Below are 115343 nucleotides of genomic sequence, written 5' to 3'. Positions count from 1 at the left end.
GTTTTAGCTTGATGTCTTAAAACATTTTGGCTTTTTAATAATTCACTTACCGACGATCTTACATCTTCTTCTGTTTTATAGATCCATTCTTCGGGTTGTCTACTTTTAATTCTTTCTTCTACAACTTCAGGAGAGATTGTAAGCAAAATACACTTGGCGTTTAAAGACTCAAGCTGTTCTTCTATTTTAATTATCTCTTCCAAATCCGAATCTACAAATGCAGCTCTATGATTTAAGTGAAACCTCTCCAGAACATAAAATAGTCCCCTAGTTCCTCTAGATGCAGGACCAAGTTGAATTGCCCAATCGTTAAGTTTCTTGAGCATTTCAACTCTCTCTTTAAGTAACTCAATGTGTTCTTCTCGCGTTAGACTCACATATTCTCCATGTTTATTATTTAAAATTTGAGAATAATGTTCTCCAAGGATAACTACGCTCCGTTCTGAGGATTCTTCTTGTGATTGATATCGTTTAATTGCTTTTAATACTGAAGTCTTCCCTGCATTTGAGTACCCCTCAAGAATTACTCCTCTAATATGCATTTAAATCTCCTTCCACTAGCAATTATTTCGCCTAACGTTTCTGTATTCATACGTTCAACGTAGTTGAACACACCTGATGGAGCGCTTTCATACGGCAGACCAAGACTCCGAAGGAGCCGCAGCGTAAATATTATGTTATCTGATGCTGATACTTCTTTTAAATACCCCAATACATTCTTTAGTTTTTATCTTTCAAAAGATCTTCCCATTCTTCAATTGATAATTTATTGGATATATTCTTCAAGTTTTTAGGGACACTTACAAAACACATTAATTCTAGACTATTTCCATCTGGATCATTGAAGTAGACTGAAGCATTTCCCTGATTAGGCCTTACAAATGGATTTATTGAATCTCTTTTTCCAAATGGGACAGGCTCTACTTCAACAGTTTGAAGCCATTTCACACTGTCTCTAAGATCTTCATAACTAACTCGAAATGCTATATGCCTTAATGATGGATGATAAGAAGTGAGATACTCTTCACCTTGCCATAGACCGACCCAACTCTTTTCTTTTTCAATCCAGAAGAACGCTGTATCTTCATCTCTCCAGGCCAGCTCTAATCCTAATTTAGAATAAAATTCAATTGATTGATGTAAGTTACTCACTGGTAAATGTGCTTCATACAACCCAAGTATCATATTTTCTCCTTTCAATCTTGCCAGTTTCAGATAACGATTTGTATTGGCGATGTCCTGACGGGATTAGGGGCTGGATGTGGTCACTCGCTTCTCAAGGTGTTTACGATCGTTAATATATTGTTAGCCAAATAAATTTCTGGAAGCAGCCATTGTATTTAAGGCGTTCTCAAAATAGCTATATACTTCATCTGCGATTTCCAGAAACTCTTCAACAGATACATCGCTATCCAAGTAACAAGCATACAGATACTCAACTAAAGCGGAGTCAATATCGCAATAGTTTAATATGGCATTCTTCATCTTAATGATTTCATCTTCCCATACCCCTGAATCTTCTAATACCAAAGAGTATAATGCACGAATTAATCTCTTAGAGTACCCTTTAATATATCTAGTTTTCATTGAGTGATCACTAACATTAGAAAGTGAACGATGTACACGATCTACTTCCTCCTTGGTATCTGTATTTAAGTCTAAAATGAATTCTGGAGAAATTATAATCGCGGGTACTTTTTCACCAATGTCCTCCCCATGTATGCAAACACAAATGATCTTAATCCAAAAACCCCAATCATTCGGTCTACTTAATACATCATCAATCGAGCAAATGATCGTATCCACCTTAGTGACGAATGGATATTCTTCCAAAAGCCTGTCTTTAATCATTGACAATCTTTCGTAATCAATATCTTCGGGATTTGCACATACAATAGTAAAGTCTGCATCTGACTTAAAAGGTTGAGCTGTTCCTTTTGGAATCGAGCCACACATATAAATGCTATGAATCTTACCTTTAAATTCGTTAAGTATATGCTCTATATACTTATCAACCAAATCCATATATTCACTTTGTATTGCAATTCTATTTATAACTTTTTCTAATATCATATAGACTCCTCCTAAACTATTAACTTGGCTAACGTTGTTGTATTCCTGACGTTCAAGCAGCTTACCGTAGGGAACGGTCAATGAGCCTTTAGGTTGCGAAGCACGGATATCATATTAGTCCAAAATTTTCAATCTTCTTAGATCTAGCTATTATCTCGGCCAATGAAATTGAAACCAATTTGGATTTTAATTAAGACGTTTTCTGAATTCACAATCATAGGTCGTCATTTCATTTGAAGACTTAAATTCACCAATAGAATTAGGGAGGAAATTTAGATGCACCCCCATCTCCATAACACAAAATCCACCGGATTTATCTGCCTGAATCACCAGAGTATAAATAAAGTGATTATCAGTCGTTTTAACAAAGTGATGATCGGTTCCCATAAACCCAACCTCATGTAGTTTCGGAGCAAAATACACCCTGATTAGCTTTCTAAAATCTTTAGTATTCACGTTCTCACATCCTTTGTGAGATTTCCGATAACGTTGTTGTATTCAATTAGTTATCGGATGTCTTAGTCCCATTGAAATACCTACACATTCTTTCCAAATTCATTAAGTACATTATTTACAAATTCGGTCTTCCCATCCGTATAAAACTGTCGATTTTCCCTATACTTAATAGCGAGTTCTTTCTTTAGATTGGCATATTCGACTACAAATTCGGGATTGCTAATCAATGCATCTCTGAAGGATATATGTCTTAATAACTCTTTGCTCTCTTTATTACAAACATATAAATGATGTTCAGGTTTTTGTATTTTTACAATACTATAGGGAACATTTGCATCTTTTCTTGCAAAAGCTTCTCTGTTCTCAACACTCAAATTACCTTCATGATAGTAACCTAAACTTTCTAATCCTTGAATTACATCTGGAAGCAAGTCCATAGAATCAATTACTACATCCATATCTAAAATAGGTTTTGCCGCTAGTCCAGGTACTGCGGTACTACCAACGTGCTCAATTCTTAGTACTAGATCCCCGAGTCTATGTTCTATGATGGATTTCAGATCAAAAAACATTTCAGGCCATTGATTGTTGTATTCTTCAATAATTATTGTTTTTTTACTCATCCTTGAGATGCCCCCCAAAAATAAAGTACGAATGCCCGATGCGTTAATATAGTGTTATGAGATGGTGATGTTTTCTATGGATTACTTTCAAATATTACGCTAGAATATGGTTTTATTACTTGATCCGAAAAATATTCTTTAAAGAACTCATTAGTTGTTCTAGGAAATTTATAATGTTCTAAAGATTCTTCTAGCCTATACACTGTCCTCTTAATTTCATTAATGGGTAACCATTCAATCCCAACCTGTCCAATATCAGATTGTAGGCTTCTTAATTCATTATTTAGGAAATGAGTGCTGCACTCATAAATAAAATCAATCGAATGAACTTCCTTCATTATGAAAGAGTATTCATGATTGCGCGATATGTATTCCCTTACACAAACTAACCCACTACTCGATATTTCAATACCCAACTCTTCCATACACTCGCGACTTAAAGCCTGTTCCAATGTTTCGTTCTCTTCTTGAGCTCCTCCAGGCAGTACATAATAAATACCTATATTTGCTCTTCTTTTCTTTATTAATAGAAGATTGTCATTCTGGATAATCAATGCTCGTACTGTATTTCGAATCATCTAGAATAATCTCCCTCCATATAATGTCTACATCACTCTCTCATAAAGCTCCCGTATTCACGACCTAGTGAACGATGAGTGTCCAGCTTATGTCGGGCCAATGATTAATAACCGTAGCGTGAATATATTGTTATCCGATGAGCAAGACATCTTGATTATTTCACTTTAGTTTGATGTAATCTATTACTTTATTTAAATATGTTTCAATTGGTTCAGAACTGTCGACAATAAAGTATTCATATTTTTCAGATTTTTTACTCTGTTGTATGCCATGTTTAAATGCTTCATATGTTGTGCTCTCTATCTGACTAATTTTTCTTTCTCTTGTTAATAATCGTTGCTGAATCAACTCGTAATTATCCACGCAACATTCTACATATTTGTATTTAATCTTATACTTTAAACACAGTTGCTCACCGATCTCTATCATTTTTTCATATAAACAAGGGACATCAAAAATCACACTATTCCCTTGACTTAAATAAAACTCAATTAATGCCCAATCAATATGATATGACGTTTTACCTAAGACATTCATACTTAGATTTTGATTGTCTAATGCCTCTAACAGAGCCGTTTTAGAGATATCATGATCAACTATAACTGCATTCGTTAATTTAGATATTTGTTTTGCCAAACTTGATTTTCCTGATCCTGGGAATCCGGACATTTGTAAAAAAAACATACTATTCCTCCTCACAGAAAATTAAGAGTATTATCGCTTGCCTTTCGGATAACGTTCCTGTATTTACGAACCCGAGAGGCTTAGTTGTCTGCTGGATACTACTTCCTCGAACCCCCACTGGCAGACCACGGGGCGTTGCCCCGCAGCGTGAATACGGTGTTAGCAAGATTTCAGGGCTTCTTCGAATCAATGCGCGTGGTTTATTAGATTGAGATATATTCATCATCTTTAAGCCTTGTCACCTTACAGTTCTCATTGCATTCAAATTCTACTATTCTCTCTTCAATTGTTTTATTAGTACTATCTTTAAATATGTCCTCTCGATCATAGTGGGGAAAAATAAGCTTGTCGGTTACACCTAATGCCTTAAAATCCGTTAAATTCATTGTATTCATCTGTGGAGTAAAGAAATCGACAATATTAATATTCGGCCCCAGTAATAACGTTCCTGCACTTACTCCAACGATAATCACATTCTGTGCGGCCAGTGTTCTGATAATTTCATCAGCACCACTTTTCTTAGCATAATACAATAATGTAAATGGATTTCCACCATTGATATATATAACATCTCTATGTAAGAGAATTTGCGGATCATCAAATTCAATATCTACAAAATTGATATGCTGAAATCCCATGTCCTTAAACTCTTGCAATGCTCTTTGTGCATATCTATTCGTTTCTTTTGAAGGGGATGCTGTTGTAATAATTGAGACTTTTAATTTAGAAATATCTCCATCAATAAACTCCAGAAATTGATTTTTAATATCTTCAGTATAAAAACCACAAGAGGTTAGTAACAATCTACTCATTGAAATCCCCGCCCTTAACTAATAGTTTATCTAATCTTTATGATTTAATTAAGCATTCCCCTGATTTCTACTAACTTTATATATTAGCGACCCGACGTATTTCGGGTGTCCGTCGGACCAAGGGCGTATGCCCGCAGCGTGAATATTATGTTAGCTGGAGTTAATGACTCCTATGAAATACCTTCGAGTTCTAACGACCTTCTTTTTCATTATAAAAACATTCTCCACTCTTACATCCATATGTAATTTTCGAGTCAAAGTCTTCGTAATATATGACTTCATTAAAATCAGAAGGTGTGGTTTCTTTAATTTTCTCTAGCAAAGCTTTGGAGGCTTCCCTTGCGTTTGCTTGGTTTTCCTTTTCATCATAACCAATAGCAGGTCCTGAAGGACCTTCATAAACAGTATAGTACCACTTACTCATATCATCGCTTACTTCAATTAAATAATAGTACGCATCTTCAGCATTATCTGACTTATATAACGGTTCACCAAACAAAGTAAGAAGCGATCCTCTAAACTTCGCACTTTCTTCACCCGCAATAATGCCTGTATCCAGAAATTTTGAGGATTCTAATGTTTCATCTTCTTCAGTAATAGCTTTATAGGTATACATTTCATTAAGTTCCTCCTTCAAAGTACTATCATTTATTGCATCATTTTGTTCGGAGCTCCTTCGCGTATTATCCGAACAGCCCAACAGAACTACTAAAATCAATAAAGTTATTAACTTATACATGTTTATCCTTTCTGGAAGTTAGTAAAGGTTTATAAACCCCAAAGGGGTTGTCTGCCGAAATTGCCTCATCGGAACCCTTCCAGCAGACCAAGGCTCCAACGGAGCCCCAGCTTGAATATTTTGTTATGTGAAGTTCCCTCTTCTCGAAAAGCTATCAATTTCTTTACAATCGATTTTCTAAGTCATTTATTGTATTTAACCAGATTGGGTATTCTTCTGATTCTTCCCATAGCTCTTTTAGTTCTGAATCTTTCTTAATTTTCTTAACTGCTCGTTTAGCTTTTGAAATGAGTTTTTTTCCTTTACCTTTATGTTTATCGATCCAGTCATATAGATCCTCCGTATTACTTTGTTTATTCAATATTTCTTTCCCAGGATTACCTTGTAATGCTACAAGGATCTCAATTGCGCCTAAAGCATTGGAAGCTAAATCTGACTCAATATATTCTTCTTCTAATACTTCTTCAATCGTCTCTTCAATTAATTCGATGTCATCAGAATCAAGTAAATCTGCCTTCCAATCTAATACATCATCATTCTCGAAAATTCCAGTTCCCCATGCTCCCATCAATTAACCTCCAAAAAGTGTCATTATGTTTTAAAGCTCTTATGGACAAACGTTCCTGTACATGAACCCCGAAGGGGTTGTTTGCCGAAATTCCTCTCCGAGATCCTTGCAGACCAAGGCTCCCTGAGGAGCCGCTACTTGAATATGATGTTATCGGATATCAGCGTCTGCTTCGAAAATACTTACATAAATACTCCACTACCCATGATGTTAAATATATTTTTTCAATTCAAGTAAATCATCAATAATATAATCCGCTTGTTTAAGTTCCCATTCTTGGGCAAAGTCAAATCGACAACCGAAAGCATTCAATCCATTGTTTTTTGCTGCATTGATATCAGAGATCCTGTCGCCAACTACAGCAGCATTGTTGATGTGATATTTCATAAGAATATATCTAACTAAGTCATTCTTATTCTGAGTCTCTATTTGTTGGATGCTAAAGGTTTCTGTCACCCAATTATTTAACTTGTAACAGTTGACGATAGCATTGAGGTATTCGATTAATCCATTACTTGCAATAAAAATTAAGCAGCCTTCCTGTTTTAAAAAATCAAAAACTTCTTTAACATGCGGATAAAGTGCACCGTTGCCATAATTAATATTTGCAATTAACTTCTCCAAGAAGATTTCGTCTACAATTCGTCTGATTTCGTTTGAATGGTTCGGTAGTAACGTTTCCCAAACTACTGGTAGAGGAACTCCCATAATTTCACGATATTTTTGAGTTGGAGTTTCACTCGACCATTCATTACGAGACCTCAAGACAGAAAATGTTTCTTCTAACGATAACTCTAAGATTTTGTTTGTTTGAAATAGTGTGCCATCCATATCGAAAATAACCGCTTCCAGCATGATTTCACTCCTATTCAGAGTTTGAATAATTTATTTTGTATTTTTATATGCTGATTTCCTATAACGTTACTGTATCCACGACGCCCCACCGACTTAAGCCACGTTAAGGGCGACCGCGATGCGGTTAGTCCGTGCGGATGTGTCCGCCTGATTCCACTTCCCTGCCAATTCCCTTAGGGCTGACCGAGGGAGCGTCAGGACCCAAAGCTTGGATATAATGTTATCTGACGTAAACCTTTACTGTGAATTAGCTATAATCTTCTTTGTTAAGTTAAACTCATGACGGCATTCATAGTAATAACTTTTCAGTTTATATCCCCCAGCTTTAAATACAGGCTTATGTTGATACCACACTATAATTAACGTTCCTTCAAAAAGGATTCTACGAAGGATATGAACTATTCTGTTAAAGAGAACGTTTCTATTTTGAGCAAATTTATGAAGTGTTTCGGATTGAAACTGAACATGTTTCTCCTCATCACTTAAAATCTGACTACATAAATCTATTAATACTTCTGACTTTGTAGATTTTTGCAAGGCTCTATAGTACAGCTTAGCAATGATCTCAGCGGTTAATAGAACAATGACTGATTGTTCTAGACTCGCATATCGACGTAATCTCCTAAATACATTGTCCACCCAATGTCTACGAAGGAGTGGGATTCTCTGTAACTTCATAAATCTGCCTAGATCTCTAGCGTGCCTTTGTTCTTCTTTAATGAATTCTATAAGCGCTTCATAGTAATCCTGATCTTGTGTCTGATGTACATATTCTTGCGCACGTTTAATTAAGTGTTTACCTTCAGAGTTTTCTCCTAATTGAAACTGTTGAATTGACTTAATGATTATTTTTCTTTCATTAGTTGTTAATTTGTAGTTGTCATCCCAATGAATATATTTGAGGTTTTGATTGTTTCTTCGATAATATTGCACCCATTTCGAGAAAGTGATATTCATTATTTGCTCCTAAAATGTAATAAGTTTATGTCAGATAACATTCTTGTATTCACGACCCCGAGAGCCTTAAACGACCATAGGGAGTGGGTCGAAGACTTAGGCTTGCAGGGTTGTCTGACTGCATGCGCTTCCTGCTAAATCTCCGGTCAGACCAAGGGGCGAATGACCCAATTCGTGAATATGTTGTTATACGACAATTCGGACTTCCACGATTACACTACAAAATTCTCTCGAATCCCAATTCCTTACATATCACAAATGACTTTCCTAATATTGCTACTTTTAATTCTTCATGATCTGATTCGAGCTTTATAATGTTTGGATTAAGATGATTCCTTTCTAACACTTCCTTAGTATGTTTTAATAATTGTCTCAGGTCCTTTGGCAAGAAGTCCCTGTTGTTGGTTTAAGAGCCATTCAAGTGATCCATTCATAAAATGTTGAAATTCAATCCATTTGTCTGTCACTTTTTGATGTTCAATTAATAGTTCTCCAATGACTTTAAAAACTTCATTTGATACCCCTTTGAAATATAATTCATTCGTTGGTTCAAGATATTCGAGTAATAATGGATGATTAGTCTCGAGTTCTATATCTTCAATAAAATCTAAAGTAATTTTATATTCTCTAACTTGTTTAAATTCAACTTCCCATTTTTGAATGATTAAATCGGTAAAATATAAAAAAACATGGAACTCAACGATTAAGTCTTCACCCGTCTCTTTTGTGATGACTGGACGAAGATAAACGTCATCTTCAAATATCGCATTTTGAAACTCTTTTTAAAATATCTGATAAATGGTTCTTCACCAACTTTCCCGAATTGTCGTATAACTTTCCTGTATTCACGATGTCCAACTTAGTCGGATGTGTCTGCTGAAACGCTCCCACGAAATTCATCCAGCAGACCAAGGCTCTGTTAAGAGCCGCTGCTTGAATATTATGTTATACGAAGCATTTCGCATCATTGAACTGCATTCAAAATCTCAATTACTAATATAGCTTCTTCTTTATAACCTTCAAGGTCATTTAATTTAATCCATTCAGGTTCATCATGTCTAAATTGATAGAATCTAATGACCACATCTTCTCCTTCAATTGTAAAACTTAAAATTAAAATAAATTCTTTTTCAGAGTAATTCAACTTTATATTCTCTTTCCAATTCGAAATGAGTTTTAGTCCAGTCCTTAAATCCTCTATATGGTAATGATTAATTGAGGCTTCTAAATCCGTCCGATCTTGATAAATGGTTTCTTCAATAGAATCTGTCTCTCTTAAACTTGAAGCATCAATTACAATGCAATTGTCCCATTCATGAAAAGTAGGGTTAAATAAATTCGAACTGATCGATTCGTTTGATTGAGCAAGCTCATTCAATAAATTTCTCATCGCCTTATTTGTTTTCATGTTTTTCCTGCTTTCGAAGTGTTTCGTATAACGTTTGGGTATTCACGAAGCCGAGAGCCTTAAGTGACCGGAGGGAACGGGGCGTCAGACTTAGGCTCGCAGGACTTGTCCGCTGAAACTACTCCCCTGCCAAAATCTCCTGCGGACCGAGGGCGTTAGACCGACGAGTGAATACTTTGTTAGCCGATGTTATTGTCTTCTTTGCACCACTTACAACTTATCTCCTTTGTACCAATTAAACTTATTAATGATCTCTTTTGCTGCTTCATGGATTTCATTACCTCTTGAAAATCGTTCAGTATGATAGTATGGCTTACCGGTTGGAGTACCATTTTCCGAATTAATGTCATCTATAAATCTCCATACGTACTCATCACATGCGTCAACCGAGTTGCCAATGTATGTATCGAAATCACTTACTTTAATGTTATTAGGATTTGATTCATTCTTAAAACTTGCCATATAAGCATTACTTTCTCCAACTAACTTAATTGAGATAGATTTGCTTAAATACGCATTCTCCTTTTTAATAGAGCAATAAAAAGTTATGGAGTATTCATTGGCAGTACCACCAACCCAAGCAGACCACTTGTAATCATACGCTCTATCAACTAATGTTGTTACTAATTGTTCAAATTCTTTAATTTTATATTTTTTCCAATTAACTTTCTTGTTTTTGACAAACTTTCTCCAATTATCTTGTGTTATTGCTTCTGTTTCTTCAATGCCAAATATAGTAGCTAATTCACTAAAACCACTTTCATAATCACTTCTAAAATCTGCAAATCTGCGATCTGATAAAAAATATGGTATCTGACATTCTCTATAAAAAATCGGCAAAACAAAAACTTTTTTGGTTTGCATTTGCTTTACCCATGCAGCCCCTAGCTCACTCTTAACCCACTCTGAATTTAGCGCTTCTGGTGATAATACTATCCCTAGAAATTCGTTTTCTCTAATTCCCTCTTCAATTTTCCATGTAATAGAATCACCGATTTTTATTTCCCACTTATCAAACCAAACATTAACACCTATTCTTTTTAAATCTCTTGCGAGTTTTTCTACAAATGGCTTGTCAATACTTGTATGACTAAGAAATATACTAGGCATTATTATTTCTCCTTTTATTTGCAAGAATTTCAGCTAACGTTCCTGTATCCACGACGTCCCACCAACTTAAATGACCAACGGGAGTGGCCGCGATGCGGTTAGTCGGTGCGGATGTGTCAGCCACCTTGCCATTCCTCTTCGGGCGAACCGAGGAGCCGTCAGGCTCCGATACGTGGATATGATGTTAGGTGAAGTTAAAGCCATCTTGAATATTCTTCCTAATGTTTGATATATTTAATCATATTAAATTTAGGAGGAGATAAATTGGAAATTAAAGAATTCTTGCCTTATTTAAGTGTGCCATCATTAATTGGAGCTATCGTTCTAATTATTAGAATAGTTGCTCTGGCAAGAACAACAAAAATCGAAAGATTGCTAATGAATGATCAAAAGAACATAGTAATATTCTTGATTCAGTCTTTCTTTGCATCAATAATTACCGCAATAATCGCACTATATTTCACTTCACTTGCAGCTGGTGATGAACAAATAGAGTTTTATGTAGCTCTTTTCTTAGTTTATTTTGTTCTAGCTTTCGCCTCAGTACCTGGAGTATACAGTGTCTTGAGTCTAATTAAAAAACGCTCAATTCATTATGTACTGATAGATTCTGAAGTCGTAACAGATTCTATGGCCCCTATTAACCCTCCTGTTGGATCTCAATATAAAATTAAATTATACATTCATCGTGTAACAATTGAGGATAAAGTAATAGTATCAAATAAACCAACTTTGAATGACATTCAAGGATTTAAAAGAGTAATAGATAAATCTTTTCTTTATGATAAAGACATTTTTGAAGAAAAGCTTTGATTTCACCTAACGTTCCTGTATTCACGACTCGACGCATGTCGGGTGTCTGGCGAATGCAGACCTAGGGCGTATGCCCGCAGTGTGAATATTATGTTATGTGAAGGTGTCAACTACTATGAATAACCTTACAATGAATCAATCAATATCTAGAAATATATTTAATTTTTTAAAATGGCCTATTCCAGGCTTCTCTTTTCCCATAGTATTTTTCAAAATCTCAGTATAAAGTTGTCGAATCTCAATAAGAGTTTTATTCCATTGTTTTGGTGAAATAAAAAAGTTCTCTACGTTCATCGCAAGAATATTAGAGATCAAAACCTTTTGTTGATCCAACGGTGCTTTTACAATTTGATCTTTTAAAAATTTGTATCTATTTTTATCCTTTGTAAGGTAACTCATTAAAACAACTGTATTGCTTTCCGTAGGTATAATAGTAAAAAAGAATGGAGAAATATAATACAAAGGATTATTTATCACCTTCCCTTGCACATCCTTATCTACAAAAAACATAGAAGTAGCTGCTACTCCATAATTACGTGGCCAAACTAAAACTTCTGTACTGATTCTTTCAAATCGCTTATTATCTAAGTTGCTGTTCATACTATTTCTTAAATTCTCTATGAAATTCAAATGTTTTTCGTAAAACTGAATTTTTTGTTCAATTTCTTCTGTATTATCTCCACGCTGTTTCTTGATTTGAAAGTGTTCTTTCATAAAGCCAAATGTACTATGCCGTTCATAGTACGCTAAAGCAAATGCTCGATAAGCAAACAAGTAATTTTGTTTTAAATCATTTAGTCTATATTCATTTTCTTCAATTGGCTGAAATATATTTTGATCATGGTAATTGCAAAAGCCAGTAAATATAGAAGCTTTACCTTTTCCAACAAGGTGTAGTATTATTAAGATTAAATTGACCAAAATATTTTGCAGCTATTGGAGCAGCAAAAGCAATTGACAATCCAAAATATGCTTTCTTATCTTTTGTCGTCTTCTTAATTTGAGACTTAGCCTCTATAATCCCATCTTCTATTCTATTTAGAAACTCTGTAATGTTCCCTTTCTTTGAAGTTTCTTCTTCTACTCCATTTTCTACAAGATCTTCTATTACATATTCTTTAACTTCTCTTTCTTCCATCATTCGTTGCTCCTCATTTTAATAATGTCATCTAACGTTCCTGTATTTCACGACTCAGCGTATGCTGAGTGTCCGACGGATGTCGGACCCAGGACGTATGTCCGCAGCGTGAATATTATGTTATCTATAGTTCATGAATTCCATCTAAAATCTCTTTATTATCTGTTGGTAATATTCTATACAAAGAATCAATTTTCACTTCTACCTTGTCTAGTATCGGTCCATTAATTGGATGGACAGGGTTTTTAGATTTAGTCAAGGTCTCTTGAGAGTTAGCCCTTTTATTATCAATCTTAAATACAAAAGTTTTCTTCTCTTTATAACGCTTGATTTCTGCCAACACATAAATCACTTGAGAATAAAAAGCAGTTTCGTAAAATCCTTCAGGACTGTTTCCCCATCCTAAAAAAACATAGTCACTCTCTTTGATCGATAATCCAATTACGTTTTGATTATTTTGTACTAAAAGACTTAATTTTTCTTCTGATAAGTTCACATTTTCATGTAATGTAATTGACTTTGGATTATAAAAAGAGAATAGATTAACAACTTTTATATTTTTCACATTTAATGTTTGCTCATTATAGAAAAAATCAATGATTCTATTGATTGTTTGATCAGAGGATTTCTGATTTGCTTTTGAAGGATTCATCATAATTATAGTTACATTTTTACTATTCGAAATCTTATTCAAGCTTAATTGTAACAAAGATCTAACTTTGCAACCTTCAGTATCGGGTTCTACCTTAATGCTATCTACATCAACTTGATATTTTTTATATTCCACTTTTCAACCCCCTTAAGTAAATTGTTTATGAATTACAGATAACATTCCTGTATTCACGACCCGACATATGTCGGGTGTCCGGCGAATGCCGGGCCAAGAGCGAATGCTCGCAGCGTGAATATTATGTTATACGCTGTTACTGTCTTCTTGAGCTTCTTACTAAAATCACTGCATTGTTTCCTTCAAAATTCTACCAGCTTCCTGGTCACATTGACTAATCATACTATTTAATATGCTGTCATTCTTTTTATCAGCACTAGCATAAACAAGAGTAAAATTTTTAGGTAAATACAAATCAGTATCTTCTATCATCGGAATTTCTCTAAAATTATAACGATCAATGTTTCCTAAATCATGGTCAGTGACTAGTAAAATTTTTAGGTCGTTAGTTTCTAAACTCTTATCAATGATAATTTTTTTATTAATTCTATACTTCCTAATTTTTCAGCAAGGTGTTTTTCTTTATGATTGAATTGAATTGTAAATGAGCTCTGAAATATCTCTTAGTTAAATCATCATTATCTGAACGATAATGATGTCCTAAAGATGCAAGTCCCGATATCATTGTCTCTATTTTTTTTAAATCCCTCACAGATATCTGAATATCAATAATGGGCTTAGCTGCTAAGCCCGCTACTGCCGTCGATCCAATATGATCAATTTTATATACATCAGAGCCAATTTCCGTTATGATCTGGGCTCTTAATTCATTATAGTGACTTGGCCAATTATCGCTGTACGGCTCAATAATCACTGGTTCCTTCATCGAGATCACCAACTTTAAAGATTTTTAAAGCTCTTCGCCAATTTCTTATAACGTTCCTGTATTCACGACCCGACGCATGTCGAGTGCCTGGCGAATGCCAGGCCAAGGACGACTGTCCGCAGCGTGAATATTATGTTATCCGATGCCATGATCCCTCTTCGATGTGCTTGCAACGTTTATATAATCTTCAATAATTTTGTTGTATTCGTATCTTTCTTCTACAGGATTATCATTTCCAACTATATTTATATACCTATCTAATTGCCTTAATGCAATATAAAACAATTTTTGATTCCGTGTCCTATCAGAAGTGAAATAAAATCCTTCTACAATTCCCTCTTCATTCAGTGAAACTAGAAAAATGTAACTATGTATTATCTGATTATATAAATAACTTGCCTTTATACTTTCATTTGATGTTAAATCTAAATCATATAATTCTTGAATTCTATGCCAATTCAATCTTGTAACATTTTTTCTGTTTCTAAATGATTTAACTTGTAATTGTATTTGTTCAGTATTAGCAGATAATTTTTTGGCTTCAACTAGCTTTCTAACTGAATACATTACGATCATTATGTCTTTCTCAAACTCCACCAACATATCATCATCGTATGCTGTTGATAAATACACTTTATTAATCTTGTCTGAAAGTTTTAAAAGATCTTCTTTCCAATAGCTGGATTCCCATATCATTTACAAAACTCCCTTTTATAAATTTGAATTTCTTTATGTATTCAAGTCTTGCAGTGGTTTCGGATAACGTTCCTGTATTCACGACTCGATGCATGTCGAGTGTCCGGTGAATGCCGGACCAAGAGCGTATGACCTCAGCGTGAATATTATGTTATATGCTGCCTATGCCCTTCCAAATTTTTTTAAAATTATTCGATCTTTTCCTTCTTTAATCCTAAGCTTTCTTTCTATCTTTTACCAATATTTTTTCAACTCTTCCTCAAGCTTTCTCAAATTCTCTTTGGTTTAAAAGTATTTTCAAACTTCCTTATTTCGTTCACCTGATCTAAAGCAACACCGTGTTTCTACTTCCAAACCTAAATCTCAGACTTTAATCGTTCTTAGATCTGTAATTTCCTTTAATTTTCAAATATTTTTTGTCCTAAACCAAAAACGCCGATCGAGAAATCGGCGTTTTTATTCTCTTTTCCTTTAATTTTTAATTTTTTACAATTTCAATACATTGTTCCACAATGCATTACACAATATATACTGTTATCTAGCAAATATTAGTTCCAAGGTATAGATTGTTATACTGTTATTTTGTTCTTCTAATAAAGCAGGACGACAAGTGACTTAAGAAGAAAAGCTACCTAAATGTGAAAGACTATTGAATCCAGTAGACAGTAGCTTCTAAAAGAAAACGACATATAAATAACCATTAACAAGAAGCAATATTACAACTTATATTGACAATAAAATATTTTAAACACGTTTTACTTGGTAAGCTCGTAATCCTTCATAGCTAAAAGCAAGTTTAAAAGATACTTTCTCTCCGCTATCTTTCCCTTTATAGAATTTCACATCTGAATTATGAGCAGGATTGAAGTGTACTTGCAAACCTGAAGACAAAAGAATTGTGCCTGACTCTTCACGATCAATAGTTTGAATTCTTCCGATAACCGAATCAATTTTTTCTAATCTATCATCAAATTCAAGAGACGGATATTTTTCACGTAGATCATGATTGTCTACTAACGAGTAAACCCCATTTCCTGCAGCATCATACCAATCTCTTGCATACTTTCGCCTTGGTAAATTTCTTGCTAATCCAGCACTTATACTTTGATAATGTTCAACTTTTTTCACATCAGCTTGAGAGTTATTTAATATTGATCTTAGAGTAAAAAATACAAAAGAGTAATAATTGACTAATAAATTATTGTCTTTGTTCCAATACTGCAATCTTTCAATTATAAGATCTAACTTATTCTCTTGTGTCTCTGGAATCCTACGAACTAAATCAATCCACATTATAATATTTCGAGAATTTTCAGATTCTTCCTCAATATTCTCCTCTAAAAGCTTCAGAGCACGCATTTTTTTTTCTATGGGAACATTAACCCACTTATTATCTGCAAACTCTTTATAAGCATTTACAATGTTTCTACGTATGGGTGGATGAAAAACATCTTTGTTGGAAAGCAAATTACTCCATCCCTGAATTGCTAATGATAAATCCCCAACAGTCTCTGCTAACTTCGCTTTACATTCTTCTTTTCTAAATTTGGTTTTCAAATCATTTTGTACACGTTCCGCTTCATTCAAAATCTCTCTAGCCTTATCAATGAAATTTGAACACCAATAATTGTAAGAAATTTTAATAATTTCCTCAAATGTTCCACTTGGATAGTAAACCTCCTTATATCGCTTTACACAGTCCACAAGCATCATAATTTGAGATTCATAGGCGTACATATTTGATGGTTTTAATTCTCTAGAAACAATAAAACATTCTTCTGCATATTCAGTATCTCGCTCAATTATAGTAATAAGTTCTTCTCTAGTTATATCCATTTCATTCCATTTATTGCTTATTTCATCAATTATTTTTGATCTTATGCATGTTCCTTTTATATGCAACAAATTATAATCTCTTGGAGATATAGTTACAGCAATGTTTATCTGTTCCAAGGCAGAATTATAATCTTTTAGCACATAATTATAAAATCTTGAAAAGTGTCCATGAGTATGAGCTTTGTTAGGGAAACTATCTACTAATTTTTGAAAAACTTCTCTTTTAGCCTCATTGGATGGTAAATCGCTAATAGCATTTGAGAATAACTCTTGATACTCATCATTATTATCTCTATCAAAAAAAATAATTTTTGTTAATTCACCAACTAATATATTATCCCTATTTCCTTCACTCGATATTATATCTATAAAAGTAAATAAACTTTCTTTCAATCTATTTTTCCATGCTCTTCTATCTTTAGAACCATTTAGACATAAATTCATAATAATTTCTTTTGCAACATAATAGTGCATTGGTTTATACTGCCAATCTTTTTGAAAAATTAATTCCATTTGTCCTTTGTTCAATATATTTTCTAATTTATTCATTCCTTTCATATTAAAGTAGCTTTTAAATAAAGAAGATGGAATTTCTGCAGAACCATAATAATAAGCTATAGCAATTGTAAGAAGAATGACTCTTTGATCTTCTGTACATAACTCTAAGCGGTTACCTACATATTTTTCCAATGTAATAAACTCATCTTCATACGCAGCTAAACCATAAAAGAAAGGAGCCGAAGGCATATAGATTTTATTAAAAACATCCTCAACGGCTTTTTTTCTTCTCATCTTAACCTGCAAACTTACGTTTTCTTGTTCAACAAGCTCTAAATATTTAACTTTGAAGGCATTATTCTCAGACTTTTGAAGGCTTGCACTCAAAGAGTAAAGAGAATTTTTAGGTTTATGATTTAAATGCCTTTTAGTTACGTACATGAAAAATTTTATATTAGCCACTTCTAAAGATCGTTTTAACTCATTGATATTACTTACACTTGCTTGTAAAGTATCAATAAATATTAAAATGGGTAGTTCAGTTTGATCATGAAGGAACTTTATCCTACTTTCAGTGGCAACCGATATTCTATCCACAATTACTGTTGGATAATAAGTATGAAGATCCCACGATAGTCTTCGTACAAAAGTTGTAGCACCGGCACCAGCGGAGTAATCCAGTTCGATCATGTTGTTTGCAAAGTCTAAGTTAAATAAGCTAGTTTTTATTCTATCTAAATGTGATATGTATATATCACGTATAATATCTTTAGGCGGGTTCATTTCATCCCATCGTAGTAAATGTCCTTTATAGAACTGGTTTGTAGTATAGCCTTCTTCACGTTCTATAGAAGACTCTATATTTTTATAAACAACTGTTAATTCTTCTTGCAACCAAGCTGTTTCATTTATGTGTTTTGTTGTGTTATTTTTAGCAGGTAAACTCGGTTTGTAATTAATTTGCGAATTATCTTCTATTTCATTCATGCATTGATATAAGTCGATTGAACTTACAGAAATCTTTAAAAAATCATCATCTTCAATCGCTGTTTTTTTGTCCGCATCAATACTCAGAATAAGATGGGTAAAGGTAGTCAAATCAAACATAGGTTGAATCATATCGTCTAATGTTTGTATATATTCTTCATTATTAACAATGCTAATAATTACAATGGGCTTAGTCATACTATTTCTCATTACTCCCAAGTAATTTCTAGTCATTTTCGCATAATTTTTGTTCCATTCTCGTCTGCTAATGTTACCTTGGCCTATTGCTCTTTCTCCACCAGCCATTATCCAAAAAAGTGTATTATTCTCGTAAAACGAAGGAATGTTCTCAGATTCCTTCGTTATTAAATGTACTCCTCGTTTTTCTTTCAATGCTTGCTGTGTCGCTTTATATAACCCTTGATCTTCAGAAGCAACAGATATATCAATAATGCCGCTCCATGAAACACGAGAAAAAGATCGAAGTTGTTCTTGGCTAAAGTAAATATCTGGACCGATAATTAATATGTAATTATTAGTTTTATCATCAAAACCGTTAGCATACTCCATAATATTACGCCATGACTCACTTCTCATCCCTTTCATCCAATTGGATATTTCAGCTTTTTTCAAATCGTTAGCCTCTGAATTAGTTGTTCCTTGCCTGTAGTAAATCTCCTTAGCTTTTAATTTTGTAGAAATGTTCTTATTAGAATAATATGGCCCTCCTGAAGTACGTGGAATTTCAAAAACACCTAAAGTATAGCCTTTATATGGGAAAGTATAATATAAAAATTGTGTAACTATAGGCTCAACACAACTACGAATCAGTGTCTGAAATGGATTGTCGTCTATGCCAGTATCAATATTTTCAAAATTTTTGTACTTGTCCTTTTGAGAGACCCCTATTATGATGAATGCTGATTTGTCTCTTTCTGTATTTGCCATCGAAAGAATGTCTTTCACAAAACTAGCTTTACTTTTTTCATCTCCAATATCATAATTTTTTTTTTTAAAATCAACTATCCAACCTTCTGTAGATTCTAAAAATTTCTCCAACAATGTTACAGTCAATGTTCTCTCCAAAATTCATACATCCTCTCAAATATCTATTTATCAGTATTTCTAGAAAATTTTTAAAACACCTTTAAAATATTTTTCAATCTGAATCAATTTCATAACTCATTAAATGATCGATTCTGAAACTAGATATAGACAAATTAAATCGTTTTTATCTATATCTAGCCTTGATTGAAGCAACCAAAGGTATTATGAAATTGATTCAATCTATATTTTTTAAAACTCACAACGTCAGAAATTAATTTCATATTATCATTTTTTTCTTAATTTCATGTCTTCTTCCTATCTTTCTACAATGACTTTTTAGATTTCTCTTAATGTTTTTCGAGTCACTTTTATTTAAAAACTTTCTCTTTCTCCTATTTATTGTCTACTCTGAAGCGACTTTGTATTTATTGTTCCCAATTTTAATTTTCTGACTTAGTCCTACTTCTGTCATTAAGTTCTCTTTAAGCCTACTGTTAAATGCTTTTGCACTAATCAAATAACAGCAATAATACATTTAAAGTCTTATTATTTTATTCTATGGTTTCCCTATCTTAGGTTGCATATAACGTTCCTGTATTCATGAACCCCAAGGGGTTGTCTGCTGAAATACCTCCTCGAAATCCTTCTCTCAGACCAAGGCTCCAACGGAGCCACAGCTTGAATATTATGTTATCGGACGGTCTTGCCTTCTTCGAATCTACTGCAAATTGCTCTTTGATCTTCCAATCGTTCCTTCATCTTTATCGGTTTTTATGTGTCTTTGGGATCTCATTGTTCTTCGATTTTTTATGTCCTTTGACTTTCATTGGTCTTCGTTCTTCAATATGTCGATTGATCTTTTGAATGTTACTTGATCTTTATTCTTCACTTCGTTTTTTCATCCGATCTTGTCTTCCGATGTCATTCGATCTTGTTTCCCATAAACTTAGGTTTTTTTAATCCTATTGCAAGTCTGTTCCGATAACGTTCCCTGTATTCACGACGTTCCACCGACTTAAGCGACCAACGGGATCGGTCGGGATGCGGTTAGTCGGTGCGGATGTGTCTGGCTGAATTCACTTCCCCCCTACTGCGAATAGCATCATCGAATCCACTTCTGACTCCGGCCAGACCGAGGGCCGAATGGCCCGAAGCGTGAATATTATGTTATGCGTAGTACCTGACTTCTACGAGATACTATGTTTATAAATGGTTTTAAGATTCTCAATATATTTATCCTTGCTAAATTTCATTTTGGGCACTAAATCTAACCAGGTAACTTCTTTCCCGACTAACTCATAATTATATGGTATTCCTAGATTACTAGAATCCACTCCAATCCGTCTCCAAATCACTTGATCATTTAATTTTAAAACTTCAGCAACAATTAGTGTACATGTTAAATCGCAATCATCCGGACACATTAATATTGGTAAAATAACAATCTCTTCTTCTGAAAGAAAACGTCTTAGTACTAACTCTGCTTCTTCCTTCAGTCCAATCCAATCAGTAATTGTCGGAATTAAACCTAAATATAAATTATCTGGATACAAATTATGAAGATATAAATCAAACGGAATTCCATCAATCGTTATTACAGGATGTTCTACATTGACATATTTACTTGTCTGCATATCTATAGAAAATATATTCATTAAGTATCTCTCTTTCTAATATAATTTTCATTTTCCAGATATTACGCATAACGTTCCTGTATTCACGACCCAACGTATGTCGGGTGTCTGGCGACTGCCAGACCAAGGACGAATGTCCGCAGCGTGAATATTATGTTAGCCGGAGTTATTGTCTTCTTCGAGTTAGCCACTCAAAGCCTGATCATCCCTTCTTTCCATAGTCCTAGAATGACATCCATTTGTGAATTGTACTTAACGTTTTGATCTCCAATTACTTCTTTCCATAATACTTTTTGATGTATATCCTTATCCTTATCAATCTCACCTAATATTTTTACTGCCTTTAGCCCGTATGCTTTATTCTTTTTTGAATTTGTGTAAACTCCTCTTGGAATGCTTTCAAGTAGACCTGCTTCGCATAGACCTAAAAAAGTGTTTTTCGGGCATCCCTTTTTCTGTGAAGAGCTACCTTCACCAAATATTTCTATTGTCACTTCATTCCATGCTTTAATTGGATCACCATGTTTATGTTCTTTAAGATAATTGACAGCTTTCACTGCTGCTTCACCATATTTCCCCATAACAATCCTTCTTTCTTTTTACTATCGCAATAATTTCGGCTAACATCATATCTACGAACTTCGTAAACACCTCTCTTTTTAACGAATATCCGAACTACATATAATATAACCCATATTAATCCATCTGCGAAGTCACGAAGATACTAAAAAAAAGCAGCCCCAGTGCGAACTGCTCCATTCGTTAGGTAACTAACATGTTGGATGCAGTTTAACATTTGGGCTACTCTTTCTTCACGCAACAATAGAAAAATTACGAATAACCTTTAGCGATCAACCTTTGATCCCCTTCACCTAAAACATTTACTTCGCTCCGCTACTCCACACCACGCGCTCGCTCATCGCTTTATGTTGTGCAATCAGGCAGAGTTCTGCCGCTTTAAAGGCATGTTCCTGCGTCATGGCTGTCTCGGTTCGATCCAGACAATCGCGAATCAGCTGACCGAAGAACGGATAACCGACCTTGCCCTTCACGCTGTAGCGAAACTCACCTTCATGGTTTACCAGATAGACTTGATCACCTTCCGGCTCTCTCGCAACATCGATATACTTCCGCAGCTCAATATAACCGTCCGTTCCCAGAATAACTGTACGCCCATCGCCCCATGTGCCCAGACCATCCGGTGTGAACCAGTCCACTCGGAAGTAACCGGAAGCTCCGTTGTCCCCGATCAGCGAAGCTTCGCCGAAGTCCTCCAGTTCAGGGAACTGTGGGTGATTGAAGTTATGCACACGACTGAACCCTACCTCAGCGTCCGTACATGATGCAAACGTCAGAAATTGTTCGATCTGGTGACTCCCAATATCACAGAGAATGCCGCCATACTGCTCATGCTTGAAGAACCAGTCGGGTCTTCCTCCAGCATTTAAGCGATGCGGGCCTGTACCCATAACTTGCACTACTTTGCCGATTGCCCCTTGTTCAATGAGCTGCCCCGCATAGATTGCACTTTCTACATGCAGTCGTTCACTGTAATACACCATATACTTCTTGCCTGTTCGCTTCACTTCTTCTCGTGCAAGTTTTAATTGCTCCAGCGTGGTAAATGGGGCTTTGTCTGTAAAATAATCCTTGCCTGCGGCCAGAACTCTCATGCCAAGCGGCGCACGATCTGAAGTGATTGCTGCACTTGCCACCAGCAACACCTCATCATCTGCGAGCACCTCAGCTTCCGATGCTGCGACTTGAGCCTGTGGGAACTGCTTCCGAAATGCCTCTACCTTCTTCGGATCCGGATCATACACCCATTTGAGGGTAGCCCCGGCCTCCAACAATCCCCCAACCATGCCGTAGATGTGTCCATGATCCAGCGCAACAGCAGCAATCGTGAACTCACCCGGACCACATACGACCTCTTTTGTTACACTTTTTGGTGCATAGAACATCCCGTCTTTAGCCATGTCATCCCATCCCCATTATAAAATTTTCAATAAAATGAATTCGTCTTATATATCTTCTTTATTTAAACGTCTGACTCAGATCAGCAGGATGACTGCCACTGAATGCCTTGTCTTTCTTCGTCGTTGAACCAGCAATGCGTTCCTGCAGATGCTCGTAGAACAGATCCTCATCGATCGGCAGATCGACCCAATTATCCGTCCAAGTAGACAGCAGCATCGCGTTCGACAATGTTAATCCGTGTATACCATCCTCACCGGGTGCAATGAGTGGTGCGCCTGTACGAATCGCATCAACCCAGTTGCGAATCAGACCCGGGTGCCCCGTTTCAACACCTGTAATCGGGATTTCACATTTCCAACATTCTGGCTGTCCAAAACCTCCGGTAAACCGCTGATTGAATTCAGGTTCAGATTCCCGAAGTCGCCAGAACGTAAGTTTTCCGTCTTCGATCACGATTTTACCTCGGTCTCCGTTGACCTCGAATCGGTTCGTACCTGGTGCTTCGCCAGTAGTCGTTACGAAGACACCTGTTGCTCCATTTTCATACTCCACATAAGCGGTTACATCATCTTCCACTTCAATGTTCCGATACTTGCCAAACGAACAGAAAGCACGCATGCGTACCGGCATCATGCCAATGGTCCACTGCCACAAGTCCAGTTGATGCGGGTCCTGGTTAATCAGCACACCGCCGCCTTCACCTGCCCAAGTTGCCCGCCAGCCGCCGGAATCATAGTAACTCTGGGATCGATACCAGTTCGTAATAATCCAGTTGGTACGCCGTACCTCTCCCAGTTCCCCCGAAGCAATTAAATCTCTCAGTTTAATGTAGAGTGGGTTGGTCCGCTGGTTGTACATCATGGAAAAGACTTTACCGCTCGCTGCGGCCGCTTCATTCATCTTGCGTACCTGCTTCGTATACACGCCGGCTGGCTTCTCGATCATGACATGCAAGCCATGCTGGAACGCCTGAATGGCCTGTTCCGGATGATCATAGTGCGGCGTTGCAATAATGACTGCATCAATCGTCCCCGAAGCCATCATCTGCTCAGCATCCTGCCAATAGGTTACCGTTGCCGGAAGATGACTGGATACCCAGCTCTCCATCTCTCTTCTTACATCACATACGGCGACCAGCTCTGCACCGGGTACTTCTCCGGCAACCAACGTTCTGGCATGTGCTGCTCCCATGTTTCCTATACCAATCACCGCTACTCGTACGATACTCATGACTGCCCCTCCTCGTCCACACGGCGCTCAATTTCGGCGAAAACGTCTGCAAAATGCTGTAACATCGCCTTGGATTCCAAGGCACCACTAAAGTCTTCTATTCCGTAATATCCGTCATACCCGACGGCACGAAGATCCCGTACCATCTGTACCCAATCGACCATGCCTTCAGTCAAAGGAGTCCAGTGACATTTCCAGGCTGTATTCAGAGCCACTCCGCTTCTCTTCTCAGTCACACTAGATTTTTGTGAATCATTCGCTTCTGCTTCAAACCACCCGGCATTCTTCACATGCACATGAGCCAGATACGGACCTAGCAACTCAAGTCCCATCCGGTGATTCTCATATCCTTCATGCACCATATTACCTGGATCGTACAATACACCCACATGCTGCGGGTCCAGCGATTGCACAAGTCGATAGGCCAGCGATGCCGTTGGTGCAATGGTCTGATGATGCGTTTCTACGAGGGCCTTGATGTTGTACTGTTTAGCCAGATCCTGTACTTCACTCAGGTATTGAACGGCTTTACGATACAATTCAAGATAGCTGGTCTTGCGATCATATCCCGGAACACCCACACGCATCATTGATGCTCCTAATCCAGCCGCAGCCTGAAACGCCTGCTCGGTTGCAGACAAATCTCCACAGTTCAGATACGGCACCAGTGCGATGGATTTTCTGCCTTGCCCTTCCGCTGCTTCACGGAAAACAGGAATCTGTTCCTGCCAGCGGTTCGGATCTACCGAACATCGATTATTTCTCCAGTAAGAAGGCTCCTCGGATATCGCATCTTCAGGAATTCCGCGGAATCTCCACTCGATTCCATCGATCCCTGCTGCTGCCGCAGCCGATGCCAATTCTTCTGCATTTATATCAGGGGTAGCCACGGTGAATACAGACAGTTTCATCATGAATCATCTCCTTATGTAAACGTATTCATTTTATGTCGTAAAGGCATTGTATCACTCCACTGAACGTCACCATAGAGGGAAACGCCAACAGATGAATGACAGATAACGAACAGGGCACATTCCCCATTCAGAGATAACTTCCCAAGAGGATGATATGTTCTCAAATCAAAAAAGACATCCTTGGAACAGATTCAATTCTGTTCAAAGATGCCTTGTACAATAATTATATATAGGATGTTTGAGGAAAAGGTTCCCTATCAGTTATCCAGGCGCAATTTCAGTAGCTGGTTCTTGTACTCGTACAATTTGCAACCCGTGCCTCTCTCTCTAATCCCGGTCAAAGAACACGTGTTCAGCCTGTATTTTTCCCTGATCTATCGTCATGATGCCGAATGAATATTGCTTCTGAAAACGCCGATCCGTAGGCGACCCAGGATTAAAAACCAGTGTATTGTCCACGGTATGCATCACCGGAATGTGTGAGTGTCCGTAGATCACAGCATCCACATGTTGGCCTGCAAAGGTATGAATTGCATTCTGCTCTGTACCCTTCGACCCTAGATGGCCGTGCACAAGACCCAGACGAAGTCCTTCCACTTCAACAATACGGGAATATCCCAGTTTTTCAGCGATTTCGGACGGGTCCGTATTACCTGCTACTCCTTCAACTGGTGCATACTCACTAAGTAATGGATGTACACTCCAATCCGACCAGTCACCGGCATGAAGAATGAGATCTGCACTCCGCAATACATCAAGGAGTTGAGTTGGTAACTTGCGTGATTTTCGTGAACAATGCGTGTCGGAGATGACTACAATTTTCATATAACAACCCACCTTTCCTTTAAGAGGTCGTTCAAAAAGTCCGCTTTTGATTACGAAGGATGCCTAACGGCATCGCAGCATCGAATATGGAATTCAGCCGAAATGTCCGTTGCTCACGTAGTTTCCTACGCTCCGCTACTCCATTTCTAGCTTCATCCCATCTTCTCGGTACTGAAAACCACCCTTTTTGAACATTCACTTTTTTCTTTGTTGCAATCTACTCTGCCTGCGGTGAGGCAGCTAACATATGGGAACTGGATCGCTCCATATCTTCGAGCGTAATGGATGCAAAGAACTGCTCCACCTTGGCCTCGGCAACCTGATACAGATTGGTCAGCAGGCTGTCTATATGCAAGCCCACCTCACAATCCGGGTTACAATTGCCGTGAATCGGGAACAGTGGACCTTCATCCTTGGCTGCCTGATAGATCATCGCTAATGTAATCTCACTTGATGGCTTCGCCAGATAGAAGCCTCTTGTTCCAGGAGAGGAATTCACCAATCCTGCCTTTTTCAGTCCGCCCAGAATCCGTCTCACGACCACAGGGTTGGTATTCACGCTACCTGCAATATGTGCAGACGTGATTCGTTCAGGCGCGCTGAGTGACAATAACAACAAACAATGCACACTGACCGAAAAATGAGTACTCATGATTAACCACCTTTTTTAAACATTTTAAAGATCATTCTAGACATGCTGACATCATTCAGAGAACAGATCCTGTTCGGGACGTGCTCTGATCTTGAGTTGTCGCACACTGTATTCCAGTTGTTTCACAATATCATCCAGCTGTTTGCGATCAATCTTGGTCGGATCTTCCACTGGTTTCGCGGACGACTTGAGATCCCGAATCGTTAACTGCTGCTCTTGCCATTTGTCCATTAGATCTGCAATATTGGCATAGAAACGTTCGTAATCTTTAATGACCAAGTCAAGATAGGCGTCCACCTCATCCGGATCATAACCACGAAGTTTATAATTAAATTGTTTTTCATGAATCGATAATGCATCTAGCTGTACACCCAATTGTTTGAACAATTGTCTTTGTTTATCCAATCTTCGTTTCATATGTTCATCCATATTGACAACCTCCATTATAAGCCAAGCCGTGGTTCATTTTTCCAGTGAAAAACATACGGCATTTTCTCTCTCTATTTTTTATAACACATAATCCGTCAGATATAAAATGATACGACCCTATTCCTCACGAAAATGATTGCTTTTCATCCGATTCGGGTAAGGACACATACACCCCACAACGGGAAAGGAGCATGTCCTTATGAGTACTTTAACCAAAGATCAACGTCAAGAACTGAAAAACGCCCTTTTGGAGCAACGCGAAAATTTGCAGCGTCATTTTGAATCCAGCATGGAAGACGGTGCTCCGGCCCAGTCGCTGAAAGATTCAACCGGTGAGCTGTCCTCATACGATAATCACCCTGCAGATGCCGGTACGGAAACATTTGAACGCAGCCGTGATTTGGCGATCGACGATACATTAACAGACGAATTCAATCAAGTGAACGACGCATTGGAACGTATGGAACAAGGTACATACGGAACTTGTGTAACGTGCGGAGAAGATATTCCCTTCGAACGACTTGAGGCTATCCCATATACTGCATACTGTATTGATGACACGCCTAACCGGGAGATCAGCAACGATCGGCCCGTTGAAGAAGAAGTCATGACCATGCCTCCAAGTGGCGCTGGAGAAGGAAGACAACGTAACGCAGGCAAGTTCGACAATGCAGATGCCTGGGAAGCGGTCGAAGAATATGGTACATCCAACTCCCCCGCTACTGCAGCCAAACGTGATGTAAAGGACTATGATGAGAACATGTAATGTGGTTATAGACTGTAACGGTTATGCGTCAAAATTAAAACTGATTCAATAGGATACACCACCGTTATCCTGTCTTATCACGCATTAAAAGCCGCCAATGGCGGCTTTTTCTAGTTTTCTCGAATGTGGTCTGCCACGTTTGCCGTTGCATGTTTCCAGCGATAACGCTGAACACTATTCCGCCCGTTATTCTTCCGACTCACTACCCGGTGATGCAGATTCCTGCCGTTTAGAAACAGATCGGGACGTTTTCGAAGTTGATTTGCCCTTACCTGACGTAGCTTTCTTTTTCTCTTTTGCATCTGTCTTAGACACAGGTATTTTCTCTAACGGTTTAGAGAGGGCAGAGAATAACTGAAAGACCTCATGCTCCCCTTGCTGATTCTCTTTTGTTGTATAGGGTTCACAGAGCTTTATGATGTTCTTATATAATTGCTCTACTTCCTCACGGTTTGCATAGAGCGTGATGTCCGAGAGAAACATCCGATCTTCGTTTTCCGCCTGATGCATGAATCGCTGACGACTTTGTTCGAACATCTCATTTAACAGTTTGAGCGTTTCAGAGCGAAATACCTGTTTCAATGGTGAGTTTTCCTTGTCTTCATCTTCGTGACGAAGATGGATCTCTCCGGTAAACGGTTCGTAGTATTTCGCAATAATCCCATTAATCTCCCGCGTGGAAACGATGGTGAGCAGACCGATTTTCTCCAACTTTTTCACATGATAATGCACTTTGGCTGGTACCTCACCCATCTGATCGGCGATCTCTTTGACTGTGGATGGTCTGCCCTGCTTGTTAAACATATTCATAATCTGTATCCGATACGGATCGGAGTAGATTTTAATTTCTTCAATTGTGGATAGAACTTTGTGCTGCATCCCTGTATCCTCATTTCCGGGGTACCTGTTGCCCATCGATGTCTCTATTATACCGCTGTGTCAGGGCTTCGGTCAAAACAAGACGGAGATGACATGCTGTATAAAACCGGAAAATGATCGCCTCTGAAAGTACTTTACAGGGCAGTTCGAAAACTTTTGCTAAATAGCAGCATACCTGCTGACATGGCAAGCATAATACCGAAGACGATAAACAGAACAGGCATGGTCATCCAATCTGCAAGTGCTCCCGAAACCAGGCTCCCAAGTGGTGCGACACTCAAGACAAGCATACTCTGGAGGGCATACACTCTGCCCAGCATCTCGGAAGGGGTCACTTCCATAAGATAGGTAGCCAGCGGTGTTGTAGCCAGAGGAATCCCCATTCCCATCAGTAGACAAAAGGCCGCCGCAACCGGCAGTTGGAAGGTCGTCATATAAGCCGGGAGTGCCGTCATGGCATAACTGAGACCTAGCATGACAATACCACTGATGACCAGCACACTTTTACGATAATTCGCTCCCCTTTGCGTTAACCACACACCACTAAGCAACATACCTCCCACCATCAGCCCACTGAGCAGACTTAATCCCCAAGCGCCAGCATGCAGCGTTTCAATGACATACGGTGTACGGAGAACATTGAACGGCATCAGGCAGAAATTAACAAAGGCAAACAGGATGGAGACGATTAATAATAAGGCGTGTTTACGGAGAAAATGAAAGGCTTCTGCCATTTCGGAGAATATACTACTTTTTTCGGATTGAAGAGAATGCATTTCAGTTGATGTTTTATTATCATTGTTAGCAGATGTTGATACTCCAGGGTATCCTACTCGGCTCATAATTAAAGCACTTAGCGCAAACAACCCAGCATCTATCAAGATCGTCCAGGCAATACCTATTGAAGCAATCAGTGCACCCGCCACTGCAAGTCCTGCGAGTTCTGCCACTCTGGTTGCGGAAGACGACATGGCGTTACCGGAGAGCAGCATCGATTGGGGAAGCAATCTAGGGACACTGGACACTTCCGCAGGAGTAGTGAAGCATTCCAGCAAAGAATTCAGAATCGTGATGACAAATAAATGCCACACTTCGAGTTGGCCCAATCCAAACAGTAGAGCTGTAATACCCACAAACAACCCGCGACCGGTATTGGTGATCACAATCACTTTTTTGGGAGACATGCGATCAACCAAAGCCCCGGCGAACAGACCCAAGAGGATATTGGGTAAGAAATTCACCGCCAATAGCGTACCCATCAGCACTTTCGAACCAGTCAGAATGTACACCATCCAGCTGTATGCAATCGAATCAATGGAATCACCAAATCTCGATACAACTCTACTGAGCATAAATTGCATATAGGGCCTGATTCGTATTAATTCACCTATGCCTTGCTTGCCAACTGCTGTGCTATCGTTCATGGCTTCCCACTCCCTAACGTTAAAATATTTTTCATGTTAATTTTATTTTAACGTACATTATGCAGAAATCAATACCTCCGTGAAAATAATTTTAACGATAAGTAAGCAAAGTAAAAAACTCGCTCTTCTTTCAGTTGATTCGTAATCAACAACAGACTTTTTGAACAATCCCCTATAACACAAAAAACAGACCATATGTGGTCTGTTAGGTTGGGCTGATCGTATATGAACTGCTTTCATGTTCTACCTACTTCTCAACATTCAATTGAAATCCAGACTGCTCGGCCTGTACCTCCAACATCAAATCACGTACCCGGCCTGCTTCATTCCCCAGTCGTTCTTCGCTGATTCGGTAGTTGGTCCATTTCAACTCAAGTGGAAGTTCAATCGTACCCGTCAGGCAATCCCACAATGCATCGAGATTACCGCCATAAAAATCCGGCAGATCCAGCTTATCCTTTAATTGCTGATGAAGTTCAGCAGTATTGGCAAAGTCTTCTCCATCCAGAATCACAATATTCATAGTTGCCCCTTCCTCTATTTTAAGCGTGTAAATGATGCATAGTGATCTGTCGTTTTGTAGATGAGTCCATCATTGGAGTACACAATCCGATCCGAATTACGGAAGCCGGAAGTATAGTTGATATCCGCTTCGCGCCATGTACGTCCGCTCGCTGCTGGCAGAAGCCCCTCCCGATTGCCGAATGTGTCTCCGCCGATGCTTTTCCCAGGAGCGACGACAGCCAAGTTTCCTTGTGAAGCTACCCAGCCGAGTCCTGTTGCCTGTGATTTGGTAATAAAGTTACATGGCAACGTGCCGTTTGCACTCAGATAGTTTGCTACCCCCGTAAACGTATTGATAATGGTACATGTTGCAGCAGATGCCTTCTGCTGTGGAGCTGGCGTGAACTGTGAACCTGTGAGGAAAACAAACGTTAACAACAATGCCAGTAATGCGGTTGATAGTAGTTTTTTCATCAATCCTGCCTCCCGATCCTCATAGTAGATGAACGTTGCTGTGATATGCGTTTTGCTAGCTGCAACTGTCTTGCTGTACGTTCTGCTAGATTATAGTAAACAAGTCATCTCATGACTATTTATATCACATCAATTTGGTAGAAATATCAAATGAAGACGTTTTAATTATAAAATATTATAATTGTTACATTTTAAGACAGAAAAAAAAGACTCTCATCCCTGAAGATGGAGTCTGCATTTTCTAGTATGTTTAAACTGACTTGACCTAAACTATTCGATCAGCTGCACACGTTGACGAGTTCGCGCCGATTCCAGGCACGCATCAATGACACGCATGTTCTGAATGGTATTTTCCGGACTGAAAGGCAAAGCCTCTCCTTCAAGTGCAGCCGCTGCGAACGTCTCTACCTGAAGCACATAGGAATTCGATACCGATACACGTTCCTCACGACTGACCGAATCCGTGTGCACAATAATCTGAGGCGGAATATCACTGTTCTCCCATCCAAATACTTTTGGCAGTTCAATTCGCCCTTCCGTCCCGAGAATCTCCATCTCCGCTCGTCCTGAAGCCCACATGCCACAGTCAAAAGTTAACGCTACCGAATTCGGAAATTCTATTAGTCCCGATGCCATCATATCGACGCCATCATGCTCGTCCGAGAATAGCGCGTGTACCGTCACTGCTTCCGGTTCCTGTCCCAGATACATCCGGGCAGCCGAGATCGGATACACGCCAAGATCGAATAATGATCCGCCGCCCATCTCTCTTTTGAACCTTACATTCTCCTTATCATCAGCGGTATTACAAGTAAAGTTGCCATGGATAGCTCTGACGATGCCAATCTCTCCACTGGCTATAATCTCTTGCACACGTCTGTGCTTGGGATGATATCGATACATTATCGCTTCTGCAAAAAGAACGCCATGCTGCTGACATGCCTCTATCATTTCTGCCGATTCATCTGCATTCAGAGCAGCAGGCTTCTCGCACAACACGTGTTTGCCAGCCTGCGCAGCTTTGATGGTCCATTCTTTGTGCATATGGTTAGGTAAAGGAATATAGACGGCTTCGATGTCTGGATCAGCGATGAGTTCTTCGTAACTGCCATACGATCTGGCAATGCCGAGTTCTTCAGCAAGGGTTTCCGCCTTTTCCTTGCTACGGCTGGCAATCGCCAGCACCTCACCACGTTCGGACTGCTGGATCGCTGGAATGACTGCATTTTTGGCAATGGTTGACGTACCGAGTACACCCCACTGTAACTGTCTATTCATGCTCATCTTCCTTTCGTACCGTAATTGTCCTCTTCTGCCTTGTGTAACATGCCTAGACAACGATCCAGATCTGTTTTGACCTGTTTCTTGTATAATTCGGCTTTCTCCGCACCATCATCCGTAAAATGATATAAAACGATTTCCTGAAAATCGACCTTCGGATCGTTACCCTTCAGCTTCTTCGTGCGATAAAAAACACCTTGCTGTACCAATTCATGCAGTGCCCGATATACCTCGCTCTGGGGTGGTACATAACCGTAGTCTTTGAATTCCTGCTTCATCGCCTCCAGCATCTCGTAACCATACCCCCTGTGCTGTTCAACCATCGTAATCAGATACAGCTTAATAAATGCCCGCTGTGCAATCATAAAAGCCACGTTCATTCCCCTCCTGTCAGAACCTATATATCTAGTATTATAAAACTTATGTTCGGGTTCTGCCATCTTTCTCCGCTTTGCCTCCCCTTTATCCATCTTCAAGGAGGGAGAGCAAGAAATCGTGTGAATACGCGTTAACCTGAGGGAAGCACGGAAAAAGGTTTTCTATTGTGAATTTTTCATGTAATGAAATTTTAATTTTTTTTCAAAAGAATCAAATTCATAATACCTTTAGCTGCTTCAATCAAGGTTGGATTTAGATCGATACGGTTCAATTTGTCTATACTTCCGAACGCCCGTACACTCCTGTGCGGCTGTGGTCATCTATTATGATTTTTTCATATATTGCTGGATTCATTTATTGCGGATAGATTTCGGTACGGTTCCCACAATCCATTTGCCCCAGCTTACGCGAGAGATAAGCCATGTCAGTACACAGGATAATGTTAGAGCCAACAACCAGGTAATGATCATTCGGACGACAGGGTTCCAGCCCATCGAAACATAAAACAGCTCATCTGGAATGTAGCTATACCGCAGCATCAACATATGCATCAGATATCCGCCATACGATACACCACCAATCCATCCCAGCAATCGTGTAACCCTAAGGTTATGCAGTTTGCCGGCCAGCTGGTACATGACCATGATCGAAGCAATCAGAAAGAGCGCCATATCAGGCCGGATCAGGCTGACCGTGTAGAATGTAATTTTGATTCCCTCCGGCTTCTGAAACTCCAGCATTAATAGATATGTAAACCGAAGCCCCAGCACGATAAACACCGTCCAATATACCCAGCGTAACCGATGAATCCATTCATTCCAGTGCTGGACGGATAAACCCGCGGCTGCACCAAGCACAAAATAAATAAAGAAATAGAGGAAATTGCGGTCTGCATACGTTGTAAACGCATCTGTCAGTACCGGAATATTCAGCCAGCCCATGAATTTGGCAATGTTGCCTAATTGATCTGCGAGCACCAGATAGACTACGCCCGAAATAAACAGAGCGCTCATACGTCCCTTGGCTTCGTAGCGGTTATATACATAACGAATGGCTCGCAAGAAGAGCGGAAATAACAGATAAAACTGAATCAGCATAATAATGTACCAAAAGTGTGAAGTTGTTTTGCCAGTAATCAGCTTCAAGCCTAAGTCTGGAATGTCATTCCATCCAAATCCCGTCCAGCCTCGCGGTGCAAGTGTAAAGTAAATGAGTGACCAGATGAGATAAGGTACGATAACGTCGGTTACTCTTTTTCTCATAAACTTGCCGTAATGCAGCTTGTCTCCCGTGTTATAAAAAAGTACCATCCCTGTTATGAAGATGAACAAAGGAACTGCAAATTTGGAGAGCATCAGCAGTATAGCCAATAACACGCCATCCTCCAGTTTCGTTTCCGGTACCAGAGAGTAGTGTGCGATGGAATGCTGGAGAACCACCGCTGCAAAGGCAAGTCCCCTTAAGCTCTCGATTTCTGTAATTCGTTCTCTGCGAGACATACATTCAGCCGTCCTTTCTAGGTCTTACGATAAGAGATATAATGAAAATGAAGCGGTATATCTGATGAACGGGGGGATTCATATTTCTTTAGCTGACAAGGACATCGCCACGATCGACTCCAAATATGTTCAGCAGCATCTGGCTAACGAACGAACTTTTCTTGCCTGGGTTCGCACCGGCATTGCCATGGCGGGCATCGGCTTTCTTGCTGCCGGACTTGGTTTTAACTCCTCGGCGTATGATCGTCTTGCACATATTGCCGCCATTATTACCGGTATCACTTCTCTGGTTGGTGGAATATCCATCATTGTGTATTCGGCAGCAGCCTATCATCGGAAGCGTACACAAATCAATGAGCAAACATATCAGGCGTCAACCGGATTAATTCGTTTTCTGACCATGATGCTACTGGTGATTGGACTCGCTTTGGCTGTATTACTCTATGTATTGTTATTCCCTGCCTGACTGGGTAAAAACACCATCCGCCATTATTGATGCCCAATGTCACACAGGGATAAAAGCCGGCTTCCCTTAAGGAAACCGGCTAATGACCATCTGGTGGATCATATATGTCATTCCATTTGCAGGTATTATGTCATTGAGTTCTATTATATATCAACCGAATCCGCAGCATGTTTACAGGAATGTATTGTTACCGAATCGCGCTGCCTTGGTTTGGGCTTCCAATCTGCGTTCTTCCATATCCAGGTCCGGACGTTCGGCAGCCACATCTCCACCATGGACTTGGGCTCTGTCCCGATTATACTGGCTGTTGCTGCTGAACACATCATACACATCCGTGTCCCGATCCGTGGAGTCTACGAGCAACAGGATTTTGCCATTCTGTACATACTCCTCATACTGTTTGGCATCCTCTTCCGGAATACCGAGACCAACCAGTCCACCCACCAATCCGCCAGCTCCTGCACCCACAGCTGCACCGGTAAATGCTGCTGCGATAGGGCCTGCGGCCAGAATTGGTCCTATGCCGGGTATGGCCAGTGCACCGATACCTGCGAGCAGGCCAGCCACGCCACCAAGTACACCACCTGTTGCTGCACCCGCAGCCACGCCTTCAGGGGCTTTCGTACCCGTCTCTTCCCGAATCGCCTTCAATTCATCCCGATCCTGTGTAACAACGGAGATTTCGTCTGAAGTGAATCCTTGTGCTTTCAGACCCTCGATAGCCTGCGATGCTTCACGTTCTGTATTAAACACACCTACGATTTTCTTCTGCATAGTGAATCCCTCCTCATCTTATTGAGTGGTTCGCTATGTTATTACCCGCCTTGTTTTCTTTCAAACGCTTGCAGGGTCAATATAATATGTGTGGATAGCAATTAATTGCTGAGGTTCATTCCTTTTCATGCCCATCAGGGTGGGCATTCAAACTCAGGCACGTGATACATTGAGGGATGTCAGGGTCCAACTTCTTGAAGTCCAGACTGGCTGATCCTGGCGAATTGTTCAGGCGATTTTCTAAGGAACTGAGGACGTCTTATTTAACCTTCAGGTCCTCATTTTATTTTGTAAGGAACCTGAGACACGTTATTTACCAAAATCCCCTGATAAACACGCTGTAAACGGCTGCTTTTTCGAATATAGCGTGTTTCAGATTCCTTAGATTGCTAAGGACACTTCAAATCGTTAAATAAGACGTCACAGGTTCGTTAGCGCTCCCGCTGTTCAGCAGCGTCTGTGCCTGATGAAGCTCCCTTGGGAAACCACATAGTTGATATCTGAAAAAACGAAATAATTCATTTACTTGCCCCGTGGTTTGGCCCGATTTGTGGCGACCGCTTCAAGGGGATTGTCCGGCCAGTAATGCTTCGGATATCGACCTTTCAGATCTTTTTTGACGTCAAAGTACGTCTCTCTCCAGAAGTTGGTCAAGTCTCGTGTGACCTGTACAGGTCGCTGCGCCGGTGATAACAAGTGGATGGTCAACGGAACTCGCCCACCACCAATACGTGGTGTCTCCTGTTGTCCAAACATCTCCTGTAGTCTCACCGCCAGCGTAGGGTCCTCCGGTCGGCTGTAGTCTACGGGAATTCGGGAACCACTTGGCACCTGTATATGCGTCGGCGCTTCATCGTCCAGTTGTTGTCGCTGATTCCAGCTCAGTCCGCCGAGCAATACATCATGCATCGATAATCTCTTCAGATCGGCTGCCGATCGCATGCCTGTCAGATAAGGCGTAAGATGTTCTGCCAACTCTTCAGTCAGATCATCTTCGATCAGGTCAGGCCACTCGGGTAGATGAAGATGCAGGAACCGCAGCCTGTCCGCAAGTTGTCTGGATGTTTTTGTCCAGGGCAGACAATCGAGCCCTTCCATTCGTATTCCCGTTATCAGTGCTTCCAGCACCTGATCTTCAGGCGGCTGTGCAATACTGCTCTCTTTAATCACAAGGGCTCCAATACGAAGTCTCTTGTGTGCGCGCACGCTGCGGGTATTGGAATCCCAGGCCACTTGCACTTCATTGTGCAGCAAGTGCTGACCTGCCTGCAACAATGTCTGCTCCTGCAACGGCGCAGCCAGCAGGATGCGCGCATCTGCGCCCTGGTCGTCTGCTTCGGCTGCGACCAGATACGCTGAACGGCTCAGCGATTCTGTCGCTGCGAGCCGTACACCGCGGCCGCTGCTCAACAGATAGCGGCCGTCCTCCCGGCGTTGCCCGATCCGGTCCGGATAGGCGAAGGACAGCAGCAATCCGCAGCTGTCCTCATCCGGCCGCACTGGATCGGCCGCCGGGCCGAGCGCCGAGCGCAGCTGGCGGCTCTCCTGGAGCATGCGCCGCACGACCGCGCCGTCTAGGGCAGCCGCTGCCGCTTGCGGCATGCCGCTGCTGTCCGCGGTCAGCAGCGCTTCCACGCGCGGGCGGAGGTCTGTGCCCGCGCCTGCACTGCCACTGCTGCGGAGGCCGGCAGGCTCCTGCAGCAGTGCCGCCAGCATGCTGGCGTAGCTGGCCAGCCCAAGCTCCGCCGCGCGGAGCAGCATGCTGGCCAGTCGCGGATGCACGCCAAGCGTGTTCATCCGCCGCCCGAAGGGCGTGATGCGGCCTGCGTCGTCCAGGCCGCCCAGCTGGCGCAACAGCGCCTGTGCCTGGCCATAGGCGGCGTCAGGCGGGGTGTCCAGCCATTGCAGCTCTGCTGGGGACTGGACACCCCAAACGGCAAGCTCAAGCGCCAGCGGCGCAAGATCCGCGGAGGTAATCTCCGGGCGAGTTGCCTCAGGCAGTCCCCCATGAACCTCTTCGCTCCATAGCCGGTAACACACACCTGGGGCGATTCGCCCCGCACGCCCCCGCCGCTGATCGGCTGACGCCTTGGACACCGGCAGGGTAACAAGTCGGCTCATGCCCGTACGCGGCGAGAATGCCGATGCTCGGCTCAGCCCCGCATCCACCACAACTTTAACGCCAGCCAGCGTAAGACTGGATTCCGCAATGGACGTAGATAATACCACTTTCCGCCAGCCCTCAGCCGCCGGGCGTATGACCTCATCCTGTTGTTCCACCGGCATACTCCCATACAGAGAATGAACCTTCACATGTGCAGGAAGAGAACCGTTTAATAACTCACGCTCTGTACGATGTATCTCTCTTGCCCCGGGAAGAAAAACAAGCACGTCTCCCTCCTGTTCAGCTAATGCCTTGTTCACCGTCTGAGCCGTGAATTGTTCCAACTGCATGGCTGCCGGTCTTGGCACATATCGTGTTTCCACCGGAAACGTGCGTCCCGGACAGTGAATTGATCTTGTACCCTCACCAAGCAAGGCACAGACGGGAACCGGATCAAGGGTCGCCGACATGACCAACAGTTTCAGATCCGGGCGTAACATCGCTCGCGATTCCAATGCCAGAGCCAAGCCTAAGTCCCCATGAAGATGACGTTCATGGAATTCATCGAATATAATCATCGCCGTATCCTCAAGACCTTGGTCCTGCTGCAACATCCGGGTCAACACCCCTTCCGTCACAACTTCAATGCGCGTCGCCTGACTCACCCGTGTATCCATGCGTACACGATATCCTACAGTCTGACCTGCCTTTTCCCCTAACGTAGCCGCCAATCTCGACGCAGCTGAACGCGCGGCCAGCCTTCGGGGTTCCAGCATAATGATTTTCCTTCCCTCAACCCATGGCTCATCCAACAAAGCCAGCGGTACCACGGTCGTTTTTCCCGCACCCGGTTCTGCAATTAACACACCTGTATCTTGATCCCGAAATAACTGTCTTAACTCCGGAATAATCTCTTGTATCGGTAACTCTATATGCATATGATCGCTCCTAATGAATGTACCTCACTGCTCTTCAGCATCACTATTCGAATGTTAGCATTATAACAAAAAAAGCCGTCCCAGAGGAACGACTATCGCAGACACACTTATTTCAGCAAAAATGAATTTATCCAGAATGCTCACTTAGCTGAGCAATGATTCGGCACCATCAATCACGATCTCTGCTCCAGTGATATGTCTGGATTCGGACGATGCGAGGAAGCTTACCAGATCGGCAACATGTTCCGGCTGACCCGGACCGTCCGCAAGTGGCTGCTGACCTTCCGGGAACTCCATCGGAATAATGATCTGCTGCAAATCATCCGTTTTGACCGTACTTTGATCGATATTCGTCGCAATCGCCCCTGGGCAAATCACGTTTACACGTATCTTGAACTTCGCCAGCTCAAGCGCAGCCATCTTCGCAAATGCAACCTGCCCTGCCTTGGATGTGCTGTACGCTGACATGCCAAAGCTTGAGAAACGTTGATTGCCATTGATGGAACTCGTGATGATAATGCTGCCGCCACCCCGTTTTTTCAAATGAGGTAATGCATATTTAACGGTGAAAAACGTACCATTCAGGTTCGTAGTAATAATCTGTTGCCACTCTTCAACCTGAATTTCCTCAATGGGTGCCGATACTCCGTTAATACCTGCATTGGCAAAAACAATATCCAAACCACCGAACAATTCCACGGTTTCAAGCACTGCCTTTTCCACACGCGCCGGGTCGGAAATGTCTACATCGAATGCTCTCGCCACACCGGGGTGCAGCGCATTAATCTCTGCTTCCGTTTCCGAGATTCGATCATTCACCAGATCAAACAGTGCTACTTTTGCACCCTCTTTAGCCAGCTTGACCGCAGTAGCTTTCCCAATTCCGGAGCCTGCTCCGGTAATAATCGCAACCTTGCCTTGGAAACGTGACTTGCCGTTATGTTGTGTCATTATCCATTCCACTCCTTTGATTAGCAATTATGTAAGAATGTACGTTCAAGCTCATCGTTAAAGAGGTTGTTCAAAAAGTCCGCTTTTGATTACGAAAGGTGCCTAACGGCACCATCAGCATCGAATATGGAATTCAGCCGAAATGTCCGTTGCTCACGTAGCTCTATCTACGCTCCGCTACTCCATTTCTAGCTTTATCCCATCTTCTTGGTACTGAAAAGCGACCTTTTTGAACACGTACTTAAAGTCAATTCTTCACAAGATTACCCAAAAAGAGTGTCTTTTAAATCAACACCAGCAAGTTTTTTCACCGTCGATCTACGCCAATGTCACAGCAACATCAGGATCGGTCCACAACTTTATAACGGGCACTCACCATTCTAGCTCAATGAAAGCGGCATCATCTTCAAGACCGCCGGTATGTGTAGCATCCAACAGTACCTGAATGTGTTCATCGGGCACATAGGCCTGAATGGCATCCAGATCATTTAATCCATCCGTATATAACTGAAGACGAAGTGAATCGCCTGCGGACCCTTTCATCTCGCAGATGTGCGGCTTACCACCGACAGGTCCTTCAAGTGTAGACCAACGCTCATTCGTCTTGCAATGAACCTCAAATAGTTCAGACTGCTCCTTGCCATTACGCCACAGACGAATACGTGAATCTCCTTGCCACGCAAGCCACACACGACTTTTGCGGTTGCCTCCCGTAAGCTCAATCCGTCCACACACATACATGGCCTGACTGCCCCGGCTTCGTTTCTCCATCAACACTTCACGCAGCAACAGAGGGGAACTATCCAGTGGTTGTAATTTCTCCAGTTGCTCGGATGCGGGAAGGGTCAGATCATGAAGAAGACGCTCAACGCCTTCTTTCGTCGGGTGTTGGGTCGTTTCCAACCAGTCTAACAAAGCATTCCCCAGAAAACGTGCTGCAAAGTCTCCCAGATAACTCATGCCTACCCCATCACATAATACAAAATTGCAGATATTCCCATTCATGCGGACCGCAGCAAAGTCTTGTCCAGTATCTCCCTGATTAACAGTCTCTGCCGCTCTGCCATAACCATACCTGCATTTGAATGTGCCCTGGTAGCGGGTTAGTGGCTGTTCATCAGTCTGTACACTCACATAGCGAAAGTTGCCATGCCGTTGCTCGGCATGGCCCCCCTTATCTCCAGCAGACAATGTTGCCAAACGCATTGCTCTCATGATTCCCCTCCTATCTCACAGGCGTAGCAGCGGACATCTGGAACCCGATCGATACCAATTCTGCACAGGTACCTGGCAGCATCATGAGTGCACCGGGTGCAAGCAAATAATCAGCCTCAACAAGCATCTCCCGATAACTTTCGGGCAGGACGGATGACATATTACGCAGCTTTTCTCCATGCTCATCCTGCAGATTCGTTTCCGAAGAGATCCCTTTCCATCTTCTAGGTTCAGCAATCGGTCCTTCCAGCAGATGATCGGATATAAAGATATTCTCCACCAGTACATTGCCGTCCGGCACACTCATGCCCATGATTCTTTTCGCAATAGGCTCAGGATCTTCACCTGTGGCTACCCCATCCGTCATGTGGCATACGAGTGGCGCAGGACAATCCTGCATATTCGGAATTTCGGCCTGTAGTATCTTCTCAGCTTGTAGGAAAGCCTTCGCAGAATCCGAAAACCGTCTCGGCGTCAGGTCAGGCAAAGAACCAACTGCAGCGATCTCGTCAATCCCTTTGATTCCGTTCAACAAGTCATATACATCATCGCTGTATGCTAATATGGCTATCCGATAGCGAGGTGTCAGTCGATTTCCCTTGGTGGACCGAAATACCATTTGGCGGATCGCGAGAGATAAAGCATCATAGACGACGTCAATCCGCCGACGATTTTCCAGAACCATGTTCATGGAGGCGCTAATATCAATTAAATAGATAATCAGTGCAGGTGTACGCTGCGATGCTTGAATCGTGTAGTTCATCTTGGGTGAGTCACCTCCATCGTTCACGTGTTATTTTATAAGTTGGGCAACGTATAACTGGTGTTGCTCAGGAATTTGTTAATGGCACTCATTCGAGCGGCCACTTTGCCGACCCCTTTGAAATAAGCAGCATCGGTATTATATAGATTTTTGAAATCACGGGCATACGCTTCCGCATTTTCAATCTTTCTGCCTTTTTGTGCATTATACGTTTTATTGTAATGAGCAATCAGCGTGACCACATTCTGGGCACGTTTTTTCTTAAGCGCAGCTTTCTGAGCAATCTCCTGCTGACGTTTAACTTCCGCTGCCGCTTTACGCTCCGCTTCCTGTTTTGCAAGCTTGGCATCATTCTCTTTTTTCCAAACCAGATAAGCTTCATATTTTGCCTGTTTATCGTACTTCTCCTGCTGCGCTCTCTTGGCAGCTTCTTTCTTCTGCTGTTCCTGCTTCACCAGATAGGCCTCATATTTCGCCTGTTTGTCGTACTTGGCCTGTAATGCCTTGCGTTCTTCTTCTTTTTTCTTTGCTTCCGCTTCCTTCTGTTTGGCTTCAGCGAGCTTTTTCTTTTCCTCTGCATCAAGTTTCGCAGCTTCTGCGGCCTTTTGCTTCTCTTGCTCTTCCTGCTGTTTGAGCGCAGCCGCCTTCGCAGCTTCAGCCTCTTCCGCAGCCTTGACCTCTGCCAGTCGCGTGGCTTCCTGCTGTTCTTGCTGCTTCGCCTCTGCCTGGTCGGCGAGTATTTTGACCGTTGGCACACCACCTGCCAGCAATACAATAAGTACAGCAGAGGAGATCATGAACTTTTTGGATCTGTAGAATGGCACAGGTACGGGCTTGTCTGTGTCTTCTTTTGGATTGAGCTTCGCATCCAGTTCCTTGATTGCAGCTTCTACTTCCATCTGCATTGCACTGTTATGAGGAATGAAGTGATACAACGAGCGGTACACTTCCAGTGCAGCCGCTGGTTTATCTTCGTCCTCCAGGGCTCTTGCTTGCAGGAACAGACGGTTCACAACCGCTTCCTGATCAGGAGAGTGCTTCGTTTGGGAATTATTCTCGTTTTGAGCATTCAACGTTTCACTTGCAGGTTCTGAGCTCTTGTTCAGATTCGCATTAATAACTTCCGGCTGATTCGCGCCTTCTTCTTCCGTTGTCGCAGCAGCAACCGCATTAGCCTGATGCACGTCTACCGCAGCCAGTGCAACATACCACTCCCCAAACGTCGGACAACTGCTCAGATCGTGACTCTCCCAGGCGCGAATAAACAGCTCAGACAATTTGGAGCCCCAACGCTTCTCAAGCGATTCCCGCATCGCAAAATACCGTTCACTCACCGTTTGCATTTCATGTTGATCAAAATAGCTTTCGCCCCAAGCTTTCTCTACAATCACAGGGTCCGACCAGCTTAACATTTCAGCAATAATAACGGCTCCGGCAAATCGGTCGGCATATGAACTCCACAAACCACTGTGCACTGTTCGATGGGCCGCATAACCGGGTGACCCGGCAAGCAGGGCATCCGGACGATCCATCTTGGAACCGTACATTTGCTCGACATCCACCAGTTCAACCGCAGATGTCTTCCCCAGGTTCTCCACTTCGGAAAAAAACGGAATCATTACATTGGGAGCGGACATATCGCAATGAGCCAGTCCACGTTGCTCCATAGCCGAACCTGTTCCGGCAAGCGCTCTGGCCAGCTTCAGGCTCTCCTCTGCCGTCAGCTGTCTCTGATCGCTAATCACATCGAACCAGGTCTGACCCTGCACCCATGGCATCAACACCGCATATAACAGATCTGGATGTTTTCCAATGAGCGCTCCGTTTCTTTCCGGAGTGAGCACATCACGCTTGCATACCTGCAAACCTGGCAGTTCACTATAGGACTCCATATGCTCAGACTGATATACCATAGCCGGAATACGGAATTTAGGAAAAAATACTTTTAGTGCTTTGGCCCCATGAATGGAACCATTTCGGGGTATCAACTGATAAACAATCCCCTGCCTTCCGGCTTGGGCATAAGCCAGACCCGGCGCAGCCGGATGTTGCCCAATCGTATAGGCAATGTCGTTAATCACCACTTCATCCCCGGGATTTGGTTGAAAAGACATGCTTATCCCTCTCTCTGTCCTAGTGTCATAGTTGCAGCAAAAACCGGGTGTTGTGAAAACGCCCGGTTTTTGCTGTAGTTGTACATCTTCAGCTTGCTACCCACCTATAACTCAGGACGAATTCAGACTTCACATCGGCCTGATCTATGTAAAGCAGATTAACGAGCTTGGTCAGCTGTACGGAATTTGTTAGCAATAGCTGTAAGTTCAGCGCTGATGCTGTTCAGCGTTTGAACGAACGATTGCATTTGTTTGCTAGCTTCTTGGAACTCCTGGAAGAAGCGTTGCTTTGTCATACCTTCCCATTGTCCTTCCATGCTTGTGATGGATTGAGTCAATGTAGATACGATTTGCTGACTTTGCTCACCGCTTTGTTTAAATTGGTTGGAAACCTGATCAAGCTGCTCTGGGGTAACTAAAATACGTCCTGCCATTGGTAAATTCCTCCTTGGTTTGTGCAATTAAATTTTTACTTGTTCAAATTGTACTATACCAGGATCGATCGGACAAAAGCCGAAGGACCTAATCCTATTTACCCCATTTTCAGCACTTGAAACTTCTCCTAACAGCCTATTTACAAAAATATATTCACTTTCTGCTGTCCTTTTTTCACCCTGTTCAGGAAACGACAGGCTCGGTTCCTCTTCTCCCCCGAAAGGAAGGGTCTGTGAATCTCCATGCTACAGGCTCAGGCTGCATGGCCTGTACCAGTGTAGCCGGGGAGCCATCAGGCGGAGCGGCATCCTGTACACGATATACGGCCGCCATTGCGGAAAGGGGATCGGATACTACAGCTACAGTTGCAGAATGTGCAGGCATGATTTCTCCTGTACGGTTGTTCTGAAGAACATTCAGCATATTGACCGCATTACCATAGGCCGTGTTCACATGACTCAGCACGGAACGATACTCCATGTCTGCCTGCTGGAATAACAACGCTTTGCGTCCCAGCTGTACGCTTAAGTCCATCAATCGACGAAGCGCATCCTCGCCCAGTCGTTTACTGTGATTCCATTCATTCATCACCGCTGCACGGGATTCAACCTCCCACTCCAGCGAATGAATCGCCTGATCCAACACTGTCATCTTTTGCTGTATTTGCTCCGCTGCATACTGAATCTGCCTGCTCAGTGCCCGAAGCACATCCGGTTCCACACGAATGCGCATTTACCATCACCTTTCCTCTTCCCCTGCAGGCTGTTTAAGCCAGTCCAGCAGCATCTCGTGAAACTGTTCTCTAGTCGTCAGTGCTGCAACAAGCCAATCATCTGAAGCGGCAGTGCTCATCCGGAACAGCCAGTTGGATACCGCACTTGCAGCAAATGCTGCCGACTGCGATTTCCATCCCTCTTCATTCCACACAAGCAACCGAAGCTCCCCATCTGACTCCTTACCCACCAGACAGCGTGCCAGCGCAAGTGAACCCTCAGGATCACTTGTCTCCTGAGCGAGTTCATCAGCTACCGTCTGTACCTCGCTGTTTTCCAGCTCATTCATAACATCATAGAACTTTTTCTTGGAGCACATTAATGCCGGTTTCTCCGCAGGAGAATGGCCGCTCCATTTCATCCGCTCGATCAGAACATCAATGGCTTCACGAACACTTCCCAGATCGCTGAGCCGGAACGAATCCGGTAGGTCCGCAACACGGGAGACTTCAACGACCCGCTCATCCGTGCAGTGTACATAACTCTCATACGACTTGCCGTTGATCGTGTAGCGAATCCAACAAGCTCTGTCGGACAGTCCGGCAATGGCTACCCTGGAGAAAACGGTCGGTGTCATGATCAGCTCATCCGTCTCCTGATCCTGAATCAGATATCCTTTGTCAAGCAGGGAGGCCTTGACGCGCTCCCACTCCATCGCGATATCCTCCGCCATATAGCCGCGAAACGGATCTTCCACACCAAGCAGTCGGTCTGAACCGAGAATGCCGGCTAGGAAAAAAAGTTCTTTTGTTTGTAACGTGACTACCTTTTGCTTAGAATCATGAACCGTCAACATTATGAGCCACCTCCCCTCAAACTACAACATGCCATCGGTCACGAATTTCAGAAATCCAATCGGTCATTTTCCAGCTGTCATCACATGGAACTGCACCTTTAACCCTGGAATATTTACGTTTTACATAATAACCTTGACCCGGAGGCAGTACCTTCAGCCCACCTGAACTACCTCCGGATTCCGAATAAGGTATACGGAAGAACGAGAGATCGTTAGGGTCTAAAGTCCCGAAGAGCATTCCGCTCTGGGAAGCCTTCACATCCGTTACCCAGTCAGAACCGAAGGTCGGGAAGTCTGCCGGAACCCCTGACAGAATTACGTGTACACCTCGATCCCTTCCTTGACGAACAATCGCTCCCAATTGATCTTTTACATTAAAATCGTTTAGCTGCTTGGACAAGGTGTCCGCATCATCGATGACGAGCACAAGTTCCGGTCCACCGGAAATCTCGCCTCTTTTCAGAACTTCATCGTACAACTGTTGAATCACAGGTGCAAGCTGTTCTTCTCGCGATACGTGTCCACGGACATGGGGCAAACTGTTGATTTCCCCCAGTCCACCTGAGCCGTAACGCATATCTACCGTGTATATTTGCACATCTTCCGGAGAAGCATGATAAGCCAGTGACAACATCCATGTCAGCAAAAATGTCGTTTTGCCGCCTTCCATCGGACTTGTTACCATGAAATGTGGACCTTCACGCAGATTAAGCTGGAATGGTTCCAGATCATCCGTAAGTAATCCCACAGGGACCGTTACAGACGATGTATCCCAAGCCTGACCATATGATCCTGTCCGAATGAGCAGATCTTTGAGTTTGATCTCTTCCGGAAGCGGAGCAATCTGCGGCGCTTCTTCCCCTGTCCAGCCTTGGCGAATCTCAGCGATTGTACGGCGCAATGCCGATGAACGCTTGCCCTCATCTGCCCCGGAAGAAGGTAATGCCGCCTGGAACATCAACGGAGGTACCTGCCCTTTGACCAGACCTCTTCCTGGTGGAAGTTGGCTTGGTGCCTTGGAAGGTCTTCCCACGGCATAATAATAATCACTTGGATCAGATAATTCAAATGAAACCGCATTGGGAATATTACTTCTGAATTTCTCAAATACATCTGTTACCCGATTCGCAGTAAGCACGAATGTGATGCCTAGACTGCCGCCTTCACGCAGAATCGTCTCCAAAAGCTCATTTTCTTCCGGATAGGCATTGCGGAACGAAAGATAACCATCGATAACCACCACAACCTGCGGGACTGCTGCATGAGCTGTCCGGCGATAGGCCGAAATCGTTTTAACCCCCGCCTCCGAGATGATATCCTTGCGTTGTGCCGACAGCTTGAGAATATAGCGGAATAACCGCTTGATCCGGTCTTCCTCTTCAGCCATCATCACACCACCGATCTGAGGAAGTGCTGCAAAGTCCTTCATCATACGACCCATATCGATAATGTAACCATGCCAAGGCTCAGTTCTGTGTGAACGCGCCAGGGACATCAGCAAGGTCTGGACAAATGTTGTTTTTCCGAGTCCTGGCATCCCGTACACGACCAGATGGCCTTGATCCATAGGCAATGCAAGCGGCTGCTGACGCTGATTAGGGAGATCATCCAACAAACCAACCAGTGGTTTCAGACCACTCGCCCCGCCATCAAGCAGCAAATCGTAATGCTCTTCTTCCTGCCATTCCGGAAGACTTTCCCATTCCAGTGTCTCTGGTAAAGGTGGTAACCATGGTCCTGGCAAACGACGGATACCCGCATCCGCTGCAGACTGCGCAACATAGTCAATAAATACCTGAAGCTGTTTCGGAACATCTTCACCTTTGAGAACAGCTCGGCGCTCTCCGGTTAACAGAGGCTCCCGCTTACCGTTCAAGCGCACTTCCATAACAGGTAATACGGTCGTTGCATCCTCCTGCTGGTTATACGGCGCACCACTCCAGGCGAATTGCATTTCTTCAAATACTTCATCACTGCCGACTTGAAAGTATCCGCGCCCAGGCTTCGTAATCCAGGCAGCATTCGGAATCTTGATCATGTCCCTGCTGTCTCCCTCACTCTGTACGCGAAGGCAGATTCGGAAACGGGAGTTACTCCATATTTTATCGTCCACTACGCCGGCTGGCTTCTGGGTTGCCAGAATTAGATGAACCCCAAGTGTCCGGCCAATAGCCGCGATACTGATCAATTCATCCATGAACTCTGGCTGGTCCCGCTTCAATTGAGCAAACTCGTCAATGATAATGACCAGATGTGGCAGTGGCTGTTCATGTCTGGAACGCAGAATCTTGTAATATTCATCAATGTGCTGGAGGTTTCCCGCATCATTTAATATCTTTTGCCTTCTGACCAATTCGGCACGAAGTGAGATATTCGCCCGCTCAATCAGATTTCCATCCAGATTGGTGATTGTACCTACCACATGAGGCAGATCGACAAATGTGTTGGACATTCCGCCACCCTTATAGTCAATCAGCATGAAGGCCAGATCATGGGGGTGGAATTCAGCAGCCAGCGAGGCTACGATGGACTGGATGACCTCACTTTTACCTGAACCGGTTGTACCTGCAATCAGACCGTGAGGACCATGACCCTGACGTTCAATTTTATCATGCAGATTTATCGCAATTTTCTTGCCGCCAGCTCTTACACCCATTGGCACAGGCAGCGTGTCAGGATATCTCGTCTGTCCCCATCTTGACACCACGTCCAGATCCTCCACACGTGATGTGCTCAGCATATCGAATAACGGGAGCACTTGCGGGATATCCGAAGCAGATGAACGCTTCAACCGGATCGGTGACATATAACGGGAAAGCGCCTCTGCCATCTCTTTCGAGATCACATCAGGCTTGTACGATTGTTGAATAACATCTGCATCTTCCGTTTTTTTGATATACACACCTTTGCCTTTGGAGGCGTCCATAATCAACTGACAATGCATCGGTAAAGACTCTTTGCGATTAGCTAGTATAATGGTGCATACATCAATCTCGTGAGCCGACTCCAGCAGTAGCGGAAGCAACGGTTCTTCTTCAATTAATTGCGTATCGGAGAGAATCACAACGTAACAAGGCGTTTGCACGCTTTTCTTGTAACGGTCTTCCTTATTGTTACGGCGCCGGTTCAACACGGAAAACAAGCTGTCCGCCAATTGATGCGCACCGCTGTGCCTGTCGGCCATATAGCGTTGTCCCTGGTCTTCATCCCAGATATGGGGCATCCAGCGAAGCCAATCCCATTCCTTGCTGTCCTTCTCTTCATAAAATGCAGCAAGCTTGAGTTCATCCGGTGAATGCCGTACTGTCAGCTGTGAGATGATGACTCGCAGGGAAGCGAGCACTTCCTCCCGATCACCTACCAGACCCATAACCTTCGATTGGAACAAAGGCAATGTAATGGAAGCGTCCGGTACCGTCTGGAATTCAGCCGCAAGTTCATGGGCCGCTTCAATTAGCTCATCCTTTTCGTAGCCATCAATCCGCGGAACCTGAAGTTTGATTCGGAATGGAATCTCTCCCGTGCCAATGCGCACCTGTAGGAAATCATCATCCTCTGGTGAACGTTCCCATAAGGAACTATTCCGATTCTTCACCACTTGAAGACACACACCTGGATCACCATGGATTTCGTACAGACTCTTTACTTGCTCCGCCTGCGCTTCCTTCAGTTCTTCCCGGTGTTTGTCGAGTTGAGCAAGGTACATAGTTTTGCGTTCTTCCAATTTTTTGCGATATGATTTCTTGTTGCTCAGATACACGAAGAATGGAATTGTGTAAGAAGTAAGCATCATCATGACCGTCATCATTTGAAACATCATATAATTGCTGTTGCCCATTTTACCGGTCATGTTGATATATACGTAGAAACCAATGCTGACCATGGTCATCATGATCGGCACAATAATGGATATCATGGAAAACGTGGGTTTGCTCGGTTCTGTTGGAGGCCTGAGTATTTCGAGTCCCTCTTCCTTGAGAACCGGTGTCATTCTTGGAGAACGCTGATATAACACATTCACGAAGAGAAGACCTCCTTTAGTTCGTTCAATAGAATGTATACGTTCAAAAGCCCTATTCGTTGCTGTCCTGCTGAAACAATGAACGTCTTCCATATACAGGCGCCTCTTCCGAAGTCGTTGAAAAAGCCCGCTGGACACGTACGCAACTGCCTTGCCGCAGCCCCGTTTCCATTAACTGCTGCGCGTTCTGCGGAGAGAACCACAGACCTTCCGGAAACTTGGCCTCAAGGATGTACTGAATGCCATCTCCCGGTGCCTGTCCAAAAATGCGAACGCCGAGTAATGTCTTCAAATGTTCAATGGTGCATTCGTCCGGAACCTCGATGTCGAACCATTCGCCTTCCTCGCGGCCGGAATACACGGTTAGAATCATCTGAATCCCTCCCATGGTCTCATATGTAAATTGTCCTAATGTCAGATTAAATCAAAAAAAAGAGAATGAATCGTTATATCAACCCTATTTTCTTACATAAACACCCTGTTTGCAATGTGCCACCTGTAATTTCGTTACATATGACCCACGTATATATTAAAATATCGTACATTCGACTCAGAACTTTCGTGGCAGTTATGCCTTTAAAACTTGCGAGGATGCGAAACTTTTTATTTCTGTTCCATTTAAATGGTAATTAAGTTCCGTTTTTCAGGACTTTTATTCCTTCGCCCACAATCTAATTGTGAACACTTTTCAAACATTACCCACCTTTATGTTTTCATAAGCTGATTTTAAGGTAATTTTAAGCATTGGAATTTAATATTACCTGTATGAAATAACAACCGTGAGGTGATTTCAAGTGAGAACCCTAATAACTTTTCAAAACAAATCAATCCCTGTATATTTTAATCAAGAAAACAAACAACCTATGCAGAAGACATTAAGATTGCTTAGCAGTGCTCTGGAGCATAAAATTAGCAACGGTAAACGCGCTCTCCAAAAATGTCTGCATTCTTTAATTAGTATTGAGATTGTCAATGGAGAAGCTATTCTCCACAGTCGCAGTGAAAATGACTCCCTTGCTCTATCGTTATATTAAAAGAAGTCCATTAAGTTGCGTTCATTACAAGACATGAAAAAGGAAGCTGTCGTTATAGACAAGCTTCCTTTTTTTGAGTCGTATACACATTAACAGCGGATCGCGGATTAATATCAGTTATCACTCAATTCAGTTTGCTTAGGACATAGGCGGCATCATGTTCTTCCGCAATCTCGGCTTTACGAATACGAATGACAAACAGCCGAACCAAATTGGCACGTGTATGTTCTTCCTGACAGGTATTCAGCTTCCTCAGAATAAAGCGGTCAATGGACATGAATTTCAGGCCCCTTTGCCATTGGATTTACGGATCGGTTCTTCCGTGTATCCATAAATAACCAGATAGAGACAGCCCCAAACAGCTTTTTTACTCTGATGGGGAAACAGGATTTTTATGAGGTGTACAATCATGCAAAAGCCCGTCCCACCAAGCTGGAGACGGACTTTCGCATGATTTGTCGATCTATCGGTAACCCGTTGCAATCATCCAAAAGTGACCCTGTTAATTCACTCTTTTTCGACTTATAATACTCCCGGATAATCCCGATACTGGTGCTGAATACTGATCCAACGCGTACGTGTAAACTTCTCAATTGCCCAATCCCCACCGAAGCGTCCAATTCCCGATGCTTTCTCACCGCCAAACATCACATGTGCTTCATCGTTCACAGACTGATCATTCACATGCACCATACCAGACTCAATACGCTGGGCAAGCTGGTATCCTCGATTCAGATCTTTGGTGAATACGGAACCACTAAGTCCATACGGGGTATCATTCGCCAAACGTACAGCTTCCTGCTCATCCTGCGCCTTCATGATTACTGCCACTGGGCCAAACAATTCCTGCTGCACAATATCCTGTTCAGGCTGGACATCCGCAAGTACAGTAGGAGAAAGCACACTGCCTTTACTGGTCCCCCCGAGTAATAACCGTGCACCTTCGGCCTTGGTTTTGTTCACAAGTTCCAGCAATCGTTCAACCTCTTTTTCCCGAATGAGAGGACCCACGAGTGTTTTGGCATCCGCTGGATCACCTGCCTGCACATTCTTCGTTTTGGAAACAAATAAATCGACGAATTTGTCGTAAATATCGGCATGCACAATGAACCGATTCAGAGCCATGCAGATCTGTCCCTGATGCAGAAACTTGCCAAAGACCGCCGCTTCAACAGCTCGTTCAATGTCCGCATCTTCCAGCACAACCATGGCGTTGTTACCGCCCAGCTCCAGTGCCGTTTCTTTCAAATGTTCACCAACCAATTTACCGATCCCCTGTCCAACTTCCGTAGAACCCGTAAACGAAATTACTTTTGGAACCGGATGAGCAACAAAGTAATCACCGATCTCGCTGCCACTTCCAGCAACGACATTGAGCACGCCCTCAAGCAGTCCCGCCTGTTCAAACAAATCGGCAATAAGCCAGCCTGCTGTAATCGGAGTGTCCGATGCCGGTTTAATAACCACGCCATTGCCAAGAGCAATCGCCGGAGCTACGGATCGCAGGCATAGATGCAAAGGGAAATTCCATGGTCCGATGACACCAATCACTCCCTTGGGCTCCCGAACCACACGGTTCTCTTTGCCAGGAGTATTAGACGGGATAATCTCACCCTTCATTCGATAAGGAAATGAGGCTGCTTCATCCACAATGCGTTTGGCAGCTGCGAACTCCGCCTCCGATTTGATACGCGTACTCCCGGATTCCGTGATCAGCAGTTGAATGATCTCCTCTTTCCGCTCTGCCATCAGGGAAGAAACTTTACGCAGTACCTCTTCCTTCTCAGCGGGTAAAGACTTCGCCCATTCTATCGAATTTTTCTGAGCTGATTCATAAGCTTTATCAATGTCTTCTTTGTTGGAAGACCGCCACGTGGCAATAACTTCTCCCGTATAAGGATTGATATTCTCCATTGTTTTCTCGCCGGAGCCCTCTACCCATTGGCCGTTAATATATTGTTTCGTCCATGTTGTATGTTCGGTGTCCATTAAAGTCATTGGAATACGCCTCCTGCTCAAGATTAAATGTCACACCTGCTTAACGGTGTAATACATCATTAACCTTGTTCAGAATTACGCAAACGTGTAGACCTGAAACAACCTTTCATTCCCTGAAGCTTAAGGAAACAACACAATTCACAGTATTTTGCCGCCCCCTGCCCGTCTTTCATCTGTCAGGCAGACTCTTCTCTCCAAAAAGGCTCAAGTCTTCCCATCCGTAGCCAAATTCGATCAGATCTTGACCAGCGATGCGGATGGACTGTGTATGAACTCGAGTACCTCCCATCTTCTCATAGAAGCGGCAAGCTGAATTACGTTCCAACGCCCATATGATCAAACTTTTCATATTAAGGGTTCGCAGATGATTAACCACATGTGTAGACAGTCGCTGACCTATGCCCGTTTGTTGAACTTCCTTCAGCAAATATATGGCGTACAGCTCTCCATCATAAGCTAATTTGCCTTCACGCTCCTTACCCCCACAAGCAAATCCGACAATGTTCCCATCAGGCTGTTCAGCTACTACCAAGATCTGATCCTTTTCGCCAGAGCGAATATGCTTTTCCCACTGGGACAATCTTGATTCTGTAGTCAAATGATCCAAAAAATCATCGGGCACAATTCCGCGATACGTTGTTTTCCAACTCTCCGTATGTACATGGGCTATTCCCTCCGCATCCCCTTCACGCGCCTGCCTGATCTGCATGGCTATCACTCGCTTTCTCTCGTAACTGCCGTAGTTTTACCATATTATATGTTCTTCTTTCTATAATTCCAAATTGATCCATTATGAACTTATTTACTAAACGGCTACTTTTAACCTTATAAAGTAAAATCCGGCCCTACGGCCGGATCGTTACCCTCGTGCCTACAGATACCTTGGAAGACAGATCCAGTACATCCGAGTTGTACATGCGTATACAACCATGGGAGACGGATTTGCCAATGGACCAAGGCTCATTGGTTCCGTGTATGCCATAATGGGGTGCAGACAGTCCCATCCACAACACGCCAAATGGCCCTCCTGGATTAGATTGTTTGTTAATAATAGTGAACTCCCCGCTCGGAGTCTGTGTGAGCATCTTTCCGGTTGCCACAGGATAGCCCTTGATCACCTGATTGCCATCCAGAAGATATAACATATGGTCAGACAGATCGACAATGATCCTATAATCCGGCATAATGACATCCCTCCTGACCTATCTTATGCAAGATAGCAGATGATGCCCGCCTGATTTCAGGCTTCCTCCCACTCTTTCACACTACGGGAGTGCTTGGGTTTGCGACTACTGGTCGGTTTACTGGAGGCTGTACGCCTTCTCGTTGCCACTTCTTCTTTACGTTGTTGATATTGCAATTCCTTCTGCATCTTCAGATAATTGCTCAGCCGTTTTTCATCCAATGTACCATCTTGTATGGCCTCTTTCACTGCACATCCAGCTTCCCGTGTATGACTGCAATCCAGAAATCTGCACGTGGCGGCAAGTTCTTCAATTTCTCCAAACGCATGGGACAATCCATCACTGCCTTCATCCCAGAGATTAAGCTCACGCATGCCTGGAGTATCGATCAATACAGCTCCCTGTGGGAGTACAAACATCTCCCGGTGTGTTGTTGTATGTCTCCCACGGCTGTCTCCCTCACGGACGGATTGCGTAAGTTGTACATCTTCACCCATCATCCAGTTCACCAGCGTAGACTTGCCACTGCCAGAAGATCCTGTGAGCGCAACAGTCAACCCTGGTTGCAAATATCTTTCCAGTAACGATTTGCCTTGGTCCTCCACAGCGGATATCGCGAGCACTTCAACGCCTGGAGCTACTCCTTCTACACTTCGGATCTGTTCCTCCACATTGTTGCACAGATCACTTTTGCTCAGGACAATGACTGGTCTTACCCCACCATTCCATGCCATCAGCACGTATCTTTCGAGCCGTCTAAGGTTGAAATCATGATTAAGTGCTGCCACGATCAGCAGTGTATCGACGTTGGCGGCGATTAATTGTTCTTTGGTTACTGGACCTGCGGCTTGTCTCGAGACCCGACTCTGACGTGGCACCAGATTGTGAATAATTGCTTCTTCGCCTGGTTGACCCGTAATTGCCACCCAATCCCCAACCGCTGGTACCAAGCTGGTCTCCAGACTATCATGACGCATTCGGCCCGAAATTCTGCCCCAGCATTCGCCCTCTTCTGTAATCAGACGTTGCAGATGTCCATGGTCTGCGATAATTCTGGCTGGCTTTTTCTCCTGCTCTTCCATCCCTGTCTCTTGCCACAGTTCCTGCCACTTTGCAGACCAGCCGTACTTCTTAATATGGATATCTAAAATAAAAATTCCTCCCAAAATAAGTTGTTTACTTCGTGCAAGCCGAGTGAACCATCATCTCCGGTGTTCAGATCAAAACAAAAAAACCACGGGTAAGAATACACCCGCGGCAATAAGTAGTTAGCCGAACCACAGAGCTACCCCTTCATCGTTATACCGGACATATACTTAAATATCCGCTATAAATAATTCAGGAACACCCTTTTATCGGCAAACAAAAAAGCCACGGGTGCGTCACCCGTGGCTTCATCTGAGCATGTTACGATACTTCACGTTACAATGGGTATTGCTACCCATTTAACGCAAAATTACATGCATTGATCCGTTCCGGAGACGCTGTTCATATTCAAATTAACGTATACAGCATTTAAGTTTGTCATAAACAATCGCCTCCCTTGTAGAATTATCCATCATGTTACACACTGAGCTTTACAGTTGTCAAGCCCAAACTATATTTTACCCGTCTACTTTATTTGACCTGATCCCAGCGCGTCCACATTTCCTTCGGATTCAATTCATAGATCTCCTCTTCCCGGTACATGAACTGATGCATGATAAATTCCCGACGAATCGTGGCAAAGTCTTCATGGTATTGCTTTATAAATGTATTGATTTCTTTTTCCGTATACTTCCGACCGAATTCAAGCTGCTCTACCAGATGACCAAGTACAATCAGTTTTTTCTTATATTGAGCCGGAATCTGACGCAGTCGTCCATCTCTGGAGAAAAAATTTCTCATGACCGACGCTTTCAATGTTTCGTTCACATCACTCATATCCGTAACCTCCTCTCGCTTGAAGATAAAATCAACCGAAGCCTGTGCATTTTCACGGATAAACGAAGGATTGAGTGTGAAATACACGGTGTTTTTCTCCCGTCGTTCCTTGATCAGCGCCGCCTCTCTCAGCTTGGAAGCATGATGTGTCACGGTTGGCTGTGACAGATTGAGCCGCTCGGCAAGGGCTTGTCCGTGCAGTTCACCCTGGGCCAACAGCAGCAGCATGCGCAGCCGGGTCGGGTCAGCTAACGCTTTATGATAAGCTACAATTTTCTCCAGCTGCATCATCGTTCATCTCACTTTCAATTAGATAAATATCTAATTTGATATTAATCTTTTCCTCTCTCCACGTCAACTCCTTTGGATTCAAGGAGGCCTGTCTGGGTTAAACTCACGCTTGAACTGGCATTAGCCCGTTATTTACGGTAGGATTATATTGCTTGAAATAAGGAGGATTAAGAACATGGAAGATGTCATTATTATCGGCGGAGGCCCATGCGGTCTGTCTGCTGCCATTGAATGCGAGCGGCTGGGACTGTCCGCTGTGATCGTTGAGAAATACAATATCGTTCAATCTATTTATCTGTATCCAACCCATATGCAGTTTTTCAGCACAGCCCCGCTGCTTGAAATCGGAAACGTTCCGTTCAGCACACCTAATGATAAACCGTTTCGTTATGAAGCACTCGCCTATTATCGCAGGGTAGCCGAACATTTTGGCCTGCGTGTTCATAACTATGAGGAAGCCCGTGAGATCAAACGCAAGGATGATGGCACGTTTGAGGTACATACGCTCAATCGACGCGGGGAGGCCATCGTACATGTTGGACGCAATGTAGTCGTTGCTACCGGTTATTTTGACCATCCTAACTACCTGGGCATCCCTGGAGAAGACAAAGATAAAGTAACCCACTACTTCCGGGAAGCCCACCCTTATACCCGTACGCGTGTTGCCATTATTGGCGGAAGCAACTCCGCGGTGGACGCGGCTATGGAACTGGTTCGTGTCGGAGCCCATATTGATATGGTTTATCGCGGCAGTGGTCTGTCTGAACACATCAAACCATGGGTACGTCCGCTATTCGAGAGCATGGTGACAAAAGGCCGTATCACACTGCATCTGGAGTCACGCGTGAATGAAATATTGGATGATTCGATTCGTCTGATACACACGGATGGTTCCACTAGTGAACTGGATAACGATTTTGTTCTGGCCATGACCGGTTTCCGCCCGGATCGACATCTGCTCGCTTCCGTAGGTGTAGAGATGTCCGATGATATGGATAAACCCGTGTATGATGCGCAAACGATGGAAAGTAGCGTACCTGGTGTATACGTGGGCGGAGTTATCGCTTCGGGGCGTAATGCCAATGAAGTCTTTATTGAATCCGGACGCTGGCATGGTAGGTACATTGCGGAACATATCGTTAGCAGACAACGTGGACAGACTGAAGGGAAATGAAGACCATGGACATGACCTCCCTGCTGTTGCTCGGATTTGCGGCCCTCGGGATTATCAGCAGCAACACACCGGTGACCGTAGCGATGGTATTTCTGTTGTTGCTACGAGTTCTGAACCTGAATCAGGCATTTCCATGGCTTGAAAAATACGGACTTACACTGGGCATTATCATTCTGACCATTGGCGTGATGGCACCTCTTGCTAGTGGCAAAATGAGTCTGCAGACGATCGGCGAGTCTTTCCTGCACTGGAAATCACTGCTCGCCATTGGCGTAGGATTACTAGTGGCTTATCTCGGTGGACGAGGTGCTACGCTGATGGGTACACAACCAACTGTCGTTGCCGGGCTGTTAATCGGAACGGTACTCGGCGTTGCTCTGTTCAAGGGTGTTCCTGTGGGGCCATTGATCGCGGCGGGAATATTGTCGTTGTTACTGGGCAAATCCTGATCCGGGTTGTGAGCGTGTGACCTGACATGCTCTGCAGATTGGCTGTATTTCCCACCATTGTGTGATATACTTCTATTCATGCAAATTATGCACGAGTCTACAACAGAATAATCGATATTGTGGTTATGCTGTTGCAGGAAATTATAGATTCACTTTGCAACTATTAATGGCGCAGGAGGATTAAGGAACCATGTCACGTCAGTTTATTACAGAAGCCGTGATGGTGGCCATTTACGGTCAATTGCTAGCGCCGCCCGCGCCTGTTGAATATATTGTTCCTTATACCACCATCCTTGAGCTATATGAATTCCAGACCAGTCCTGATCCCATGATGGATAACCCGGCAGATGACCAGCATGTGAAATCCAAAATCAATGAAATGATTTCTTATTTCGAGGAACCACTGAATAAGAAAAAAATAGAGCGTGCATTACTTGTTCCATGGGCAAAAAGCCCTTCCATTCTATTTGGTGACCAAGTATCCATTGCCATTATCAATGCTGTAGATACGGCACAGTACGGAGAGTATTTCGATCCCATTGAGACCGAACTGCTCCTCACATCTCAGCGCCTGAGTATCCCGATTCTCACCGATCAGGTTGAACTGATTGCACGTATTATTGAGTCTGAATCACCTGTACAGGTATTTGATATTGATGATTTTGATTTTGCAATGGATGATGAACCACTGGATCAGGTGTAATTCATCACGGAGTGCACGGAAATCCGAAAACAAAAAATGACCTCAGTACCCACTTTATTGTGGATACCGAGGTCATTTTTGCGTCAACACTTATTTTATTCCGCAATATCCTGCGCTAACAGGATTCGGCTAATCTCATTCAGAGGTGGTAACGACTCCAGCGCAAAAAACTTCAGACCCGCATCACTATTTACACGCGATTCCACAAGGTCATCCTGAATGATCTGTGTCCGGAACAAGGCAATGACATAATACTCTTCATCTCCGCTCGCATGCAGATACCGAAGATCAGGCCCCGAATACAGACCTTCCAGTGTCATGGTATTGGTCGTCCAACCTGTCTCTTCCCATAACTCCCGGTGTGCAGCATCCTCAATGGCTTCACCCGGACGCATCTCACCGGCTGGCATACGCCAATAACCATGCTCAGCGTGCTGAATCAGCAGCAATTCACCTTGTTCGTTCTCAGCCCGCACCGCCGCTTTTACAACAATATGAGAGCGTTTTGCGATATACTGGGCCAAATCTCGGGCTGGCAGATTCACTGCTTATCCCCTCCTCCTACTCGGAAGCCGGTGGCGACCTGTGATTCATCTATTGCTTTGCAGAATACATCAAGACATTATATTTCGGTATAACGATACTCGATATCCTGACCTTCATCAACGATATCCACATGCAGTTGGTGCCCTTTCAGATACCAATAATCGTGATCTTCCATAAAGAATTGAATCCCCGACACTTCGGTTTGATCCGCAGGATGTCTTGGTTTCTCCACAGCAATGCCGAGCGAAAATCCAGGATGAAGACCTCCGCCAGAGCTATAACGGGCAAAAAATCGGATGCTGTCTCCCTCGTTCAAATTCAGTTCTTCCTTGTACCAGCGAGCAGCTTGATCGGATACATGTATGGTACTCATTTGGTGTCAGCTCCTTCTGTATATATATGTTCCATCATATCTCGACAGGGACTTGAATACAAACCCGAGTGACCACATAAAGACAAAATAAGTTGTGAAAAATGTTTGACAGATTGTAAAAGCCGGTGTTAAGATGCAAACATACGAGGTCTACATTGTATTTATTTCCAAAAAAAGAAAGGGTGATTACGGTGTTTAACAAACATATGATAGGTCAATTCAGCACACAATTAAATACCGGAGCACACCCGAAATCATTATTCTGTTCATAAGTCGGCATGACAAAGCGTTCTTTCATTAGAACCTCTGTGATGTTTACTCACAATCGAACTTATGTATGGTGGCGGCTCTGTTCTCGGAGCCATGCTGCCGTATGATATATGAAGACATACCGCCTGCGTGCGGTATGTCTTTTTTTGTGGGTACATTTCGGCATACATGAACAGAATCTGCATTTCACGGACATTGAAAGGAAGGGATAACACTTGTTCTCTGTACTTAAAAACCTGGCCTGGTTCTTCCGGCTGGAACGCAAACGATACCTGACCGGTGTCATCTTGCTTATTCTGGTGGGCGTTGCTGAACTGCTGCCTCCCCGTCTTCTTGGTAATGCCATCGACGAGATTGTGCGCGGTTCCATTACAGGCGTCTCACTTACCCGTTATATCTTGCTTATTCTGGGAACGGTCATCATTATCTATCTGGTTACATACGTTTGGATGCACAAACTGTTCGGTGGTGCCAATCTCGTGGAGCGGCTGCTTCGTTCACGCTTCATGGACCACTTGTTACGGATGACTCCTCCCTTTTTTGAGAAAAACAGAACGGGAGATCTGATGGCTCGGGCCACCAATGATCTTCGTTCCATTGCTACTACAGCAGGCTTCGGTATGCTGACCTTAACAGACTCTACGGCCTTTCTGGCCACCGTATTGTTCGCAATGGGCTTCCTGGTCAGCTGGAAACTGACCCTGGCGGCAATCCTGCCTCTGCCCTTTATCGCCATTGCCATGATGATCTATGGTAAAGCTGTACATCAACGTTACACCCTTGCACAGGATGCATTCGGAGATATGAATGACCAGGTGCTGGAGTCCATCGCCGGTATTCGTGTCGTGCGTGCCTATGTGCAGGAACGTCTGGACGAGAAAAGGTTCGCCGATGTGACCGAAGATGTATATCGCAAAAACCTGGCCGTTGCCAGGATGGATGCCCTGTTCGAACCAACCATCCGACTCTTCGTTGGACTCAGTTATGTGATTGCACTTGCCTACGGCATATATCTTGTATTCCATAATGAAATTACCCTGGGAGATCTCGTATCGTTCAATATGTACCTAGGGATGATGATCTGGCCCATGTTCGCCATCGGCGAATTGATTAACCTGATGCAGCGCGGTAGCGCTTCACTTGATCGGGTCAACGAGACTTTATCCGTAGAACCTGCTGTACAAGATGTGGAGCAACCTGCTCATGTTACGAATCCGGAAGAAATTGCGATGCAGGATGTTACCTTCCGTTACCCAAGTTCCACTGTCGACAATCTCAGTCATATCAGCTTTTCGCTACGACGTGGTCAAACATTGGGTGTTGTCGGTCGTACGGGTAGCGGTAAGTCTACTTTGCTCAAACAACTGCTTCACGAATACCCTGCCGGTTCGGGCACATTAAGCATCTCGGGTCATCCCATTCAGGATATCGCCAAAGATGACTTGCACAGCTGGATCGGGTACGTACCCCAGGAACAAGTCCTGTTCTCCAAATCGGTTCGTCAGAACATTCAATTTGGTAAGCCTGGTGCCAGTGATGAAGTAATTATGGAAGCCATTCGTACCGCCGCTTTTGACGGAGATCTGGGAACCTTGTCTGATGGACTGGATACACTCGTTGGTGAAAAAGGAATCTCTCTGTCCGGTGGACAGAAACAGCGGGTTTCGCTGGCGCGTGCCTTTATCGCTAACCCTGATATTCTGATCCTGGATGATGCCTTATCTGCTGTCGATGCACGTACTGAAGCTAAAATCATTGAAAATATACGCAATAAACGCTCGGGCAAAACTACACTGATCTCGACTCATCGCCTGTCCGCTATCGAACATGCTGACCGAATCATCGTACTGGAGCACGGTAAAATTACGGAAGAAGGCACTCACCAGGAACTGTTAGCCATGAACGGATGGTACCGTGAACAGTATGAACGGCAACAGGTCGAGTCCAATCTGTCCACGTAGGAGGTCAATTCATTGAAGTCTAATACAGGCAAAAGGCTGCTTGATTACGCCTTAAAAGCCAAAGGAACATTTATCGCTGCATTAATTATGCTTACCATTGGTGTTGCGGCCGAGCTTGCCGGGCCGTTCATCGCCAAATCCATGATCGACAATCATTTGCTCGCGATTGAGCAGCCTTTCTATGAGACGACAGCTTCGGATGAAGCCGCAGTCTATAACGGTAAGAACTACAAACGCGAAGGCTTGTTCGAACCGGATGAAAGCAAAGGTTCTGAAGTGCGAGTATTACAAGCCGGTAGAAGTTTTTATTTTGTAAATGAACCGGTAAGTGCACCTGACGGGGACCGCGTCTATGCGGATGGGACCCTTACGGTTACACGCGCAGGCGAAGTGACCGGCCAATATGCGGCAGCCCCCCTGTCCGCTGGTGAACTCTTTGCTTTTTACAAACCGGAGATGCCCAGCATCTATCAATTAATTATGTACTACATGATCTTCCTCGTGATCTCGGTCATTATGGAGTTCGGTAAAACATTCTGGTTGCAGTCTTCAGCCAATAAGGTTATTCAAAGACTGCGTAACGATGTGTATGCCCACATCCAGCGACTGCCGGTGCACTTTTTTGATAATCTGCCCGCAGGTAAAGTTGTATCTCGGGTCACGAACGATACAGAAGCCGTCAAGGATCTGTTCGTTGCTGTTCTTTCGAACTTTTTCTCAGGGATCATCACAATTACGGGTGTGTATGTCGCACTCTTCCTGCTCGATGTTCGCCTCGGCTTGATCTCATTATTCGTCGTGCCGATGCTCATTGCGTGGATTGTGCTCTATCGCAAATTCGCCACTCGCTACAATACAATTATTCGATCACGACTGAGTGAGATCAATGCAATTATTAACGAGTCCATTCAGGGGATGTCCATTATCCGCGTATTCCGCCATCAGAAACAAACCAAACAGGAATTCGAAGATCTGAATGATGACTATATGAAACACCAGAACAAAATGCTTAACCTGAATGCCTTCACCTCACACAACCTGGTTAACGTATTACGGAATATCGCGTTTGCGGTCGTCCTGTGGTACTTCGGTTCCAGTGTGCTGGATGGCACAAGTATTATCTCATTGGGTGTTCTTTATGCCTTCGTCGATGTCCTCGGCCGCTTGTTCCAGCCGATTACCGGCATGGTGAATCAGCTTGCCAACTTGGACTCCTCTCTCGTATCCGCTGGTCGCGTCTTTGAGCTGATGGATGAAAAGGGAGAAGCCGTAACCGATGGCTCTATGCCAAGATACAAAGGGAATGTTGTATTTGACGATGTATCCTTTGCCTATAAGAAGGACTTCGTACTCAACAATATTTCGTTCAAAGCATCCCAAGGTCAGACGGTCGCTCTGGTCGGTCACACCGGTTCAGGTAAAAGCTCAATCATCAACCTGTTATTCCGGTTCTATGACCCGCAAAAAGGCAAGATCACGATCGATGGTCAGAACGTCAAGGATCTGCCCAAACAGTGGATTCGCGAGCATATGGGGATTGTACTGCAGGACCCATATCTGTTCACAGGCACGATTGCTTCTAACGTCAGTCTCGGCGATGAGAAAATTTCCCGTGAACGAATTGAACAGGCGCTGCGTGATGTAGGGGCTGAACGCATACTGGCTCATTTGCCTCAAGGCTTTGACGAACCTGTCATCGAAAAAGGAAGCACATTGTCTGCTGGACAGCGTCAGTTGATCTCCTTTGCTCGTGCACTGGCGTTTGATCCCGCCATCCTCATTTTGGATGAAGCGACTGCCAATATTGATACGGAAACGGAAGCATTGATTCAGAACGCACTCGAAGTCCTCAAAAAAGGACGTACCACCTTCATCATTGCTCACCGTCTCTCCACCATTCGTTCGGCAGATCAGATTCTGGTTCTGCATCGCGGGCGTATCGTTGAGCAAGGTGCACATGATGACCTGATGGAGCTTAAAGGCCGCTATTATAAGATGTATCAGCTTCAGCAAGGTGCGCAAGCAGCAGCGGATGCAACCAGCGTGAATCCGTCGGGCGAAATCATTCCAACCTCAACCTCCTTTGCCGGAGGCAATGCATAACATAGTTAATACAGAAATTCTTGTACTAACTAATCAGAAATGATATGCGCTCAACAGGCAACACAAAAACCGATCTACACGGCTACCTTAGGGGTTTGCGGTGTAGATCGGTTTTTTATTTTTATCTGGGGCTATGCTCCGATACTGTTTATTTAGCTCAGACAAAAAAACAACCCGCGCACAACCTCACGGCTGCTGCGGATTGTCTATCCATCCTTTGATCGTATATCCCATGTACATCACGGTCTCTCTTGCGAGAAAAGGAAACTTGCTGCGCCAGGTTCGATAAGCCGTAGTTCGTGTTGGAGAGGGTACGGCATCCATACCCAGTCCGGTAGCCAGCTTCATGGCCCGTTTCATATGTAAAGGATCACTCACAATCGTATACGTGTGATAACCGGCCTGTTCACCTATTGGAATTGAATTGATCAGATTCTCCTCGGTGATTCGAGATTTGGTCTCTACGCGAATGTCCGCTGGATCTACTCCTTGTGCAATGGCATACTTCTGACCCACTTCAGCTTCCGTATGTTCTCCATCACCACCTGACCCGCCTGTAAAAATCAGATTACGAACGGTCCCCTGACGGTATAATTCAATCCCGTGTTCAATACGTTCACGAAATACAGGTGAAGGGTTATCCCCCTCCACGGCCGCACCCAGAATGATCGCTGCATCCGATATCCTGGACGAATCCTCATCCGTATATGCCAATATACGTGCTACCGTAACCACAGTCCATAGAATTCCAACCAATACTATAGCAAGAGCCGTAATTACAATCCAGCGTTTCGTTTTGCGTTTGCTTTTCATTCATTCTCTTCCAAAGCCCTTGCGTGCATGCTCTCGGCATGCATACGTTCCAGCGTTTGCAGAGCTGCTGCGGATTCAGCATCCAAACCAAGCTCAGCAATCCAGGCACCCGTATATTGCTGAAGACTGATCTCCAGCTCCTGTGCACGGTCTTTGAAATCCTCCAATTCCTTAATCATGCGTGATCGTCCTTCCGGACTGAATGTCTCATGGATTCGTTCCTTGAAATAATGATGTACGATTCGGTTACGTTGCTGCCACAATTCATTCAATTGGTGAGTCTCTTCCTCGGAAAAGGTAAAATGATGGCGTACCTCATGAATGAGCTGCCCTAGTGAACTGCTCATTTTTCGTTCGTACAGATCTTCCAGATCCTCTTCAGACACGGCCTTGCCCTGAGACATTTTCATTAATAAAATCAGATTGACCAGCTGCTGTTCAAGCGCCTGACCGTAGTACACGGCCAATCCGTAATAGGCAAACAATTCCCTGGAGTGTTCGCTGTCCAGCATGTCACCATTCTGGATGTCTGTATTTTGCATATGCGAGCGCCCCCTTCAACCGTACAATGTTATCCATTCCATGTCCCTCTATCCTAACCAAACCAAGAGCAACATTCAAGTTATGGGGAAGCGCGACTTCTAACTCCGTAGATCTCTTCTTCCGGACAGCCACACATGGATAATTAATAACCCCGATGCATAGAGCACAGTCCATAGCGTAACCGAAACAAAGGAGCTCATTTTTGATTCATCGAATAACATCATCTCACGAACCTGATAAAAGGCTGGTGGCAGAATACGCCCAAGCCATTGTAACGATTCAGGCAGACGTTCACTTAAGGAACCCTGGATAAATGATAGTAATAGTACAATAATGAGGGCCGGCATACTACGACTAAGTAAAGGAATGTATGATTTTTGAAAAGATACACTGATGCCCAATCCCAGTAGCGATAATCCCAGATGTCCTAACCAAGTCATCATCCACTCCTCACCCGTGGGTTGTCTCTCGAACATTCCCGCGAACACGGGATACAGCACAGTGATTGCGGTGAGCATGAATTGCATGATCCAGGCACAGATGAGTTGACTTGTTACAACCTTACGCCTGCTTCCTGCATGAAGGACAAGCAGTTGATACTGCCTCGCAGGTTCCGTATTCATCACCATTACTCCGAGCCAAGCAGCTGCCAGAAATAAGAGCATAGCCGTGACACTGTAACTGTCTGCAATAGGATTAGGTTTGTATGAATAGATCAGCAGCATAGTGATGATATAAAAGATAACCGGTGCAAAATATTTCTGTGAGCGGATGTGATGCCTTAACAAATAACGGGTTAGATAGATCATTGGACCTTTCTCCCCTCAGCGTCCATGGAAGGGCTTAACCCCATAGATTCTGGGACGACCCCACGACTCGAATATATAGCTGGATGTTTTCCTTCCAGCAGACTTTCCATATGTAATTGACTTTCTTCCTGTTGTACAGACACAACCGAACCTCCGGATGCCAGAATCATTCTAAGAACATCATCTGTTGATTTCTGAGATACTTTCCAATCCCACATCCATGAATTCGATTTTTCCGAGCTTGTATTACGAACTAAAGACAGCACTCCCGATTGTTTTAAAATGGATAGATCGTTAGCTAAATCCTCTTCAGCCTCCATTAGACTTTGAATGTGTACAACTGGTTCGTCAGCTTGTAATACATCCTCACGACTCCAGTAGCGGAGCACACGACCTTTCTTTAATACAACCACTTGGTCTGCCAAACGTTCAATAAGCAACGGTTCATGGCAAGCTGTAATGATGGATGTCCCTTCAACCTTCCATTGTCCCAACAGGGATACAACTGCCTCTTGAGTTGGAATATCCAAGCCTGACAACGGTTCATCCAACAGCAAAAGACCCCCCGGTCCAGGTAACAGGGCCTGAATCAAATTTACTTTTTGCAGTGTGCCCTTGGACAGTAGCGGTAACTTCTGATCAATCGCGGTATCCAGATATAAAAGTTCACTAAGTTCTCTAATCCGCTCACGGAGTATTTCGGGGCGGATGCCCCGAATCCGTCCCATGTCCCACAAGTACTCTCCAGAGGTAAAGGGTAAACGTGGCAGGCCATCTACTGCATACCCATCAGAACCCTTCATTGTGCGCTGGATCGATCCTGTATCAGGTAACAAGCTGCCCCCCAATATACGTAGCAACGAGCTTTTGCCAGAACCGTTTCTGCCCACAAGCACAGCACATTCGCCCTGCTTCACTTCCAGATTAATTTGATTCAGCACCTGAGCAGTACCTAATCGCTTGCTCACTTGTTGAAGAAATATACCTCGACCTGATGAGTCTGTTATAGCTTGATCGGACTTCTTGAAAAGACCACGTGTACTCCTTATCACCTGGGATCACATCCGCTCTGGAGCTTGCACACCTAGCAAATGTAAACTGTATGCGAGGCGTTCGCCAGTCCGTTTGGCCAATGCCACTCGGAAGGACCTTACATCAGATGACGCATCCGCAATCCGTTCGGCGTGATAGAAGCGGTTGAACGCTTGAGCGACATCTATCGTATATTTGGCAATGACCGAAGGCTCATTCCGATGAATGGCTTTTTCCAGATACTCGGGATATTCACCGAGCAGTTTCAGCAATGCCCATGAGGTATCTCCGATGCTGGATGAAGTGCTCCCTGTTTCATTTACATCATCTGCAATCGTGCCGTTAGTCAGATGGTTTTCATTTTCCATACGGATCGCCTCTTCAGCTTTGGCAAGTACACTTTGAATCCGAGCATGCGTATATTGTACATAAGGTCCGGTCTCCCCTTCAAAACTCACCGCATCTTCCAGTGAGAAGTCCACGTCATTAAGCCGATTATTACGCAAATCACCGAAGACAATGGCACCGACACCGACCGCCTCAGCCACCTTCTGAGGGTTCTCCAGATTCGGGTTTTTCTCCTGAATAATCTGTAGTGCACGAGTGACTGCCTCATCCAATACTTCCTGCAAAAAGACGACTTTACCGCGGCGGGTAGACATTTTCCGTCCCTCAAAACGCATTAATCCAAACGGGATATGTTCACACTTTGCAGACCACCCATGTCCCATCCGAGATAGGACCGCAAAAACCTGACGGAAATGAAGCTTCTGCTCGCCTCCGACCACGTATAACAACCGATCTGCCTTCATCACCTCATGACGATAAACCGCCGTAGCCAAATCCCGTGTAGGATAAATTGTTGTTCCGTCTTTTTTGATAATCAGGCACGGAGGCATGTTCTCATCCTCCAAACGTACCACGAGTGCTCCATCACTCTCTTCAAGTAAACCTTTCGCCTTGAGTTCTTCAACCACCGCGCCCATCTTGTCATTGTAAAAGCTTTCCCCCAGCGTATGGTCAAATTGTACGTTCAGACGTTCATACATCCGGTTGAATTCCTTCATGCTCACTTCTACAAAGAACGCCCATAACCGTTGTGCTTCCTCGTCCCTTTGCTCCAGCTTGCGGAACCAGTCCCGTGCCTCAATCTCCAGAGAAGGATCGTTCTCCGCCTCATCGTGGAAACGTACATACAGTTCCAGGGACGTACGGATCGGGTCTGCCTGCAACGCTTCATCATTGCCCCACCGTTTGTACGCTGCGATCTGCTTGCCAAACTGGGTTCCCCAGTCTCCCAGATGATTCACGCTTACGGAGGTATAACCCGCTTCGTTATACAACCGATACAGTGCTGCACCAATTACAGTAGAACGTAGATGCCCGATCCCGAAAGGTTTCGCGATGTTAGGGGAAGACATATCAATCACAACACGTGAACCTTGACCAAGCTGAAGCTTACCAAATGCCGCATTACCCAGTTCTTTCAGCAGATTCGGCGCGAGCTTCTCCCGGTTAAAACGGATATTTACATACGGACCGGCGGGAGTCGCTTCAATTCCAGATGCCTGCAATCCCGTTGCGAGCTCAGTTGCAATGACTGCCGGTGCTTTCTTTAATGACTTCGCTAAAGTAAAACAAGGGAATGCTGCATCACCCATTTCCGCCTGAGGTGGGACTTCCAGTAATCTCAGAACCTCTTTTTCATTCAATCCCGTTAAAGGGGCAATGTCGGCCGCAGCCTGCTTCATCAACATGTTGAACACTCCTAATCCATTCATTATTGGCTGAAAATAAACACAAAAAAGCTCTCGTCTCTACATAAGAGACGAGAGCTGAATTAACAGTTCCCGCGGTACCACTCTAGGTGAACAGCTACTCCTAATATGCATCAAGATGCATACCAGTAAAACCAGTTCCGCTCGATGCGTATAACGGTCGCAAGCCGGGTTACCCTCAGACAGATATGGCCTATCCCAATCGGGATACATACATCTTTTCGGATAACCATCTCACGGGTGCGGTTCACTCAGGTCATATCATACCGGCTTCCACCTCTCCCGGCTCGCTGTCATGTATGGATCTGGCTACTCTCCCGATCATTGATATTCTTCGTTTCAATTCATTGCCATCATTATACATACCATGATCAGACTTGGCAACCCGCATTAAAAATCCCCTACTGAAGGCAACACATAGGCACATCGTCTCAGATGCCTGTGTTCGCTGCTTCCCTTAGGGGACCAACATATTATCCGTTTAATTATATATTCCAGAGAAATGATATTTACGCTACTGCTGCCATCAAGCGGCAAGCTTCTGCACATCTGCGGCAAGCCTCTGCACATGCTTGACAGTGATCATGCTGGTGTTTACCACACTCTGCGGCGCAAGCTTCACAAGCTTTCACACACAATTCGCATATTTCGGCAATGAAATCACTTCCACGCGTCATCGCTTGTGCAGCAAAACTGCAAATCTCCGCACATTCCCGATTCAAACGAATGCAATCACGCAGCATCGCCAGATCATATTCTTTCAGACTCGATATGTAACATACGTTGCAAGCATTCATGCACTCCAGGCAAGCATCGATACATTGTTGATATTGTTGTTGTGTCATTTAAAGTTACCTCCCAGGCAAAGTTTGCTATGCTTCTTAATACCCAGTACGGAGGAACATTGAATCATCTAGCCTACTTTATCGCTTCCAATTCCAATAATTGGTCACGAATGACAGTTTGGTCAAAATGTTCACCTATGAACACAGCAACATTAGGGACATCTCCCTGAGGTGTGATCTTCATATAATCCGATTCACGGTAAGCATACTGGAACCAGAAGCGGCTCGCCGTGTCACTAAACGATAAAATACCTTTCGCTCGATACACGTCTCGTGGCAAAGCTGATACAAACTGTTCAAATGCTTCGCTATTCACCGGATGACTGAAATAATGCGTATACACCATGACATGTTCGTGTGATGCATGAGGAGCGGAATGCTCATGAGCGTGTTCATGGACATGGCTATGGCTATGAGATCCGTCAGTATTCGTAGCATCGCCTTGGACTGTATGATGTGTATGTTCATGTCCATGACTGCATCCATGTACGCCACAGGCTTCCGTATGAACATGATGCTCTTGGTGAGCATGCTTACCTGCTTCAGAGGCTGAATCATGGACGTGCACGTCTGCCCCGCTGCGAAGCAACAGATCCATCTCCACCGCACATTTGACCGTAGGTATTACAGGTGCGAAGCCATTCCATTTTGCCAAAAGCTGCTCCAAATCTTGCAGTTCCTGTACACTCACCCGATCTGTTTTGTTCAAGAGAAGCACAGACGCACAACGAATCTGCTCCTGCATCAATTTGAAGGTCTGCCCCCTCTGCTCCTGGTACAATCCAGATAGATGCGCTGCATCCACAACGGTAATGAGGCTTTTCAATTCCAATCGCATGTAGAGTGAAGTCTCGGTGACCGCATCCAAAATTTCCATTGGATTTGCCGCACCCGTTGCTTCTATGATGATCACATCAGGGGATTCCTCCTGTACAAGTTCAGCAAGCTGCAATCCCAAGTCGCCACGTACGGTACAACAGATACATCCACCTAACATCTCTGTCATCGGAACGGTGGAATCCACAATCTGACCATCCAGATTAACTTCGCCCAACTCATTCATCACTACTGCGGGACGCAATCCCTGCTGTTGCCAATGTTCGATCAACTGAACAAGCAGTGTTGTTTTGCCACTTCCCAAAAAGCCTGACAGTATATATACAGGTATGGATTTTTCTTTTAAAATCGTTTCGTTCATGCTTAAACACCTCTCTGATTATCCTCTTGTAACCTAGTCTATCTATATCTAGCGAGTGTACACCACCTGCATTCGTTGTGCAATAACGTTCAACTCTTCCCCAGTACATTGCCTGATTCTAACGGATGGTCTATGCTATGAGGACATGTTGATTGAAGGAGGAAGTTTCATGACCAATTCAGTGGAACAACATCGCCAGGAAGCTCCGGACACGGTATCGTGCATGATTGTAACGGTATCGGACACGCGCACCAAAGACACCGATACCAGCGGCCAGCTCATGCATCAGCTTCTGAATGAAGCAGGTTATCAGATTGTTGAATACATCATTACGCCAGATGAAACGGAGAACATTCGAAGCATCCTGCAAGATGCAGCCGTTCGTGATGATATCGAAGCCGTTCTGCTCAGTGGCGGAACAGGGATTGCCCCCCGAGATACAACCTACGAAGCGGTGTCCTCACTGCTCGACAAGGAACTGCCGGGCTTCGGTGAAATCTTTCGTTTTCTCAGTTACACCGAAGATATCGGTTCCGCTGCCATCCTGAGCAGAGCCGTCGCCGGAACGATTGGACGCACAGCCGTCTTCTCCATGCCAGGCTCCAAAGGAGCTGTCAAATTGGCTATGGAAAAACTAATTTTGCCTGAGCTACGGCATGTCATGCGTGAAATATATAAACCCGTCTGAAAAATCAGACGGGTTTTTCGGGTTTATTTTCAGCTGTACGATACGAATTGAAAGGTTGGTGCTCCCCTCTCCTCTTACCTTAATTGCTCAAGCACATGTTGGAACACCTGCAAAACATCCGGCTCATACTCGTCCTTTTCCCCACCAGAAGCCGTATACACCAGTGAAACGTAACCTTTGCTGCGAATCGTTGTTCGGCCAAGCACCTTCTCCAAGACAGCCTCATCACCATTCTCACTGTACATTTGTTTCATCCCAGCAACCCGTGCTGCCTTACTACCGAAAATATGGACTTTCACGATGTGTCTGCCGCTTCCATTCAACAAGTACATATAAGAGATCCCACCATGATCGTCATCGGCAGACATGTTATTCATCAGCTTAATGCCTTTTGCTTCGAAACTCTTACTGATCTCACTCACCAATTCACCGTTTAATCCGTGTCCTTGACTCTGTGCTCGCATATTTCCTTCATCTGTCGCTTCGCGGGTGTAGACCTTCCGCTCCTGCTCAATGGATGATGCCGAACAAGCTACCAGGGACCAGACACTCGCAATCAACATTACACTTACAAGTACCGACTTGATTATTCTTCCAACCAGAATTCGGTCTTCTCTACCAAACCACATGCCAATCCTTCCTTTCCAGCCACGTGTACTGTGACCCATTCAGGTAGAATTAGCATGTCTAAGGACTTAGAATCTTATGCGGATGGCAGATCTGATATCGTATGGACCACGGTACGACCTACTGCACCACCTTGGAGTATCGTCTCCAGCGTATGAGGCAACTGGTCTAAGGAAATTTCACGGATTCCCAGTTCCAACGCGCGCTCCGGTTTCCATTCTCCGCCAAGCAGTTTCCACAATCGTTCTCGACGTTCCATCGGACAATATACAGAATCTATACCAATAAGCTGGATACCACGCAAAATAAATGGAAGTACCGTCGATTCAAAAGCTGTGCCTCCAGTTAAACCAGATACCGCAACCGCACCTCCGTATTGGATCTGTTTCAATCGCTCCGCGAGTGCCGGGCCTCCTGTTGGATCAACAACTCCCGCCCATAGCTGTTTCCCCATGGCTCCTTTAGCTGGAGTATCAGCTTCTTCACGAGTAATAACCTCTGAAGCCCCCAAGTTTCGAAGCAGTGGCTCCTCCTGCTCCTTCTTGCCTGTGCTGGCTGTTACTTCAAAACCAAGCTTCGCCAGAATCGTAACTGCCATACTGCCAACGCCACCTGTTGCACCCGTAACCAGAACCTTGCCCATCTCCGGTGTCACTCCAGCCTGTAACAGCGCATCTACCGAAAGTGCAGCCGTAAATCCTGCGGTTCCAATCGCCATGGCTTCTTTCTCACTAAGACCCGGTGGCAGAGGCACCAGCCATTCACTGCGTAGCCGGGCATACTCGCTGTACCCTCCGTAATGGGATACGCCTGGTTCAAATCCTGTACTGATCACCCGATCTCCCGGTGCAAAACGTCCGCTTACCGATTCCTCCACCGTTCCTGCCAGATCGATGCCCGGTACCATCGGGTATTCACGAACGACACCTCCCTTTTCAAGGGTAGCGAGTCCGTCTTTATAATTGACACTGGAATACTGCACCTGTACCGTTACATCTCCATTTGGCAGATCTTCCTTCTTCAACTGCTCTATGGCAGCTTTCACTCCGCCCTGTTCTTCTTTACGGACAACATATGCGTTAAAATGGTTTTTCATCGATAGCCACTCCTTCTTCGACTTTGATATATTTTTCCATTAAGCACGTGAATTGTTCGTATTCAGGCTTAACGGCTACCTTTACCTATGGATTCTTCCTCATGTTAATGATCAAGCTCTGTCTCTCCTTAACGTCAACAGATAGATTAGTGGACCCACAATGGGGATAATGCCTGTCACTGCCCATGCTGGTGAACGTCGACTCGCTTTAGCATCTCTGCATATCGCAATCATGGAAAGTAAACTCAGCAGTACAAAATCAATCGTCATGATATGTACAAAGGAAGATTGATTGAACGCGTCCATAAATACATCCGGATGACCTTGCGTCACGGCATAGAATGCTGTCCCCAGCGTTAAGAGCAGAAGGACTACATGCGTCAGCTTATGGGCTGCTACCCGTCCAATTCCCAACTCCCGCTGACGACCAAAATGTAAGCTTGCGTATCCCGATGTTCTATTCCCAGATGATGACCATGCATAATAGGGAAGCAGCGCAAAAGCACCTAATCCAAAAGAAAACAAGACAAAAGGCCAAGCAGGTACACGGCCACCTCGTTCTTTCACAGATGTTCTTAACAGCATACAAGCATACACTGCCGGGAAAATACCTAACCACGAAAATACAGTAAGCAGCCAAGGCTCCTTGCTTTGCAGTGTGATCAGTTCTTTGAATATAGGATCACTTCCAGCTGACTGCCCCGGTGCCAACAACACTGCATAGGCAATAAAAGCGATCCAGACCAGTCCTAATATCCATCTCATGTCTGCACCTCCTCTTACTCTCATCCCCGGCAACTATGGGATTGAAACAATGCCAGATATTCAATCGGTACGGAAGGAGCCGCCCTAATATGTCGAAGCAACACTCCGAAAGATGCAAGATTTGGCGTCTCCTGCGCTTTCCCGAGAAATAATTACTGCATTTCCCCTGTAAATGCGTGTTCAAAAAGTTCTTTCTTGAACAAACTCTCGAACTGAACAAGCCAAATTCCAGTATAGCCTGTTACCTTGGCAGTCTGTCCATGAGATTTCTTACATTTCTGATCCGCATCATCTGGATCATACTAAAAAGGCATAAGCCAGTATTCTCCACTGGTTATGCCTCTCTGTAATTCTTATGTGTAGATCATTCCTCTGTGGACTTCACATGTTCCGCAATGAGCTTCTGCTTCATATTCCATGCCGCAGGGCTAATGTTCACACGATAGATCTCGGGGTTGAGCTTCCGTTGGTATTCAGGCCAGAAGAGGTTCATCTGTTCCTTATGGTACGCCCGAATCTCATCCAAATTAGGCAGCTCATACACCTTGCGTCCGTTCACAAAGATCGGCTCCAGCATATTTACCGCTTCGTAGCGGGTAACGGTCTTTTTCAGATAAGGGTGTAGCGGGTTGAACAGCTTGAGCGGTCCGCCCTGTAGCGGCTGTTCTTCCTCTGGATAGCAGATATAATCTGCGATCGCCTTGCCATGCTTCGGATCAATGATCCGGAACACTTCCTTTTTACCTGGCGTGGACACTTTTTCAGGATTGGCAGATATTTTGATCGTAGGCAGCATAGCACCATCCACTTCACGTTCCACCAATTTGTATACCCCACCCAAAGATGGTTGGTCAGAGGCGGTAATCAGTTGTGTGCCGACTCCCCATGTATCAATCCGCGCTCCTTGAGCTTTAAGGTTGAAAATCGTATTCTCATCCAAATCATTGGATGCTACAATTTTCACATAATCCAAGCCAGCCTCATCCAGCATCTGACGTGCCTGAATCGACAAGTACGCAAGGTCACCACTATCCAGACGAATCGCATTCATCTTTTTGCCTTGGCTCTCCAGCTTCTTGGCTGTCTTGATGGCGTGAGGTACACCACTGTTCAACGTGTCAAAGGTATCGACCAGCAGGGTAACCTGATCAGGCAACACTTTGGCATACACGTCAAACGCTTCCTGCTCGCTCATAAAGCTTTGTACCCAGGAATGGGCATGTGTACCTGCTGTTGGTATCCCGAAGCGCTCTCCGGCCAGCATATTGGACGTTGCATGGAATCCTGCCACATATGAAGCACGTGCGCCCCAGATGGCAGCATCCGCTTCCTGTGCACGCCGTGTACCAAATTCGAGTAAGGTATCCTGCTGTGCTACCTGTTTGATCCGCGAAGCCTTGGTTGCGATCAACGTCTGATAATTCATGAAGTTAAGTATCGCCGTCTCCACCAATTGTGTCTCCATAATGGAGCCTTCTACCCGAATGAGCGGTTCGTCAGGGAAAACAATTGCACCTTCCTTCATCGAATGAATTGTCCCCTGAAATGAAAACTGGAGCAACTCTTCCAGAAAGACCGGATCGTAATTTTCCTCTTGTTTGGATAAAAATTTGATGTCGTCCATCGTAAAACGAAGCTGGCTGATATAGTTCACAATTCGTTCCAATCCGGCAAATACCGCATATCCGTTGCCAAACGGAAGCTTACGGAAATAGGCTTCAAATACCGCCTTCCGCTTGTGTGTACCATTCACCCAATGGGCGTACATCATATTGATTTGATATTTATCCGTATGTAAAGCCAGGCTAGTCGTCTGCATTTGTCTCATCCTCTCTGACTTCCGCTCGTGCTCGCAGATTTAACCTGTGAACACGGGTTAACATATGGAGACTTATTCTTCATGATTCTGTTCATCCGTATTCACAAACAAGTCTCCCGTACAATTCTATACATCATTCACCACATTCATCCGGTTCCTAACATTAGGTCAACCAAACATGATTATGGATTAAATCACGCCAGGACCGTCTCGCTTGCCTTAACCACCGAAGCACCTAGGCTGGAACGAAAATGCTCAAGTGCCCACTCATGCCCTGTCGGATTGAAGCTGGCAACAGCATCTTCATATACCGTAATATGAAAACCTTTATTGTAAGCATCCACTGCCGTATGCAATACACAAATATCCGTACATACCCCAATGAGTGCAATATCTGTAATGCCACGTGCACGCAGTCTGAGTTCCAAATCTGTTCCACAGAATGCGCTGTATCTCGTCTTATCCATCCACCGAATATCGGTTTTTCGTTCCTCCATCACTTGGGCAAGACGACCGTAGAGCTGTCTTCCCTCTGTATTTCGGATGTTATGAGGTGGGAAAAGCACAGTCTCCGGATGATACGGATCATTCTCTTCGTGTAGATCCACAGCCATGATTACCTCATGTTTGTTCTTACAATAGGCCTCGGTTACAGCTGCAATCGTCTCGTCGATCTCTACTGCCGGCTGACCTACAGGCAAAGAACCTGTCACAAAATCCTTCGTGAAATCAATGACAATCAGTGCTTTCATCGTCAACACTCCCTTGCTCAGAAATGGTTGATTCTGATTCAATTCAATTCAGATTGACACACCTACACATTATTACGTATAGATGGATAGGCGTGGTACGAGTTCTGTAAAACGATATAGCTGTGCCGGACGCTGTGAATACTGGTTAGAACTCACCAGATTACCCTCTTCGTCCCGTACTTCTTCCACAATGCCCTTGCGACTGCGGGTAGACGTAATCTTGCGAATGAAGTTTGGTTCTTCAAAATCCGGTACAACACTTTGAATAACCTGATATAATTCACTTAATGTAAAATCACGTGGCAGGAACTGACGAGCAATCGTCGTTTCCAGCATCTGTTGTTGAATACGTCGATAAGCATCTTCGATGATTGTTCTGTGATCAAAGGCCAACTCCAATTCTTGTAGCGCCTCCTGAATCGTGAACAACCCAACATCCTCAGCATCATCTGCCGCTTGGCGTTGATCCAGCATCCATTCTTCTACAAGCGCGAAAAACGCATGAGAGATGATCCAGCCCCTCGGGTCACGACCCGGCTGACTGTATACATTCAAGTATTCCAGATGTCCACCGTCTACACCTGTCTCTTCCATCAGTTCACGCTTTGCTGCACCGTAGATGGATTCATTCTCCTGACAAAATCCACCGGGTAATGCCCATCTGCCTGCAAAAGGCCAGCCTTTGCGCTTGATTAGCATCACTTTCAGTTCCCGAATGGGAAGTGTCTTCGTTACCGTCTTGCGCTCCCGCTTGGTCAAGGTGAACATAACGATATCCGCAGGAACACCATCGGGGGTACGATATTTCTTGGAACTATAGGCACGTGCTGCTTGTTCGTCGCTCTCTGCATTGAAGTGTTCGTAGTTTTCGCTCATGGGCACCACCGACTATTTTCATTTTGATAATTTCATTATGACATAATAATATCTTTTGTCAACTGCGGGATTCCTGTGTTATGTTCTTGGACGCGCTATACGGAATGTCGCCGTAGCCATGCATCCCAACGTGCCCGATGCATCACGAACCTCCGATTGAGTCGTAACACTGCGTCCAGCCTGATGCAGTACCGTAGCTGTCACCGTTAATTCCCCTTGTTTCATGGGTGCGAGAAAATGTACGTTCAGATTCGTTGTCACACAGCCATCCACTTCCATTGCTGCTGTTGCAACCATACCCATCGCCTGATCCATCAGTGAAGTCAATACACCCCCATGAATAATTCCCATAGAGTTGGTATGATGTTCGCCTGCTGTCAACGCAATCTGTACTTCTTTACCGTCTCCTTTAATATAACGACAGCCAAGAAATCCCCAAAATCGTCCGTCTCCGTCTTCCACCATTTTGTCCAAAATACTCATTATTCATTTCTCCTTTATTGCACTGTACGTATCAAGCTCTTGATGTCATGTGCTTTTATCATTAAAATCAGCTGCGCCACACAAAATAACCCCACAGTGTGGAGCTTTGCTTGGAAGTATATTCCGAGTACTTGGCGACAGCCACTCCACCTTAATGGTTATGCAATGTAAGAAAAGCTTCTGATCGAAGCCTTATCGATGATGCCACATTCGTGGTTTAGCAGTTGCTTTTCTTGCGATTATCGCATCCTTCAGCTCGCTGAAAACTTATAATTCTATAATCATCAAAAAAGGCGCGGACAGCGTCCGCACCCTTCCGTCATTTAACCGCAACTGGTCGGAGGTGAATCCGTTCCAGCCTCCACGTTTACTTTTTCAGAAACCGTATCCCGGATTACAGAGATCACCAGCTGAAGCAAGTAGTTGATATCGCTCTGGCTTTGCTGGAATTCCGTAACCAATGGAATGCTGTCCAGTTCGCCTTGCAGATCTTCAATTTCCTGTTCAATTTTGCTGACCATCTCCACATTTTTGAAGCTTTCAAAAGCAACGATCTCTTTTTGTTTCTTCTTGATGGTTGCAATCAACTGTTGGATGCGCTCATGATCCCGAATTTTGGTTTCAGCCTGTTGAAACTGTCTAACTTCCTCACTCGTTCCGAGCATATCAGCCAACTCTTTGGCTTTTCCCATAATGTCGTCGCGTATGACCAGATTGCGCGTATCGTAGGTAGGCATTCCATAATGGTTGTATTGCACTTCTTCCTGCGCCACTGAAATCGCTCCATTCTATGAGATGATATAAGATGAAAACTTATGTTGCCCTAGCTCAGTTGACTGCTGAGTGACCGCTGCGGTGTCGGATCGTTCTTTTGATCGCTGTTGTCTCCGAATTTTTTCAATTGAGATTGTTCAAGGTTAAAATTCGGAGACAAAGGCGAACGCTTCGCTTCTACAGAATCGATTCCGTCACCTTCGCTACGCTCGGCGTAACCCCGCTAAGTGCAAAAAAATATTCATCTTATTGGTGTGTGTATTACTGATTGGCAGCTACCGGCTCGGAGAGCAGGTTGCCCCGAATATAAAAAGTCATCGGATCGGTGATTTCCACTTGTACGAAAGTACCGATCAACTCTTTGGGTCCTTCAAAATGCACCAGCTTGTTGCTGCGCGTCCGTCCTGCCAGAACTTCGGAATTCCGTTTGCTCTCGCCTTCAACGAGTACCTCAACGACTTTGCCACGTTGTTCTTCATTGCTTCGGTGGCTGTATTCGTTGATCGTTTCGTTCAAACGCTTCAAACGTTCCTTCTTCACTTCCATCGGTACGTTATCTTCCATCACTGCAGCCGGTGTACCTTCACGCGGGGAATAAATGAAGGTATAGGCAAAATCATACCCTACTTCACGGACAAGGGAAAGTGTATCTTCAAATTGTTCTTCCGTTTCCCCCGGAAAACCAACAATAATATCCGTTGTCAACACAACTTCCGGAATGGCCTTTTTAATTTTGCCAGCCAGTTTCAGATAGTGTTCCCGGCTATACTTGCGGCTCATACGCTTGAGTACTTCTGAACTGCCAGACTGCACCGGAAGATGGATATGCTCCACCAGGTTTCCGCCTTTGGCCAGCACTTCAATCAAGCGATCATCAAAGTCACGTGGGTGACTGGTTGTAAAGCGTACTCGCGGAATATCGATTTGTCGGATGGCATCCATCAAGTCGCCAAAGCTGTAGTTCAGGTCGGTGAAGTCTTTGCCGTACGCATTCACATTTTGACCAAGCAGGGTGATTTCTTTAAAGCCCTGACGTGCCAAATCCCGTACTTCGGCAATGACATCTTCCGGACGACGGCTACGTTCTTTGCCCCGTGTGAACGGAACGATACAATATGTACAGAACTTGTCGCAGCCATACATGATGTTTACCCAGCCGCGCATACCCTCGCGTTTCTTCGGCAGGTTCTCAATGATGTCGCCTTCCTTGGACCATACCTCAACAACCATTTCTTTGCTGAACAGCGCTTCCTGGATCAGATGTGGCAACCGGTGCACATTGTGTGTACCGAAGATCATATCCACAAATCCATGCTTCTGCATGATCCGGTTGACTACGCCTTCCTCCTGGGACATACACCCGCACACGCCAAGTAACAATCCCGGACGTTCGAGTTTTAGCGTTTTCAGGTGACCAAGCTCACCAAACACCTTATCTTCCGCATTTTCCCGTATAGCACACGTATTGAGCAGAATAATATCAGCCTCTTTGCGATCTTCTGTGGCCTGATACCCCATAGACTCAAGCAGACCTTTGATGGTCTCCGAGTCATGCTCGTTCATCTGACATCCATACGTATATACAATATAATGTTTGCCTTTCCCTATGTTTTTCAGTTCATCGGGAACGGCATTTTCGTAAAGCACCTGGACGTCTTCCTTGCCCCGCTGTTTCTCCTGACGATGATTGGGTTCCGATTTGATGTTAATCTCACGGCCCCGGATTCTTATCTTTTTGCTGAATTCATCTTGCGAAATTACTTTGGCATCGGAGAAATCAAAATATTGGGAGTAATCCTTTTTTGAGTCTTTAGCCATTTCCTTCGGTCACTCCTTACAGCCTCTATTAATAAAAAATCGTTCATTCATCCCTGTTCCACATGAAGTTCTTGCTTGGAACAGCAAAAGAGCATTACAGCAAATTATAGCATGAATTGGGCTGTAGTTCCACATCCAAACCGCATGTCCCTTCGTCTAATCCGAAACATGCAAGGTTCAGAAGAAGGTTCAGAAAACACAAAAACCTGAGCCTTGCCATCAGGGCTGGAATTAACCGGCCCCTGTTGGCTGTGCTCAGGTTTATATGTTATTCAGACCGCCATAATTGGGGGCTGAAGCTATTACATGTAATTAGTCGATGATTTCAGCAGTGTCGCCATTACGAGCGCCAGCAGCGTTAGCTTCATCTGTATCAATATGCATGTCCAGTGCGAAAGAATCGGATACACGAGCCAGTACATTTTCCAGTACCAGACCACGATCTCCACTCAAGCGAACTTTCAGCAATTGTTTGTCCTCGATACCCCATTTAGCAGCATCCGAAGTATGGAAGTGAATGTGACGAGCAGCAACGATAACACCTTTATCAATTGTTACTTCGCCAGCAGGACCTTTGATCGTGATTCCCGGTGTGCCTTCAATGCTTCCGGACTCGCGTACAGGTGCTTTAACACCAATGGCAAATGAATCTGTCATGGAGATCTCTAGTTGCGTTTCAGGACGAACAGGTCCAAGGATACGCACTTTATCAAACTGTCCTTTCGAACCAATTACCGCTACAGTTTCGTTAGCAGCGTATTGGCCAGGCTGAGACAGAGCTTTAAATTCAGTCAGTTCATAACCTTTACCAAACAAAATTTCAACGTGCTCTTGGGATACATGAATGTGACGGGCAGATACGCCCACAGGTACTGTTTTACTCATCGTAAATTTCACTCCTTGTTTATCTATGGCCTGTACTCAGGCTCTTAACAATCCAATGGTATTATACCCCTTTTTGGAGTGAAATGAAAACGAACTGGTGAAAATTCATGAAATACACATATTTCACCATCATTTCCCGCCTTTATTTGGAAAACGAGCTTCATTCCACCCATTGGGTCGGTCCCAGAGCCCACTTCACTATTTCACGGAAGCCCCTTCATTTTCAGATTATTCTCTGGCAAGTGTTCCCCTAGATAACTCGTCGCATTCCCCCACAACCAGCCACGCACCAAATGTTCATCATAATGCTTGAGCAGGATCTCCGTCACTCTTGGATAGTGTCCTGAGTGTTCAAGTCTCTGAATATATGTTGAAATCCCATCAAAATCGGAGCCCATCATCAGATGATGCTGCCCACCCAGAGAACAAATCTGCTCGATATGAGGTAACAGGTCTTCTATACGTACGTCACCCTCCTGCTTAACAAACCAAGGGACAAACGTCAGTCCGATCCGCCCTTCGCGGGCAATGATGGCCTGAATCTGATCATCTTTCAGATTACGCACATGAGGACATACGCTATAGCTGTTGGAGTGAGAGGCGATAAAAGGACGCTTGCTCAAGTCAGTCAGTTCCCAGAACCCTTTCTCCGTCAGATGTGACACATCTAACAGCATCCCGATTTCATTACACCGGCTCACCAGTTCCTTCCCCTTCTCGGTCAGACCTGCTCCACGCTTCTCCATTACTCCGTCAGCCGCCCAATTGGCATAATTCCACGTAAGTCCAATGATTCGAACACCCATCTGATAACATAACTCCAGATAGAACAGGTTGCCCTCCAGACCGTCCACGCCCTCCAGTGTGATTAATCCCCATGGATCCTCTGTTTGCCCCACCTGAGCCACCTGTTCGCGCCATAACAACGTCTGTGTGCCGCCAAGTCGCTCCTGACTCCTCTCTACGCGCTTACGATAGATCTCCAACTGCCCCATCACATGTTCAAACTTGCCTCTGCCAAGTACTTCAGGTAAATAGATGGCGAATGCCTGTAATCCGACTTTACCCTCTTTCAAGCGTTGCAAATTCACATCCAGTTGTGGAGAATCTTCGAACGAAAGAGCTGGCTGCATCAATATTTTGCTCAGTGCATCACAGTGAAAATCAGCTACACGCCAATCAGACATGGACATCTTAAACCCTCCTCCATATTTTGTTTCAAAAAACGCAAAAAAACCTGTCTACATCGTAAACAGGTTCAATGCATACTGCATGTATTATCTGGGCTCCACAATCAGCTTAATGGCCGTTCGGTCCTCGCCGTCGATCACAATGTCTGTAAAAGCTGGAATACAAATCAGGTCAACTCCGCTTGGTGCTACAAATCCCCGGGCTATCGCTACCGCTTTAATGGCTTGGTTCAGTGCTCCCGCTCCAATTGCCTGCAGTTCAGCATTTCCACGTTCACGAAGAACCCCTGCAAGAGCGCCGGCTACAGAATTAGGATTGGACTTTGCTGAAACTTTTAATACATCCATGGTAAGTACCTCCCTGGGAATGTTGAAAGTTTGTTTCCACTTACTAGATGTTATTCGCGGGAGGCAAAAAAATTCCTTCTTTTTAGACGGGTTTCCCTGCAAAATGGGACAATACCCCTATTCCATGCGCCACTCGTCCTCCATCAGACGAATTTTTTCGATGCGTGTTGCCGCCCCTGTAGCTTCATCAATTTCTACTAAGACACCATGGAAATGCCATTTGCCATCATCCACAACGAAACGTACAGGCAGCTGGGTGTAGAACTTGCGCAGCACGGCCTCACGCTCCATGCCCAATATGCCGTCACGCGGCCCTACCATGCCCGCATCCGTCAAGTAAGCCGTTCCTCCAGGCAAAATCCGATCATCGTTACTCTGTACATGCGTATGTGTACCTACAACGAGCGACGCACGTCCATCCAGATGCCATCCCATGGCAATCTTCTCTGACGTCGCTTCGGCATGCATGTCGACCAGAATACATTTATAGTCCTGACGCAGCTCGTCTACAATCTCATCAGCCACACGGAATGGACAATCCAGAGCAGGCAAGAACGTTCTTCCTTGCAGATTGACAATAGCCAGCTCTTTGCCTTCACCTTTGACAACCGTGTATCCTCGTCCTGGTGTGCCTGGTGGAAAATTCGCTGGACGAATCATGCGCGGTTCATCATCTATAAAATCAAAAATATCCTTATTGTCCCAGGTATGATTACCAAGTGTAATACCATGTACACCCCAGTTGAAAAACTCATTCGCGATCGCACCGGTAATTCCGCGACCTGCTGCCGCATTTTCACCATTTACAATGACCACATGTGGTTTATACTTCGATTTCAGGTACGGTAAATTTTCTTTTAGTGCCTTACGTCCCACGTTGCCTACAATGTCACCAATAAACAAAACTTTCATTGATTACTGCCTCCTCAATTCCTGCAAAGTCCTCTTACTTCGAATGTTGAACTTTGCAGGACTCTATCTCATGCTACATAATGTGTAGTTCGTACAAAAAGCCTTTTAACAGGCTATCAACAGGAAAAGTGGCCCACTACTGCGGCCACTTTTCCCTAATGCTCTATTTTGCGTATTCAACCGCACGGGTTTCCCGAATGACGGTGACTTTGATGTGACCCGGATAGTCGAGTTCATTCTCAATCATCTTCGTGATGTCACGGGCTAAGCGGAAGGCTTCAGCATCATCGATCTTCTCAGGTTGTACCATAACGCGAACTTCGCGTCCGGCCTGAATGGCATACGATTTCTCGACACCTTCGAAGGATTCCGAAATCTCTTCCAGCTTCTCCAGTCGTTTGATATACGTTTCCAGCGTTTCGCGGCGTGCGCCTGGTCTTGCTGCGGAGAGCGCATCTGCTGCGCCAACCAACATGGCAATGACCGAAGTCGCTTCGCAATCTCCGTGATGGGACGCGATACTGTTGATTACAACCGGATGTTCTTTGTATTTCTTCGCCAGTTCCACGCCAATTTCGACGTGTGATCCTTCCACTTCGTGATCCAGCGCTTTACCGATGTCATGCAATAGACCTGCACGTCTTGCCAGAGTTACGTCTTCTCCGAGTTCGCCAGCCATCAGTCCAGCCAGATAAGCGACTTCCATGGAATGTTTCAAGACGTTCTGACCGTAACTTGTACGGAACTTCAACCGGCCCAAAATTTTGATCAGATCCGGATGCAGACCATGCACGCCCACTTCAAAGGTAGCTTGCTCACCGTATTCACGGATGCGCTCATCCACTTCTTTGCGGGATTTCTCAACCATCTCTTCAATCCGTGCCGGGTGAATACGTCCATCAGCCACCAGTTTCTCCAGTGCAGTACGGGCGATCTCACGGCGAATCGGGTCAAAGCCCGACAGAATAACAGCTTCTGGCGTATCATCGATAATGAGGTCAATCCCTGTAAGGGTTTCAAGCGCACGGATGTTACGTCCTTCACGACCGATAATCCGGCCTTTCATTTCTTCATTTGGCAGGGTAACAACAGATACCGTTGTTTCCGCTACGTGGTCAGCCGCACAACGTTGGATGGCGAGTGTAATAATCTCGCGGGACTTTTTGTCCGCTTCTTCCTTCGCTTGTTGTTCAATGTCCTTGATCATTTGAGCCGTCTCATGACGAACTTCCTGTTCTACGTTGGACAGTATGATACTGCGTGCGTCTTCCATAGTGAGGTTAGATATACGTTCCAGTTCCGTCACCTGGTTTTTGTAGATCATTTCGATCTGCTGCTGTGTCTCATCAATTCGTTTCTCTTTGTTAGCCACTTGCTCTTCTTTACGTTCGAGTGATTCCAATTTTTTATCCAGCGACTCTTCTTTTTGCAACAATCGTCTTTCTTGTCGTTGAATTTCATTCCGACGTTCACGAGTGTCTTTTTCAGCCTCGGCGCGAATGCGATGAATTTCATCCTTCGCTTCCAGCACCGTTTCTTTCTTCAGTGCTTCTGCCTCTTTCTTCGCGTTCTCCACGATTTGTACGGCAGCTTGTTCCGCACTAGAGATTTTAGCCTCTGCAAGAGATTTGCGAATAAAATATCCTACTCCGAACCCAATGAATAGCGCGGCTGCAACGAGAGCGATCGTGATTGCAATTTCCATACTGTTCACCTCCTCGTTGGTTCCTCCAAGGCATTCCTTGGGTCAATTTGCAGTTTTCAAACCTTACATATTTTTGGGAATAACGAATACTCACGGCGATCCCCCGCCGATTTTCATTTCACATGTACATGTTTCCACGTACTATTCACTGTTTCCAGCGAACCCATAATTAAGAATGGTATAAATCTTAAGAAACCGAAACCGCTTTTTTGGAAGGAAAAAGGGTTGTCCATTTCTTACAGACTCATGTCCATTTTAGTATTTGACGAAAGAAATTGTCAAGAGAATGCAGTATAGAGACTCCAGTCTACTAATCCCATAACAACGCTTCGTCATCTTCAGGGTCCACAGCCTCATCTTCTTCAATTAAACAATTCACGACCCGGCGCACCATATCCATTGAAAAACCACGTCTCATCAGGAAGGGAAGCGTTTTATGTTTCTTCTCTTTGACGTCCCCTTTGACCTGATTCCATTTTTTGCGTCCGGCGCTCAAAGCAGTCTCAAATTCCGCATCCGCACTTACACCTTCCAGTGCTTCAACAATGAGATCATTGGCAATGCCCTTTTGACGCAGCTCTTGCCTTATCCACAGTTTTCCCTTCCGCTTGCCCTCCATACGCTGTCTTGTCCATTCCTTCGCAAATAGATCGTCATCCACCAGGTTCTCTCGCTCAAGCCGATCCAGTGCCTCTTCAATCAAAGGCGCAGCAAACTCCTTCTGACGAAGTTTCTGACTTAATTCATGACGTGTACGCGGCTTATGCTCCAGAAAGCGCAGAGACTGTGCATACGTCCGCTGTCGCTCGTCCGCTACGATGATTTCCTCCAGATCCTTCTTCATAAACGTATTGCCTTGCGTCATTCTGTATTTAATCATCACATCTTCAAGAACCGTAATGGAGTGAATCCCAAAAGTAATTCGATAACGGGCTTGCCTGCTCTTCGTTCGTTCTACCCGTGTAATGATAAGTTCTTCGTTGTCCGGAAATTGGGAGAGGCCATCCCGTTCTGCTTCTTCATATAAATCCTCGTCATGTTGATCCATTCAGGTCTCCCCTTTCATAACATGTTCATGCTGACTACACTAAGTGCATCTTAACAGAAGACAGCGAACGCTAATACAAAAGACCGGGAACTTAGCCCGGCCTTAACCTCCACAGTTACCTCTGACAGTCAGCGTGCCAACAGCCCCTGTCCACTGGGACAGGGGCTGTTGGACAGCGAGAGCACTCCCACCATAATTCCTTATCCAGATCGAGCCAAACTCAATCAGGCAAGTTTACGGAGTCCAGAGGGCAACTCCCTCCGGGCCCTCCCCACAAGGGAGGGTTTGGGAGGATTACTCGTTGATTTCAAACAGTTCTTGTTCTTCTTCTGCTTCTTTTTGTTGCTCTTCACTAGTTGGCGCAGGAACTGCAGTAGTCAAGTTACTAGCTACACGAATTTTTTGTTCAATGATTTCAGCAATGTCTTTATGCTCTTTCATGAACTGCTTCGCGTTCTCACGTCCTTGTCCTAAACGCTCGCCTTCGTATGAGTACCATGCACCACTTTTATTAACGATGTCCAGCTCTGTACCAATATCAATGATACTGCCTTCTCTCGAGATACCCTCACCGTACATGATATCCACTTCCGCTTGTTTAAACGGAGGTGCTACTTTGTTTTTCACAACTTTAATACGAGTACGGTTACCAATCATGTCATTGCCTGATTTGATACTCTCAATACGACGTACATCCAGACGTACTGTGGAATAAAACTTCAGAGCACGACCACCAGGTGTTGTTTCCGGGTTACCAAACATAACGCCGACTTTCTCACGAAGCTGGTTGATGAAGATTGCAATTGTTTTGGATTTGCTGATTGCACCAGACAATTTACGTAGCGCCTGAGACATCAAACGCGCTTGCAAACCGACGTGTGAATCACCCATTTCGCCTTCAATCTCTGCTTTTGGAACCAATGCAGCTACGGAGTCAATAACGACGATATCTACTGCACCACTGCGTACAAGAGCTTCTGCAATTTCCAGCCCTTGCTCACCCGTATCTGGCTGAGATAGAAGCAATTCGTCAATGTTAACACCCAATTTGCTTGCATATTGAGGATCAAGAGCATGCTCGGCATCGATAAATGCTGCTTGTCCACCAACACGTTGTACTTCAGCAATCGCATGCAATGCAACAGTTGTTTTACCTGAAGATTCAGGTCCATATATTTCAACAATACGGCCTTTAGGCAAGCCGCCTGTTCCTAATGCAATATCCAAAGCCAAGGAACCACTGGGAATAATTTCCACGTTCATATGAGTGGACTCACCCAGTTTCATGATGGATCCTTTACCAAATTGCTTCTCTATTTGACGGAGCGCCATATCAAGCGCGGCACGACGGTCTGACAATAAGCTCACACCCTTTACTGTTTATAAGATAATGATACCTTGTTTTAACACGTTTGCCAAGCTTTTTTTCGAACATACATTCGTTTTTTTGTAAAGGCCGAGGCGCCTCTTCCTCAAAGAAACTTTCCATTAAACAGAAAAAAGAACCGTAAACAAGGCTGCAAAGCCTAATTCTACGGTTCTTCCGTCTTCCTTAATTATACTTGCTTGGAACTGCAAATGCAATCCATGTGGTTAACTAATCAATCCATTGCCACAAGTTTTTGCCATAAGCGATAGAGAATCGCTTTAGCTGAACGAATGCGAACCGTCTCACGATTACCATTGATGCGCAGCTCATGAATTTCCGTCTCTTTTCCACGTTCAGCAAGAGCGATGAAGACAAGTCCAGGTGGCTTGCGTTCCGAATATCCCGGTCCAGCTACACCAGTAACGGCCAGGCCAAAATCAGCATCACCAATCATGCGGATCTGCTCAGCAAGCACTTTAGCAACCTCTGGACTTACCGCGCCAGGCGCATCTTCACCTTCCAGGTAATCATGAGGCACATTCAGCAGCTTTTCTTTAATTTCATTGGAGTAACACACAATTCCGCCTTTAAGCATCGAAGCACTTCCGGGTACAGAAGTCAGACTTTGCATGACAAGCCCTCCTGTACAGCTCTCCGCTGCGCTAAGCGTCAGACCCATGTCAGACATCATAGTTACAATGGTGTACTCTATAGGCACATCCTCGTTCGCGTAGAGATGTTCTGTCAAACGTTCCCGAATCTGGACTTCCATCGCATCCAGCTTCAGCTTCGCCTCTCCCTCACTCGCGGCCTTGGTGGAGACACGTACTGTAACTTCGCCTTCGCTCGCGTAAGGAGCAATCGTAGGGTCTGTCTGCGCGTCAATCAGGTCCAGAAGTCGATCCTCCAGAGCAGATTCACCAATACCTGCGAATTTGAGCATTCGGGAGTAGATCGGCATCTCTTCTGTAAGTACATGCTGGAACAGCCAAGGCTTGACTTCTTGTTCAAACATTGGAATCAGCTCTTTAGGTGGTCCAGGCATCACAACATAATATTTATCATTGTCAGAGATCGCATTTCCTGCCGCAAGGCCCGTTTCATTAGCCAGAGGTGTGCCACCATCAATAACGATCGCCTGACGTCGGTTATTCTCTGTCATATCCACATTACGATCTCTGAAAAAGCTCTCGATTTTGTCCATAGCCATTCGATCGATATGCAATTTCCGATTAAGAACAGCTGCCAGCGCATCCTTGGTCAGATCATCTTGGGTAGGCCCAATGCCGCCGGAAAATAAAATAACGTCTGCACGGCCCTGCGCAATGCGAATGGCTTCACTGAGCCGATTCAGGTTGTCCCCAACCACCGTTTGGAAATATACATCGATCCCCATCGCAGCCAATTCACGGGATAGGTATCTGGCATTGGTATTGACGATTTGTCCAAGCAGTAGCTCTGTGCCAACTGCAATGATTTCTGCCTTCATTGAGCATCCTCCTGTACACGTGGTGAGTGATCAAAGGGCAATAGGATAAATTCCTATTGCCCTTGACCCAATGCTTCCTTCTTGATTACCCATTTTAACAGCAAACCATTATGCTTTTGTTAAATGAAGCAGGTTTTTGTTTTTGATAAAGTAATCGATACCCGACCAGATGGTAATAAGCGCTGCAGCCCATACCGCGATAATATCGACGTGAATACCCGTGTACGAAAACGGGAAATTGTTTAACAGCAACAGCACAATCGCCACAATCTGCACTACCGTTTTCAGCTTGCCCCATGCACTGGCGGCGACAACAGAACCATCCAGCAATGCAATTTGACGCAAGCCGGTAACTGCAAACTCACGACTAATAATAACAACTGCAATCCAGGAATCCAGCTTGCCCATCTCCACAAGCGAGATCAATACTGCAGTAACCAAAAGCTTGTCTGCGAGTGGATCAAGCAGTTTTCCCAGATTGGTAACCATGTTATTTTTCCGCGCAAGGTATCCGTCAATTCCATCTGTGCTTGCGGCGATGATAAAAATAACAGCAGCAATCAGTTGATTATACGGAAGCGAAAAACTTCCAAGCTGAAGCGGCTCTGGATAAAATGGAAAATCCACGAGCAGGAACACCATCAAAAAAGGGATTAAGCAAATTCGTGCAAGCGTAATCCGGTTGGGTAAATTCACAAGACGCCCTCCCTCATATCCTCCATTACTCCAAACATTCATCATAATCCCGTTATCATCATCCGGAACATGAAATGTACAGTTTCAATGTCAATCCAAATTAACATGATCCCACTATGTAGAAACGCAAAAAATAAAGTCAACCGCTCAAAAGCAAAACCGCTTTAAACGTTCCGGTGACTTCCAGAAGATGTACTGCTTTTCACAAAGTCAGCAAACGATGAGGACTGGACTTGATGCATGACTGCCAGCAATGCACACTTAGTATAATATACGCCCAATAGCGTGTCAAAAAACACTTTTGCTACAAAAAGGCCATATCACTTGAAATTTGTATATTGCAAATCCAGAGGCAGGTTAGCACCGTTTAACAGCTGCATTACTGCTTGCAAATCATTTTTACTCTTACCAGTTACCCGCAGCTGGTCTCCCTGAATCTGACTCTTCACTTTCATCTTGGAGTCCCGAATAAGAATATTGATTTTCTTGGCGATGTCCTGATCAATCCCCTGTTTGAAATTCAAACGCTGGCGGACTGTACCAGAAGACGCTGGCTCTACTTTGGCATAATCAATGTTTTTCAATGGTAGACCACGCTTTGCCATTTTGGATTGCAGCACATCAATGACAGCCTTGAGTTTGGTCTCATCATCAGATACGATCGTTAACGCATCCTTATCCAGTTTCAGACTGCTCTTGCTGCCCTTGAAGTCATAACGAGTGCCAATTTCCTTCTCGGTTTGTGTAACGGCATTTGTCAGTTCTTGCAAGTCCATTTTGGACACGATATCAAATGAATTTTCTGAACTCAAACCAGTCACCCTTTCAGTTAATCGTATGTTCTGTAACATTATAGAGGATACCTTAAGCAAAAGTCTAATTTCAAGGCATTTTGTACAAAGAAAAAAGCATTTTTGGCTTCCACTTGAGGTGGTTGCCAAAAATGCTTGCTGGTCCAGCTTCCAACTAATAGCGGCTGCGGTTGGGCTGTCTGAACATATCGAGCACACCCAAAAGCACATGTGCAAGTCCAAAACCCAATATTCCGTAACCCCAAGCACTTGGAGTCAGGTAATAACCCAGGAGGCTGACAATGATGCCTAAACCCGTTACGATCCAGCTGACTGTCATAGCCATCCACCTCACTTCACCAAAAGTTAACTGCAAGTTAAGACAACGTTATTGTCTCCTGCAGTTGACCTGGTTATTCGCTGCCAGTGGTACCCTCTGTACCGTCCGTAGACCCATTTTCAACACCTGTAGAAGAAGCAGTACTGCCACTGTCTTCACCAAGCTGCAGACGGATCCGATTGGTCGCCTTGCCATCCGTTACAACTTGCCCGCCAACCTCAATCGTGGTCGCTGCAGCGTAACCGGACTTAATATACATACCTGCACTATCCAGCTCAAAGGTAAAGCTGTCGCCTTCGGCTGTATTACCATACTCCAACTTCTCCCCGCTGGAGTTCTCGCCCTTGTACACTTCCAGCCAGCTATGACCTGTTGCTTTGATCGTAACCGTTACAGGTTTGCCTGCACTTCCATTGACTTTAAAGTTCGTAATATTTCCTGATTTTCCATCTTCTGCAACCGTTACAGTAGAAGGAGAATTGTCTGTCGGTTCTTCCTGATCTTCACCCGTCTGTCCGTCTGTTTGGCCATCAGTTTGACCATCCGTCTGTCCTTCAGTGTCCGTACCGCCACCATTACCACCAGCGTCACCTTCACCAGTACCCTCATCAGTGCCTGAATCCGTCGCAGGAGGGTTAGACGCCTGTCCGTTGTCTGCAGGTTGATCCGGTTTATCCTCAGGCTGCTGCTGACTGTCTGTAATTTTGACCGAGTCCAGCCCTTGGTTATCCTCAGGATCATCCTTATTCAACACAACGTAAGCATACAATAAAACAACAATCAGAATCGGGAATGTCCACATCAGTGCAACTGACATCCATCGATTACTACGCTCAACCGGACGGCTGGAACGCTTCTGAATAACCGGTTCCATCGTTGCTTCCGCCTCTTCTGCCGGTACGTCCTTTTTGTGTCCCTCCAGCAGCTCATCAGGGTTCAGTCCCACGGTCTCCGCATAGGTTTTAATGAAAGCACGCACATAGAAGCTGCCCGGCAGCACTTTGTAGTCTCCTGCTTCTATGGCCTCCAGATACCTCTTGCGAATTTTTGTCATTTCCTGTACATCGTCAAGACTCATCCCTTTTTGCAGCCGGGCCTCTCTTAACTGCTGACCCAGTTCAGACATGCCATCTCCTCCTTATGTTTATCTCTTGAGTTGTTGCTAATCTATTCCATGATTCCGTACGGTTCCTTACAATTCATCGGTGTAGCTAGCCGTAAACGTATCATAAATAATTTCTTCATTCGGATTGTTGCGAAGTTCAATAATAATATCAAAATCATTAAAATCATATTCGGATTCCTGTACAAAAATATCCGGATGTTCAATAACTTTGGTACTAGGCATGGTCATAATATCCTGCAACAGGTTGTAATGCCGCTCACTGGAGCGGATGGTGCTAACAATACCGTCGATAATGAACACATTGTTTGGGTTCAATTCGTCCTCGGAGAGCTGGCTCCTTATGGTCTGACGAAGAAGTGTGGAGGAAACAAACGTCCAACGCTTCATTGCACATACGCTACCCGCAATAATGGACTCCGTCTTGCCAACACGAGGCATTCCGCGCAAGCCGATGACCTGATTACCTTCCCTCTTAAATACTTCACCCAAAAAGTCCACAAGTAACCCAAGTTCATCTCGTGTAAAACGAAATGTCTTGCGATCATCCGAGTCACGGTCAATGTATCTGCCATGACGTACGGCCAGAATATCCACCAATTTAGGTTGACGCAAAGCCGATACGGTGATGCTGTTTACTTTGGCAAGCATTTCACCAAGCAAACGAATCTTCTCATCATCATCCGATTCAAGTAGCATACCTCGGGTTTTGCCTTCTACACCGTTAATGGTCAATATATTTACTTCAAGCATCCCCAGCATAGAGGCAATATCGCCTAACAAACCAGGTCTGTTCTTATGTATTTTATATTCCATGTACCATTGTTTAGATTCCATTTCAACACCCCGTAATGCATTATTCCACATTATTCGACAGCAACAGAACGTGTCCACTGGACAACAATCTGAGACATCTTCTAAAAATGGGTCACGTTAATGATATATAAAATGAAAATGAATTACAAGAACAGCTCTGTAATCCGTTTGTAATCATTAGAGAAAAGCCCCCTTGCGGGAGCTCTTCATCTGAAATCTTATGCGTTTTGTTTGGCCAATTTGACCATCAGGCACGCAATCGTACGACGCTCATCTGCATCGCCGACATCCCATAATTCTTTCAATGCCCGGTTGGAATGATTCGCCGGATCGACTTTCTCATCGAGGAAGTCACCGATTTCATACGCAAGTTTGTTGATGGTATCTTCACTCATCCCCATCTTCTCTGCTTGCAGTACGCGGTCACCCAGGAACTTCTTCCATGTGTCAAAACTGGAGAGCACTGTTTTTTCTGTTGACATGATAAATCCTCCTTAGCTGTCGCATGAGATTTAAAATCAACAGTTGTAATATGTGCTTTCGAGGCATTTTATATACGAGCATTTTGAAAATAATCCGGAAGGCGGCTGTTTCTCGCCAACCTTCACCTGTTCCGTCACTGCCAGACAAGTTCTCTTGCTGGTTTACGTTAGCCATCCGCCATTTGGACTGATAATCTGCCCATTGATATAACCTGACTCAGGGAGGGCCAGAAAATAAACCAGTGATGAGATTTCATCAGGTTGAGCAAGTCTTCCTGCCGGAATCTCCTCTTCCAGCATCTTCAGTTCACTTTGATCCAGATGGTTCAACATAGATGTCTGAACTGCGCCAGGAGCCACAGCATTCACCGTTACTCCAGAAGGTGCGAGTTCTTTGGCAAGGGCCTTGGTGAATGCATTTACCCCGCCCTTTGTTGTTGAGTACAACACCTCACAAGAGGCACCAGACAGGCCCCAGATCGACGACACATTTATGATTCGGCCATACCTTTGGGAGATCATGTGCGGCATCATTTCCTGTGTGCACATAAACGTGCCTTTCAAGTTAATTGCCATCACTTCGTCCCAGATTTCCTCGGTAACATCAGACAACAGTCCATAGTGCGAGATTCCTGCATTGTTCACAAGGATATCTGGCATGAGATTGTGTGACTCTAGCTTCTCACGCATACGCTCAATCTGTTCCCGGCTCCGAAGATCCGCAGACACGGTCATGATCTTGCCACTGCCCTGTTCCATGCATCGTCGGGCCGCTTCATTTGCTGCTTCATGCGATTTCATATAGTGTATTACGACATTCATTCCGACTCTGGCGAAACGTTCTGCGATAGCCGCTCCAATGCCACCGCTTGCTCCAGTAACCAGTACAGTCATTTCCCCGATTGCCTTCAATTGTCCTGTTCCCCTCTCCATATCAAGGACTCACGACTAGCGATACGGCCAGTTGATCCCAACGAATATGCTCTCTCAGTCTGCGATTTACATCTTCCAGTGTAATCGATTCATAGAGCGGAAGCATATTGAAGAAATCACCCCCACGGAATTGCTGACGTGTAAATTCATGTGCAATGTTCTCCGGAGAATTGAGCATACGCAAATATCCGCCTATTTTCTTTTTTCGTGAACGTTCAAAATCCGTAGAATCAAACCCTTTTTGCACAATAGCATCCACTTCTTCACGTATACGCGCCAGCAGTTGGTCCGGGTCTTTCGTATCCCCACCAATGGCTGAAAACGCGTATTGCGGAGAACTGTTATACTCATGTCCAAAGCTGTCGGAAATCAGGTCTTCATCGTAGAGCTTCTGAAATAACCTCGTGCTAGAGCCAAACAGAAGATCCATCATCAACTGCGTTGTCGTATCTCGCCGTAACAGTTCTTCTCCAGTGAGTCCAACGTCTGTCTCCTTGAATCCAAATAAACATTTGGGCAAAGAAACCGCCAGTTTCGCTTCCCGTCTGGCTTCTCCTACCTGCTCAGGCTCCTGTTCGAAGAAGCGTTGGATACTGCCCTGTGGCTTATAGTCCTTCTGTTCCTGGTTCGAACGAACCATATCAATGACTTCCTGGGGATCGACACCACCCACCACAAACAAGAGCATATTGCTCGGGTGATAAAAGGAGTTATAGCAGGAATATAGCGTTTCCTTCGTGATCGTACTGATGGATTCCACCGTTCCTGCAATATCGATATGCACCGGATGTTTCTGATACATGGCTTCGATCAGTCCAAAATAAACACGCCAATCCGGATTATCAGCATACATGTTAATTTCCTGTCCAATAATGCCTTTTTCCTTTTCCACATTTTGATCCGTGAAGTAAGGATTTTGCACAAAGTCGACTAATGTTTGTATATTTTCATTCACATATTCGGTCGCTGAAAACAAATAAACCGTCTGATCAAAGCTCGTAAACGCGTTAGCTGAGGCACCGTGAGATGCAAACGTCGCAAAAATATCGCCCGTTGGTTCTTCGAACATTTTATGCTCCAGAAAATGCGCAATCCCATCCGGAACCTTCACTTCTTCCTGTCCTTCAACCTGAAAATGATTATCCACCGATCCATACTTGGTTGCAAACGTCGCATACGTTTTCTGGAATCCCGGTTTAGGCAAAATATAGACATGCAGTCCGTTATCCATCACTTCGTAATATAGTATCTCCTGCAAATGCTCATACCGTATGCTCTCCACCGATTATTCCTCCTTCTCGTCCCGCAAGAAATAAATCGTATCCAGACGGAATTGTTCTGCCGCCTCACGAACATCTTCCTTGCTAATGTGTTCTACCTGAGCTAACAATTCTTCAGCCGTTCTCTCTTTGCCAGACAACTGCCGATTGAAGTCATAAGCGATCATTTCAAAGGCAGAATCCTGCATTTCCTTAAGCAGATTACGGATCATTGCTTTGGTCTGGGACATTTCCAGATCACTGATTGTACCGCTTTTCATTTCCTCCAGCTGCTGCTTGATGATCGTGACAGCCTTCTCATAGTTGGGGATTTCAATCCCGGATTGAATCGTTGCAATGCCTTTGTGTCCGTCATATCGGGAAGACGCGTAATACGCCAGGCTTTCTTTTTCACGAACATTCACAAACAGCTTGGAATGAGGATATCCGCCCAGAATCCCGTTGTACATTAGCGCTGCTGCATACCGAGGATCTCCATAGGTAATCGATGTGCGTAGTCCCATATTAAGTTTTCCCTGACCCACCTTCAGTCGCTCAACTACAGTCTCTACTTCCTTATCCCCTCGAACCGCTGCCTGTGTCTGATAATCGGAGGAGGATGTTCGATCCACATTGAAATGACGCTGAACGAGGTTCTCAACCTCCTCCAGTGTCGTATCCCCCACCACATACAGATCCATGCTCGCCTGCTGTAGCCACTCTTGATAAGACGCAGTCAGTGTGTCAGGCTCAATCCCGGGAAGATCCTTCCGCTCACCCAGTGGGTGAAGACGGTACGGCTCATTCTTGCACATTTCCTCAATACTGCGTTCAGCGGCATAGCGCATTTTATCATTCACGATGGACTCCAGCTTTTTACGTACAGTCTCTCGCTCTGCTTGTACATAAGACGTCCTGAAATGTCCATTCTCCTGTGCAGGTCGGGTAAGAACCTCTCCAAGGAAGGCAAATGAACGATCCAGTAACTGCTCATCCCCTCCAACGAAGGAATCATTAATAGTATCCATCCGGAACTGTACGATCTGGTAATCCCCGCGTTTATACACGTCAAAACCAAAACCCGCTCCATACAGATGTTCCAGTTGTTCACGAAATTGCGTTGTTTCCGGATAGGATTCCGTGCCGCGCCGTAGAACAAAAGGTGTCAGGGCTACTTTGGTTACCGTATCTTCCCGCAAAGGAACTCCTGCATATAGCGATATCGCAAACGTTTTGAAACGTTTGGTCGGAAGCACATGTATACGAAACTCTCTCTTGCTACCTCGTTCGAATCCTGATGTATTCAAATGTCAAAACCCCTTTACGGCGTCATTTATCGTGCAATCGTGAAGCTTAAACGTAACAACCATTTTAACCCAATCAAAAGGCAAGAAGCAACCGAAGTCAAGCCTTCTGGTTGCTTCCAACATCATCACATACAAAAAATATGCTGCCCGATTGTTTTCACCTGTGGACGGGTCCAGATCCATTTGGATGTTGCTGTCTTCGGATTAAAATAATAGAGGCATCCGCCTGACGGGTCCCAGCCATTCAATGCTTGTTCAACTGCCTTTTTGGCTTGTGCGTTCGGTTCCAGGTATATCTGTCCGTCCGCTACAGCCGTAAATGCACCAGGCTGAAAGATTACGCCAGAAGGTGTACTTGGAAAACTTGGTGAATTTACGCGATTCAGAATTACTGCTGCTACCGCGACTTGACCTTCGAACGGCTCCCCCCGGGCCTCGCCATAAACAGCGTTAGCCATAATTTTGAGTTCATTCTCCGAGAGACCGAGTGCATTGGCAGACCCCATATTATCCTGCTCTTTGTCTGCTGTGTTGCTGCCGCTGCCCTCACCCCCACCTGAGGATTCCTTGTGAAGTGGCGGTTCTGTTGGCGACCATTTGGTTGAAGCATTGTACAGCTTGAGCTTGGTTGCAGCTCCAACCACACCATCTGCCTTCATGCCAAACTCGGATTGAAACCATTTGACCGATTTCAGCGTGCTGCTGCCAAAATTACTGTCGATTTTACCATTGTAAAATCCCAAGTACTTCAGACGACCCTGAAGCTCGTATACATCCTGACCGTAACTTCCATATTTCACTGTATTGCTGCTAAACGTAGGTAAGGCCTTTTCTTCTACCTGCGGTGTACGCTCGGCTGAACTTTCAGTTGCTGCATTCCCAGGAAGCAAATAACGAATTCCCAATGCGGATATCAGCAAAATAGCAGTGAAAAGCCATAGGTTCATTTTTCGCATAGACTGTGCTCTACCTTTCTCTTGTGGGATTAACAGAATCGCTAAGGTTATTATGACAAGCCTGCTTGCTTCCTATGCACCAAAACATCCGATCTTTGGAGTAGATGGCAAAAGTTCAGTCCGATCGGCAAGCAAAAAGCCCTCAACCAATAAGGTTGAGGGCTTAAACGATTCATTGTAACCATGTTACATGTTACACTACGAGCTTATTTTATTCTGTTGATACTGTTCAAGTGAAACCAGCACTTCCCGTGGTTTGCTGCCCTCGTAAGGACCAATTACACCTCGGGCTTCCATGGAGTCAATTAAACGTGCTGCACGTGTGTATCCAACCCGCATACGACGTTGTAGCAGGGAGACTGAAGCTTGTTTTGCCTCCAAAATAATCTGTACAGCTTGCTCATATAACTCATCCTGTACTTCATCAGCTGCCTGAATGGAGTCATCTACCTCAGGTACAATGGACTCATCATACTGCGCTTCGCCTTGACCGCGTACATAATTAACAATATTTTCGACTTCTTCATCGCTCATAAAGGCGCCTTGTACACGAACTGGTTTCGATGCGCCCATAGGCATGAACAGCATGTCTCCACGGCCCAACAACTTCTCAGCCCCACCCATATCTAAAATCGTTCGAGAATCCACTTGTGAGGATACCCCGAAGGCAATCCTGGAAGGAATATTAGCCTTGATTACCCCGGTAATAACGTCAACGGAAGGACGTTGTGTGGCAATAATCAGATGGATTCCGGCTGCACGAGCCATCTGGGCAAGTCGCGCAATCGCATCTTCCACATCTCCGGCTGCAACCATCATGAGATCTGCAAGCTCGTCCACAATAACAACGATATACGGTAGAACAGCGGCAGGATTATCTTTCATCAGATTGTTGTAGCCTTCAACGTTCCGCGTACCGGATTTGGAGAACAGTTCATATCTTTTCTCCATCTCAACCACGATCTTTTTGAGCGCAAGTGACGCTCGTTTAGGATCCGTTACTACCGGTGCCATCAGATGGGGAATTCCGTTATATACGTTCAACTCAACCATCTTAGGATCCACCATCAAGAACTTCACTTCATCCGGCTTTGCTTTGTATAAGATGCTGGTAATGATGCCGTTAATACATACCGACTTACCGGAACCTGTAGCACCCGCCACCAGCAAATGGGGCATACGAGCCAAGTTACCAATGATCGTCTGTCCGGAGATATCTCGGCCAAATGCAATGGTCACTTTGGATTCAGCATCCTGGAACGTTGCTGTCTCCATTACTTCACGCATCGTTACAACCGATACCTCGCCATTAGGTACCTCGATACCTATTGCGGACTTCCCGGGAATCGGCGCTTCCATCCGTATATCTTTTGCGGCCAGAGCCAACGCGATATCATCAGTAAGACTGACAATCCGGCTGACTTTAACACCAATATCAGGCTGAATTTCATACCTTGTAACAGCAGGTCCTCGAACCACTTCAAGTACTTTGGCGCGTACACCGAAGCTTTCCAGTGTGGCTTCCAGTTTGCGCGCTGTCTGCATGTAATCCTTCTGGTCACCCGCTTTGCCCCCATTGTTCGGCTTGGCAAGGAGACGGAATGAAGGCAACTTGTACGGCTTCGGTGGCGGAGGCGGTGGTTTGATTGGTTGTACGTCCTGCCCCTCAGGAGTTGGACTATCTGTTACCGGCGTTGCATCAGTCGGCACTTCATCTCCACCCTGAATGTCATCCACAGCATTCGGCACGCCCGTTCCCGCATCGGATGCAGCCCACTCTGTCTCTACCAGTTCATCCGTTATTTTAATGGCATGCTCGCCCTCTTGAACAGCGTTGGTATCGGTGAGATCATCCGGGAAAGGATAAGCATCATCCAGATCATCTTCAATACTTGAATCTTCTGCTCTGACGTGCTCAAAAAAGTCTCGAATGATCGGCGCTGAGTTAGGTTTAGCCTGAACGGGAACATGTGATGGAGCGGATTTATTCGCTACGTCTTCGGTTGCATCCTGCCAAGCATCTGGACGGTGATCTTGTTCGGCGCGATATACAATCTGTTCTGTTTCTGCCGAATCTGCCTGATCGATTTCACGTCCTGATTTCGCCTGTTCCCGATCAGCTCCCCATTTTCCAAACAGTTGGAAGAATATTGGCGCTTTTCGTTTAGGCAGACGCTGTTCCTCTAATTCATCCTCATACTCGTCTTCATCATCTTCAACAGGGACAGGTACCACTTTACGAGCGTTCCCTTTCTTCCTGGCATCAGAAGTTGAAGCAGAACGTGCAGAGGGCCTTGCCTCCAGCTTCTTGTACATTGAACTCCCGGCATCCCAAATCTTTGTACGGAATATTCGGATCAGATCCACATAAGACAGGTTCGTAATCAGCATAAAACTGATAACAAACATGACGATCATGATGAGTCTTGCCCCAAGACTTCCGAACAGCCACAGAAACAGAGCAAATTGCCCAGCTCCGAGATACCCACCGCTGATATCCTTGTTAAGCATGGAGTCCCTCTCACCTGGCGCAGCAGGGGTTAGCAACTCAGTTTGCATATCATTATGTACCTGTGTGATCACAGCACCAGGCTCAAGCGCACCCACCGGAATGAGCTTCTGGTGCATTGCAGAGACGGTGCTCATCAGAGTTAAGGCAAAGACCAGCAATACCAGTCCTGTCTTGCGCGTGGTCCAGCCACTCGGCCATTTCCGGTGAATCATCACCATGAGACCATAATAAATACCAACAAGTGGAATCGCAAAATAAAACTTACCAAGCATCAGTCCGAACATCTTGGAAAGCGAACGTCCAACGGTGGCTTCACCCGATAATGCAATGACAGCAAGGGTAATAAGCACAATCCCGTAAATTTCATATTTTAAAACGCCGCTAAAACCAGCGCCCTTTTTTTTCCTCTTTTTTCTTCTGGCCAAAATCAGGTCACCCCCAGAAGAATATTATACCATACAAATATAATCCGTACATATGTTCTTTTTCTGCTCAATTTGTCTGAATTCGTCGCGTTATGTTGATCCCAAGTTACCTGAAAGCGGAATGGTCGAACCCGGCATATTGGCAGGATTGAGATAGGCTTCAAGCGGACAATCCAGTAATCGCACAATAACGGCTTCATTGTCATTCACAGGCCTCACCTGCATTAACAAACCATTCATCTTGATCTCCCTCGTATCTTCGACCTCTTTCCACATCCCCGACCAGAGTTGTTCAGGAGGCATCACGGTGTATAGTGTCATTGGGTATAACCTCCCGCCTGCAGGGTCTGTCTCTTGTCTCCTATGAGCTGATTTAATTGAGCAATAGCCTGCCCAATCCCGCCCACTGCATCCATCAATCCATATTTCACTGCATCTGCGCTTCCTACAGCTGTACCAATATCCCGATTCAACTCACCGGTCTTAAACATCAGTTCTTTGAACATTTCTTCAGAGATATTCGAATGAGAAGTTACGAATCGAACGACTCGTTCCTGCATTTTCTCCATATACTCAAACGTCTGAGGTACACCAATGACAAGGCCGTTCATACGGATCGGATGGATCGTCATCGTTGCACTCCCGGCAATCAGGGAATACGTTGAAGCTACTGCAATCGGTACTCCAATGCTATGCCCTCCACCAATGACTACAGTTACCGTAGGTTTGCTCAGGGAAGCAATCATCTCTGCAATGGCCAGACCCGCCTCTACGTCTCCACCTACTGTGTTCAGAATGATCAGAATACCTTCAATACGCTGATTCTGTTCTGCAGCCACTAACTGTGGAATGATATGCTCATACTTTGTTGTTTTATTTTGTGGTGGCAGAATTAGATGCCCTTCCACCTGCCCGATAATCGTCATACAAAAAATGTTGGATTCACCTGCTGGCGACTGTGTCTGCCCAAATTGCTGAATAGTCTCCGTCACGGGAGAGATATCCTTGTCCTCTTGTAACGGGATCTCCGGTGCTTCAACCTCCGGCTGATTGGATCTTGACGCCTGCTTGCCATTCATACGTTCATTCATTTCATTAATCCCCTTCCCCAGAAACATTTAATGTATTTCCTTAGTATGGGGATTTTTCCAACCGCCTTATACCCGACACATCAAATTGCTTCACATATTGGCGTTCTCCCAGAAAAACGCAAAAAAAGCCCCTTCTCTACGAGGAACCGTCCAATATTACTCGTAGAGAAGGGGCGACTGTGTGCCTGAATATATGTTTTTGTTTTAGCTATTTTAAACTTCCATAATGATTGGCAAAATCATCGGTCTACGACGAGTTTGCTCATACAGGAAGCGTCCCAGTGCATCTTTAACATTCGTTTTGAGTGAAGCCCACTCGTTAACGTTCTCACTCATCAACTTCTGCAATGTGCTGCTAACGATCCGGTTGGCCTCATCCAGTAGCCCTTCCGATTCGCGTACATACACAAATCCGCGAGAGATGATGTCAGGACCGGAAACAATTTTTCCATCCTGTTTGCTCAATGTTACCACAACAACAAGGATACCATCTTGTGACAGCAATTTGCGGTCACGAAGTACAATGTTACCCACATCGCCTACACCCAAGCCGTCGATCAACACGTTACCTGCAGTAACTTTACCAGCTCTACGTGCTGCTCCACCTTGAATTTCAATCACTTCACCGATATCCGTGATAAAAATGTTTTCAGGTTCTACCCCTACAGATTCAGCAAGAACCGCGTGGCGACGCTGCATACGGAATTCACCGTGAATTGGCAAGAAGAATTTCGGTTTCATCAGGTTGAGCATCAGTTTGAGCTCTTCCTGGCTACCGTGACCAGATACGTGAACACCACTGTTAGCACCGCTGTAATGCACGTTAGCGCCCAGACGGAACAGTTCATCAATCGTACGGCCTACATATTTTTCATTACCTGGAACCGGTGTTGCTGCGATAATAACGGTGTCTCCTGGCAGGATGTCCACTTTACGGTGCGTGGAACGAGCCATACGTGTCAGTGCTGACATTGGCTCGCCTTGGCTTCCTGTGCAGAGAATCACGACACGATCAGCAGCCATCTTGCCTACTTCTTCGGGTTCAATGATCATGCCATCCGGAATCTCAAGGTAACCCAGTTCCGAAGCAATACCGACCACGTTGACCATGCTGCGTCCGATAACTGCAACTTTACGTCCAGTTACTTCTGCTGCGTTGATTACCTGTTGGATACGGTGTACGTTGGAAGCAAATGTAGCTACAACAACGCGTTGGCTTGCTTTACGGAAGATATCTTCCAAAACAATACCCACATTTTTCTCCGATGGTGTGAATCCAGGTTTCTCAGCATTCGTACTATCGGACAACAAAGCAAGTACGCCATTCGTTCCGATCTGTGCCATACGCTGAAGATCTGCATATTGACCATTGACTGGAGTGTGGTCAAATTTGAAGTCACCTGTGTGAACAACTGCACCTTCTGGTGTTTCGACACATACACCAACGGAATCCGGAATACTATGGTTAGTAGCGAAGAACGATGCTTTCAATGCAGTTCCAAGTTGAATCTCGGAATCCGCATCAATCAGAATACGTTTCGTTTCACCCAGCAAGTTCGCTTCTTTCAACTTGTTCTCTACAAGTCCAAGTGTAAGTCTTGTTCCATATACAGGAACATTCAGATGTTTGAGAACATATGGCAGACCACCAATGTGATCCTCATGTCCGTGAGTAAGAATGATTCCTCTTACTTTGTCACGGTTCTCAGTCAGGTAAGAAATGTCAGGAATGACAATATCAATACCAAGCATATCTTCTTCAGGGAATTTAAGACCAGCATCTACGACTACAATGTCGTTAGCGTATTGGATGACGTACATATTTTTACCAATCTCGCCTACGCCGCCCAATGCAAAAATCATCAGTTTATCGTTATTATTTTTCTTAGACAAATGAATCTAAACCTCCTATGGTAGTTGGACGTCGTACCTTATTATTTATTGTAAGTTAAGAAAAGTAGTCCATACATTACATACCCACCTATCGGGATGAATGCAAAAGAACACCTTTATTCACGATATCTGGAAGAAGTTCTTCGAAGTTATTCCCTTACACCAACAAGTTGGATTTGAAAATTCCTCTTAGCCGTTCCTTCCTTTTTCACCGCAAAGCTACACCACGAAACGATGTCGCTTTCAATTTCAAAAAAATACCGCACCCAGTCACTTGACATCATTATACATGATTAAAAACAAAAAAAACAAGTCACTCTCTCGTTAACCTGTAGGTTTCCCCTTAGCAATGAAAAAGAAACCTCACATTACTCGTCAAAAAAAGAACCGCAACCTCAAATAAGAGGAGCGGTTCTTTTACTGCTCTGATGGAAATTCGCATGATTAATAAAATAGTTCCATATGCAACCTAAATGATTACAAATTAAGCAGACCTTTGATATAGACCTGCTCCTCTTCCGTTGGCGGAATAAGGGGCAAGCGTACAGAGCCAACGTTCAAACCACGCAATGTCAGCGCATATTTCACCGCCACCGGGTTTGGTAGAGGCTGTGGACACTCAAACAGACCTTTAAACACCGGGAAGAGCTGCTGATGAATCTGAGCAGCTTGAACAGGTGCACCGCCATAGAAGGCATCGATCATTTTCTTCATTTCTGCCCCTACGACATGACTCGCCACGCTGACGATCCCATGAGCACCAACTGCAATCGCTGGCAAGCCTGAAGCATCATCACCGGAATAGACTCTGAAATTCTCCGGAGCACTTGCTGCAATCAGCGTAACCTGCTCCATAGACGCACATTCCTTCGTGGCTACGATGTTAGGAATCTGAGCCAGACGAAGTGTTGTAGCAGCTGACAGACTGGTTACTGTACGTCCAGGCACGTTGTAGAGCATAACAGGCAACTTGGTTGAGTTCGCAATTGCTTCAAAATGTTTGAACAAACCTTCTTGACTCGGTTTGTTGTAATACGGAACAACCAGCAATATGCCATCCACTCCGGCACGTTCAGCTTCCTGTGTCAAATGGATGGAATGCGCGGTGTTGTTGCTTCCCGTTCCGGCTATAATTTTGCACCGACCGGCCGCATGTTTCACTGCAAATTCGAATAATTGAACTTTCTCAGTATCACTAAGTGTTGGAGACTCCCCTGTTGTTCCGGAAACCACGAGCGTCTCCGACTTTTGATCCACAATCAGATAGTCGATTAGACGTGCCGTTTCCTCCCAATGAATCTCTCCTTGTTCATTGAACGGAGTGACCATTGCTGTAATCAATCTTCCAAAGTCCAATTCGATTCCTCCTTCAAAACAGGTTTGGCTCCTCTAACTTCAGTTGTTTACAAATGAAGTTCGAATGAGGCGTGAAGTGCCCTCAGGGCCTGAACCATATCTTCTTTTTTTACGAGCACCCAGATCGTTGTATTCGAATCTGCCGATTGCAGGATCTGAATGTCTGCCAGTGTCAACGACTCAACGATACGAGCCATAATTCCAGGTACACCATTAATGCCTCCGCCAATGACGGAAACTTTGGCACAACCGGACAGGCTTTGTGGCTTGAGACCTATCTCCTGTAATACATGTATGGCTTTCTCGGAATCACTGTCAAAAACCGTATAGACAACTCCCGAGGGGGTAACATTAATAAAATCAACGCTGATCGAATTCTCAGCCATGGTTTTGAATACTTTTAGTTGCAATCGATCTGCACCGCCAGGTACATCCACGGTAATTTGCGTTACATTGCTCACATAGGCGATACCTGTTACATAGCGGTCAACAATGCCTGTCTGCACATCTTGGAATCCTTCCGGATGTGTAACCAGCGTTCCTTCCGTGTCTGCAAAAGTAGATCTTACCCGTACAGGTATCTGGGATTGCATCGCAATCTCGACCGCACGTGGATGGATTACCTTGGCACCGTGGTGGGCCATGTTACAGATCTCTGCATAACTCACAACAGTCAGTGGACGCGCATCCTCAACAATCCGTGGATCGGCAGTAAGAATCCCGTTCACATCTGTGTAAATATCCACCATTTCAGCACGTAATGCTGCACCGAGAGCTGTTGCAGACGTATCACTTCCCCCACGACCCAGTGTCGTGAAGTCTCCGTTCTCCGTCTGACCTTGGAATCCGGTTACAATAACCACCCGGCCAAGTTGAAGTTGCTCCAACACACGAACAGGACGGACATCCAATATCCGGGCATTCCCGAAATTGTCGTCCGTCACAAAACCTGCTTGTGCACCGGTCAGCACTGTAGTTGGAATGCCTTCATGTTCGAGTAAACTGCTCAAAGTCGTCGCAGATATGATTTCACCACAGCACAGCAGTAAATCCTTTTCGCGTGCGGATAGTGCGTTTCCGTTCTGTGCAGCCCAGTCCAGCAACGTATCGGTTGCATATGGCTCGCCGCGACGACCCATCGCAGACACCACGATGACCAGACTCAATCCTGCCTCAAGTTCACGTTTAACGTGACGGAGCACATGCTCTCTCGCCTGAACAGTGGAGAGAGACGTGCCTCCGAATTTCTGTACCATGATACGCATCTTTATTCCTCCATTTGTGTACGCAAGAAGACTGGACACGGGTCAAATCAACAAATGGATCACCCTAGGGAGCGTTCTGATGCGATAATTTCAGCAATTTATACGGCATTCCATGCCGCTCCTTATTTTTGTGATTGTCGGGGACAAACGCAAATCAAAGGTCGCGGTAGTTATCGAGATCATGACGCATACATTCACAATAGACCTCTCCCGCTTGCTTAACCTTTACTGTCGGCAAGCAGGAATGCCCTTATAGACAGGAACGTGGACACAAGCAGCTGTTCAAGCCAGCATACCGTCCCCTATGATTTTCTTTGTCTCTCGAACCCTTCTTCATTTCTCCAAGCGCATAAACGTTGTCACCGAATCATTGTTCCATCAAGCCTGTGAAGAACGCTCCACAATCATCGGCTGAAGCTGTTTGCCCTCAAGAGCACTCCAGCAAGCCTCTGGAATCAATTCCATTTTGGCGACTAACGAGTTTGGTTTTTTCACTGGATCGTCCTGCCCAAATGGCACAAAATACAAGTATTTGGCCACGAGCAATTTGGCGATATTCGCAGCATTCAAGCCCAGACCGTCATTCGTGGAAATGGCGAGCACGAGCGGACGCTGATTACGCATCTGTGCTTTGGCTGCCATCAGCACTGGACTGTCGGTCATCGCATTAGCCAGCTTGCTTGTGGTATTCCCTGTGCATGGAGCTATAACCAGCACATCAAGCAGCTTGGAAGGCCCTAATGGCTCCGCTTCAACAATTGTAGAAATGATATCATTACCTGTTATATCTTTCAACTGTTTTTGCCAATTTTGCGCCGTACCGAAGCGTGTATCCGTCGTCAGTACCGAATTGGAAATAATCGGAATGACGTTGGCACCTTCAGCCACGAAGCGGCTAATTACCGGCATAACCTCTTCAAACGTACAATGAGAACCCGTAATTGCATAACCTACCGTTTTTCCCTGCCAGTTCATGATTTAACCTCCCGTGCGTTCTGTTCTTCCAAAAGCAAACGGATCAACGCGTCGGCAATAATGCCGCCAGCCGTTTTGGGAGCAACAATGCCGGGGAGGCCAGGCGCAAGTAGCGCTTTGATACCGCGTTTGTCGGCATACCTGAAATCACAGCCGCCAGGAGCGGATGCGAGGTCAATAATGACAGCCTTTTGCGGCATTCTGGACAGGATTTGTGCTGTGATTATCATAGTCGGTATCGTATTAAAAAGCAAGTCAACTTCCCCGGTTTGAGCGGCCAAATCCGTTGTCATAAAAGGCTTCCAGCCCATTATAGTCGCGCGGGCAACATCCTCTTCCCGCCTGATCCCCACCCGTACATTTGCTCCAAGTCCCTGCAGTGTTTTGGCCATTGTGAACCCTGTTCGACCGATGCCAAGCACGATGCATTCCGAACCATGGATTGTGAAGTCCGTCTCCCGAATAGCTATGGCGATGGCTCCCTCAGCTGTTGGAATAGAGTTGTAAAGTGCAATATCATCACGATCAAGTACTTCAACAAGTCTCAGCCCGTTATCTAGACAAAGTTCACGTAGGAACGGCTTCGCCATACCTGTGAACACAATGCAATGCTCCGGCAATGCTGCAACATGTTCCTTTTTCAAATAGATCGGCGTGTCACTGAACGAAGTACTTACTTTTCCCTGGTCATCGCAACCGACGACAGGCAGTACCAGTACATCTGCCGAAGCAAACACTTCGTCCTCCAGTTCCTGGTGTTCGATACCTGGAATGGAACGCTCCATTTTATCGAAACCCACTACACTTACCGTTGCATCCAGCTCAGCGCACTTTTGAATGACTTCAAGCTGCCGCGCATCTCCGCCCAGGACTACAATCCGGACTCCGGTCAGCATCGGGACGTCACTCCTTTCACCACATGTATGCCTTATCGTATGCAGGGGCCCACAGCGGGGTGAAAACAATAATTTCATTCTAACTTCCCTTTCTTGAATGAAAAAAAGAGCCGCCCCTGTCAGGGACGACTCTAAAGAATGGGTATATTTACGCTTATTATTTCCCGGTATGACCGAATCCGCCTTCGCCACGTACCGTTTCCGAAAGTTCATTTACTTCCGTCAATCCAACCGTAGGCACGGTCTGGAAGACGATCTGTGCGATGCGCTCTCCCCGTACAATCGTGAACGGTTCCTGACCCAGATTAATCAACAGCACTTTAACTTCTCCGCGATAATCCGCGTCGATAGTACCCGGTGTGTTGAGGCAGGTAATTCCATGTTTGAAAGCCAGTCCGCTCCGAGGACGGATCTGTGCTTCCAGTCCAGCTGGCATTGCCATCGCAAGTCCAGTTGGAATAAGCGTACGCTGACCCGGTTGAAGGACAACTTCCTCCTGAAGTGCAGCTACTACATCAAAGCCGGATGCCAGCTCCGACATTTTTTGTGGCAACTTAATATCTTCATTGCCCGGCAGTTTCTGTATTTGAACGTAATGCAACAAAATCATCCCTTCTCAATCCAGCGATCGTCTTATCTGAAGCGCCAACCATAGCAAGTGCGAACGGCTCAGCAAACATCAGATCAAGTACCGCGTTAATATCGTCCATCGTCACTTGCTCAATCTTGGTGATCATCTCATCCAGCGTATGATGTCTTCCCAGCATCAGCTCGTTTTTACCGAGACGATTCATGCGACTGCCTGTGCTTTCCAAGCTAAGAATCAGGCTGCCCTTCAGCTGTTCTTTTCCTTTACGCAGTTCATCTTCGGACAAGCCGTTTACAGCCAAGTCGCGCAGAACCTCTTTGGTCAGGTCAAGCACTTCTTTTGTCTGTTTCGGTGCTGTACCCGCGTATATCGTGAAAAGTCCACTGTCCGCATGAGAGCTATGATAGGAATACACGGAGTACGCAAGACCCCGTTTCTCACGAATTTCCTGGAACAGTCTGGAGCTCATGCCTCCACCAATGGCGTTATTCAGAACAACCATAGCGAATTGAAGTGGATCTCCGATTTTACAGCCCGGGAACGAGATACAGATATGATTCTGTTCCGTTTTCTTTTTGTGAAAGAGCTGTCCGCTTTGGAATGCCGGCATCGTAACTGCTTCCGTTACTCCATTTACATCAAAAGCACCAAAATGCTTCTCCATCAGATCGATTACACTGTCATCAATATTACCCGCGATACTAATGACCGTGTTCTCAATCGTGTAGTGCTCCTTCATATATGCACGCAGATGGCTGGAATCCATCGCTTTAAGACGTTCTTCTGTACCCAGGATAGGGTATGCGAGCGGATGCTCACCATAGGCGGCCAAGGCCATCAGATCATGAACCATATCATCGGGCGTATCTTCATACATCGAGATTTCTTCCAGAATGACGTTTTTCTCCTTGATCAATTCACCATCATCCATTTTGGAGCGGAAAAACATATCGGACAACACATCCACCGCAATCGGCAAATGTTCATCCAACACTTTAGCATAATAACATGTGTATTCTTTGGAAGTGAACGCATTCACGTTACCACCGATCGCATCGAACTGCTCCGCAATTGCCTTTGCATCATAACGGTCCGTTCCTTTGAACAGCATATGTTCAATAAAATGTGATACTCCGTTACTTGCAGGTTGCTCATTGCGCGAACCTGTCTTGACCCATATTCCGAAAGACACAGAACGGCAGGTCGGTATCTGTTCCATGACAACTCTGAGGCCATTGCCCAGCTGAATTTTTTTCATGGTTGGCCCTCCTACATCTCTATAATTGCCTTGATCTCAATCTTCCAATTGAAATCGACATTTGGTTCCAACTTTTTGATATTAACAAAAAAACAACGTTCACTCAACCGCAGACGCAATTACACGTTCCGAAGACAACGTCTCACTTACGGTTCCGAGCATTAGACCTTTGGCCCGTATGGACTGAATCATACCCTTTAAAGCTCCGGAAGATGCAGCTGTAGGGTGCATTAGAATTAACGTGCCGGCCTCAGTATTTTTCGCAATTTTGGCAACAACGGCATCTGAGCTTGGTTTACGCCAATCCACCGTATCTACTGTCCATAAAACGGTTTGCAGTCCCATGGAAGAAGCGATGTCTACGGTCTTTTGATTAAAGTCACCGGAAGGCGGAGCAAACCAACGATTATCCACACCAAGTGTTTTATAGAGCAGATCCTGGGTTTTGCTAATTTCCAGCTTGGCCCGCTCTGCGCTCAATCGACTCATGTTAGGGTGAGAATACGCATGATTGGACAATTCATGCCCACGCTTCTGAATTTCCTTAGCCAATTCAATATTTTTGCTTAACCAGCTTCCATCCAGAAAAAAAGTGGCCTTCACTTTTTCAGCATCCAGCGTATCCAGCATCGGTTTAATATATTCGTTCCCCCAAGCGACATTAATCATAAAAGAAACCATCGGTTTGTTCGCATTCCCCCGATAGATCGGATGTGCACCCAGATCTTTAAGCTGAATCTCCGGCTGAATCTGACGATAGACGTACGCTATCTTGGTATTCAATGTTCCACTCAGTGCCTTTCGGTATGTCGCTTCCACATCAATCTCGATGCCATTATAACCAGGGATGGCTTTCCATACCCGATCCACTCGGGCATTCACCGGAGCAATTTTCGTTTCAGCCGCTTTATCCCGAATCGCCGACAACAGCGCATCTTCTCCCGTTGCTTCCTTGAACATGTCAAAAGCATTCTGCGTACCTGGCCCATCACGGATCTCCGTAATGTATGTACGTACACTGCCAACTTGTCCGATCAATATGACCGCAGTCACACCCGCCAGAACAGCCGCCAGTTTTTTGGATTGGTTTCCCACAGCTCCATCCTCCCGCCGTCTTTGTCCCCATCATATGAGGACAAGGGCGAAAATATGAATAGAAAGCCATGATTCCATCCTTGCTTTACGTATTTAAACGTTAAAAAAAGAGCCAGAAATTCACTTCTGTCTCTTCATTCAATATATCCAATTTATAACCTGTCGCTTCGGTATCCTAGGATTGAGCCGGAGCTTCAGCAGTCAAAACTGCTTTGCGGGACAAGTTAATACGACCTTGTGGGTCAATTTCCGTAACTTTTACCGTAATGGAATCACCAATGGCTACAACATCTTCCACTTTGGCAACACGTTCTGTTGACAGTTGTGAGATGTGTACAAGGCCTTCTTTGTTCGGAAGAACTTCAACGAATGCACCGAATTTCTCAACGCGTTTTACTTTACCGACATAAATCTCGCCGACCAGTACTTCACGCACAATACCTTCGATGATCGATTTGGCTTTATCATTCATATCCTGGTTGGAAGAAGCGATAAAGACACGTCCATCCTGTTCAATATCAATTTTAACACCGGTTTCTTCGATGATTTTATTGATAATTTTACCACCTGCACCGATTACATCACGGATCTTGTCCGGATTGATATGCATCGTTGTAATTTTAGGCGCATATTGTGATAACTGCTCACGTGGAGTATTCATCACTTCAGTCATTTTGCTCAAGATGTGCAAACGACCTTCTTTGGCTTGAGCCAATGCTTCAGACAAAATTTGACGATCGATACCATCAATTTTGATATCCATTTGAATTGCAGTTACACCTTCAGGTGTTCCGGCTACTTTGAAGTCCATGTCACCCAAGTGATCTTCCATACCTTGAATATCACTCAGAATGGATACATGATCTCCGTCTTTGATCAGACCCATAGCTACACCCGCAACTGGAGCTTTGATAGGTACACCCGCATCCATCATCGCCAAAGTGCTGGCACAGATACTTGCCTGGGAAGTTGAACCGTTGGATTCCAGAACTTCAGATACCAAACGAATCGTGTATGGGAAATCTGTTTCGGAAGGGATGACTTTGGAAAGAGCACGCTCACCCAGAGCACCATGTCCGATTTCGCGACGGCCTGGCGCACGCAATGGACGAGCTTCACCTACGCTGAATGGTGGGAAGTTATAATGATGCATGAAACGTTTCGTTTCTTCAAGGCTGATTCCGTCCAAAATCTGAACATCACCCAGTGCACCAAGTGTACAGATGCTAAGTGCTTGCGTTTGACCACGTGTGAACAAACCTGAACCGTGCGTACGTGGAAGCAGGGAAGTATCACATTCAATTGGACGAATCTCAGCAAGTCCACGTCCATCCGGACGAACTTTATCATGCGTGATCAGACGGCGCACTTCTTCTTTAACGATATCGTGCAGAACTTCCTTCACGTCTTTGAGCAATTCAGGACTTTCAATATATTTCTCTTCGAAGTGAGCAACCGTTTCGTCATTCACTACATCGATCGCATCTTGACGAGCATGCTTCTCGGCAATTTTAACAGCTTCAACCAGACGAGCACTTGCGAAATCACGCACACTGCTGTTGACTTCAGCATTAACGGCATGCAATTTAACAGCCATTTTTTCTTTACCAGCCACTTGCACGAGTTGTTCGATTACCGCAACAATGTTTTTGATCTCATCATGTCCAAACATGATTGCTTCAAGCATTACTTCTTCCGGTAATTCGTTTGCTTCAGCCTCTACCATCATGATGGCATCCTTGGTTCCTGCAACTACGAGCTCAAGCTCACTGACTTCAAGCTGTGCAATCGTTGGGTTAATAATGAACTCACCATTAATACGTCCAACTTTCACGCCACCAATCGGTCCGCTGAATGGAACATCCGAGATGCTCAGTGCAGCTGATGTACCGATCATTGCAGCGATTTGTGGTTCGCAATCCTGGTCCACACTCATAACGATATTCAGAACTTGTACATCATTCCGGAAGCCTTCCGGGAACAATGGACGAATTGGACGGTCTGTCAGACGGCTTGAAAGAATGGCTTTCTCACTTGGTCTGCCTTCACGTTTAATAAATCCACCCGGGATTTTACCTACGGCGTACAATCTTTCTTCATAGTTCACCGTTAGTGGGAAAAAGTCCAGATCTTTCGGCTCACTTGATGCTGTCACGGTACACAATACAACGGTATCCCCGTATGTTACCTTAACGGCAGCATTAGCCTGCTTGGCCAAACGCCCGGTCTCAAGCGTAAGCTTTCTTCCACCAAGCTGCATATCAACACGCTGTTCCATGAAACCCCTCCTTTTATTCGTTCCTAATTCAATGGATTCTGCATATTCACAGTATTTCCTGCTTGTCCTGCATTCATTAGCTATGTATAGATCTTGCAACATGCTAACCTGCACAACAAAAGCTCCTCACGGAGCCCCATCTACAAATATATGGCAACATGTTCATCTACAAAACAACCCGGCTGTAGGTTCCGCTTGTCCTTTTAGACAAAAGAATGACGGATAACAGCCAGGTTGGTTTTGAAAACATGTACGATAATTAACGACGCAATCCGAGTTTTTCGATCAGCGCGCTGTAACGTTTAACATCTTTGTTTTTCACGTAAGCCAAAAGCTTACGACGTTGACCTACCATTTTCAAAAGTCCACGACGTGAGTGGTGGTCTTTCTTATGCGTACGCAAGTGGTCTGTCAAACTTCTGATGTTTTCCGTAAGGATAGCAACTTGCACCTCTGGAGATCCTGTATCGGACTCGTGAGTTTTGTGCTCGTCGATCAGTTGTTGTTTACGTTCTTGAGTCAATGCCATCCTGTTCACCTCCTTCAATATAATCGCCATTAGCCTCGTCACCGCCGGTGAGAGCAAGCAACCAAGCCAAGGTTAATGTTGTCTCAATCGACAACGTAGTACAGTATATCATAATTGCCTAGTTAATGTAAATGTAAACATGCATTTAATCCTGAGCCTTTAAGATAACAGGCGACCGGCAGTTAATGCATCTTCACGAATCTGGCTAATCAATGCATCAATGGAGTCAAACTTTCGTTCTGCACGAATATAGTGAACGAGCTCAACCTTTAGTTCCTGGTCATACAAGTGTCCATCAAAATCAAGAAGGTGCACTTCAAACGTAGGTTTCATTCCGCTTTCGTGAAACGTAGGTTTCACACCGAGATTCATTACGCCATGCAGTTCCTGTTCGCCATACTGCACACGAACAGCGTAAACCCCCTTCGACGGGGTAACGTAATGATCCGTGAGTTCAAGGTTGGCTGTAGGAAATCCAATCGTTCGTCCACGCTTCTCCCCGTGAATGACGGTTCCTCTGATGCTGTAAGGTCGGCCAAGCCACTGACTGGCTTCATCCATCTCCCCACGCTTCAACAGGCCACGAATGAGAGAGCTGCTCACTTTTTCACCATTTAACAAGAAAGGAGGAACGGTTTCCACCGTCATCTCTCCTTCTCCCAAAGTACGAAGAAGCTGTTCATCCCCTGCACCCTTGTGACCAAAACGGAAGTCAAAACCCACCACCGCTGTTCGTGTCTGAAGAGGAATCAACAGGTCGTGTACGAATTGTTGCGGCGTCAACCGGGAGAAATCTTCATTGAACTCCACCACATAGAGTACATCAACGCCCATTCCTGCCAAGATGTCTTCTTTATCTCTCAAGGGAGTTAAATAACCCTCGTAATCCCCTTTGCGCATAACTTCCTTCGGATGTGGATGAAAGGTCATGACCGCTGCCTGCATGCCCGTTTCCCGTGCAATGCGGACAGCTGATAAAATGACACTTGCATGTCCGAGATGCAGTCCGTCAAATTGACCAATCGCGAGCACTTGGGGCAGTGTGCTCAGCTCAGTCGAATGTAACGTCTGCGGATAGGTTAGCATTACGGTTTTCACAATCATTCACCTGCATTTCACTTGATAGGCCAGACTTGAGCATCACCACAACTCCAAG

Annotated in this window: 112 protein-coding genes (1 of these 112 only partly in view); 10 read left to right on the top strand and 102 right to left on the bottom strand. The window is 44.7% G+C overall.

All coding sequences use genetic code 11. The annotated features are described in order from the left end of the window. The 14 genes from PAHA3_RS06145 to PAHA3_RS06080 all read right to left on the bottom strand — a co-directional run. Positions 1–542: the 5' portion of a hypothetical protein gene (locus PAHA3_RS06145; RefSeq protein WP_062833921.1), read on the bottom strand. 91 nt of this gene lie to the left of the window's left edge; only the first 542 of its 633 coding nucleotides appear in the window; it begins with the start codon at positions 540–542; its stop codon lies beyond the left edge, outside the window. A gap of 178 nt (positions 543–720) precedes the next feature. After that, complete coding sequence (locus tag PAHA3_RS06140; RefSeq protein ID WP_062833920.1) at positions 721–1185, bottom strand: VOC family protein; 465 nt, start codon at positions 1183–1185, stop codon at positions 721–723. A 120-nt stretch (positions 1186–1305) separates the two neighbouring features. After that, complete coding sequence (locus PAHA3_RS06135) at positions 1306–2073, bottom strand: nucleotidyltransferase domain-containing protein (RefSeq protein WP_062833919.1); 768 nt, start codon at positions 2071–2073, stop codon at positions 1306–1308. Positions 2074–2259: 186 nt separating this feature from the next. Further along, positions 2260–2529 (bottom strand): DUF4304 domain-containing protein, encoded by a 270-nt coding sequence (locus tag PAHA3_RS06130; RefSeq protein ID WP_062833918.1) that lies wholly within the window; start codon positions 2527–2529, stop codon positions 2260–2262. 80 nt (positions 2530–2609) lie between these two features. Continuing rightward, complete coding sequence (locus PAHA3_RS06125; protein ID WP_062833917.1) at positions 2610–3152, bottom strand: GrpB family protein; 543 nt, start codon at positions 3150–3152, stop codon at positions 2610–2612. A 74-nt stretch (positions 3153–3226) separates the two neighbouring features. Beyond that, positions 3227–3730, bottom strand: a complete 504-nt coding sequence (locus PAHA3_RS06120; protein WP_062833916.1) for an NUDIX domain-containing protein — start codon at positions 3728–3730, stop codon at positions 3227–3229. A gap of 160 nt (positions 3731–3890) precedes the next feature. Further along, positions 3891–4415, bottom strand: coding sequence for an AAA family ATPase (locus tag PAHA3_RS06115; protein WP_062833915.1), 525 nt, complete (start codon positions 4413–4415; stop codon positions 3891–3893). Positions 4416–4618: 203 nt separating this feature from the next. After that, the gene (locus tag PAHA3_RS06110; protein WP_062833914.1) at positions 4619–5227 is read right to left on the bottom strand and encodes a Type 1 glutamine amidotransferase-like domain-containing protein; all 609 of its coding nucleotides are present in this window, start codon (positions 5225–5227) and stop codon (positions 4619–4621) included. A 190-nt stretch (positions 5228–5417) separates the two neighbouring features. Further along, entirely contained in the window at positions 5418–5843 is a 426-nt protein-coding gene (locus tag PAHA3_RS06105; protein WP_062833913.1) for a hypothetical protein, read from the bottom strand. Between the two features lie 286 nt (positions 5844–6129). After that, positions 6130–6534, bottom strand: a complete 405-nt coding sequence (locus tag PAHA3_RS06100; protein ID WP_062833912.1) for a DUF4259 domain-containing protein — start codon at positions 6532–6534, stop codon at positions 6130–6132. A 210-nt stretch (positions 6535–6744) separates the two neighbouring features. Further along, on the bottom strand, positions 6745–7389 hold the full coding sequence (locus tag PAHA3_RS06095; protein WP_062833911.1) for an HAD hydrolase-like protein: 645 nt from the start codon (positions 7387–7389) through the stop codon (positions 6745–6747). A gap of 237 nt (positions 7390–7626) precedes the next feature. Beyond that, on the bottom strand, positions 7627–8346 hold the full coding sequence (locus PAHA3_RS06090) for a ferritin-like domain-containing protein (protein WP_062833910.1): 720 nt from the start codon (positions 8344–8346) through the stop codon (positions 7627–7629). Positions 8347–9310: 964 nt separating this feature from the next. Next, on the bottom strand, positions 9311–9754 hold the full coding sequence (locus tag PAHA3_RS06085) for a hypothetical protein (protein WP_062833909.1): 444 nt from the start codon (positions 9752–9754) through the stop codon (positions 9311–9313). A 210-nt stretch (positions 9755–9964) separates the two neighbouring features. After that, positions 9965–10864: a toll/interleukin-1 receptor domain-containing protein gene (locus tag PAHA3_RS06080; protein WP_062833908.1), complete on the bottom strand. Its 900-nt coding sequence runs from the start codon at positions 10862–10864 to the stop codon at positions 9965–9967. Between the two features lie 264 nt (positions 10865–11128). On the opposite strand from PAHA3_RS06080, the gene PAHA3_RS06075 reads away from it, so the two are divergent. Further along, a complete protein-coding gene (locus PAHA3_RS06075; protein WP_062833907.1) occupies positions 11129–11677 on the top strand; it encodes a hypothetical protein in 549 nt (182 codons plus the stop codon). A 135-nt stretch (positions 11678–11812) separates the two neighbouring features. On the opposite strand, the gene PAHA3_RS06070 is transcribed toward PAHA3_RS06075, so the two are convergent. From PAHA3_RS06070 to PAHA3_RS06005, 14 genes are all read right to left on the bottom strand, one after another. Beyond that, positions 11813–12451: a hypothetical protein gene (locus tag PAHA3_RS06070; protein WP_167350851.1), complete on the bottom strand. Its 639-nt coding sequence runs from the start codon at positions 12449–12451 to the stop codon at positions 11813–11815. Positions 12452–12551: 100 nt separating this feature from the next. Further along, the gene (locus tag PAHA3_RS06065; protein WP_062833905.1) at positions 12552–12815 is read right to left on the bottom strand and encodes a hypothetical protein; all 264 of its coding nucleotides are present in this window, start codon (positions 12813–12815) and stop codon (positions 12552–12554) included. Positions 12816–12939: 124 nt separating this feature from the next. Next, positions 12940–13602 carry a DUF1643 domain-containing protein gene (locus PAHA3_RS06060; protein ID WP_062833904.1) on the bottom strand — a complete coding sequence of 221 codons (663 nt, stop codon included), beginning with the start codon at positions 13600–13602 and terminating at the stop codon, positions 12940–12942. Between the two features lie 436 nt (positions 13603–14038). Further along, entirely contained in the window at positions 14039–14368 is a 330-nt protein-coding gene (locus PAHA3_RS06055) for a GrpB family protein (protein WP_062833903.1), read from the bottom strand. A 135-nt stretch (positions 14369–14503) separates the two neighbouring features. After that, positions 14504–15064, bottom strand: a complete 561-nt coding sequence (locus PAHA3_RS06050; RefSeq protein ID WP_062833902.1) for a hypothetical protein — start codon at positions 15062–15064, stop codon at positions 14504–14506. A gap of 744 nt (positions 15065–15808) precedes the next feature. Further along, the gene (locus PAHA3_RS06045) at positions 15809–19471 is read right to left on the bottom strand and encodes an AlbA family DNA-binding domain-containing protein (RefSeq protein ID WP_062833901.1); all 3663 of its coding nucleotides are present in this window, start codon (positions 19469–19471) and stop codon (positions 15809–15811) included. Positions 19472–20619: 1148 nt separating this feature from the next. Continuing rightward, positions 20620–21087 carry a hypothetical protein gene (locus PAHA3_RS06040; protein ID WP_062833900.1) on the bottom strand — a complete coding sequence of 156 codons (468 nt, stop codon included), beginning with the start codon at positions 21085–21087 and terminating at the stop codon, positions 20620–20622. 170 nt (positions 21088–21257) lie between these two features. Then, entirely contained in the window at positions 21258–21647 is a 390-nt protein-coding gene (locus PAHA3_RS06035; protein WP_062833899.1) for a DUF6979 family protein, read from the bottom strand. Positions 21648–21947: 300 nt separating this feature from the next. Then, complete coding sequence (locus PAHA3_RS06030; RefSeq protein WP_062833898.1) at positions 21948–23045, bottom strand: Gfo/Idh/MocA family protein; 1098 nt, start codon at positions 23043–23045, stop codon at positions 21948–21950. A gap of 58 nt (positions 23046–23103) precedes the next feature. Next, on the bottom strand, positions 23104–24276 hold the full coding sequence (locus PAHA3_RS06025; protein ID WP_062833897.1) for a Gfo/Idh/MocA family protein: 1173 nt from the start codon (positions 24274–24276) through the stop codon (positions 23104–23106). Continuing rightward, positions 24273–25187 (bottom strand): sugar phosphate isomerase/epimerase family protein, encoded by a 915-nt coding sequence (locus PAHA3_RS06020; RefSeq protein WP_062835989.1) that lies wholly within the window; start codon positions 25185–25187, stop codon positions 24273–24275. Before PAHA3_RS06020 ends, PAHA3_RS06025 begins: the two co-directional genes overlap by 4 nt. 330 nt (positions 25188–25517) lie before the next feature. Then, positions 25518–26015 carry a metallophosphoesterase family protein gene (locus tag PAHA3_RS06015; protein WP_062833896.1) on the bottom strand — a complete coding sequence of 166 codons (498 nt, stop codon included), beginning with the start codon at positions 26013–26015 and terminating at the stop codon, positions 25518–25520. Positions 26016–26232: 217 nt separating this feature from the next. Next, a complete protein-coding gene (locus tag PAHA3_RS06010) occupies positions 26233–26667 on the bottom strand; it encodes an Rrf2 family transcriptional regulator (protein WP_062833895.1) in 435 nt (144 codons plus the stop codon). A 51-nt stretch (positions 26668–26718) separates the two neighbouring features. After that, on the bottom strand, positions 26719–27096 hold the full coding sequence (locus PAHA3_RS06005; RefSeq protein ID WP_024630343.1) for a DivIVA domain-containing protein: 378 nt from the start codon (positions 27094–27096) through the stop codon (positions 26719–26721). A gap of 199 nt (positions 27097–27295) precedes the next feature. Here PAHA3_RS06005 and PAHA3_RS06000 point away from each other — a divergent pair, with 199 nt between their 5' ends. Continuing rightward, positions 27296–27862 carry a TraR/DksA C4-type zinc finger protein gene (locus PAHA3_RS06000; RefSeq protein WP_062833894.1) on the top strand — a complete coding sequence of 189 codons (567 nt, stop codon included), beginning with the start codon at positions 27296–27298 and terminating at the stop codon, positions 27860–27862. 186 nt (positions 27863–28048) lie between these two features. Here PAHA3_RS06000 and PAHA3_RS05995 read toward each other — a convergent pair whose 3' ends face one another. From PAHA3_RS05995 to PAHA3_RS05965, 7 genes are all read right to left on the bottom strand, one after another. Beyond that, complete coding sequence (locus PAHA3_RS05995; RefSeq protein ID WP_062833893.1) at positions 28049–28741, bottom strand: ArsR/SmtB family transcription factor; 693 nt, start codon at positions 28739–28741, stop codon at positions 28049–28051. Between the two features lie 134 nt (positions 28742–28875). After that, positions 28876–30165 carry an MFS transporter gene (locus tag PAHA3_RS05990; RefSeq protein ID WP_062833892.1) on the bottom strand — a complete coding sequence of 430 codons (1290 nt, stop codon included), beginning with the start codon at positions 30163–30165 and terminating at the stop codon, positions 28876–28878. A gap of 247 nt (positions 30166–30412) precedes the next feature. Further along, the gene (locus PAHA3_RS05985) at positions 30413–30688 is read right to left on the bottom strand and encodes a barstar family protein (protein ID WP_062833891.1); all 276 of its coding nucleotides are present in this window, start codon (positions 30686–30688) and stop codon (positions 30413–30415) included. A gap of 14 nt (positions 30689–30702) precedes the next feature. Further along, positions 30703–31143 (bottom strand): ribonuclease, encoded by a 441-nt coding sequence (locus PAHA3_RS05980; RefSeq protein ID WP_062833890.1) that lies wholly within the window; start codon positions 31141–31143, stop codon positions 30703–30705. 270 nt (positions 31144–31413) lie between these two features. After that, on the bottom strand, positions 31414–32421 hold the full coding sequence (locus PAHA3_RS05975; protein WP_062833889.1) for a Gfo/Idh/MocA family protein: 1008 nt from the start codon (positions 32419–32421) through the stop codon (positions 31414–31416). Positions 32422–32423: 2 nt separating this feature from the next. Then, positions 32424–32798, bottom strand: a complete 375-nt coding sequence (locus tag PAHA3_RS05970; protein ID WP_036609188.1) for a helix-turn-helix transcriptional regulator — start codon at positions 32796–32798, stop codon at positions 32424–32426. A 354-nt stretch (positions 32799–33152) separates the two neighbouring features. Further along, complete coding sequence (locus tag PAHA3_RS05965) at positions 33153–34301, bottom strand: acyltransferase (RefSeq protein WP_062833888.1); 1149 nt, start codon at positions 34299–34301, stop codon at positions 33153–33155. A gap of 64 nt (positions 34302–34365) precedes the next feature. Here PAHA3_RS05965 and PAHA3_RS05960 point away from each other — a divergent pair, with 64 nt between their 5' ends. After that, the gene (locus tag PAHA3_RS05960; RefSeq protein ID WP_062833887.1) at positions 34366–34767 is read left to right on the top strand and encodes a YidH family protein; all 402 of its coding nucleotides are present in this window, start codon (positions 34366–34368) and stop codon (positions 34765–34767) included. A 171-nt stretch (positions 34768–34938) separates the two neighbouring features. Here the strand turns inward: PAHA3_RS05960 and PAHA3_RS05955 are convergent, their stop codons facing one another. The 11 genes from PAHA3_RS05955 to PAHA3_RS05905 all read right to left on the bottom strand — a co-directional run bounded on the left by PAHA3_RS05955 (position 34939) and on the right by PAHA3_RS05905 (position 50024). Further along, positions 34939–35541 carry a general stress protein gene (locus PAHA3_RS05955; RefSeq protein ID WP_062833886.1) on the bottom strand — a complete coding sequence of 201 codons (603 nt, stop codon included), beginning with the start codon at positions 35539–35541 and terminating at the stop codon, positions 34939–34941. Positions 35542–36063: 522 nt separating this feature from the next. Further along, a complete protein-coding gene (hrpB, locus tag PAHA3_RS05950; protein ID WP_062833885.1) occupies positions 36064–38583 on the bottom strand; it encodes an ATP-dependent helicase HrpB in 2520 nt (839 codons plus the stop codon). 144 nt (positions 38584–38727) lie between these two features. Further along, a complete protein-coding gene (locus PAHA3_RS05945) occupies positions 38728–39534 on the bottom strand; it encodes an SDR family oxidoreductase (protein WP_062833884.1) in 807 nt (268 codons plus the stop codon). A gap of 372 nt (positions 39535–39906) precedes the next feature. Further along, positions 39907–40749 carry a hypothetical protein gene (locus tag PAHA3_RS05940; protein WP_062833883.1) on the bottom strand — a complete coding sequence of 281 codons (843 nt, stop codon included), beginning with the start codon at positions 40747–40749 and terminating at the stop codon, positions 39907–39909. Positions 40750–40759: 10 nt separating this feature from the next. Continuing rightward, a complete protein-coding gene (locus PAHA3_RS05935) occupies positions 40760–41512 on the bottom strand; it encodes a vWA domain-containing protein (RefSeq protein WP_017689069.1) in 753 nt (250 codons plus the stop codon). Positions 41513–41547: 35 nt separating this feature from the next. Then, positions 41548–43626 carry a hypothetical protein gene (locus PAHA3_RS05930; protein ID WP_062833882.1) on the bottom strand — a complete coding sequence of 693 codons (2079 nt, stop codon included), beginning with the start codon at positions 43624–43626 and terminating at the stop codon, positions 41548–41550. Positions 43627–43784: 158 nt separating this feature from the next. Then, entirely contained in the window at positions 43785–44060 is a 276-nt protein-coding gene (locus PAHA3_RS05925; protein ID WP_017689071.1) for a WXG100 family type VII secretion target, read from the bottom strand. Between the two features lie 184 nt (positions 44061–44244). Next, positions 44245–44793, bottom strand: coding sequence for a WXG100 family type VII secretion target (locus tag PAHA3_RS05920; RefSeq protein WP_062833881.1), 549 nt, complete (start codon positions 44791–44793; stop codon positions 44245–44247). Between the two features lie 6 nt (positions 44794–44799). Continuing rightward, positions 44800–45630, bottom strand: a complete 831-nt coding sequence (locus tag PAHA3_RS05915) for a hypothetical protein (protein ID WP_062833880.1) — start codon at positions 45628–45630, stop codon at positions 44800–44802. Between the two features lie 16 nt (positions 45631–45646). Further along, positions 45647–49651, bottom strand: coding sequence for a type VII secretion protein EssC (essC, locus tag PAHA3_RS05910; RefSeq protein ID WP_062833879.1), 4005 nt, complete (start codon positions 49649–49651; stop codon positions 45647–45649). A gap of 52 nt (positions 49652–49703) precedes the next feature. Continuing rightward, positions 49704–50024 (bottom strand): hypothetical protein, encoded by a 321-nt coding sequence (locus PAHA3_RS05905; protein ID WP_062833878.1) that lies wholly within the window; start codon positions 50022–50024, stop codon positions 49704–49706. A gap of 421 nt (positions 50025–50445) precedes the next feature. Here PAHA3_RS05905 and PAHA3_RS30800 point away from each other — a divergent pair, with 421 nt between their 5' ends. Further along, positions 50446–50685 carry a hypothetical protein gene (locus PAHA3_RS30800; RefSeq protein WP_076330720.1) on the top strand — a complete coding sequence of 80 codons (240 nt, stop codon included), beginning with the start codon at positions 50446–50448 and terminating at the stop codon, positions 50683–50685. Positions 50686–50809: 124 nt separating this feature from the next. Here PAHA3_RS30800 and PAHA3_RS30360 read toward each other — a convergent pair whose 3' ends face one another. The 6 genes from PAHA3_RS30360 to PAHA3_RS05880 all read right to left on the bottom strand — a co-directional run bounded on the left by PAHA3_RS30360 (position 50810) and on the right by PAHA3_RS05880 (position 56078). Next, positions 50810–50962 carry a hypothetical protein gene (locus tag PAHA3_RS30360; protein ID WP_167350850.1) on the bottom strand — a complete coding sequence of 51 codons (153 nt, stop codon included), beginning with the start codon at positions 50960–50962 and terminating at the stop codon, positions 50810–50812. Between the two features lie 245 nt (positions 50963–51207). Next, complete coding sequence (locus PAHA3_RS05900; protein WP_062833877.1) at positions 51208–52683, bottom strand: aldehyde dehydrogenase family protein; 1476 nt, start codon at positions 52681–52683, stop codon at positions 51208–51210. A gap of 169 nt (positions 52684–52852) precedes the next feature. Further along, the gene (locus tag PAHA3_RS05895; protein ID WP_062833876.1) at positions 52853–53392 is read right to left on the bottom strand and encodes a GNAT family N-acetyltransferase; all 540 of its coding nucleotides are present in this window, start codon (positions 53390–53392) and stop codon (positions 52853–52855) included. 136 nt (positions 53393–53528) lie between these two features. Further along, on the bottom strand, positions 53529–53867 hold the full coding sequence (locus tag PAHA3_RS05890) for a L,D-transpeptidase (RefSeq protein WP_062833875.1): 339 nt from the start codon (positions 53865–53867) through the stop codon (positions 53529–53531). A gap of 56 nt (positions 53868–53923) precedes the next feature. Then, on the bottom strand, positions 53924–55009 hold the full coding sequence (gene rsgA / locus PAHA3_RS05885; RefSeq protein WP_062835988.1) for a ribosome small subunit-dependent GTPase A: 1086 nt from the start codon (positions 55007–55009) through the stop codon (positions 53924–53926). Between the two features lie 475 nt (positions 55010–55484). Next, on the bottom strand, positions 55485–56078 hold the full coding sequence (locus tag PAHA3_RS05880; protein ID WP_062835987.1) for a DUF2087 domain-containing protein: 594 nt from the start codon (positions 56076–56078) through the stop codon (positions 55485–55487). Between the two features lie 178 nt (positions 56079–56256). Here PAHA3_RS05880 and PAHA3_RS05875 point away from each other — a divergent pair, with 178 nt between their 5' ends. The 3 genes from PAHA3_RS05875 to PAHA3_RS05865 all read left to right on the top strand — a co-directional run bounded on the left by PAHA3_RS05875 (position 56257) and on the right by PAHA3_RS05865 (position 58407). Continuing rightward, positions 56257–57255: a YpdA family putative bacillithiol disulfide reductase gene (locus PAHA3_RS05875; RefSeq protein WP_062833874.1), complete on the top strand. Its 999-nt coding sequence runs from the start codon at positions 56257–56259 to the stop codon at positions 57253–57255. A 5-nt stretch (positions 57256–57260) separates the two neighbouring features. Next, on the top strand, positions 57261–57704 hold the full coding sequence (locus tag PAHA3_RS05870; protein ID WP_062835986.1) for a DUF441 domain-containing protein: 444 nt from the start codon (positions 57261–57263) through the stop codon (positions 57702–57704). Between the two features lie 190 nt (positions 57705–57894). Then, positions 57895–58407, top strand: a complete 513-nt coding sequence (locus tag PAHA3_RS05865) for a hypothetical protein (protein WP_062833873.1) — start codon at positions 57895–57897, stop codon at positions 58405–58407. A 95-nt stretch (positions 58408–58502) separates the two neighbouring features. On the opposite strand, the gene PAHA3_RS05860 is transcribed toward PAHA3_RS05865, so the two are convergent. Both PAHA3_RS05860 and PAHA3_RS05855 read right to left on the bottom strand, forming a co-directional pair. After that, the gene (locus PAHA3_RS05860; RefSeq protein ID WP_062833872.1) at positions 58503–58952 is read right to left on the bottom strand and encodes an NUDIX domain-containing protein; all 450 of its coding nucleotides are present in this window, start codon (positions 58950–58952) and stop codon (positions 58503–58505) included. A 77-nt stretch (positions 58953–59029) separates the two neighbouring features. Then, positions 59030–59326 (bottom strand): HesB/YadR/YfhF family protein, encoded by a 297-nt coding sequence (locus tag PAHA3_RS05855; RefSeq protein WP_017689086.1) that lies wholly within the window; start codon positions 59324–59326, stop codon positions 59030–59032. Between the two features lie 485 nt (positions 59327–59811). On the opposite strand from PAHA3_RS05855, the gene PAHA3_RS05850 reads away from it, so the two are divergent. Further along, the gene (locus PAHA3_RS05850; RefSeq protein ID WP_062833871.1) at positions 59812–61557 is read left to right on the top strand and encodes an ABC transporter ATP-binding protein; all 1746 of its coding nucleotides are present in this window, start codon (positions 59812–59814) and stop codon (positions 61555–61557) included. Positions 61558–61569: 12 nt separating this feature from the next. Further along, a complete protein-coding gene (locus PAHA3_RS05845; RefSeq protein ID WP_062833870.1) occupies positions 61570–63660 on the top strand; it encodes an ABC transporter ATP-binding protein in 2091 nt (696 codons plus the stop codon). A 186-nt stretch (positions 63661–63846) separates the two neighbouring features. Here the strand turns inward: PAHA3_RS05845 and PAHA3_RS05840 are convergent, their stop codons facing one another. The 7 genes from PAHA3_RS05840 to PAHA3_RS05810 form a co-directional block, all read right to left on the bottom strand. Continuing rightward, the gene (locus PAHA3_RS05840) at positions 63847–64473 is read right to left on the bottom strand and encodes a YdcF family protein (protein WP_062833869.1); all 627 of its coding nucleotides are present in this window, start codon (positions 64471–64473) and stop codon (positions 63847–63849) included. After that, entirely contained in the window at positions 64470–65015 is a 546-nt protein-coding gene (locus PAHA3_RS05835; RefSeq protein ID WP_062833868.1) for a hypothetical protein, read from the bottom strand. The genes PAHA3_RS05840 and PAHA3_RS05835 overlap by 4 nt, the downstream gene beginning before the upstream one ends. 99 nt (positions 65016–65114) lie before the next feature. Beyond that, complete coding sequence (locus PAHA3_RS05830; protein ID WP_062833867.1) at positions 65115–65825, bottom strand: hypothetical protein; 711 nt, start codon at positions 65823–65825, stop codon at positions 65115–65117. Beyond that, positions 65822–66793 (bottom strand): ATP-binding cassette domain-containing protein, encoded by a 972-nt coding sequence (locus PAHA3_RS05825; RefSeq protein ID WP_167350849.1) that lies wholly within the window; start codon positions 66791–66793, stop codon positions 65822–65824. The genes PAHA3_RS05830 and PAHA3_RS05825 overlap by 4 nt, the downstream gene beginning before the upstream one ends. A 90-nt stretch (positions 66794–66883) precedes the next feature. Beyond that, the gene (gene argS, locus PAHA3_RS05820; protein WP_062833865.1) at positions 66884–68614 is read right to left on the bottom strand and encodes an arginine--tRNA ligase; all 1731 of its coding nucleotides are present in this window, start codon (positions 68612–68614) and stop codon (positions 66884–66886) included. 530 nt (positions 68615–69144) lie between these two features. Further along, complete coding sequence (locus PAHA3_RS05815) at positions 69145–69480, bottom strand: four-helix bundle copper-binding protein (protein WP_062833864.1); 336 nt, start codon at positions 69478–69480, stop codon at positions 69145–69147. Between the two features lie 73 nt (positions 69481–69553). After that, positions 69554–70678, bottom strand: a complete 1125-nt coding sequence (locus tag PAHA3_RS05810; RefSeq protein ID WP_062833863.1) for a CobW family GTP-binding protein — start codon at positions 70676–70678, stop codon at positions 69554–69556. Between the two features lie 169 nt (positions 70679–70847). Between PAHA3_RS05810 and PAHA3_RS05805 the strand changes: the two genes are divergently transcribed. Then, on the top strand, positions 70848–71366 hold the full coding sequence (locus PAHA3_RS05805) for a MogA/MoaB family molybdenum cofactor biosynthesis protein (protein WP_036609234.1): 519 nt from the start codon (positions 70848–70850) through the stop codon (positions 71364–71366). A gap of 74 nt (positions 71367–71440) precedes the next feature. Here the strand turns inward: PAHA3_RS05805 and PAHA3_RS05800 are convergent, their stop codons facing one another. The 41 genes from PAHA3_RS05800 to PAHA3_RS05605 all read right to left on the bottom strand — a co-directional run bounded on the left by PAHA3_RS05800 (position 71441) and on the right by PAHA3_RS05605 (position 115285). Further along, positions 71441–71995, bottom strand: coding sequence for a hypothetical protein (locus PAHA3_RS05800; RefSeq protein WP_062833862.1), 555 nt, complete (start codon positions 71993–71995; stop codon positions 71441–71443). 74 nt (positions 71996–72069) lie between these two features. Continuing rightward, positions 72070–73089: an oxidoreductase gene (locus PAHA3_RS05795; protein ID WP_062833861.1), complete on the bottom strand. Its 1020-nt coding sequence runs from the start codon at positions 73087–73089 to the stop codon at positions 72070–72072. A 111-nt stretch (positions 73090–73200) separates the two neighbouring features. Beyond that, positions 73201–73854 carry a hypothetical protein gene (locus PAHA3_RS05790; RefSeq protein ID WP_062833860.1) on the bottom strand — a complete coding sequence of 218 codons (654 nt, stop codon included), beginning with the start codon at positions 73852–73854 and terminating at the stop codon, positions 73201–73203. Positions 73855–74218: 364 nt separating this feature from the next. Then, positions 74219–75673 carry a nicotinate phosphoribosyltransferase gene (locus tag PAHA3_RS05785; RefSeq protein WP_062833859.1) on the bottom strand — a complete coding sequence of 485 codons (1455 nt, stop codon included), beginning with the start codon at positions 75671–75673 and terminating at the stop codon, positions 74219–74221. A gap of 194 nt (positions 75674–75867) precedes the next feature. Beyond that, entirely contained in the window at positions 75868–76425 is a 558-nt protein-coding gene (locus PAHA3_RS05780; RefSeq protein WP_062833858.1) for a cysteine hydrolase family protein, read from the bottom strand. Between the two features lie 72 nt (positions 76426–76497). Then, positions 76498–77301, bottom strand: a complete 804-nt coding sequence (locus PAHA3_RS05775; RefSeq protein WP_062833857.1) for an NUDIX hydrolase — start codon at positions 77299–77301, stop codon at positions 76498–76500. Between the two features lie 78 nt (positions 77302–77379). After that, on the bottom strand, positions 77380–77784 hold the full coding sequence (locus tag PAHA3_RS05770) for a PaaI family thioesterase (RefSeq protein ID WP_036609249.1): 405 nt from the start codon (positions 77782–77784) through the stop codon (positions 77380–77382). A 323-nt stretch (positions 77785–78107) separates the two neighbouring features. After that, complete coding sequence (locus PAHA3_RS05765; protein ID WP_371327927.1) at positions 78108–78521, bottom strand: RicAFT regulatory complex protein RicA family protein; 414 nt, start codon at positions 78519–78521, stop codon at positions 78108–78110. Between the two features lie 298 nt (positions 78522–78819). Then, positions 78820–80376, bottom strand: a complete 1557-nt coding sequence (miaB, locus tag PAHA3_RS05760) for a tRNA (N6-isopentenyl adenosine(37)-C2)-methylthiotransferase MiaB (RefSeq protein ID WP_062833855.1) — start codon at positions 80374–80376, stop codon at positions 78820–78822. Between the two features lie 312 nt (positions 80377–80688). Next, positions 80689–81261: a phosphate propanoyltransferase gene (gene pduL, locus PAHA3_RS05755; RefSeq protein WP_062833854.1), complete on the bottom strand. Its 573-nt coding sequence runs from the start codon at positions 81259–81261 to the stop codon at positions 80689–80691. Positions 81262–81464: 203 nt separating this feature from the next. Then, complete coding sequence (locus PAHA3_RS05750; RefSeq protein ID WP_371327899.1) at positions 81465–82454, bottom strand: dipeptidase; 990 nt, start codon at positions 82452–82454, stop codon at positions 81465–81467. 84 nt (positions 82455–82538) lie between these two features. Next, the gene (locus PAHA3_RS05745; RefSeq protein ID WP_007430104.1) at positions 82539–82799 is read right to left on the bottom strand and encodes a stage V sporulation protein S; all 261 of its coding nucleotides are present in this window, start codon (positions 82797–82799) and stop codon (positions 82539–82541) included. Positions 82800–82916: 117 nt separating this feature from the next. Then, positions 82917–83711, bottom strand: a complete 795-nt coding sequence (locus PAHA3_RS05740) for a TIGR00282 family metallophosphoesterase (RefSeq protein WP_062833853.1) — start codon at positions 83709–83711, stop codon at positions 82917–82919. 163 nt (positions 83712–83874) lie between these two features. After that, positions 83875–85416 carry a ribonuclease Y gene (gene rny, locus PAHA3_RS05735; RefSeq protein WP_036670418.1) on the bottom strand — a complete coding sequence of 514 codons (1542 nt, stop codon included), beginning with the start codon at positions 85414–85416 and terminating at the stop codon, positions 83875–83877. 310 nt (positions 85417–85726) lie between these two features. Then, the gene (locus PAHA3_RS05730) at positions 85727–86464 is read right to left on the bottom strand and encodes a regulatory protein RecX (RefSeq protein ID WP_062833852.1); all 738 of its coding nucleotides are present in this window, start codon (positions 86462–86464) and stop codon (positions 85727–85729) included. A gap of 294 nt (positions 86465–86758) precedes the next feature. After that, positions 86759–87823, bottom strand: coding sequence for a recombinase RecA (recA, locus tag PAHA3_RS05725; RefSeq protein WP_062833851.1), 1065 nt, complete (start codon positions 87821–87823; stop codon positions 86759–86761). A 242-nt stretch (positions 87824–88065) separates the two neighbouring features. Next, on the bottom strand, positions 88066–89322 hold the full coding sequence (locus PAHA3_RS05720) for a competence/damage-inducible protein A (protein ID WP_062833850.1): 1257 nt from the start codon (positions 89320–89322) through the stop codon (positions 88066–88068). Between the two features lie 108 nt (positions 89323–89430). Beyond that, the gene (gene pgsA / locus PAHA3_RS05715; protein WP_062833849.1) at positions 89431–90018 is read right to left on the bottom strand and encodes a CDP-diacylglycerol--glycerol-3-phosphate 3-phosphatidyltransferase; all 588 of its coding nucleotides are present in this window, start codon (positions 90016–90018) and stop codon (positions 89431–89433) included. Positions 90019–90338: 320 nt separating this feature from the next. Further along, positions 90339–90830, bottom strand: coding sequence for a YajQ family cyclic di-GMP-binding protein (locus tag PAHA3_RS05710; RefSeq protein ID WP_017689115.1), 492 nt, complete (start codon positions 90828–90830; stop codon positions 90339–90341). Positions 90831–90984: 154 nt separating this feature from the next. Next, on the bottom strand, positions 90985–91149 hold the full coding sequence (locus tag PAHA3_RS30355; RefSeq protein WP_167350848.1) for a hypothetical protein: 165 nt from the start codon (positions 91147–91149) through the stop codon (positions 90985–90987). 73 nt (positions 91150–91222) lie between these two features. After that, positions 91223–92275 carry a helix-turn-helix domain-containing protein gene (locus tag PAHA3_RS05705; protein WP_062833848.1) on the bottom strand — a complete coding sequence of 351 codons (1053 nt, stop codon included), beginning with the start codon at positions 92273–92275 and terminating at the stop codon, positions 91223–91225. A 66-nt stretch (positions 92276–92341) separates the two neighbouring features. Beyond that, on the bottom strand, positions 92342–93109 hold the full coding sequence (locus PAHA3_RS05700; protein WP_062833847.1) for a DUF3388 domain-containing protein: 768 nt from the start codon (positions 93107–93109) through the stop codon (positions 92342–92344). 197 nt (positions 93110–93306) lie between these two features. Beyond that, positions 93307–93570, bottom strand: coding sequence for a DUF3243 domain-containing protein (locus PAHA3_RS05695; protein WP_062833846.1), 264 nt, complete (start codon positions 93568–93570; stop codon positions 93307–93309). A 162-nt stretch (positions 93571–93732) separates the two neighbouring features. Then, entirely contained in the window at positions 93733–94503 is a 771-nt protein-coding gene (gene ymfI, locus PAHA3_RS05690) for an elongation factor P 5-aminopentanone reductase (RefSeq protein WP_062833845.1), read from the bottom strand. Position 94504: 1 nt separating this feature from the next. Next, positions 94505–95785 (bottom strand): EF-P 5-aminopentanol modification-associated protein YfmH, encoded by a 1281-nt coding sequence (gene yfmH / locus PAHA3_RS05685; RefSeq protein ID WP_062833844.1) that lies wholly within the window; start codon positions 95783–95785, stop codon positions 94505–94507. Positions 95786–95788: 3 nt separating this feature from the next. Beyond that, a complete protein-coding gene (gene yfmF, locus PAHA3_RS05680) occupies positions 95789–97069 on the bottom strand; it encodes an EF-P 5-aminopentanol modification-associated protein YfmF (protein WP_062833843.1) in 1281 nt (426 codons plus the stop codon). 125 nt (positions 97070–97194) lie between these two features. Continuing rightward, positions 97195–98025 carry a spore cortex-lytic enzyme gene (gene sleB, locus PAHA3_RS05675; RefSeq protein WP_062833842.1) on the bottom strand — a complete coding sequence of 277 codons (831 nt, stop codon included), beginning with the start codon at positions 98023–98025 and terminating at the stop codon, positions 97195–97197. Between the two features lie 198 nt (positions 98026–98223). Further along, complete coding sequence (locus PAHA3_RS05670) at positions 98224–100962, bottom strand: FtsK/SpoIIIE family DNA translocase (RefSeq protein WP_062833841.1); 2739 nt, start codon at positions 100960–100962, stop codon at positions 98224–98226. A gap of 90 nt (positions 100963–101052) precedes the next feature. Beyond that, positions 101053–101283, bottom strand: coding sequence for a YlzJ-like family protein (locus tag PAHA3_RS05665; protein WP_062833840.1), 231 nt, complete (start codon positions 101281–101283; stop codon positions 101053–101055). Further along, positions 101280–102053, bottom strand: coding sequence for a ClpP family protease (locus PAHA3_RS05660; protein ID WP_235599371.1), 774 nt, complete (start codon positions 102051–102053; stop codon positions 101280–101282). Before PAHA3_RS05660 ends, PAHA3_RS05665 begins: the two co-directional genes overlap by 4 nt. 213 nt (positions 102054–102266) lie before the next feature. Next, the gene (locus PAHA3_RS05655) at positions 102267–103946 is read right to left on the bottom strand and encodes a ribonuclease J (protein ID WP_062833839.1); all 1680 of its coding nucleotides are present in this window, start codon (positions 103944–103946) and stop codon (positions 102267–102269) included. 477 nt (positions 103947–104423) lie between these two features. Then, entirely contained in the window at positions 104424–105302 is an 879-nt protein-coding gene (gene dapA / locus PAHA3_RS05650) for a 4-hydroxy-tetrahydrodipicolinate synthase (protein WP_062833838.1), read from the bottom strand. Positions 105303–105349: 47 nt separating this feature from the next. After that, positions 105350–106567 (bottom strand): aspartate kinase, encoded by a 1218-nt coding sequence (gene dapG / locus PAHA3_RS05645; RefSeq protein ID WP_062833837.1) that lies wholly within the window; start codon positions 106565–106567, stop codon positions 105350–105352. A gap of 378 nt (positions 106568–106945) precedes the next feature. Continuing rightward, complete coding sequence (locus tag PAHA3_RS05640) at positions 106946–107542, bottom strand: dipicolinate synthase subunit B (protein WP_062833836.1); 597 nt, start codon at positions 107540–107542, stop codon at positions 106946–106948. Then, a complete protein-coding gene (dpsA, locus tag PAHA3_RS05635; protein ID WP_062833835.1) occupies positions 107539–108438 on the bottom strand; it encodes a dipicolinate synthase subunit DpsA in 900 nt (299 codons plus the stop codon). The genes PAHA3_RS05640 and dpsA overlap by 4 nt, the downstream gene beginning before the upstream one ends. A gap of 157 nt (positions 108439–108595) precedes the next feature. Beyond that, the gene (gene dut, locus PAHA3_RS05630; protein ID WP_201028071.1) at positions 108596–109042 is read right to left on the bottom strand and encodes a dUTP diphosphatase; all 447 of its coding nucleotides are present in this window, start codon (positions 109040–109042) and stop codon (positions 108596–108598) included. After that, a complete protein-coding gene (locus PAHA3_RS05625) occupies positions 109002–110285 on the bottom strand; it encodes a M16 family metallopeptidase (protein ID WP_062833834.1) in 1284 nt (427 codons plus the stop codon). The genes dut and PAHA3_RS05625 overlap by 41 nt, the downstream gene beginning before the upstream one ends. A gap of 99 nt (positions 110286–110384) precedes the next feature. Continuing rightward, complete coding sequence (locus PAHA3_RS05620; RefSeq protein WP_062833833.1) at positions 110385–111380, bottom strand: polysaccharide deacetylase family protein; 996 nt, start codon at positions 111378–111380, stop codon at positions 110385–110387. 175 nt (positions 111381–111555) lie between these two features. After that, entirely contained in the window at positions 111556–113658 is a 2103-nt protein-coding gene (pnp, locus tag PAHA3_RS05615; RefSeq protein WP_062833832.1) for a polyribonucleotide nucleotidyltransferase, read from the bottom strand. Between the two features lie 259 nt (positions 113659–113917). After that, positions 113918–114187, bottom strand: coding sequence for a 30S ribosomal protein S15 (gene rpsO / locus PAHA3_RS05610; protein WP_056700672.1), 270 nt, complete (start codon positions 114185–114187; stop codon positions 113918–113920). Between the two features lie 159 nt (positions 114188–114346). Next, entirely contained in the window at positions 114347–115285 is a 939-nt protein-coding gene (locus PAHA3_RS05605) for a bifunctional riboflavin kinase/FAD synthetase (RefSeq protein WP_062835982.1), read from the bottom strand. Between the last annotated feature and the right edge of the window lie 58 nt (positions 115286–115343).

The organism is Paenibacillus amylolyticus (assembly GCF_001570725.1).
Lineage (GTDB): Bacteria > Bacillota > Bacilli > Paenibacillales > Paenibacillaceae > Paenibacillus > Paenibacillus amylolyticus_A.
Note: the sequence above shows the minus strand (reverse complement) of the source record. Positions and strands in the feature narration are given on the sequence as shown.

What these genes read in the sequence shown, in the direction of transcription:
- PAHA3_RS05965 (WP_062833888.1), bottom strand. Translation starts at nt 34,301, where the DNA reads ATGTCTCGCAGAGAACGAATTACAGAAATCGAGAGCTTAAGGGGACTT.
- PAHA3_RS05880 (WP_062835987.1), bottom strand. Translation starts at nt 56,078, where the DNA reads ATGCAGCTGGAGAAAATTGTAGCTTATCATAAAGCGTTAGCTGACCCG.
- PAHA3_RS05890 (WP_062833875.1), bottom strand. Translation starts at nt 53,867, where the DNA reads ATGCCGGATTATAGGATCATTGTCGATCTGTCTGACCATATGTTATAT.
- PAHA3_RS05830 (WP_062833867.1), bottom strand. Translation starts at nt 65,825, where the DNA reads ATGATCTATCTAACCCGTTATTTGTTAAGGCATCACATCCGCTCACAG.
- PAHA3_RS06135 (WP_062833919.1), bottom strand. Translation starts at nt 2,073, where the DNA reads ATGATATTAGAAAAAGTTATAAATAGAATTGCAATACAAAGTGAATAT.
- PAHA3_RS05875 (WP_062833874.1), top strand. Translation starts at nt 56,257, where the DNA reads ATGGAAGATGTCATTATTATCGGCGGAGGCCCATGCGGTCTGTCTGCT.
- PAHA3_RS05730 (WP_062833852.1), bottom strand. Translation starts at nt 86,464, where the DNA reads ATGGATCAACATGACGAGGATTTATATGAAGAAGCAGAACGGGATGGC.
- PAHA3_RS05740 (WP_062833853.1), bottom strand. Translation starts at nt 83,711, where the DNA reads ATGAAAGTTTTGTTTATTGGTGACATTGTAGGCAACGTGGGACGTAAG.
- PAHA3_RS06010 (WP_062833895.1), bottom strand. Translation starts at nt 26,667, where the DNA reads ATGAGTACTCATTTTTCGGTCAGTGTGCATTGTTTGTTGTTATTGTCA.
- sleB (WP_062833842.1), bottom strand. Translation starts at nt 98,025, where the DNA reads ATGCGAAAAATGAACCTATGGCTTTTCACTGCTATTTTGCTGATATCC.
- PAHA3_RS05905 (WP_062833878.1), bottom strand. Translation starts at nt 50,024, where the DNA reads ATGATTCTAACCGTGTATTCCGGCCGCGAGGAAGGCGAATGGTTCGAC.
- PAHA3_RS05770 (WP_036609249.1), bottom strand. Translation starts at nt 77,784, where the DNA reads ATGAGTATTTTGGACAAAATGGTGGAAGACGGAGACGGACGATTTTGG.
- PAHA3_RS05925 (WP_017689071.1), bottom strand. Translation starts at nt 44,060, where the DNA reads ATGGCAGGACGTATTTTAGTTACCCCAGAGCAGCTTGATCAGGTTTCC.
- PAHA3_RS06025 (WP_062833897.1), bottom strand. Translation starts at nt 24,276, where the DNA reads ATGAGTATCGTACGAGTAGCGGTGATTGGTATAGGAAACATGGGAGCA.
- PAHA3_RS05935 (WP_017689069.1), bottom strand. Translation starts at nt 41,512, where the DNA reads ATGAACTACACGATTCAAGCATCGCAGCGTACACCTGCACTGATTATC.
- PAHA3_RS06040 (WP_062833900.1), bottom strand. Translation starts at nt 21,087, where the DNA reads ATGAATATATTTTCTATAGATATGCAGACAAGTAAATATGTCAATGTA.
- PAHA3_RS05805 (WP_036609234.1), top strand. Translation starts at nt 70,848, where the DNA reads ATGACCAATTCAGTGGAACAACATCGCCAGGAAGCTCCGGACACGGTA.
- PAHA3_RS05945 (WP_062833884.1), bottom strand. Translation starts at nt 39,534, where the DNA reads ATGACACAACATAACGGCAAGTCACGTTTCCAAGGCAAGGTTGCGATT.
- PAHA3_RS05920 (WP_062833881.1), bottom strand. Translation starts at nt 44,793, where the DNA reads ATGCGCATTCGTGTGGAACCGGATGTGCTTCGGGCACTGAGCAGGCAG.
- PAHA3_RS30360 (WP_167350850.1), bottom strand. Translation starts at nt 50,962, where the DNA reads ATGTCCATTGACCGCTTTATTCTGAGGAAGCTGAATACCTGTCAGGAA.
- PAHA3_RS06050 (WP_062833902.1), bottom strand. Translation starts at nt 15,064, where the DNA reads ATGATATGGGAATCCAGCTATTGGAAAGAAGATCTTTTAAAACTTTCA.
- PAHA3_RS05750 (WP_371327899.1), bottom strand. Translation starts at nt 82,454, where the DNA reads ATGTCCATGTCTGATTGGCGTGTAGCTGATTTTCACTGTGATGCACTG.
- PAHA3_RS05790 (WP_062833860.1), bottom strand. Translation starts at nt 73,854, where the DNA reads ATGAGATGGATATTAGGACTGGTCTGGATCGCTTTTATTGCCTATGCA.
- PAHA3_RS06100 (WP_062833912.1), bottom strand. Translation starts at nt 6,534, where the DNA reads ATGGGAGCATGGGGAACTGGAATTTTCGAGAATGATGATGTATTAGAT.
- PAHA3_RS05835 (WP_062833868.1), bottom strand. Translation starts at nt 65,015, where the DNA reads ATGCAAAATACAGACATCCAGAATGGTGACATGCTGGACAGCGAACAC.
- PAHA3_RS05800 (WP_062833862.1), bottom strand. Translation starts at nt 71,995, where the DNA reads ATGTGGTTTGGTAGAGAAGACCGAATTCTGGTTGGAAGAATAATCAAG.
- PAHA3_RS06035 (WP_062833899.1), bottom strand. Translation starts at nt 21,647, where the DNA reads ATGGGGAAATATGGTGAAGCAGCAGTGAAAGCTGTCAATTATCTTAAA.
- dpsA (WP_062833835.1), bottom strand. Translation starts at nt 108,438, where the DNA reads ATGCTGACCGGAGTCCGGATTGTAGTCCTGGGCGGAGATGCGCGGCAG.
- PAHA3_RS05975 (WP_062833889.1), bottom strand. Translation starts at nt 32,421, where the DNA reads ATGAATAGACAGTTACAGTGGGGTGTACTCGGTACGTCAACCATTGCC.
- PAHA3_RS06065 (WP_062833905.1), bottom strand. Translation starts at nt 12,815, where the DNA reads ATGGAAGAAAGAGAAGTTAAAGAATATGTAATAGAAGATCTTGTAGAA.
- PAHA3_RS06105 (WP_062833913.1), bottom strand. Translation starts at nt 5,843, where the DNA reads ATGTATACCTATAAAGCTATTACTGAAGAAGATGAAACATTAGAATCC.
- hrpB (WP_062833885.1), bottom strand. Translation starts at nt 38,583, where the DNA reads ATGCATATAGAGTTACCGATACAAGAGATTATTCCGGAGTTAAGACAG.
- PAHA3_RS05720 (WP_062833850.1), bottom strand. Translation starts at nt 89,322, where the DNA reads ATGAAGGCAGAAATCATTGCAGTTGGCACAGAGCTACTGCTTGGACAA.
- dapG (WP_062833837.1), bottom strand. Translation starts at nt 106,567, where the DNA reads ATGCGTATCATGGTACAGAAATTCGGAGGCACGTCTCTCTCCACTGTT.
- PAHA3_RS06085 (WP_062833909.1), bottom strand. Translation starts at nt 9,754, where the DNA reads ATGAAAACAAATAAGGCGATGAGAAATTTATTGAATGAGCTTGCTCAA.
- PAHA3_RS05695 (WP_062833846.1), bottom strand. Translation starts at nt 93,570, where the DNA reads ATGTCAACAGAAAAAACAGTGCTCTCCAGTTTTGACACATGGAAGAAG.
- PAHA3_RS05840 (WP_062833869.1), bottom strand. Translation starts at nt 64,473, where the DNA reads ATGAAAAGCAAACGCAAAACGAAACGCTGGATTGTAATTACGGCTCTT.
- PAHA3_RS05855 (WP_017689086.1), bottom strand. Translation starts at nt 59,326, where the DNA reads ATGAGTACCATACATGTATCCGATCAAGCTGCTCGCTGGTACAAGGAA.
- PAHA3_RS05780 (WP_062833858.1), bottom strand. Translation starts at nt 76,425, where the DNA reads ATGAAAGCACTGATTGTCATTGATTTCACGAAGGATTTTGTGACAGGT.
- PAHA3_RS06020 (WP_062835989.1), bottom strand. Translation starts at nt 25,187, where the DNA reads ATGAAACTGTCTGTATTCACCGTGGCTACCCCTGATATAAATGCAGAA.
- PAHA3_RS05765 (WP_371327927.1), bottom strand. Translation starts at nt 78,521, where the DNA reads ATGCCTACCTACGATACGCGCAATCTGGTCATACGCGACGACATTATG.
- PAHA3_RS06080 (WP_062833908.1), bottom strand. Translation starts at nt 10,864, where the DNA reads ATGCCTAGTATATTTCTTAGTCATACAAGTATTGACAAGCCATTTGTA.
- PAHA3_RS05700 (WP_062833847.1), bottom strand. Translation starts at nt 93,109, where the DNA reads ATGGAATCTAAACAATGGTACATGGAATATAAAATACATAAGAACAGA.
- PAHA3_RS06140 (WP_062833920.1), bottom strand. Translation starts at nt 1,185, where the DNA reads ATGATACTTGGGTTGTATGAAGCACATTTACCAGTGAGTAACTTACAT.
- PAHA3_RS05795 (WP_062833861.1), bottom strand. Translation starts at nt 73,089, where the DNA reads ATGAAAAACCATTTTAACGCATATGTTGTCCGTAAAGAAGAACAGGGC.
- PAHA3_RS05810 (WP_062833863.1), bottom strand. Translation starts at nt 70,678, where the DNA reads ATGAACGAAACGATTTTAAAAGAAAAATCCATACCTGTATATATACTG.
- PAHA3_RS05915 (WP_062833880.1), bottom strand. Translation starts at nt 45,630, where the DNA reads ATGTTGACGGTTCATGATTCTAAGCAAAAGGTAGTCACGTTACAAACA.
- PAHA3_RS06115 (WP_062833915.1), bottom strand. Translation starts at nt 4,415, where the DNA reads ATGTTTTTTTTACAAATGTCCGGATTCCCAGGATCAGGAAAATCAAGT.
- PAHA3_RS05940 (WP_062833883.1), bottom strand. Translation starts at nt 40,749, where the DNA reads ATGAGAGCAATGCGTTTGGCAACATTGTCTGCTGGAGATAAGGGGGGC.
- PAHA3_RS05705 (WP_062833848.1), bottom strand. Translation starts at nt 92,275, where the DNA reads ATGTCTGAACTGGGTCAGCAGTTAAGAGAGGCCCGGCTGCAAAAAGGG.
- PAHA3_RS05995 (WP_062833893.1), bottom strand. Translation starts at nt 28,741, where the DNA reads ATGCAGCACAAAGTTCTATCCACAATTGAAGAAATTAAAATCTACTCC.
- PAHA3_RS06015 (WP_062833896.1), bottom strand. Translation starts at nt 26,015, where the DNA reads ATGAAAATTGTAGTCATCTCCGACACGCATTGTTCACGAAAATCACGC.
- PAHA3_RS05815 (WP_062833864.1), bottom strand. Translation starts at nt 69,480, where the DNA reads ATGACACAACAACAATATCAACAATGTATCGATGCTTGCCTGGAGTGC.
- PAHA3_RS06005 (WP_024630343.1), bottom strand. Translation starts at nt 27,096, where the DNA reads ATGGATGAACATATGAAACGAAGATTGGATAAACAAAGACAATTGTTC.
- PAHA3_RS06095 (WP_062833911.1), bottom strand. Translation starts at nt 7,389, where the DNA reads ATGCTGGAAGCGGTTATTTTCGATATGGATGGCACACTATTTCAAACA.
- PAHA3_RS06090 (WP_062833910.1), bottom strand. Translation starts at nt 8,346, where the DNA reads ATGAATATCACTTTCTCGAAATGGGTGCAATATTATCGAAGAAACAAT.
- pnp (WP_062833832.1), bottom strand. Translation starts at nt 113,658, where the DNA reads ATGGAACAGCGTGTTGATATGCAGCTTGGTGGAAGAAAGCTTACGCTT.
- PAHA3_RS05640 (WP_062833836.1), bottom strand. Translation starts at nt 107,542, where the DNA reads ATGAACTGGCAGGGAAAAACGGTAGGTTATGCAATTACGGGTTCTCAT.
- PAHA3_RS05660 (WP_235599371.1), bottom strand. Translation starts at nt 102,053, where the DNA reads ATGAATGAACGTATGAATGGCAAGCAGGCGTCAAGATCCAATCAGCCG.
- PAHA3_RS05745 (WP_007430104.1), bottom strand. Translation starts at nt 82,799, where the DNA reads ATGGATGTATTAAAAGTTTCAGCAAAGTCCAATCCTAATTCTGTAGCC.
- rpsO (WP_056700672.1), bottom strand. Translation starts at nt 114,187, where the DNA reads ATGGCATTGACTCAAGAACGTAAACAACAACTGATCGACGAGCACAAA.
- ymfI (WP_062833845.1), bottom strand. Translation starts at nt 94,503, where the DNA reads ATGGAGAGGGGAACAGGACAATTGAAGGCAATCGGGGAAATGACTGTA.
- PAHA3_RS05930 (WP_062833882.1), bottom strand. Translation starts at nt 43,626, where the DNA reads ATGTCTTTTCAACCAAATCCCGGGGATGAAGTGGTGATTAACGACATT.
- PAHA3_RS05990 (WP_062833892.1), bottom strand. Translation starts at nt 30,165, where the DNA reads ATGAACGATAGCACAGCAGTTGGCAAGCAAGGCATAGGTGAATTAATA.
- PAHA3_RS06125 (WP_062833917.1), bottom strand. Translation starts at nt 3,152, where the DNA reads ATGAGTAAAAAAACAATAATTATTGAAGAATACAACAATCAATGGCCT.
- PAHA3_RS30355 (WP_167350848.1), bottom strand. Translation starts at nt 91,149, where the DNA reads ATGACAGTCAGCTGGATCGTAACGGGTTTAGGCATCATTGTCAGCCTC.
- miaB (WP_062833855.1), bottom strand. Translation starts at nt 80,376, where the DNA reads ATGGCTAAAGACTCAAAAAAGGATTACTCCCAATATTTTGATTTCTCC.
- PAHA3_RS06030 (WP_062833898.1), bottom strand. Translation starts at nt 23,045, where the DNA reads ATGGCTAAAGACGGGATGTTCTATGCACCAAAAAGTGTAACAAAAGAG.
- PAHA3_RS05985 (WP_062833891.1), bottom strand. Translation starts at nt 30,688, where the DNA reads ATGAATATTGTGATTCTGGATGGAGAAGACTTTGCCAATACTGCTGAA.
- PAHA3_RS05980 (WP_062833890.1), bottom strand. Translation starts at nt 31,143, where the DNA reads ATGAAAAAACTACTATCAACCGCATTACTGGCATTGTTGTTAACGTTT.
- PAHA3_RS05625 (WP_062833834.1), bottom strand. Translation starts at nt 110,285, where the DNA reads ATGAAAAAAATTCAGCTGGGCAATGGCCTCAGAGTTGTCATGGAACAG.
- PAHA3_RS05895 (WP_062833876.1), bottom strand. Translation starts at nt 53,392, where the DNA reads ATGCAGATCAGGCAGGCGCGTGAAGGGGATGCGGAGGGAATAGCCCAT.
- argS (WP_062833865.1), bottom strand. Translation starts at nt 68,614, where the DNA reads ATGTTGATGAAGCAGGCTGCGGCCGACATTGCCCCTTTAACGGGATTG.
- PAHA3_RS05955 (WP_062833886.1), bottom strand. Translation starts at nt 35,541, where the DNA reads ATGCAGAAGAAAATCGTAGGTGTGTTTAATACAGAACGTGAAGCATCG.
- PAHA3_RS06055 (WP_062833903.1), bottom strand. Translation starts at nt 14,368, where the DNA reads ATGAAGGAACCAGTGATTATTGAGCCGTACAGCGATAATTGGCCAAGT.
- PAHA3_RS05900 (WP_062833877.1), bottom strand. Translation starts at nt 52,683, where the DNA reads ATGACTTTAATGGACACCGAACATACAACATGGACGAAACAATATATT.
- PAHA3_RS06110 (WP_062833914.1), bottom strand. Translation starts at nt 5,227, where the DNA reads ATGAGTAGATTGTTACTAACCTCTTGTGGTTTTTATACTGAAGATATT.
- PAHA3_RS05870 (WP_062835986.1), top strand. Translation starts at nt 57,261, where the DNA reads ATGGACATGACCTCCCTGCTGTTGCTCGGATTTGCGGCCCTCGGGATT.
- PAHA3_RS05775 (WP_062833857.1), bottom strand. Translation starts at nt 77,301, where the DNA reads ATGAGCGAAAACTACGAACACTTCAATGCAGAGAGCGACGAACAAGCA.
- pduL (WP_062833854.1), bottom strand. Translation starts at nt 81,261, where the DNA reads ATGAGTAAAACAGTACCTGTGGGCGTATCTGCCCGTCACATTCATGTA.
- PAHA3_RS05960 (WP_062833887.1), top strand. Translation starts at nt 34,366, where the DNA reads ATGAACGGGGGGATTCATATTTCTTTAGCTGACAAGGACATCGCCACG.
- PAHA3_RS05785 (WP_062833859.1), bottom strand. Translation starts at nt 75,673, where the DNA reads ATGCAGACGACTAGCCTGGCTTTACATACGGATAAATATCAAATCAAT.
- PAHA3_RS05865 (WP_062833873.1), top strand. Translation starts at nt 57,895, where the DNA reads ATGTCACGTCAGTTTATTACAGAAGCCGTGATGGTGGCCATTTACGGT.
- rny (WP_036670418.1), bottom strand. Translation starts at nt 85,416, where the DNA reads ATGGAAATTGCAATCACGATCGCTCTCGTTGCAGCCGCGCTATTCATT.
- PAHA3_RS05665 (WP_062833840.1), bottom strand. Translation starts at nt 101,283, where the DNA reads ATGACACTATACACCGTGATGCCTCCTGAACAACTCTGGTCGGGGATG.
- PAHA3_RS06000 (WP_062833894.1), top strand. Translation starts at nt 27,296, where the DNA reads ATGAGTACTTTAACCAAAGATCAACGTCAAGAACTGAAAAACGCCCTT.
- PAHA3_RS06120 (WP_062833916.1), bottom strand. Translation starts at nt 3,730, where the DNA reads ATGATTCGAAATACAGTACGAGCATTGATTATCCAGAATGACAATCTT.